This window comes from Sinorhizobium sp. BG8 (genome assembly GCF_016864555.1).
In the GTDB taxonomy this organism is placed as follows: Bacteria; Pseudomonadota; Alphaproteobacteria; order Rhizobiales; family Rhizobiaceae; genus BG8.
On record NZ_CP044011.1, the window covers coordinates 725,001 to 838,833 of the forward strand.

Genomic DNA, 113,833 nt, shown 5'->3' on the forward strand with positions numbered 1-113,833 from the left:
TTTTTGGTGTTTGACGAACCTCTGACGGCATGTTGATGGATGTTGCCTGACCGCGCATCCCCGGACAGATCTCGAGAAGCTGGTCTTAATGATATGACTTCGCGGTGCACCGGCGTGCCCGCAATGAAGGACATATCGAACACGTCGATGGCATCTGATTGGTGTGGTTGTAAAAGGTAACCGCACTGTTGGGCCTGGCCGTATGGCCAGATTTGGAACCCCTTCGAGCGCAAGCGAGGAGGTAAGGAATTCCAAATCCAACTAAGGATGAGCATTGGCAATGAGAACGATCAAGTGTCGTAAGGGCAATTGGTGGATGCCTTGGCATGCACAGGCGATGAAGGACGTGATACGCTGCGATAAGCCGTGGGGAGCTGCGAATGAGCTTTGATCCATGGATCTCCGAATGGGGCAACCCACCTTAAATGCTTGGAAAATCCAGACTGTTCGCAAGGACGGCCTGGGTTTCCAAGCATTGTGATAAGGTATCTTACCTTCGAATACATAGGGGTAAGAAGCGAACGCAGGGAACTGAAACATCTAAGTACCTGCAGGAAAGGACATCAACCGAGACTCCGTAAGTAGTGGCGAGCGAACGCGGACCAGGCCAGTGGCATCAGGCGATGAAGTGGAACGGAATGGAAAGTCCGGCCTTAGCGGGTGATAGCCCCGTACACGTAGAATACCTGATGTCCTTGAGTAGGGCGGGACACGTGAAATCCTGTCTGAACATGGGGAGACCACTCTCCAAGCCTAAGTACTCGTGCATGACCGATAGCGAACAAGTACCGTGAGGGAAAGGTGAAAAGCACCCCGACAAGGGGAGTGAAAGAGAACCTGAAACCGGTTGCCTACAAACAGTCGGAGGGCGCAAGCCTGACGGCGTACCTTTTGTATAATGGGTCAACGACTTAGTGTGACGAGCAAGCTTAAGCCGATAGGTGGAGGCGCAGCGAAAGCGAGTCTGAACAGGGCGTTCAGTTCGTCGCATTAGACCCGAAACCGAGTGATCTAGCCATGAGCAGGTTGAAGGTTGGGTAACACCAACTGGAGGACCGAACCCGCATCTGTTGCAATAGATTGGGATGACTTGTGGCTAGGGGTGAAAGGCCAATCAAACTCGGAAATAGCTGGTTCTCCGCGAAAACTATTTAGGTAGTGCGTCGACCGAATACCCTCGGGGGTAGAGCACTGGATGGGCTATGGGGACTCACCGTCTTACTGATCCTAACCAAACTCCGAATACCGAGGAGTACTAGTCGGCAGACACACGGCGGGTGCTAACGTCCGTCGTGAAGAGGGCAACAACCCTGACCTCCAGCTAAGGTCCCCAAGTCATGGCTAAGTGGGAAAGGATGTGAGGATCCCAAAACAACCAGGATGTTGGCTTAGAAGCAGCCATCATTTAAAGAAAGCGTAACAGCTCACTGGTCTAAATAAGGGTCTTTGCGCCGAAAATGTAACGGGGCTAAAGCCATGCACCGAAGCTGAGGATGTGGTAGCAATACCACGTGGTAGCGGAGCGTTCCGTAAGCCTGTGAAGGGATACCCGTGAGGGGTCCTGGAGGTATCGGAAGTGCGAATGTTGACATGAGTAACGATAAAGAGGGTGAGAGACCCTCTCGCCGAAAGACCAAGGGTTCCTGCTTAAAGTTAATCTGAGCAGGGTTAGCCGGCCCCTAAGACGAGGCGGACACGCGTAGTCGATGGGAACCACGTTAATATTCGTGGGCCTGGTGGTAGTGACGGATCGCACAAGTTGTTCAACCTTATTGGATTGGTTGGGCGGCGGAGCGGTTCCAGGAAATAGCTCCACCATTATAGACCGTACCCGAAACCGACACAGGTGGTCAGGTAGAGTATACCAAGGCGCTTGAGAGAACTGCGTTGAAGGAACTCGGCAAATTGCACGCGTAACTTCGGAAGAAGCGTGACCCCAATCTACGCAAGTATGTTGGGGTGGCACAGACCAGGGGGTAGCGACTGTTTATCAAAAACACAGGGCTCTGCGAAGTCGCAAGACGACGTATAGGGTCTGACGCCTGCCCGGTGCTGGAAGGTTAAGAGGAGAGGTGCAAGCTTTGAATCGAAGCCCCAGTAAACGGCGGCCGTAACTATAACGGTCCTAAGGTAGCGAAATTCCTTGTCGGGTAAGTTCCGACCTGCACGAATGGCGTAACGACTTCCCCGCTGTCTCCAACGCAGACTCAGTGAAATTGAATTCCCCGTGAAGATGCGGGGTTCCTGCGGTCAGACGGAAAGACCCCGTGCACCTTTACTATAGCTTTACACTGGCATTCGTGTCGGCATGTGTAGGATAGGTGGTAGGCTTTGAAGCAGGGACGCCAGTTTCTGTGGAGCCATCCTTGAAATACCACCCTTATCGTCATGGATGTCTAACCGCGGCCCGTCATCCGGGTCCGGGACAGTGTATGGTGGGTAGTTTGACTGGGGCGGTCGCCTCCGAAAGAGTAACGGAGGCGCGCGATGGTGGGCTCAGACCGGTCGGAAATCGGTCGTCGAGTGCAATGGCATAAGCCCGCCTGACTGCGAGACTGACAAGTCGAGCAGAGACGAAAGTCGGTCATAGTGATCCGGTGGTCCCGCGTGGAAGGGCCATCGCTCAACGGATAAAAGGTACGCCGGGGATAACAGGCTGATGACCCCCAAGAGTCCATATCGACGGGGTTGTTTGGCACCTCGATGTCGGCTCATCGCATCCTGGGGCTGGAGCAGGTCCCAAGGGTTTGGCTGTTCGCCAATTAAAGCGGTACGTGAGCTGGGTTCAGAACGTCGTGAGACAGTTCGGTCCCTATCTGCCGTGGGTGTAGGAATATTGACAGGATCTGTCCCTAGTACGAGAGGACCGGGATGGACATATCTCTGGTGGACCTGTTGTCCTGCCAAGGGCATAGCAGGGTAGCTATATATGGAAGGGATAACCGCTGAAGGCATCTAAGCGGGAAACCCACCTGAAAACGAGTATTCCCTTGAGAGCCGTGGAAGACGACCACGTTGATAGGCCGGGTGTGGAAGCGCAGCAATGTGTGAAGCTTACCGGTACTAATCGCTCGATTGGCTTGATCGTTCTCATTGAAAATGCTCATCTCAAGGCCAACGCGTCAGCGTTGGTCCTGATAGAGCCAAGGCGAAAGCCTTTGCGACGGGCCCGGCAAATGCAAGGCATTTGTCCGGTTTGTTGCTCCAAAGACGTGTTCACAAAAGACAAAACATGATCGCAAGATCATTACCAGCTTCTCATCAACTTGCCCTTAGCCGACCTGGTGGTTCTGGCGGGGTGGCTGCACCCGTTCCCATTCCGAACACGGCCGTGAAACGCCCCAGCGCCGATGGTACTTCGTCTTAAGACGCGGGAGAGTAGGTCGCTGCCAGGTCTGCTAAAGGCAAGTTGAAAACATAGATCCCCTTCTCATCACACACTCGGCCCAAGCCGATCAAAAAAAGGGCCGCGCAAAGCGGCCTTTATGCGTTATAATCCTCGACAGCTTCGAGGTCTTCGAACTCAACGGTATTTTGCCCAATGGCAAAAACCGGTCGGTATTTTGCCAAGGCAAAAGCCAGGTAACGCGGGGTGGAGCAGCCCGGTAGCTCGTCAGGCTCATAACCTGAAGGCCGCAGGTTCAAATCCTGCCCCCGCAACCAAACATCACAAAGCCCCGCTCGGAGAAATCCGGCGGGGCTTTCTGCGTTAAAGCGCACACCAAAGCACCGACCCAAGCGGGAAAGCGGCATTCGGATCCGCAATCGAACATACTTCCGGCCATTTTTCGTCACATCTAGGTCGGATTGTACCGTGTCCGACGCATGCGAAGTCTTCTCGAGGAGAATAGACAATGGCGACGTGGCGGCCTGATCCCTCATTCTATCCATCTCCGCGCATGGCGGCAAAAGCCCCGCGCGAGACACTTGCCTATGTGGCGAGTTTCGATCCCGACCGGAAAAAGCCGGATGCGATCGCCGTGGTCGACGTCGATCCGTCGTCCGCGAGCTACTCACAGATTGTTGGCCAGGTCGTAATGCCGAATGTCGCCGACGAGCTCCATCATTTCGGCTGGAACGCCTGTTCGTCCTGCCTATGCCCGAATGCGCCGCATCCGCACGTCGAGCGACGCTATCTTGTCGTGCCGGGATTGCGTTCATCGAGGCTCCACATCATCGACACGAAGCCTGATCCGAGAAACCCGACAATCGTTCGCGTGATAGAGCCCGCGGAAATCGCCGAGAAGGCGAATTATTCCCGACTTCACACCGTCCATTGCGGTCCCGAGGGCATCTATGTCAATGCGCTGTCTGACGCCGCCGGCAATGCTCCGGGCGGCATTTTCCTGCTCGACCACCAGAGCTTTGACGTGCTCGGTCAATGGGAGATGGACCGCGGACCGCAGAAGCTCGCCTATGATTTCTGGTGGCACCTTGGTCACGATACGATGATAACAAGTGAGTGGGGCACGCCGGATACCTTCGAAAATGGTCTCGTGCCCGAGGTGCTGTTCGGCTCGCGGTACGGCCGGAGGCTTCATTTCTGGGACCTTCACAAGCGCAAGCACCTCCAGGAGATCGATTTCGGGGAGGAGCATCAGCTGGTCTTCGAATTGCGGCCCGCACACGACCCGACGAAGGCCTATGGTTTCGTCGGTTGCGTGATCAGCCTCAAGGACCTGTCGGCTTCGATCTGGACCTGGTACCGCGAGGGCGATCGGTGGTCGGTCAAGAAGGTCATCGAGATTCCCGCAGAGCCGGCCGATCCGCAGGACCTTCCGCCGGTTCTCAAGGATTTCAAGGCGGTACCGCCGCTCGTGACGGATATCGATCTGTCGATGGACGACCGCTTTCTCTATGTCTCCTGCTGGGGCACCGGCAACATGATCCAGTATGACGTGTCGGATCCGCTCTCGCCCAAGGAAACCGGGCGGGTCCGGATCGGCGGCATCGTATCGCGGGCGACGCACCCCAAGGCCGCAAACGGAGCGCTCAACGGCGGACCGCAAATGGTCGAGATCAGCCGGGACGGCAAGAGGGTCTATTTCACCAACTCGCTCTACGGTGCGATCGACCCTCAGTTCTATCCGGAGGGCATCGACGGCTGGATGGTGAAGCTCGACGTGGCGGACAATGGCGGCATCAGCTTCGACAAGAACTTCTTCGTCGACTGGCCGAAGGGACATCGTCCGCATCAGGTGCGCCTCGAAGGGGGAGACTGCTCGTCCGATTCCTATTGCTATCCGTGAGGCTGTCCATGGCCAGCCTTTCCAGGTGTCAATGAGCGGCTTGTGGCCTTGGGTGGTGCTTGCGGGCTTGGGTGCGTTCCATGGCGCAAATCCTGCGATGGGATGGCTGTTCTCGGTAGCTTTGGGACTTCACAGGCAAAGTCGGCGCATCGTGTGGCTATCGCTGATCCCGATTGCGCTTGGGCATGCTGCCTCGATTGCCATCGTGCTCGCGTTTGTCGTGGCTTTCGGGGAGGTTTTGGAGCCGCGGACCGCAAGAATTGCGGCCGGGGTGCTCATCCTGGCAATGGCGGCTTATCATGTCCTTTTCGGCTATCGGCACAGGACAAGGGTCGGCATGCGCACGGGCATGGCCGGGCTCGCGTTTTGGTCGTTCCTGATGGCGACCAGCCACGGGGCGGGCTTGATGCTGGTTCCGTCCGTGATGGCCCTGTGTGCGGGCGCCGAGATGCCGTTCGGGCTTTCGGCGAGCGGATCCATCCCGATTTCTTCTGCGGCCGTCGCGGTGCATACCGCCGCGCTGCTCGTCGTGACGGCAGCGATCGCAACGGCCGTATTCGAATGGCTGGGTCTTGCCGCACTCCGGCGCGCCTGGATCAACTTCGATATCCTTTGGATCTTTGCTCTGGCCGTCACCGGCCTGTTTCTTGTTTTCGGGTCTGCGGCGAATCGCTGAAGTTCCCTGCCCGATGAATGCTTGGCCGGCATAGCTGCACGATGCGGTGACGCCGATTGCGGTCACTGTCCCACTTGTCCTCGGTTGCCGGTCAGTGACCGGAATTGTGCAATTGGCCTGCCGTCACCCGCCAATTCCATCCAAAACCGCACAGATTCGGATAAAATTGACAAAATTAATGCGATTTTCATGTAGTTGAGCTAAAAGAAATGTGGACTCCTTCCCATGTGTGGTCGACGATAATGTCTTGCGCATGGACGGGGCCGTTGTCCCGTTTGCCCTGTGGCAACGAGATGTGCTGCCACCCAGTCTTTGATTTGAAAGTCGTGCGGATATGCTGACGAAAAAGGGAAAATACGGCCTGAAGGCACTGGTCGATCTGGCGAGGCTTGCCCCGGGGGAAACTGCCTTTGTCAGCGAGATCGCGCTTCGCAACAATATTCCGAAGAAGTTTCTCGACACGATCCTGCTTGAGCTTCGCAATGCGGGCATCCTGCGCTCCAAGAAAGGGCCGGGCGGCGGCTACTCGCTTTCCCAGCCGGCCTCCGCAATTCGGATAGGGCATGCGATCCGCGTCCTCGACGGACCATTGGCGCCCATACGCTGTGCCAGCCGGACCGCCTACGAAGCCTGTGAAGACTGTTCCGATCCGGAGACCTGTCAGGTCCGTCGGTCTATGACCGAGGTGCGTGATGCGATCGCCGCCATTCTCGACACCATGACGCTCGAGCAGTTCGTTTCCACTCCGGGCATGGAAGCAGTCGCGGAGGATGGCGAACTGGAGAAGCAGGCCAGCTGATCGAGCTTTGCCGGCATCCGGCGGCGAAGCCAGCCTCAGGCGAATGCTGCAGACGATTAGACTACTAAACCTATAGACTATTGACATGCGCCATGTTTTCGCCATCATTGGCGGTGGCCCCGAGAGGGCACGCCGTGATGAGAGGTGCGACATGTTCTATATGGGTGGAATGACGCTCGGCTATCTGACACCGAATCAGCCTGCGCCTTGCAAGGTGCAAGGTGTCATGGAGCGGGAGACCGGTTCCGAGGAACGGGAAGAAGCCTCCAAGGTACGGCTGACACTGAATTCTGCCGGCGCAAAGAAGCGCCCGGTTCACTGGCCATTGCATATTTTCTACTGATCTGCGGGCGAGCGGTGCGGCAAATGTGCCGCACGCTTTTCAAAGTGCGGATTTCATTGGTAAAAATCAGCATTGCTCTTCTTAAATCTAGAAAAATAATTTAATACATAGAAATAATAGAAAATGATGTTAGCATGAGGGACCGTTCGTGAGAAAGGGATACCCGCATGATTGTTCGAAGCGATGTGGCAGTGATCGGCTCCGGCTTCTCGGCCGCCGCCGTCACCGTCAATCTCCTTGATCGGCTTCCGCCGAATTTGAAGATCAGTCTCGTAGGAAATCAGGAAAATCCCTGTCGCGGGACTGCCTACGCAACTCCCTCCAACAGCCATCTTCTCAATGTGCCGGCTGCGCGGATGGGCCTTTACCCGGACCGTCCTGATCATTTCCAGTCGTGGCTTGAAGAGCGCGGCATGGCATTCGGATCCGAAGACTTCGTGCCGCGCAATCTTTACGGCGCCTATCTCCAGGACGTCTTCGAAGAGGCGCTCCACCGCACCGGCAACCGCGCCGCGGTTTCGCGGATCGATGCCCGGGTCGTCGGAGGCGAGGCGGGCAAAGATGGGCAACAGGTCTACAGGCTGTCGGATGGCCGGACGCTGATCGCGAAGGCATCCGCCCTCTGCACGGGAGCAACGGCAGCTGGCATTCCGCTTCCCAAAGGAGCGATCGCCGCCGAGGCGCTCCCGCATATCGTCGAGGACCCATGGTCCGAGCCCTGGCAACAGCGTGTTCCCCTGGATGGAACGGTGCTGATCCTCGGTACCGGCCTCACCATGGTCGATCAATGCCTCTCCCTGCGCAAGAGAGGGTTTGTCGGCAAGATTCACGCGATTTCCCGACGGGGCTTGCTGCCCCAGACCCATGTGGTGCCCCGCCCTGCACCGGTCGAAGCGTTCCTGTCGCCCGGCGAACTCGAACTCAGTGCCATGCTGGCCTGGCTCCGCCAGAGAGCCGAGAACGCCGCAGACTGGCGTGGCGTTATCGATGGCCTTCGCCCGGTGACGCAGGATTTGTGGAAAGGGCTGACTGCCGAGCAGCGCAGCCGCTTTCTTCGCCACGCGGCGCCCTTCTGGAATTCGCATCGCCATCGGATGGCACCCGCCGTCAGCGCCGAGCTCGGGCGAATGCGGGAAAGCGGCGATTTGATGATAGATCGCGGCCGGCTGATTGGTGTGGAACCACGCGAGGGAAGCCTGCGAGCCATCTTCTCGGTCGCGGCAACGGGCGAGCGGCGGTCGATTGATGCCCATATCCTGGTAAACTGTACGGGCATCGAGCGCTGTTCGGTGAAGCAGTCCGACCTTCTCACGGATATGGCCTCAAAGGGTCTGGTGCGGTGCGATCCGCTGGGACTGGGGCTGGACGTGGACGATCGTTCAGCCGTCGTGTCCGGTGACGGTAGCGTTTCCGGGCGGCTCTATGCGATGGGTGCAATGACGCTGGGCCGTTTCTGGGAGATCACTGCGGTGCCGGACATTCGCGTGCAGGCAGGCGCGGTCGCAAAAAGCATCAGCGAGGTGCTGGCAGCGTAGTCACGGCCGGGCAGAAATGGCCTCGTTGCTTCGCTCGCGCTACCTTCTTCCCATTAGTCCCGCGTGGCAGTCTTCAAACCTGCCGCGCGACCTCGTCGTTGCCGGGCTTGCCATCCTCGGGTTGCGCTAGCACACTGCGGTCGCGTCGCAGTGTGCAGGCGGGCGCGGAAAGTGGATGGATATGCAGGCGGCGGGATCGGCATTCGAGCAGATTGCGATCATCGCACTGCTGGTGACGGTCCTCTTCATCTTCTCGCTCGACAGATTCCGGATCGAACTCGTCGCTTGCGTAGGGCTAGCCACCGGGTTCGCACTGGGGCTCGTTCCGGCAAATGCGGTGTTTTCCGGATTCTCCAACCCGGCAGTCGTGACGGTCGTCGAGATCCTTCTGATCGTGCACGTGCTCGGCCGCGCCGACGCCTTGCACCCGTTTGCGCGCCGCTTCTTCGCCGTCGTCCGCTCCGAAGCGGCGCTCATCGCCTCGCTTTGCCTGCTGGCGGCCTTCGTCTCGGTGTTCATGAACAATATCGGCGCGCTTGCGCTCGTGATGCCGGTAGTCCTCGAAGCCGGCCGAAGCACCGGCCTGGGGGAGCGGAAACTGCTGCTTCCTGTGTCATATGCGACCCTGCTCGGGGGCACGTGCTCGTTGATCGGCACGCCCGCCAACCTTCTTGTTTCGGATGCGCTCCGCGACGTCACGGGAAGCGGCTTCTACTTCTTCGACTTTGCCTATGCCGGTGTTCCTGTCGCGCTTTCGGGGCTGGCCGTGATTATTGCCTGGGTGCCGCGGATGTTCGAAGCCAAGGAGGTTCGCCTGGCTCTGTCTGCGGGTGGGCGGCGTCGCATGATGACAGAACTCGACATACCCGGGGCTCGCAATTGGCCGGGCAGCGGCTCGTCGGACTCGAGAACACGTATGGCATGCGGGTCCATGCTGTGGTGCGTGGCGGGAAGTACGTTTTCGGGCGGCGGGAGGACATCGTCGTTCAAGGTGGCGATACTCTCGTTGCCGACGGCGACGTCGGGATCATTTTCGAAACCGTTGAGGCACGCACCGTCCGGTTCACCGGGGGATTTGATGCCCGCTCATCCGCACACAGCGAGGCGGTCATCACGCCTGACAGCACCATTGTCGGTTCGAACCTCCACACGATCGATGTCTTTCGCACCCATGAAGTCGGCGTCTTCGGCATGTCAACTCGCGGCGCCCGACCTGAGGGCAGACTGGCCGACCAGCGATTGGGGGTCGGCGACATCCTTTATCTTTCGGGCGATCCCGTGATGGTCTCAGCTGCGCTGGAGGAGACGGAGTGCCTGCAGCTGTGGCCCGCACCGAAGACCAAGCCGACAACGCAGCCTCCCCTCCTTCTCTGTGTTTTTGCGCTGGGTGTTCTGTTGGCAGCGTTCGACATTGTGTCCCCGCAGATCGCCTTTGGGGTGGCAATTCTTCTGCTCATGCTGCTCGGACAGCTCAATCTCCGCGAGGCCCTGGCCAGCCTGAACTGGCCGATCGTCGTTATGCTTGCGTGCATGATTCCGCTTGCCGGTGCCATGCAGACCACGGGAGCGGCCGAGATGATCGCGTCCTCTCTCGCCGCTGTGCTGCCGATGGGTTACCCCTCCCTGGCGGTTGCGCTGATGCTGTTGCTTGCAGTCGCCCTCACGCCATTCATCAACAATGCATCCGTGGTGATTGCGCTGACGCCGATTTCGCTGGAGATCGCCCAGTCCTTCAATTGTCCGCCGGCAGCGCTGTTGATTGCCATTGCCGTCGGTGCTTCGCTGGATTTCCTCACGCCCTTCGGTCATCACAACAATACGCTCGTCATGGGCATTGGCGGCTACAGGTTTGCAGATTTCCCGCGCGCGGGATGGCCGGTCACCGTCGTCACGGTTGTCGCCGCGTTCCTGTCGATCGTCGTCTTCTGGCTATAGAACTGTCGTCAGACGGAATTTCGCCCTGCCTCCGCCCAACCGGCCTCGATGTGCCGGTAGCCTTCGCGGTAGACCGCCTCGGGGGTTTCTGAAAAGTCGCGCCAGACTTTGGTGGCCGCTGCCAGATCCTTCAACGCCCGTCCGAAGGCTTCGATCGTCAGCCATCCGTCATAGCCGCTTGCCCGTATCGCTCGAAACGTGTCGTCCCAAGGAATGTGACCGCGCCCTGGGACGCCTCGATCGTTTTCAGAGACGTGGACATGTACGAAGTTGCGGGAATTCCTGGTGAATGCGCCGATGGGATCCGCTTCCTCTATGTTGCTGTGAAACGTGTCGTACATCGCCCGGATGTTCGGGTGGTCGATCTCGTTGATATGTGCGGACAGGTCGTCCATGGTGTTGAGGAGATAGCACTCGAAACGGTTCAGCGCCTCGAGACCGATCGTGACGCCACGCCGTGAGGCGTGATCGCCAATTTCGCGTTGTGACGACACCGAGTGCCTTCGTTCGGTGGCAGTGGGGCCGGAACCGGAGAATTGTCCGAGGATCGAATGAAGCGGTCCGCACAAAACGCGGGAGCCGAGTGCCTGCGTACAATCGAGCGCCCATTTCACGTATGCGATGCCCTTCTTTCGCGTCTCCGCGTCCGGCGAGATCAGGTTCATGCCGGGATCTCCCATCGCGGAGACTGCCGTACGATCGAGGCCGATGCGATCCAGCATCTCTCCGAGCCGCTTGTAGGTATCCTCTGAGCCTTCGAAGACCGGTATTTCGACGCCGTCGAACCCCGTAGCCTTGATATCCCTGAGAAGCGCCTCGTGCTCGCCGGTCACGTGCGTCGTCCAGAGAAACATGCACATCCCGATCTTCACGATCTCCTCCTGACATGCCCTCATCAAGTCGTCGCCAGCACGCTCCGAGAAGTCAAGAACGGGCACGGCATCTCAATCTGGTCGTACCAAAACAGAAAAACAGGTCAAGCCGTATGACGGTCGTCACCGTATCCATCAGTCTGAATATTTCCCTCTTAATACCAATTTATATTAGAAAACGAGCGGTTTCGTCCGTGATGGCGCGCCAACTTGCGAAACGCGGGAAAGTGCGTTAGACCACCACGAAGAGATAACTGGCCTAACCAGTTGTGAGGTGTGTGGTGCAGGCCGAAAGCAGCAGGTTCTCGCCGTGGCGTGACGGCGGTTAAAGCAATCTCAGTTCTGGAGGAACGCTCATGCATCTGTCGACGCACAATTGGATGCGCGCCGAGCCGCTGGCCATGACGCTGAAGCGGATCAAGAAGTACGGATACGAAAGTATCGAGATCTCCGGCGAGCCGACGCAATACGATGTCAAGGAAACCCGGGCGCTGCTGAAGGAGCACGGGATCCGCTGCTGGGGCGCGGTGACCCTGACGCTTGGCGAGCGCAACCTCGCGGCCAAGGACGAGGGGCAGCGGGCGAAGTCGGTCGACTACGTAAAGAGCGTCATCACCATGGTGAGTGAACTCGACGGCGAGATCGTCACGCTGGTGCCCGCGACCGTTGGAAAGGTCGTTCCGGACGCGACGGAGGAAGAGGAGTGGAAGTGGGTGGTGGATGCCACCAGGGAGTGCTTCGCCCACGCCAAGAAGAGCGGCGTCCGCATCGCCATCGAACCTTTGAACCGGTTCGAGACCTATTTTTTCAACCGCGCCGCGCAGGCGCTCGCACTGGCCGATGCGGTCAGCCCCGAATGTGGGGTCTGCCTCGATGCCTTCCACCTCAATATCGAGGAGGAAGACATGTATGACGCGATCCGGCTCGCCGGAAAGCGCCTTTTCGATTTCCACGTCGCCGACAACAACCGCTTCGCGGCGGGCCTGGGACAGCTCGATTGGCCGAAGATCGTGGCGACGCTCAAGGAGGTCGGCTATGACGGTGCGCTGACCAACGAGTTCGTTGCGCCGGTGGATCGGACGCCGGCCGCCAAATACCCTGACATGGTCGAGCGCAACCCTGTCGACATTCCGCCCGAGCAGTTGAAGTTCATACAGGATCACGGTTCGAGCCTTCTGACGGAATCCTTTTATTCGGATCAGATGCGCATCACTGCCGAAACGCTTCTGCCATTGATCAAGTAGCCGACTAGCTTAAAGCACCCCCTCCCGGTCGTCCCGTGATCGAGAGGGTCGAGGGTCCGAGATGCGTATCAAGAAGGTCGAGGCCTGGTGGGTCCGAATTCCGATCGAAGCGAACCGGCAGCACCGGAGCGACTTCGGGCGCCTGACGACTTTCGATGCCGCGATCTTGCGCATCGAGACGGACGACGGGATCGTCGGTTGGGGAGAGGGCAAGAACGCCGCCGGAAGCGCCGGCCACTACGGCACGCTCGTCCACATGCTCAATCACGAGGTCGGGCCAAAGCTGGTGGGAAAGGATCCCGCCGACATCACGACGCTCTGGGAAATGCTCTACAACGGCGTTCGCCACGAAACCGCTTCCCAGTCCGGCCATGCGATGCCTGAATTGTCGCGCCGCGGCCTTTCTGTCGCGGCGATCAGTGCGGTCGATATCGCCCTTTGGGATATTCTCGGCAAGTCGCTCGGTGTGCCGGTCTGGCAGCTTCTGGGCGGGCGCAAGGCGGAGAGGCTGCCCGCCTACGCCTCGGGCGGATGGGAGAGCGCGGATAAGATCGGCGAACAACTGAAATCCTATGTTGCCTCCGGTGACTTTCGCGCAGTGAAGATGCGCGTGGGGGCCATGGATGGCGCGCCGCACCTCTCGGCGGCGCGTGTGCGTGCTGCGCGTGCCGCCCTCGGTCCCGGCGTCGAACTCATGGTCGATGCCCACGGAACATACACGGTGGCTGATGCCCGCCGTTTCGTTCAACTCGTCTCCGATTGTGATCTCGCTTGGTTCGAGGAGCCGGTGAGCGGCGATGACAAGTCGGGAATGGCCGAAGTCCGGTCCGCGGGCAATGTGCCAATCGCTGCGGGCGAGTCCGAGGCCACCCGCTTCGCGTTCCGTGACCTTGCGGTGTTGAAGTCGGTTGATATATTCCAGCCGGATCCGGCCTTCTGCGGCGGCATCACGGAGGCGATGCGTATCGGCGCCATTGCCAGTGCCTTCAATCTCCGTTTCGCTCCGCACTTGTGGGCCGGTGCACCTTGCTTCTTCTCCGGCCTGCATATCTGCGCCGCCTCGCCCGCAAGTTTCGTCATCGAATATTCGCTGGGTGCCAATCCGATGATCCACGATCTCGTCGAGGAGACAGTGGAGGTCAGGGACGGTATGATTGCGGTTCCGGACAAGCCGGGTCTGGGATTCACGATCAATGAGCGCGTCCTGGAGGCTCATGCACAAAGTAAGTGAACATGAAAGAAAATAACCTGCTTCCGGATCTTGCGGCCCATCTGTTCACCTATTCGAAGGTTGATAACGGCCGCACACCCTCCGAGCGCGAACTGGCGGAGCACTTCTCGGTCAGCCGCGGCCAGATTCGCGAGGCCTTGGCAATCCTCGAGGCGATGCGGATCGTCGAAAGACGCGCGAAGTCGGGCATCTATCTCACGACCACCGAGGCGAGTGTGGAGGCCATGGCGCTTTTCGCCAAGGCGGGAGTGCCGCTCGATCCGGTCCTGATCTACGAGACGGTCGAGCTTCGAAAGATCCACGAGATCAAGGCGGCCGAACTCGCCTGCTCGCGCGCCACGGAGGAAAACTTCGCTCGGCTGCGCGAGATCCTCCAGCGATCCGAAGAGCGGCTCGCCGCCGGTCAGGGGCTTGCGCGGGAGGATCGCGACTTTCACCTGGAGATCGTTCGGGCGACGCAGAACAGCGTCTTCCACAAGGTCTGCAGCGTGTACTACACCATGGGCGAACATCGCCTGCCCATCTATTTCGGTGACCTCGAGAGGAGCCGACGGTCGCACGAGGAACATATCCGGATCTACGAGGCTCTGGAGCGCCGCGACGGCAACCTGGCCCAGGCGCTCATGAACGCGCATCTCCAGGGTGCTGAGAGCTACTGGAAGGGTCTTATCGGAGGAAGCCCGACGATTGCCGGCGAGGGCGACGCCGATGCTGTGCTGACGGGAACCGACCGGTGAGCGTCATCTTCTCCACGCACCCGCTCCATCCGCGCGCAACGCGGCTGCTCGCGGAAGCGGGGGAGTTGAAGATTGCGACCGCTCCGGATCCGGACACCATCCTTCGAGAAGGAGGGGACGCCGATGTCCTGATTGTACGCGCGCCGATCCCGCCCTCCCTCTTTGCGGGCGCCGCAGGTTTGAGGGCCGCGATCCGGCATGGATCGGGCATCGACATGATCCCCTACGAGGCCGCGACCCGCGAGGGCGTCTTGATCGCCAACGTTCCCGGAGCCAATGCGACGACCGTTGCCGAGCACATAATCATGGTGACGCTCGCCCTGCTCCGCCAGTTTCGGACATTGGATCGCGACCTGCGAGCGAACGGCTGGCTGGCGGGCCGGGAGCATGCCAACGACGCGCTCGATCTCGCCGGTCGCGTGCTCGGTATCATTGGCATGGGCAATGTCGGTCGCGCACTCTTTCGCATTGCGCACCACGGCTTCGGCCTGGAGGTGCTTGCAAACAGCCGAAATGTCGCAAGCCTGCCCGAGGGCACACGCTTCGCATCCGTCGATGAACTCGTGGAGGCAAGCGACATCGTGGTTCTCTGTTGCCCGCTCACGCCGGAGACAACGGGTCTCCTGAACCGAGACCGGATCGCCCGCTTGAAACCGGGTGCAATCCTCGTCAACGTTTCACGTGGGCCCGTTGTCGATGACGTCGCCTTGATCGACGCGCTCGCAAACGGAAGGTTTGGCGGAGCTGCGCTCGATGTGTTTTCTACCCAGCCGCTGCCGCCCGATCACCCCTATTTCACCTTCGACAATGTGATCGTGACGCCGCACATGGCCGGCATCACGGAAGAAAGCATGATGCGGATGGGGACCGGGGCGGCGGCCGAGGCAATCCGGGTTCTGAGCGGCGAACTGCCGCTCAACTTGCGGAACCCGGAGGCATTGCCCCGATATCGCGAGCGTTTCCCGGTCTGAGTCTATGAAGGAGCGGCCCGTAGCGCGCTCTAGAATGTCAGCTGCACCTTCATGGCCCTGCTGCGGTCCGCCGCAAGCTCGAATGCCCGGATGGCCTCGTCCATCGGGTAGATCTCGGTGAGAAGCGGCCTGATGTCGATGCGGCGCTGGTTGATGAAGTCGACGGCGAGGTCGAATTCTTCGTGAAACCGGAAGGTGCCTCTCACTTCGATCTCCTTTGCCACGATGATGTTCAGCGGGAGCGCAACGTCGTCGCCAAGGCCCAGTTGCACGAGGACACCGCGTGGCTTCAATACCTCCAGGCCCGAGCGAAACGCACGCTCGTTGCCGGACGCCTCGAAATGCACATCGAAGTATCCCTTGTTGGACGCATAAACGGAGAGCGCTTGGGCATCCGATGCGACGTTGATCGTACGGTCGGCACCAATGAGCCGGGCTGTGCCTAGGACAGCGTCCATCACATCGGTGGCGACGATCTCCCGCGCGCCATGGGCTCGTGCGGCGATGATGGCAAGTGCACCGATCGGCCCGCAACCGGTCACCAGAACGCGCTTGCCGATCAGCGGCCCGGCGCGGGTTACCGCGTGCAACGTCACGGCGAGGGGTTCGGCGAAGGCGGCTTCGTTGATGGAGATGCCGTCTGCGATTTTATGGCACTGCCACGCCTCGGCGACCAGCCGCTGGCGAAATGCGCCTTGGATGTGCGGCATCGGCATCGCACTTCCGTAGAAGCGCATGCGCAGGCACTGGTTCTGCTGTCCGTTGAGGCAATAGCTGCAGGCATTGCAGGGCCGGCTCGGCGATACAGCGACCCTATCACCCACCGAAAGCGTCGTGACGCCGTCTCCGATTGCCCTGATCGTTCCGGCCACCTCATGCCCGAGGATCATCGGTTCGCGAAGGCGCACGGCTCCAAAACCGCCATGGTTGAAGTAGTGCAGGTCGGAGCCGCAGATGCCGCCTGCTTCTATTGCAACATCGACCTGCCCCGGTCCCGCCGCCTCGATGTCCCTCTCCTCGATGCGGAGATCTCTTGCGGCATGAATGACGACAGCTTTCATGGTCGGACCTCGAGGATGAAAGGCGGGAACGGGCGGCCTAAAACTACCAGAGTGCCGTGTGCCGGTTTACATCCTTGTAGAGCAGATACCGGAACCTGCCGGGACCGCCGGCATAACACGCCTGGGGGCAGAACGCGCGGAGCCACATGTAGTCACCTGCCTCTACTTCGACCCAGTCACCGTTGAGGCGATAGACGGCCTTCCCTTCCAGGACATAGAGGCCGTGCTCCATGACGTGGGTCTCCATGAACGGTATGGTCCCGCCCGGCTCGAAGGTCACGATGTTGACATGCATGTCATAGCGCACGTCGGCCGGATCGATGAACCGCGTCGTTCCCCACCGTCCGTCCGTGTCGGGCATCGGCGAAATGGAATGCTCGGATTCGTGCGTGAAGATCGCCTCGGGCTTGTCCAGGCCTTCGACCACCTGGAAGACCTTTCGGAACCAGTGAAACTTTGCCGGCACGCTTCCCGGATTGTGGAGGCGCCATGCCTGCGCGGGCGGAATATAGGCGAAGGAACCGGCTCTCAGCGCGTGCGTCGCTCCGTCCAGCTCGACGGTCAACTCTCCATCGACGACGAACAGCACGGCCTGGGCTCTCTTGTCGGGCTCCGGCCGATCGCTTCCACCGTTGGGAGCGACTTCCATCAGGTACTGGGAGAAGGTCTCGGAGAACCCGGTGAGCGGCCGGGACAGTATCCACGCGCGCGTTCCGGTCCAATGCGGCAGTACGCTGGTCACGATGTCGGTCATCACGGTGCGCGGAATGACGGCGTATGCCGTGGTGAAGATCGCCTTGCTGGAAAGCAACTCAGCCTGACCTGGCAGACCGCCGGGTGCCGAAAAGTATGTCGTACTGCTCATGTGTGCAAAGGTTCCTGTTGCTGTCGTCTGTCATGCGTCCGGTTCAGCGCTGGTGCGCATGTCTTCGGTCGCCGGAAGGCATGCCTTGCCTGTCCCAAGAATGCTTGCTGCGAGTCGCCGTGAGCTCCTCCCGACGCTCCCGGATTTCCAGCCGGATTGCTCCGCCCACAAAGTGTTGGCGGACCGTGCAGACCGGTGGCACGATTACTGACCTATCGGTCAGTTCCACCATAGCGTCAAGTTCGTCGTGAATCGATCTTGCCGACGTTGCAGGACTGTTCGGCGTTCACCGTGCGGTCCCCGGAAATTCGCCCTTCGCCGGATCCTGTGGCACGATAGAGATCTCGCCAGTGTGTGAAGTCAGTTGAATTATGTTGCAATCACCACATAAATATTGTTGCATCTTCAACGTTAAGAACCACGGTGTTGGACCCGCATGTTGTATGACAAAGAATTTCTTTCCCGGCTGACGGCGGGACTGCGAGCCGTGACCCCGGTCTGGGGCATCCCGGACAGCGCGGACCTGTCGCTTCTGACGATTTCGGAGAACGCGACCTACAAGGTCAACGATCACGAGACCCGTCGCAGACTGATCATTCGCGTTCACCGCCCCGACTATCACAGCGAGCAACAGATTCTTTCCGAACTCGCCTGGATCTCGGCGTTGAGGGAGAGCGGCGTGGTTGAGACGCCGCAGCCTCTAGCCACCGCCGACGGCCGGCTTCTCGTCTCGTTCTCTGATGGCGAGACCAGCCGCCATGCCGTTGCCTTCGAATTCATGCCGGGCAAGGAGCCGGACGCAGCGTCCGACCTGGTGAGGTGGTATGGTCATCTGGGCGAAATCAGTGCGCGCCTTCATGAACATAGTCGGCAATGGATCCGCCCCGATGGCTTCGAGCGCAAGACCTGGAACTTCGACACGATCATCGGGCGCAATGCCTACTGGGGAGAGTGGCGCAACGCGCTTGGGCTGAACGAGGTTGGACTCGAGATCCTCGAACGCACACATGCGCTTCTGGAGGCGCAGACGTTCGCCTATGGAATGGGCCCGGACCGCTTCGGCCTCGTCCACTGCGACATGCGCGCCGCCAATCTTCTCGTCGAAGGCGACCGCCTCGGCGTGATCGATTTCGACGACTGCGGAATAAGCTGGTTCGCCTATGACTTCGCCGCTGCGATCAGCTTCATGGAGCATGAGCCTGTCGTCGGCGATCTCATGGCCGCCTGGCTTGCCGGCTACCGGCGCGTGGCGCCCCTCGACCGGGAGCACGAGGAGGCGCTTCCGATGTTCATCATGCTGCGGCGCATGCAGCTGACCGCATGGATAGCGTCGCATGCGGAGACGCCGACGGCGCAATCCATGGGCCCGGCCTACACCTCGGGCACCGTCGCCCTGGCCGAACGCTATCTGGCCGAGCACGGCTGAGCCGGACCTTCAAGGAGTAGTCAATGACGGCGACCAAGCAGATCCTGTCCCTCAATCGTTTCGATGCCAGCAAGGCAACAGGCTTCGACGCAACGCTTACCGACCGGATCGCACGGCGGCAGGCGACATTCGGCGCGTCTTCGGTGCTTTTCTATGAGCAACCCATCGAAATGGTGCGCGCCGAGGGTGCCTTCATGTTCGATGCGTCCGGCCGGCGCTATCTCGACGTCTACAACAACGTTCCGTCGATCGGCCATTGCCACCCGCGCGTGGTTGAGGCGATCAGCCGCCAGGCGGCCGTACTGAACATTCATACGCGCTATCTCAATCAGACCGTGGAAGCCTATGCCGAGAAGCTTCTCGCAAGCTTCCCATCGCCACTTTCAAATGTCGTCCTCACCTGTACCGGAAGCGAGAGCAACGACCTGGCGATGCGCATCGCCTCGACCGCGACAAATGCCAAGGGCTTCGTCGTCACCAAGGCGGCCTATCACGGCAATACCGCAATGGTGACGGAGATATCGCCCTCTTCCATGCGGACACGGACACCGGCGCCGTTCGTTCGCACCGTGCCCGCCCCAGCCTCTGATGCCGGGCCTGACGTGGCATCGTCCTTCGCTGCAGCCATCAGGACCGCCATTGCCGAACTTCAGGAGGCGGGGCACGGCTTTGCCGGACTGATTGTCGACACGATTTTTTCGAGCGACGGCATCTATGCCGATCCGGCTGGCTTTCTGCGGGATGCTGCCGACGTCGTGCGGGAGGCGGGCGGCCTCTTCATCGCGGACGAGGTTCAGCCCGGCTTCGGCCGCACCGGCGGGGGCTGTGGGGCTTCTCGCGTCACGACATCGTTCCCGACATCGTGACCATGGGCAAGCCGATGGGGAACGGCTTCCCCATGGGTGGTGTCGTCACTCGACCCGACCTGCTTGCGGCATTCTGCGCCGAAACCGGCTATTTCAACACGTTTGGCGGCAATCCCGTCGCCGCGGCCGCGGGCCTCGCTGTCCTCGAGGTGATCGAGGAAGAGGGCCTCGTTGATAGCGCGCGCACCGTCGGGGCCAGCTTCCGGGACCAGTTGCGCGGCCTCATGCAGAGCTATCCGGCGATCGGCGACGTGCGCGGTGCGGGCCTCTTTCTCGGCCTCGATTTCATCGAGGAGAAGACGGGCGAGCCAGACACGGCGCTCGCGACCCATGTCATCAATGAAATGAAAAAGCGCGGCATTCTGATCGGGGCAGCTGGCCTTTTCGGCAATACCCTCAAGATCCGGCCGCCGCTCTGCTTCACCGAGGAGAACGCCGAGTTCTTCACGTCGATGCTTCGGGCGATCCTTTCGGAGAGGTGACTTCCGGTCGGGATGCCCCCGGTAAGGGCATCCCGTTGCAAGGCCGTCAGGCCATTGCCTCCAGTGCGCCCAGGGATTCCGGCAACACCTGTCCCCCGTCGACGACGATCGTCTGTCCCGTCACATAGTTCGCCTCCTCGGAGGCGAAGAACAGGGCGGCATTGGCGATGTCGGCCACTGTTCCCAGTCGCTTCATTGGGATGGAGGCTTCCATCTTGGCGATGTAGTCGCCGCCGATGCCGTCCAGCCCTTCCGTGAAGATGTTTCCGGGCATGACCGCGTTGACGGTAATGCCCCGCGGCGCAAGCTCAATGGCTGCGGTGCGCATGAAGCCGAGCTGGCCGGCCTTGCTGGCGCCATAGTGGGACCAGCCCGGATAGCCGGTGATCGGCCCCGTGATCGAGGAGGTGAGAATGATGCGGCCGCTGCCGGCTCTAGTCATTGCCGGAAGGACCGCCGAAACGCTGAGGAAACTGCTTCTGAGGTTGGTGGAGATGACGGTGTCGAACTCCTGCGGGGTCATGTCCCACAGCTTGGCGGCCGGAAAGATCCCAGCATTGGCGCAAAGCACATCGATGCCGCCGTAGCGCTCCTCGGCCGCCGCCGCCATGGCCTTGCAGCCGGCCTCGTCGCTGACGTCAGCGGCGAAGCCGGAGGCGTTGCCGCCGATCTCCTCTGCGACTTTCTCGGCGTCAACAAGCGATCGCGACACGACCAGCACGTTGAGCCCCGCTTCCCCGAAGCGCTTGGCTATACCCCTGCCGATCCCCCTGCTGCCACCGGTGACGATGATTGTTTTTCCTTGTAGTGACTTCAACATTTAATGACACCTCGCCTTTTGCAATTATGATGATTTTATCAGCACAGAAGTGATCCGTGTTCCGGATTTGGATGAGAAAATTCGCCTTGTTGGTGACCGCTTGCACAAAATAAAAGCAAGTTAAATCGGTATCTTAACTTCAATCTCGTCAATATCTCCCGTCATGGGCCACCGCGCCGGTGCATCGCAACATGGCGCAGAAGAAAAATGTTGTAAACAACACATTTTTGCGACACACTTCCAACAACCACAACATTTGAGACGCCATAATCCGTAAAGGAAGGGGAACGCAATGATGAGCATTTCCAGACGTAACGTGCTTCAGATGATGGGCGCGGCGGCATTCGCCGGCCCGCTTGCAAGCGCCGGCAAGGCATTCGCGGCCCGCGAGAAGGAGCTGAACATCCTGTGCTGGGAGGGCTACAACTCCGCCCAGGTGCTGGATCCGTTCCGCACGACCGAGACGGCGACCGTCAAGGCGGAGAGCCTGACCAATGATCCGACCATGATCAACCGCCTGCGCGCCGGCGAGACCAGCATCTGGGACCTGATCAACGTCAACAATCCCTGGGCTCGCAAAGTCATGGCGCCGGCGGGACTTATCAAGCCCTTGCCGAAGGAAGAGTTCGAGCCCTTCTTCGAAACGATGCTCCCCGCGTTCAAGGCGCCCTACAAATGGGCCATGAGCGACGACGGCAAGGATCTGCTCGGCATGGCCCAGCGTTTCGGCCCCTACAGCTTTGTCGTCAACACCGACAAGGTGAGCCGGGCAACGGCGGAGGAGCAGGGCTGGGATCTGTTCAATGATGCCTCGCTCGAGGGCAAGTACGGTATCCTGGAATCAGACGACTGGAACGTCTTCAACATCTTCCTCGTCGCCGGCATTCATCCCTTCAAGGAGCACAGCGAGGAGGAGATGAAGAAGTTCGAGGAGACAGCCGTGCGCGTCTTCAAGGGCGCGAAGATGGTCGGCGACATCGCGACGATGAACCAGGCCCTCGTCTCCGGGGAAATCGACCTGCACATGACCGGTGGAACCTATTCCGTATCGCCCGCGCGTGCTGACGGTTATCCGAATCTTCGCGCAGTGACCCCGCTGAAAGGCCCGATTGATGGCAAGGGCGGCGTATCGTGGATCGAGATCACCTCGACGGTGAACAATCCGCAGCTTTCGCCGATGGCAACTGAGTTCCTCAAATATGTCCAGGATCCCGAGGTGGCGCACACGGTTGCTTTTGCGGAAGGAACCTTCAATCCGGTCAGCCAGATGGGCAACCCGAAGTGCTTCGAGCTGTTCACCAAGGAGGAACTCGATGCGATCCAGTGGGACAGCCTCGAGGAGGAAATGGCGCGCTCCGCCGAATACGACATCGTGCCCGATTACGACAAGGCGCTCGAACTGATGACGGCCGCGAAACGTCTTCGCGGCTGATGCTGTCGACCGAAACGGCTGCCGTTTCGGGAACGAGACATCCGTGAAGACAAAGGCCCGAAACGCGGAAGCGGTGTCTTCGGATCGCGAAACGCTTCAGGCCCCAACGCCGTGCCTAGTCCATCAAGAGAAAGTCTGCCAGATGAGCCTTGCCATGTCCGTCGAACCGTCTCCACCGGAACCGGATGCCAAGACCAGCCGTCCTGTTCTCCAGCTTGTCGGTGTCCGCAAGGTGTTCGGCGATTTCGCCGCCGTCGACGGCATTGACGTCGACATTCAGGAAGGCGAGTTCGTAACGATTGTCGGGCCCTCCGGGTCCGGCAAGACGACCCTTCTTCGCATGCTTGCGGGCATGGAGGCACCCTCGCACGGCTATATCACGCTTCGCGGCGAACTCATCAATGATGTTCCCGCCAACAGGCGCCCCACCTGTCTTGTGTTCCAGTCGCTGGCCCTGTTCCCGCACAAGACCGTCGGAGAGAACATCGAGTTCCCCTTGAAGGTCCGCAAGGTGCCGCCGGCCGAGCGCAAGAGGCGGGCTCTGGAGCTCCTGCGCATGGTGCGGCTCCCCGAAAACTACCACGCCAAGAACGTCATGCGCTGCTCGGGCGGCGAACGGCAGCGCGTCGCACTCGCGCGTGCCTTCGCGTACGATCCTGACGTGCTATTCTTTGACGAGCCGCTTTCGGCGCTGGACTACAAGCTCAAGAAGGTTCTCGAAAAGGAACTGAAGGATCTGCATCGGGAGAGTGGCAAGACCTTCGTCTACATCACCCACTCGCTCGAGGAGGCCATGGTGATGTCCGACCGCATCGGCGTGATGCGTGCAGGAAAGCTCATTCAGATCGGCACGCCGGAGGAAATCTATGCCCGCCCGTCGGATCGGTTCGTGGCGGAGTTCTTCGGCGAGGTCAATACGATCGCCATACGCCGGTCCGACTCCGGAGGCTGGATCACCGAGGAGGGCGGAAAGCCCGTTGTGATCGGTACGGGCGCGGCCCCGGCAGGACCCGCAGCCGCAATCGTCGTTCGCCCCGAGTACATGCGCTTCGTCGACAACCTTGCCGGTGCCGACAACGTCATTTCCGGGCGCATCTACAACGAGTACTCACTGGGGTCCCGCATCCAGTACCAGATCCACGCCGAGGGACGCACCTTTCTGGTGGAAGTACCTCGCAACGCGGCCTGGAAGAAGACGTCGGCAGGCGATGTGATGATCGGCTGGGACGCTCGCGACGCGATATTGGTCGGAGGTTGAGATGGCGGTGGTCGCATTTCCTCTGGCGTCCGAAGAGAAGGAGCGGCGCCCGGTCCTGTCGGCCGGCCTGCGCAGCGCAAGCCCTGTGCTGGTGCTCTTGCTTCTCGGCTTTCTCGCTCCCCTGCTCACCGTTGCCGCCTACGCGTTCGCGACGCCGAAGAGCTTCGATGTCTTCCGGTCCTTCACGCTCACGAACTTCGCGGCGATCGTCGATCCGTCCAATACGGTCTGGACCTCGTTTGTCTGGTCGCTCGCATTCGCCTTTGCCAATGTGGTTCTGCTCGCAGTCATCGCCTATCCGATCGCTTACGGGCTGAACCGGGTCTTCGGCAGGGCGGCGAGCCTTGTCAGCATCCTCTTCGTCTTCCCGCTCTTCGTCTCGGAGAACGTCCGCCTCTACGGCTGGACCCTGTTCTTCATCAAGAACGGCGTTCTCGACGGCACGCTCAAATGGCTCGGCTTTTCCGGAGGCCCGGAAGTTCTCTACACGCCCGGCATTATCCTGTTCGGCATGATCTACGTGTACCTGCCTTTCATGCTGTTTCCGATGTCACTCGGCCTTGCCATGGTGCCGCGCGACCTGATCGATGCGGCACGCGACCTCGGTGCTGGCAGGATGATGATCTGGCGGGAGATCGAATTGCCCCTGGCTATGCCGGGAATTCTGATCGGCATGCTTCTTACCTTCGTCCTCGGGGCAGGCGCGATTTCGGAAGCCAAGATACTCGGCGGCCAGTCCGTGATTGTCATTGCGCAGGAAATCGAGGTTGCCTTCACCTACGCGCAGAACTGGCCGCTTGGCTCTGCCCTGGCGCTCATTCTCGTCGCCATCGTCAGCGGACTGGCGCTCTATGTCATGTCCAGGCTCGACCTCGACCGCATTCTCGGAAAGCGTTGATCCATGGAAACCATCGGTCAGGCCCGTTCACGTCTCTTCATCAGGCTATGGACCGCACTCGTGGTCCTCGCGATCTATCTGCCGATCCTCTGCGGCGCCCTGGCGGGGCTGGCCAAGGGACGCTACTTCGGCTTCCCCGTGCGGGCCTTTTCCGGCGAATGGTGGGGCAAGACGATTGATTCGCTGGAGATTCACGCGCTCGTCCAGAACTCGGTCCTGATCGCCTTCCTGGTCACGATAATCTCGGTCTTTCTCGCCTTCTTTGGCGCGCTTGCCTTCGCACGCTACGAATGGAAAGGTCGGCGGCTCTACCAGAAGATCCTCCTCCTGCCGATCTTCTTTCCGCAGCCGGTGCTGGGGCTGGCGCTGCTCTTGTGGTTCAATGCCCTGGGGATCAGCCCGAGCTGGCAGACGGCGGTGGTTGCGCATCTAGTGTGGATCGTGCCCGTCGTCACGCTTGTCATCGCCATTCAGGTCTACGGCTTCGACCCGGTCCTGGAAGAGGCCGCGAGCGACCTTGGCGCAAGCCGCCTGTTCATCCTTCGGGAGATTACCTTGCCGATCCTGTGGCCAGGGATCTGGTCTGGCGCGCTCTTCGCCTTCCTGCTGTCGTGGGGCAACTTCCCGCTGTCGCTCTATACGGCCGGCGCGGACTCCACGATCCCGAAGTGGCTTTACTCCAAGATGGTCGCCGGCTACACGCCAATGGTTCCGGCTCTCGGCACGATGAGCACCCTTTCGGCGGCAGCGCTGCTCATCCTCGGTGGAATCGTCGTGACACAGCTGCGCCGCCGCCAGGCCCGTGCCGCGGAGGACGCCATATGAACTGGAAGACGGCCTATCGTTCCTTCTACTACCAGGGTGCGCCGGAACCGCTGGATCCCGTGCTCGTCAAAGGCAAGGTGGCCCTCCTCGTCATCGACGTCCAGAACGTCTATCTCGAGCGGCCGGATCCTGCGACCTTGAGCGGCGAGGATCTCGCCCGTTACCATGGCTGGACGCCGTTTCACGAACGTATGCATGGCACGGTCATACCGAACGTCCGCCGCCTGCTCGACCGGTTTCGTGGAGCGGGGCTCGACGCCCTCTTTGCGCGAATAGCCTGCCTGAAAGACGATGGGCGCGACAGGTCGCTCAGCCAGAAGAAGCCGGGATGGAATGACCTTCTGCTGCCCAGGAACGATTGGGAATCGCAGATCGTGGAGCAGATTGCGCCCATTGGTGACGAGATCGTCGTCACCAAGACAACCGACAGCGCTTTGACGGGCACCAATTTGCGGCTGGTCCTCGCCAATCTCGGCATCACGCATGTCGTATGCGTCGGCATCTTCACCGATCAATGCGTTTCGTCGACCGTCCGTAGCCTCGCCGACGAGAGTTTCGACGTGATCGTGGTCGAGGATGCCTGCGCGGCGGGTTCAAGCGAACTCCATGACAGGGAGATCGAGATCATGAACATGATCTATTCGAGCGTCATGAGTACAGATGAACTGATCGGATACCTGCCTGAATGAGAGCGGCCGGCACTCAACTGGGAACTGAGGGCAATTCGCCCCCTTGCCTGTGCGGATTGATCCTGCGAAAAGCCGAAGCATGAAAGCCTTTGCCGTGACTTGCGTCAGCCCGCTTCTCGCCGCTGAATTCGGGGCGCCGCAGAGAATGTTGAGCTGGTCGATTACCCGACCGGGATTCGTCACGGCGCGCGCGGTCGCCTGGCTGCAGGTCAGCAATGCGGACCTTCCCGTGGGCGTCGATCCGTCGGAACTTCTTGCCAGACGGCTTTCGGATGCCGGTCATGGTGACGCCGTGCAATTGATGACATCCCGTGATGTTCGTAAGTATTGTCTTACGCAAGCAAGAAGCGGGGGTGTCACGGCGGCGTGTCTTACGACGGTTGGATTGGCCAACTGCGGCAGGGTCGGCGAACCGCCTCGCGCCGGTGCGCGCGCGGGCACCATAAACCTGCTTGCCCATGTCGATCGTGCCCTTGCCGAAGCTGCAATGATAGAGGTGTTGTCGATTGCCGCTGAGGCGCGGACGGCTGCAGTCATCGATCTCGGCTGGCGGGAAGACGGAAAGCTTGTCACCGGCACTGGAACGGACTGCATTGTCGTTGCCAGTCCGGAAGGGGACAATGGCGAATGCTATGCCGGTCTTCATACCGATGTCGGCGCAGCGATCGGTCGCGCGGTCTATGAGGCAGTGACCAGGGGAGGCAGGCAGTGGATCGACGAACGGAGGGGCATGGCGTGAGGAGAACCGAATCCAGCTTTTCATGGCGGACTCATGGCGCCCGTCGTTGCCCTGACAGAGGGATCGGACGCAAGCCATGAAGCGCTCGAAAGCTGCAAGACAGTCCCAGATCCTGACCGAACTCAATGGAATGCCGAGCCTGCGCGTGGCGGAACTCGCACGCCGGCTTACGGTTTCGACGGAGACGATCCGGCGGGATCTCGACGAGATGACGGAGCAGGGGCTGCTCAATCGCACCTACGGTGGGGCAATCAGGTCGCTCAGCACCGAGCCGTCGGTATCTGAGCGTCACACGCTGTTCATTGCCGAGCGTGAGCGCATCGCCAAGGCCACCGTCCAGCTCATTCGAGACGGTCACACCCTGATGATCGGTTCGGGCTCGACCACAGTGCACGTCGCGCGCCGCATCGCGGTCGAGATGAAGAACATAACGGTCATTACGCATTCCTTCGGCGTGGCAACCGTTCTTGCCATCAACCCGACCATCAAGGTCCTGATGCTGCCAGGGGATTACCATTCCACCGAGGGGGCGACCGTCGGCGTGCACACGGTGTCCTTTCTCAATGGCTTTTACGCCGACTACACGATCCTCGGCGCGAGCGGCCTCGCCCCGGATGGTCCTTCCGATGCCCTGATCGAGTGTGCGGCGGTTTATTCAGCGATGATCATGCGCGCGGCCAAGACCGTGGTCGCCGCCGATCATTCAAAACTCGATCGCATTTTCCCGGCCCGCTACGCGCCCTGGCTCCAGATCGGCCATGTGGTTACCGACGCAGCGCCCCAGGGCGCCCTCAGGACGAATCTCGAACAGAGCGGCGTAAAGACGGTCATCGCCTGAACCCCGTCATCACATCTGGTGTGGGATGTCTGGCGCGCTCTAGTCCCTGTCGGGTGCGCCGAGCGGGAAGTACGCCCGATAGGGTCTGGCTTCGTCGACAGCCCTGGCGAAGGACGGACGCTCGAGCAACCGGCGGCGATAGGCGTGGACGTTGGCGAAGCGCGGGTCGATCGGTTTCGTCCAGTCGGCGTAGAAAAGGGCGGGAGCCGCCGAACAGTCCGCCAGGCTGAATGTTTCGCCCGCAACCCAGGACCTTCCTTCCATGTGGCTGTCGAGCCAGGCATAGCACCTGTCGAGCATGGACCGCGCCTCTTCCACGCCGTACGCGTCACGGTCTTTCTCGTTGCGAAGGCTGTCGAAGACGATCTTCTGCTGCGATCCCTGGATGTAGTTGTCGAAGAAGCGATCAAGCATCCGGGTCTGGAGCGCCAGGTCGGGGTCGGTCGGTATGAGGCGAACGGGACCCGGATAGTGAAGCCCGAGATATTCGATGATGATCGAGGCCTCCAGAACCGTACGGTCACCGTCGACGAGGATGGGAAACCGCTTCAGCGGCCACAGTGCCTCGAACTCACTCAGAATGGATGGATTTTCCGCACTCAGCATTCGAAACTCGAAATCGACGTTGTTCTCGTAGAGCGCGATCAGGGCTTTCTGGCAGTAGGACGAGAACGGGTGCGCATAGAGTGCCGGTTTCATCGTCGCCTCCGAAGCTGGTTTCCGGGCAAGCCTGCGAAGTTTACAGGACTGATTGCATAATGCAATCAGATTCGATCCTCCTGTGTCTCACCTGTTGTGAGGCTGGGAGGAGGAACAGGCAACGTCCGTCGGTCCAATCGGAGTGGGATACCCTATCCCGTGTGCCCCAGGTTCATTCCGGTCTCGCCATCGAAAAGGACGACCTTGGCGGGGTCCCAGGCGAAGCGCACTGCCTCTTCGATTTCCACCCCGGTTCTGGCCGGAACCGTTGCGCGCAGCATGCTGCTGCCGACCCGAAGCGTCAGGATCTTCTCCACGCCATGGTTCTCGATGTCGTGCACGCGCGCTTCGGCGGGGGCGCCCCGATCAAGGAACAGGTCCTCCGGTCGAATGCCGAAGGTGAGCGGCCGGTCATCTGCGACGACCTGCCCCTCATAGGGAAGTTCGAAACTGTTCGGCGTCATGACCGCGCGCCCATTGAGAAGCTTGCCGTCGAGAAGGTTCATGGGCGGCGAGCCGACCGACCGGGCGACGAAGGTGTTCCTGGGATTGTTGTAGATTTCCTGAGGCGTTCCGGTCTGGACAAGGTGACCATTGTCCAGCACGCCGATCTTGTCGCCCATCGACATCGCCTCGATCTGGTCGTGGGTAACGAAGAGGAATGTCGCTCCGAGATTCATCTGGAGGTTCTTGAGCTCCGTGCGAAGCGCTTCGCGCAGCTTCGCGTCCAGCGCCGAAAGCGGTTCGTCCATCAGGAAAACACGCGGCTTGCGGACGATCGCCCGGCCGATCGAAACACGCTGCATCTCCCCGCCCGAGAGCCGGTCGGTCTTGCGGTCGAGCAGATGTTCGATCCGGAGCGTGCGTGCGACCCGCTCCACCCGTTCCTTGATCTCGTTCGCGTCGATCCGCCGGATCTTCGCCTTTAGCGGAAATTCCAGGTTCTCGCGCACGGTGTAGCGCGGATAGAGGGAATACTGCTGCAACACCAGAGCGACATCGCGCTCTGCCGCGCCCCAGTCAGCGACGTCGCGGCCATCGATCAGGATCCTGCCCTCGGTCGGCTTTTCCAGTCCGGCGATCAGCCGCAGCGTCGTCGTCTTGCCGGCGCCCGTCTGGCCGAGAAGCACGAAAAATTCGCCGTCGGCAATTTCAAGATCGAGGTTCCCCAGGGCGGGATGACTGCCGAAGGTTTTGGATATTCCCTTGAGTTCTATATGGGCCATCAGAGTTCGATTCCGAGAGAAATGCCGGTTGCCCTGTCGAAGAAATGGGCCTGCGAAGGATCGATTCTGGCCCAGACCCGCTCACCGGGATTGGGCACGAAACCGCTCTTGGTTCGCGCCCGCAACGTCTGCGAGCCAACCTTGAGATCGACGATGTCGTGAGAACCGAGCGGCTCGATGAGTTGCACCTCGACGGCTTGATATCCGTCACGCTGTTCACGGGCGATCTGGAGCCCTTCCGGTCGCACGCCGAGCACGATGCTCCCGCTCCTGGTGCCCTTGGCGTCGAGCTTGCCGATCAGTTCCGGAGGGAAAGCAAGACCTTCTGCGGCGCCATCGACCACGACGGTGGCCATGCCGTCTTGCTGGCTGACCATTGCATCGGCGATGTTCATCACCGGGCTGCCAACGAACTGGGCCACGAAGATGTTAGCCGGGCGGGAGTAGACATCCGAAGGGCTGCCGACCTGCTGGAGCACGCCCTCATGCATCACGACGATGCGGTCTGCGAGCGACATGGCCTCGACCTGGTCGTGGGTGACGTAGATCGTCGTCGACCCCTGCTTGAGGTGAAGCCGCTTGATTTCCGTGCGCATCTCCTCGCGCAGCTTCGCGTCGAGTGCGCCGATCGGCTCGTCCATCAGCATCGCCTTCGGGCGACGGACGAGTGCCCGCCCTATCGCCACGCGTTGCATGTCCCCGCCCGAGAGCGCCGACGGCTTCTTCGAAAGCAGGTGCGTGATCTGCAATGTCTTCGCGACGGCCTGCACCTCGCTATCGACCTCGCTCCTGCTCTTTCGTGTAGCGCGCAGGGGAAACGCGACATTCTCGTAGACGTTCATGTGTGGGTAGAGGGAGAAGGACTGGAACACGAAGGCGATATCCCGGTCCGAGGCCTTCATGTCCTGCACAGGCTTTCCGTCGATCAGGATATCGCCCTCGTCGATCGTCTCCAGTCCCGCGATGGCGCGCAACGTCGTCGTCTTGCCGCAGCCGGACTGGCCGAGGAGGACAATGAACTCGTTGTCGTTGATGGCGATGTTGAGGTCCTTGATCACCTTCAGAGCGCCGAAATACTTGCCGATCCCGCGAAGCTCGATCTGTGTCATGTCCTGGACCTCTCGTCCTTCTCCGGTTCCGGACCGATCTTGGAGGTGATCATGAAGGCAATGAGTCCGATCAGCGTCATCGTCAGTCCGTAGCGGTGCAGGAAGAGGTTCCAGGGTTGGCAGAGCGCAACGATCCCGGCGATCATCAGGATCTGCGCCGCGGGTTCGAGATATTTCCGGTTGATTGCTCTGAAGCTCATTTGCGGATCGCTCCGAATGACATGCCGCGCAGCAAGTGGTTCCGCAGCAGGAAAGTGAAAATGGCGACCGGCAAGAGGAACAGGACCGTGCCCGCGGCAATCACCGTCCAGTCAGGCAGCCCGGAACCGACCTGGCTCGGAATGAATGGCGGGGCCGTCTGCGCGCGACGGTTCGTCATGATCAGCGCGAAGGCGTATTCGTTCCAGGCCGTGATGAAGCAGAAGACGGCGGTCGCGGCGATGCCCGTCGCGGCCTCCGGCAACACGATCTTGAAGAAGGCCTCCATCCGCGTGTAGCCGTCGACGAGCGCCGCTTCCTCGTACTCCTTGGGGATTTCGTCGATGAAACCCTTCATGAGCCAGACAGAAAAGGACAGGTTGAACGCCGTGTAGAGGATGATCAGGCCCCAGTGGGTATCGTTGAGACCGACAGCGCGGTACATCAGGAACATCGGGATGGCGACCACCACGGGCGGCAGCATGCGAGTCGAGAGGATGAAGAACAGAAGGTCTGCCTCTCCCTTCACCCTGAAGCGCGAGAAGCCGTAGGCCGTGAACGTTCCCATGCTGACGGCAAGAACCGTCGAGCTGATCGCGACGATCAGTGAATTCATGAACCGGCTGGGATAGCCCGATAACTGCACTTCGCCCTTGCCCGAACGGACGACCTTCTCGCCGCCGTCGAAGACCAGCCGCTCCCACCACGGGGCTGCCGCATACTCTTCGGGCGTCGGCGGGTTTCTGAGCTGCGAGCGCTTGGTGAAGAGCTTCACGAAGGGTGAAATTTCGGGTTGGAAGACGACGGTCGGGGGTATCGTCGTCGCGAGGTTTCGCGGTTTGAAGGCCGTTGAGGTGATCCAGTAGATCGGAGCCAGAAAGATCAGCGTGATGACAAGGACCGCGGCAATCGCAAGGCGGTTCATCGCGCGTTCGGAAGATGTGCGAACGGCAGCCATCTCAGCGCTCCTTCACCTTGTTGAGGTACTTCACGTAGATGTTGGTGATTGCCAGCACCATGATCAGCACGATGTAGGCCAATGCGCAGGAGCGTCCCGTCTGCCATTCCTGGAACGCCATCTTGTAGAGCCGGATGGAGATCACTTCCGTCGTCGGCTGGCTGGTTAAGATGTAGGCGAGATCGAAGGTCTTGAAGGCCTCCATGGTACGGAAGATGATCGCGATCATAAGGATGGGGGCGACCAGCGGCAGCGTGATGCGGAAGAAGGTGTAGAATGGCCCGGCCCGGTCGATCGCCGCAGCCTCGTAGAGATGCTTGGGGACCGCCGAGAGCCCGGCCAGCGAAAGCAGCATGACGAAGGGCGACCACATCCAGATGTCGGTGATGGCGACCGCATAGAGCGCCATGCTCGGGTTCGCGAGCCATTCGAACGAGCCGAGGCCGAGCGCGTAGTTGATGATGCCGAAGGAGGGGTCGTAGAGCAGCTTCCAGAAGAGCCCCACGACCGCCATCGAGAGCATCATAGGCAGGAGAAGCAGCGTGGTCAGCAGTCCCTTGAACGGGATGTCCCGGTTCAGCAGCATCGCCACCCCGAAACCGACGAGAACCTGGCCAGTCACCGATACGATCACGTACTTCGCCGTGATCGCAAAATTGGTCCAGATGAAGGGGTCGTTCAGAAGCTCGCGGTAGTTCTGGAGCCCGATGAAGTTGGCCGGCGCGTTGGTCGAGGCGCGAAAGTCCGTGAAGGAATAGCCGAGCGAGTAAACGAGCGGAAAAATGTTGAAGATGATCAGGAAAAGGATCGTCGGGATGATGAACAGATTGCGGATCTTGATGTCGCTCATGCCTCGCGAGGCGGCGCGCGAATGCGAATCCAGCGTCGTCATGATAGCGGTTGCCAATACTCTCCTCCTCCGAGAGTTCGGCGCATGATTCCGGACGGAGCCGGGACGGGCATCACCATGCGCAGTTGCCATATGCCGGTCGGACCAAACGAGGCTGAGGGCCGCCTTCCGGTCGATGAAGGAGGGGACGCATCGGCCCCCTCCGCCTTGGCTTCAGCCGATCAGTTGATGCGGCCGTATTTCTTGAACGTTGCCGTCCAGTCCGCCGCCAGTGCGTCGAGGGTTTCCTTGGACGTTCCCTCGCCGCCGACGATCGCCGGATAGATGCGCTGGTTCAACTGCTGGAGCAGCTCCGCATATTCCGGCACCGCCCAGAAGTCCTTCACCTTGAACATCGTCTCGTAGAAGGCCTTGTTGTACGGCGTGGCATTCTGGAACTCCGCCGACTCGAGCACCGCCTTGTTGCAGGTGTAGCCACCGAGTTCGGCCCATTTCTTCTGGGTGTCGTCCTTGATGAACCACTCGAGGAACTTCACTGCCTCCTCCTTGTTCTGCGAATAGGAGACGATCGAGATTCCCTGCCCGCCAAGAGCTGCGAACTGGTCGCCACCCGGGCCTGCCGGGTTCGCGAAGAAGCCGGTGTTCTTGGCGTGGGGATTCGTCGATTCGTTGAGCAGGGCCGGGAAGAAGGCGAAGTAGTTCATGCTGATTGCAGCCAGACCCTCGGTGATGGCCTGGTTGTTTTCGACGAAGAAGGTCTTGGCCCAGCCCGGAGGCGTGAACTTGTAGAGCTCCTTGTAGGCGTCGAGCGCTGCTACGGCCTTGTCGGAATTGATGATGCCTTCCACCTGGTAACTCACGGGGTCACCGAGTTCGCCGCCGAAGGAAAACAGCGCGTTCTCGAACCCCATGGCCATCCCGTCATAGGAGTTGTCGGTGTAGATCGCGATGCCGTAGCGCTTCTGATCCGGGCGGTGGAAGAACTCAGCAATATCGCGAAGCTGCTTCCAGTCCTTCGGCACGTCGAGGTCATAGCCGTACTTGGCCTTGAAGGCTTCCTTCTCCTTGGGGTCCTCGAACCAGTCCTTGCGATAGGACCAGCCGACGGCGTCTCCCTCGGTCGGGATCGACCAGTATTTGCCGCTGTTGCCGGGATACTCGGAATAGAACTTCACGGTCGCCGGGGCCATCGATTCCAGGACCTTGTGCTCCTTGACGAAATCGGTGAGGTCGACGTAGTGGCCCGCTTCCGAGGCCGCACCCAGCCATTGGCTGTCGCCGACGATGAGGTCATAGGCGCTGCCCTTGGCATTGAATTCGGTAAATGCCTTCGTCTGGAAATCCGCCCACGGCGTCGTTTCGACCGTGACCTTTACGCCGGTCTCGGCTTCATATTCGTTGACGAGTTCCTGAAGATAGTTGGCCGGATCCCACTCCGCCCAAAAGATCGTAAGCTCTTGCGCCTTTGCGGAGGTACCGCAGGCGAACATCATGCCGAGACCGGCCAGAAGGCCGGCTATTTTGTTGCGCATAATGATTTCCTCCCATTTACGCACCTAGCCCGCGTCGTGAGCGGGCGTAGCAAGCCGGCTTTGTTGGCCCTCCGGGTTTCTGCCTATTCGGCACGGGCCCTCCTCGACCCTTTTCCACCTTTTCGGACTATCAAGCCTGATCCGTCGCTTCGTTCAATCTGGTAGTACCAAATATAAATTGGGTCAAGGCATTCTGGGACATTGAAAAAACTGACAAAAGCGCCAGACTAGTAATCTATACATCAAAGTCCCGTGCTTTTTAATCGGATTTTCAATCAACCAGTCTGATTTATCGGTTTGCCACTGGACTCCTTACAAGCCGAAAGGCTACTAATCTGGTCAAACCAGAATGCTGCACATCAGCATTTAGGACGTTCACGGAGGAGGTGAACCGGGGAGGGTGCATGAGCCGGATATACGTGGTCAGCACTGCAGATACGAAAGGGGAGGAACTGGCGTTTCTCTCGGAGAGGATCGAGGCGGCCGGCGGCAGTGTGCTGAAGGTGGACGTCGGCACCCGCGGCCCAGCGGTCGCGGTGGATACAACCGGTGCCGAGGTTGCGGCGCATCACCCTGATGGCGCGAACGCCGTTCTTTCAACGACCGATCGCGGCGTGGCGGTTGCGGCGATGGGCGTTGCCTTCACCCGTTTCATCCGCACCCGCAACGATATCGGCGCAATCGTCGGCATCGGGGGAGGCGGAGGCACCTCGATCATAACTTCGGGCATGCGGGAGTTGTCGCTGGGACTTCCCAAGCTCATGGTATCTACGCTCGCCTCGGGCGATGTCGCGCCCTATGTCGGTATCTCCGATATTGTAATGGTGCCGTCCGTCACGGACATGGCAGGCTTGAATGCCCTTAGCAGCGTGATCCTGCAGAATGCCGCCTCTGCCATTGCGGGCATGGCGGCTGCACCCGCACAGGAGGTTGCACATCTTCCCTCCGTGGGCCTCACCATGTTCGGCGTCACGACACCCTGCGTGACCGCGATCGCGGAAAGGCTTCGGAGTGATCACGACTGCATGGTCTTCCATGCGACGGGCACCGGCGGCAGGACGATGGAGAAACTCGCCGACAGCGGCATGCTGAAGGGAATCATCGACATCACCACGACCGAAGTCTGCGACCTGCTCTGCGGCGGCGTGCTGGCGGCGACGGAGGATCGGTTTGGTGCGGTGGCCCGAACACGGCTTCCCTATGTGGGGTCGGTCGGCGCTCTGGACATGGTGAACTTCTGGGCACCTGAAACGGTGCCGGAGAGATATCGCCACAGGCACTTCTACCGGCACAATCCGAACGTGACGCTCATGCGCACGACCGCCGGGGAATGCCGCGCCATCGGGGGCTGGATTGCCGCCAGGTTGAACGCTTGCGACGGTCCGGTCCGCTTCCTCATTGCGGAGAAGGGCGTGTCTGCGCTCGATATCGAAGGTGGTGCTTTTTACGACCCGGATGCCGACCATGCGCTGTTCGAGGCAGTTGAGGAAAAGATGCGCCAGACCGCCGACCGGCAGATCGTGCACCTGCCCTTCCATATCAACGATCCGCGATTTGCCGAGGCGGCGGTTGCCGCCTTTCGCGAGATCTCAGCCGAGTGAGAGACGCCCCCATGCCCTTTGTTCCCCGCAAAGCCATCCTTGAGAAGTTCGAGCACATGATCGCGCGCGGCCAGCCTATCATCGGCGGCGGTGCCGGCACCGGACTTTCCGCAAAGGCCGAGGAAGCCGGTGGCATCGATCTCATCATCATCTACAATTCGGGCCGATACCGCATGGCGGGGCGCGGCTCGGCAGCCGGGCTCCTCGCCTATGGCAACGCGAACGAGATCGTGAAGGAAATGGCGGTCGAAGTGCTGCCCGTGGTCAGGCATACGCCAGTCCTCGCGGGCGTGAACGGCACCGATCCCTTCGTGTTGATGCGGCCGTTTCTCCTGGAGCTGAAGGCGATGGGTTTTTCAGGCGTCCAGAATTTTCCGACGATCGGCCTCTTCGACGGGGCCATGCGGCAGAGCTTCGAGGAGACGGGAATGGGCTTCGGCCTTGAGGTCGACATGATCGCACAGGCGCATGAACTCGACCTCCTCACCACGCCGTATGTTTTCAATTCCGAGGAAGCGGCCGCCATGGCGAGGGCCGGCGCCGACATCATCGTGGCGCATATGGGCGTAACGACGGGGGCTCGATCGGTGCGACGTCGGCCAAGTCGCTGGACAGCTGCGTCGAAGAGATCTCGGCGATTGCATCGTCCGCCCGTTCCGTTCGCAAGGAGGTCATCGTACTCTGCCATGGTGGGCCTATCTCAATGCCTGACGATGCGTCCTACGTGCTTCAGCGCTGCCCGGGCTGCAATGGTTTCTATGGCGCAAGCTCGATGGAACGCCTTCCCGCGGAAGCGGCGATCCGCGAGCAGACCCAGAGTTTCAAGAATCTGAGAGTCGGTATCGTCGTCTGATCGACGGAATTCAGGGAGATCTCATGATGTCGAAGGCAAGGAATCTGTTTGTGTACCCCAAGGATGTCACCGTATTCGGCTTCGATTGGGGGCAGCTTGCAGTGACGATATCTCCGGAAGTGAACGGGGCTGAGCGTTTTTCCGGCGGGGTCGTCGACCTTCCGAGCGGAAAGGGACACGCACGCCACAATCACCCGGGAGCGGAGGAGATAATCTTCGTGATCGCCGGCCGTGGTGAGCAGATGGTCGAGGACGAGGAGGGCCATCCGATCGTTCGCGAGGTCGGGCCGGGATGCACGGTCTTCATTCCGGAGAGCAGGTTCCATTCGACGCAGAATACCGGCTCCGAACCGATGCAGCTCTTCGTGGTGTACTCACCTGCGGGGCCCGAAGTCGCGCTGCGCGACCTGCCGGACTTTCGTCTCATTCCGCCCGCGCGAGGCTGACGAGGACGATAGCCGTGGCGTCCGGGCGCATCCAGACAATGCTCGCCACCATCTTGGGAGGAAACCGTGAACGAGACAGCAAGAGAAGCGTCGGCCCTGCCGACGCCGTTCGATCATCATCGCCTCGATCGGCTGATGGAGGAGGCGGGGATCGATGTCCTGCTCGCGACGTCGAAGCACAACACCCAATATCTGCTCGGCGGCTATAGGTTCATCTTCTTCTCCGCCATGGATGCGATCGGACACAGCCGCTACCTGCCCATCGTGATCTACGAGAAAGGCGTGCCGGAGCACGCCGGCTACGTTGGAAACCGCATGGAGGGGGGAGAACATCAGAACCATCCGTTCTGGACACCATCGGTGCGGACCGCCTGCTGGGGTACGTTCGATGCCGTCGAGCAGGCCGTCGCACATCTGAAGATGATTGGCAGGACGGGCGCGCGGATCGGCATCGAGCCATCCTTCCTTCCGTCGGACGCGCTTGCGCTGCTGTCGGCGGCACTCGAGGGCTCCACCTTCGTCGATGCGACGGGGGTTCTGGAGCGCTTGCGGGCGATCAAGAGCCCGAGCGAGCTGGAGAAGCTGAAGCGTGCGTCCGAGCTCATTACCGACTCTATGATGGCCACCATCGGCTGGGCACGCGAGGGTACGACGAAGGCCGAAATCATCGAGCGCCTGCGCCGCGAGGAGACCGAAAGGGGCCTCAATTTCGAGTACTGCCTGCTGACCCTCGGCCCGAGCCATAACCGGGCCTCCTCGTCGCAGGCCTGGGCGAAGAGCGACATCCTGTCGATTGATTCCGGCGGAAACTATCACGGCTACATCGGGGATCTGTGCCGTATGGGCGTTCTCGGGGAGCCGGATGGCGAACTGATCGACCTGCTTGCCGAAGTGGAATCCGTTCAGCAGGCGGCCTTCTCAAAAATCTGCGCCGGTGTGGTTGCCGGCGACGTGATCGCGCATGCGGAAACGTCGCTGAAATCGATCCCGAGCGCCGGTTTCACCGATTTCTTCACCCACGGTATGGGGCTGGTCAGTCATGAGGCGCCTTTCCTGATGACGAACCATCCCGTGACATATGAGGGCGTGGATGCCGGCCGCCCCCTGGAGGCGGGAATGGTGGTGTCCGTCGAAACGACGATGCTTCATCCGAAGCGTGGTTTCATCAAGCTGGAGGATACGCTGGCGATCACCCACACAGGTTTCGAAATGTATGGAGATCGTGGTCGCGGCTGGAACCGTGGCGACCAATAGAGGCTAAAAATCAAGGAGAAAGCTCGAATTGGGGAGCTCGACTTCATGACGCCTTAACGGGTTTAGCGGGAAGATGGGTAAGACGGCATCAGGTTGCCGCCTTCAGGGAGCTTCCATGTCGAACCGTTCGGATACCCGCATTTCCATGGTGGTGGCCACATTGGGTCGCTCCGGCGAACTGGAGCCGCTTCTCGCGTCGCTCGCCGCGCAGAGACGTCGCGATTTCGAGTTGATCGTCGTCGATCAGAACCGGGATGACCGGCTTGTTTCCGTGCTTGCGGGCTGGCGCGACGATTTCGAGATCGTACACATCCGCACGCCGCTGCCGGGTGTCTGTCGCGCCCGCAACCTCGGAGCCACGAAGGCAAGGGGAGAGTGGCTGCTGTTCCCGGACGACGACTGCTGGTATCCGGATGATTTCATGGCCCGGCTGGACTCGTTGCGCAAGGAGCATTCCGCCGACTTTTATTGCGGTCGCGCGGTCAATCTCTCCGGCGAGACGATTATGGGAAACTTCTCGAGGATCCCGGCCGCGATCGTTCGCGCCAATGTCTGGACGACCCTGATAGAATGGATGCTGCTGGTTCGCAGCTCCGCCTTTCTCGCAGCAGGCGGTTTTGACGAGCAGATCGGTCCGGGTTCGGGCACCCCATGGGGCGCCTATGAGGTTCAGGACCTGGCTCTCTCCTTGCTCTCGACGGGCGCGAAGGGCTTCTACGATCCCGCTCTCACCGGCTTCCACCCCGACGACATTTCCGACCGCACCTCTCCCGAGAGCATCGCCAAGATGCGAACCTACAGCTCGGGGCTCGGCTATGTCATGCGCAAACATGGTTTCGGGGTGGCCAGCTACCTTCCCCGGCTGCTGCGGCCCCTCGCTGGCGTGGCCGTCTACGGACTTACCGGCAGGACCGGCATGGCGCAACGATCGCTGGAGATCTTTCGCGGACGATGGTCCGGCTGGACTGACGCGCCGCGATCCGTGCACGAGGTTAGAACCGGCGTAAGGGCAATATTTTAAGACTCGCCGGCTACGGTGCCCGCAGGCGCATGACGCGCGTCTGCACGACAATCGCGTGCCGCAGAAGGACTGCCGATGAGTACGAGCATCATGTCGAATTCGCTCCTGAATGCGGCGGCTGGAATGCTGCAGCTTCTGACGGGATTCGGCTGTTCCGTACTGGTCGCGCGTCTCCTCGGGCCTGATGCCAACGGCGTCGTCGCCTTTGCTCTCTGGGTCGCCGTCACGGGTGCGCTGATCGCGGAACTCGGAACGGGCATGCTGCTCATGCGCTTCATTCCCGAATTGAGGGCGAGGGGCGCAAGCGAGCGCGAACGGCGTGGCTTTGCGGCCTATCTCGCTCTGCCCGTGTTTCTGTCCACCACGGTTATCACGCTTGCCTATTGCCTTGTTTCCTGGAGGGCCGAGGCCGCGCATTGGCTGGAGGCGAGCGAGAGCGTCGTCGTTCTCACAGGCATTCTTCTTTTCATCCAGTCCATTGGTTCCATCACGAAGAACTATCTCATCGGCGAACAGCGGGTGCTCACGCTCTTGAGGATCACAGCGCTCTCCTCGGCGCTGCAGATCTCCTTCGTGCTCGCGGGTGCGATTGCTGGCGGCACGGTTGGCGCGCTCGCCGGCTATATCGCCGGCCAGGCGGTTCAATTCTTCTACACGGTTCGCATCTTCGCGACGCCACGCAATGCCGCGGGATATGAAACCAAGTTCCTCGCCACCACCTCGGCGATCCTGTTTGTGGAGTATGTGATCGGGGCGATATTCTTCAGCCGGCCGGAGTTGTTCTTCCTCCAGCATTTCCGTTCTGTCGGCGAGGTTGGTCTTTATGCGGTCGCGCTTTCGCTCGCCAATCTCGCCCTGCAATTGCCTGTCCAGCTCACCGGCAGCCTCATACCCTTCTATGCGGAGCGCCGGGAACTGGACGGCGGCATGCTTTCGGCGGATGTCTTTCACGGCGTGATGCGCAGCTTCGCCTACATAACGCTTCCCCTCTGCTTGGGGCTCGCATCCATTTCGATCCCGCTCGTCGTTGCGGTCTATGGCAATGAGTTTGCACAGAGCGGTCTCATCGTCGCCATCCTGGCGGCGGGGTCGCCGGCCTATGTCTTCGTCCAGCTTGCCGCGCAGTATCTCTATTCCATGGGCAAGGTAACGGCCCGTCTTGCCATCAGCGGATTGGGCGCGGCCATCATGGTGGTGGGCTGCGTAGTCGTGGTGCCGATCTGGGGTGGCCCCGGCGCCGCCGTTGTGAGGGGTATTGTCTTCGCGGCAATGGGCCTGTTGCTCATCCGGCGCGTCCAGCTGAAAGCGCAGGCATCGGGACAGGGAACCGTGCTTGCCAAGGTCACGATTGCCGCGATCCTGTGCGGCGGTGCCGCGTGGACTGTCACCGAATTGGTCCCCGGACTGGTCGGTGTCGCGATCTCAATTTGCGCCGGTGCGGTCGTTTACTTCCTGATGCTGCGGTTCTTGCGCGCTATCCCGGTGGAAGATGCGGTGGTAATGGATCGCCTCGTCTCGCGCATGCCGTCAGGTCTGGGGCGGGCATCACGCCGCCTCGTCTCGCTTCTCGTTCCAGCCCAGCCTTCGCAGGTCGCCGCCGAATAGCCCGGCGCGACCGGGCCGGCATTCCTGTCAGAAGTTAACTGGAGACGCGAGGGCAGGCGCGCGGATCTCCCCGGACGGCGCGGGTGCGTTCTCTGCGCCGCTAAGCGAAAGCTTACGGATCTCGCCGGGCGCAAGGTGAAACCAGTTATCGGAAACCACGTAGCCCTCGGCGACGACATTCACGGATTGCACGAAGCGATCGGTCGAAACGAGAAGCGACCATCCTTCGCTTTGTTCGAGCCCGGCGGTTATTGTCGCAGCTGCGAATACGGCCGACCGCCCCTGCGGGAAGTGAAACGCCTCGTGGATCACCTCGCGAGTGTCGCAGTCGCGCAGCCGCGCCACCGTCACTTCGTGCGCCGGCGGACCGAACCGGAAGGCATATGTGGTGTCGAAAAAGGCACCGAAGAGATCCGTTGCGGCGATCGTCCGCGACTCTCGCGCCGAAAGCGCCAGCTCGCGGTTTCCCGCGACGACAGGCACTCTGCCGTCCCTCAGGCAACTGACTTCTAACGACACATGTCGATCGAACGGAGTTTCGTTGATGACGTGGATGTCGAGCCCGTTTGTTCCCTCATCCGAAAGCGCGATGTGGACTGGCCGGAAGGCGCGCCGCAACGCATGCCAGATCGGTTTTGGCTTGCCTGTGGCGTCGATCAGTCCCCAGCCCGCACCGGGCAGGAGATCCATGAATGTCCAGACCAGGGCGCCGTTGCAGGTCGACCCAGGCCGCCGCCACTCGGCAAAGACCGCTTCAGCGACTTCCCCCGAAACCGCCCGCGAAAGATCGAGGTAGCGTGCGGGATCCTCGCGCCGGAGCCTTGATGGATCGACGGCATAGAGATCGGAGAGATAGTGATCGCGGATATCCTCGAAGTCCCAGGACGCTCCCCTGTCCCGCGGCACACGCGCCTTCCATCGCGGATCGAGAACGGCCGGGACCGGCAGATGCGTGTCGAGGGTCTCCTGTTCCGGCACGTTCGCAAAGGCGAGGCTCTCGGCGGCAAAGCGCACATTGGCCCTCCGCGCGTCCTCCAGTGGCCGGCAGTAAGCCCCGACCCCGTAGTAGTGGGTGACGCCGGCATTGGGCGAAAATGGCATCGCCCCGCCGCTTGGGCTGTTTTCGACGAAGGGGAGGTCCGGGCGTTCCGCCGCGGCGATGGATGGCAGGATTTCCTGCGTCAGGCGACCGTTCCACGCGGTTTCCGGAAGCCCTAGCATCGCTGCCTGCTGGAACATTTCGCTGCCGCCGCAAAGGATGGCCAGCGAAGGCGAGGCCCGGCGGGCGCGCAGCAACTGCGTGATTTCCTGCTGCACCAGCGAGACGAAACCGGGATCACTCACAGGATAGTCGAAATTCGCGAACATGAAATCCTGCCAGACCAGGATGCCGAGTTCGTCGCAGAGGCGAAAGAACGCTTCCGTCTCGTAGGTCATCGTTCCGCCGATGCGCAGCATGTTCATGCCTGCCTCGGCCGCAAGCCGAAGCAGCGGCTCGTAGGCGGCTCTCTCGCCCGGCAGATCTACGATGTCGGCATTGGTCCACACCGCACCGCGGCAGAAGATTGGTTCGCCGTTAATGTGAACCGCAAAGTCCCGGCCGTCGGCGCCGCGGTCGATAGAGACCCTGCGAAAGCCGGTCCTGCCGAGGAGCCGACGTTCGCCGCCGATCACGATTTCGATGTCGTGCAGAACGGGGCGGCCGTGCGTATGCGGCCACCATGGCTCCACGCCGGGCAACGTGATGCTTCCACGGTAGGCGCCGTCGACGAGTTCGAGCGGCCCAGTTTGCCCCGCGCAGGTGAGCGCAATCGGCCCCGTTGCGCCGAAGAGGCTGAATGACACGTCCAGGTGGCCGGTGCCGTCCTCATCGAGTGTCGCCGAAAGGCGCAGGTCGCTAGGGTCGTGCTCCGCATTACGCACAAGCCGTATCGGGCGGAACGGTCCGACGGGGTGGATTTCCGGACACCAGCCTGGCATGTAGCCCAGCAGACTGGTGCGAACGAGACGCAGTCCCTGCGGGGTTATCATCTGTGGCCGCCATCGCGCTCTTGGTCCGCGCTTCTCGAGGTGCGGGGCGAGGGCACGGAAACAGATCGCGAGGCGATCTGCGCCGTTGCAGGTAACGGTGACATCATGCGCGAGGAACATCGACTCGGCCGTCAGTACCTGCTCGTCATTCCAATAGACTTCCGCCACCGTGGCGAGCCCTTCAAGGCGCAGCAGTGCTGGCCCGTTCGGCTCGTCGTTCACGTCGAGGAAGTACCAGGCATCCAGATGGTTCAGCGGACGGGGAGCGGCCCGATCGAATTTTCGAGCCCGTTCCAGAGCGCCGGCGACGGTTCCGGGCACGACGGCATCGATCAGTTCGACGTCGGCGGTTCGGCCTGAGGGGTTGGTCCAGGCGCCCGACGGCGTGAGCGCCATCGTCCAGCCGTCCGTGAGGTTCCGGCTGACGGAGGCTTCAATGCGCGGGCGCGTATCCATTATCACTCTCAACCCAGCCGGCGGCGGAGGACGGCCATCAACTGTTCCCATGCTTCCGCTGCGGGATCGAGGGCGGCGGCGAGCGGTTCGAACTTTTTTCTCGCCACCGCGCGCGCGACCTGGAACTGGACCGATTTGGCCACTTCCGAGATTCGCCTCGCCGCCTCGGCCGCTTCGACGAACGGGCCATCGGGGGCAATCCATTCGAGATGGCTGGCGGCAAGTTCGAAGTTGGCTCCGAGCTGGCGCAACGTGTTGAAAGCGTACTTGTGGAAGAAGCCCGAAGGCCGTTCCGCGACCGCTTCCACCTGCGCCGGAAACACCTTTGAAAAAGCGGCAATCGGGTTGTCTTTGGGGCGGCGGGAAAAATGGAAGTGCAGCAAGCGCTCCCCTTCCGCGATGAGATGCGCGGGCTGAGGTTTCTCCGCAGGAAGCTTGGCGAATTCCGTGTAGGGCAGGAACGGCAGTTCGTCGGGTCCGTCTTGCAGCCGGAACAGTCCGTCGAAATCGTCGCCCTCGACACGGAAGAATCCCGCATTGTGGAAGTAGTCCATGCTCCGCGCGGCGACGTCGAGCCGGTTCACGGCGACGGTCGTCTTGCCGTGTTCCATCCGATAGGCGACCCCGCGCGTATCGGGCATGTAGAAGCTGTCCATCTCGATGAGGCACAGCCGCGCACGCGACACCTGTTCGGCGACATGGGCCTCGATCCGGTCGTATATGGCAAGCTCGGTGCAGCGCACGCCGTAAAGCCGCTCAAGGTCCTCCAACGGCACCTTGAAGAAGGTGAACTGGTCGCCCTCGAAATCCTGGGTCAGCGTAAAGCCGAGCATTGCCTCGGGGGACATCGCGAGCGTGGAGAGCACCTCGATCCAGAGATCGACATAGCAATTGGTCTCCGGCCACATCCGATCAAGGCTATGAAGCGGATGTGGCCGGTAACTGTCGGGTTCGAGACCCGGGAAGACTGACATGACTGCCAAGCTCAGAATCCGAGCGTCTTGCGGACGGTTTCCGGCCAGGTGGCGACATCCATCCCGTGCCGGGCGAACAGCGCAAGGGCGATCCGCTCCAGTCCGAAGCCCACGCAAGCCGTGTGCGCCACGCTGCCGTCTTCAAGCTGGAGATCCCATTTCGTCCCGAAGGCATCCTGGTGATAGTTGAAGCTCATGCAGGCCGTCGGCTTGGCGGCCGAGGTCACCGGTATGAGGAGCTCGAACTTCAGGTTCTGGTCCCGCTGGTTGTTGACCATCATGCGTCCGGCGCGGCCGAAGAAGGGATCGTTGGCGACATCGATCGTTACGTTGAGGCCAAGCGATTCCATCATCTTGACGCCGCGATCCATCCAGGTCTGACGGAATTCGGTGACGTGCGCCTCGGTCCCCATGCAGACATATTCGCGCATGCGGAAGAGCTGCTGGCGCGCGGGATCGGTCGAGGGTTCGTGCCGGAAGCAGTAGGATTGCAAGTCGTAGAGGCTGCCCTTCGCCGGCAGGCGGCCGCGCTTTGCAACGGTCGGATAGAGCGGATAGCAGGCTGCCGGCGTCAGAACGATCTCGGTCGCCTTCTGGTCCTTCGTCCAGTCGCCGTCCACCTCCATGCACTGGAGCAGGCTCATATGGTCGAGATCATTGCCGCAGAAGCTGTGCACCGTGCCGGCCAGCTGCGGAAAGCTCTTCATGTACCCGCTCTTCTCGAAATAGGCGCGGTTCATGCCGGGCGGGAAGCGCATTGCCTCAGCGCCGTCCTTGCCGCCGTAGCTGTCGATGAGCGTCTCGAAACGGGCGATTACCTCTTCGAACAGGCCGCTGCGACCGTAGAGCCCTTCGACGCCGGTATCGATCAGGAGCCCGGACTCGAAGAGTCTGTCGAGCAGTGAGGATTGCATGTCCATGATTCACTCCATCAAGCTGGTGTCCTGCTTGTGGATGAGCAGGAGGTTCGATGTGTTGCCGAGAATACGGTCGTTGGAAATCATAAGCTGGGCCGAATGGGCGTCGCGCAGGTGTCGCCCGAGGCTGAAGGGCGTGCCGTTCTTGTATCCGAGGATCCCGCAGATCAGCATCGCATGGTTGATGATCGTCAGGATCATCTCGGAAGAGCCCACCTTCAGGTTGTTCATCGAAACGGCAAAACCCATCGAAGACAGACGGTCCGGTTCGGCCTTCGCGGCCTCGAATTCCTTCAGTCCTGCGACGACGTTGGATTTCAGCATCTGCAGGAGGTTGGAGGCCTCGGCGAGGCGCAACGCACCCGGAGGCGGAGCACCGGGTGACTTTCGGGCGGCCGCCCGGACGAAGTTCTGAGCGCGGCTGACCGCATTGACGGCGATGCCGTACCAGACACTGCTCCACAGGAGATGCGACGTTGCAAGCATCGACTGCGCCGCGATTTCGGCAAACGGCTTCGGCAGAACCTGCTCCGCCGGTGCATTGCCCTTGAAGAGATAGCCGTCCGAGCAGGTCCCGCGCATGCCGAGCGTATCCCAGACATGGGTGCGTTCCAGCGAATACTGATCCTTGGTGAAGACGGTCATCACCTGGTCGGTCGAAGCGGCATCGGCGTGTGCGCGTGACGTGATGAGAATAGCGTCCGCGAAGGCCCCGTAGGAAATGACCGTCGCGTCCTTCTCGAGGCTGCACCGGTCGCCGGAAATCTCGATCGCGCAGATGCTGTTGCGCAAATTCCCGCCAATGCCGCCTTCGGTCGTGGCGGATGCGAGAAGAAGCTGCCGCTCGCAGATTCGGCGCATGAAGGCACGATGCCAGGTGCTGTCCATACCGTGCGAGACAAGGCTGGAGAGCTTGATGTGGTGCATGGCGAAGATCATGGCCGCCGCTGCACAGGACTGGCCGATCAGCGAGCAGACTTCAGCGATCTCGGAAAGGCTCGCATTCTCGCCGCCAAGCCCGGCGGGGATCTGGATCGACAGCAGCCGCTCGGTGATCATCGCATCGACAGCCTCCCGCGGGAAGCGACCCTCGACGTCCACCTGATCGGCGTGGGCGGCAGCAACCGCACCGACGCGCTGCGCGCGCTCCGAAAGGCTCGCGCCGGTGGAGATGTTCATTCGGCCGCCTCCGAGACGCCGAGAATGACCTCAACCGTCCTGACGATGGCGGCGATGCTCTGGAACGACTTGCGGTTCAGGAGATTGTCGGGAAACTCGATGTCGAACGTCTCTTCGATTGCCAGCATGATCTGGACGGACGCGAAGGAAGACATGCCCGCCGCATAGAGGTCGGCGTCGTCGGCGATCAGGTCCGCGGCGACCGGCAGGCCACCATGCTTCGCCAGCAGTTCTCGGATTTTGGATTCCATTTTCCCGTTGCTCCTCGATCTGTTTCAAAGCGTCCGCACGTCATGTGGTCGCTTCGCTCTCGTCCTGTGATACAGGCCGGGCGATAAGATCGACTAAAAGGACTTGGATAAGAATCGGTGAACCCGGTCGTTAAAGTACGCAAAGGTTGCATCGAATCGACTCACCGGCGGCTGAGGGCGGATTCTCGCTGGAATAGCCGGCATTCCAGGGCTGGCGCGCTCTCGGAGTCTGGTTGGCGAGCTGCGGCTTCAGGCTTTGTTAACCATCTTCTGCGACCGTCGAGGCCGACAAAAAGCGCAAGCCTCGCGGTCCGGGACGGATCCCGGAGGCACAGGCGTGGCAGATTTTTTTAAATGGGGTGAAGCGCTTCGGCCGCACGCACTTCGGGCATTCGATGGACATAGACATTTTTCAGCTGCCCGGAATCTTGAGACGGAGAATCCGTTATGTGGTTCTGACGGCGCTTGCCTGTGTCTTGCTGGGGTTGGCATTTCTGCTTCTCCAGAAACCCTATTATCGATCCACCGCAGAGCTTCTCGTTGACGTCGGCACCGGCCCGGTCGTCGGCTCGGAAACCGGAATGGGCGCGGAGGGCGCATCCGGCGGACAGCAGACGCTTGGAAGCCAGCTATACATCCTTCAATCGCGCCAGCTGCTTCATGAAGTCGTCAAGGAATTGTCCCTGACGAGCGATCCCTATTTTGCCGGTACGGGCGGATGGCGTCAGAAACTGTTCGGCGGCGTGACGAAGGCAAGTGAAGAGGGTCGGGCGGACGGCGTGGTCAGTGCCTTGCAGCAGGATCTCATTGTCGAACGTCAGGGGGAGACCCTCGTCTTCACGGTGTCGGCGAAGCATCGAGACAGCGAAATGGCGGCCAGGATCGCCAATGCCGTGGCCAATGCCTATCTTCGCCAAACGGACGCTTCGCGTTCCGATGCCAACCTGCGTACCAGCATGGCGCTCCAGGTTCAGGCGGAGGAGCTTCGCAAGCGCCTTCTTGACGCGCAGGCGGCAGTGGAAAAATTCAGGGCCGAGAACGGCCTGATTTCCACCGGTGCGCAAGGCCTTGTTTCGGATCAGCAATTGTCGGGTCTGAACCAGCAGCTACTGGCGGCAAGCCAGCTGGTTGAGCAGCAGAGGACGATCGCGGAGCAGGCCAAGCAGCTGAACGTCCTGGATGTCGAATCCGGTGCAATTCCCGAGGCGCTGCAGTCGGCATCGCTGAGCACCTTGCGCAGCCGCTACGCGCAGATGCTCGACCGGCAGGCGGAGCTTTCAGCCAATCTCGGCGACGGCCATCCCCAGATGCGGGCGGCGCGCTCGCAGACGGCAAGCATGAAGATCGTCGTTGAGAAGGAACTCGGCCGCATCCGGCAATCGACGGAAAACAACTACGAGCGAGCCAAGAGCAACCTCGCAGCCCTTCAGAAGCGGTTCGACGGCCTGACCGAGACGAACAGTGACAGCGGCAAGGCGCGCATCCGCCTTACCCAGCTGCAGAGCGAGGCCACGGCAATCGACGCGGTCTACAAGTCCTTCCTGACGCGCGCAGAGGAATTGAGCCGGCAACAGGATATCGGCAAGGGCAACTCGCGCATCATTTCCCAGGCGGTGCCGGCAGCAAGTCCGGTCCAGGCACCCAAGCTGCTGGTTCTAATTGCGGCCCTACTTTTCGGCACGGCCGCCGGCAGCGCGCTCGCAGTCCTGCGTGAAGTTCTCGCCGGGACGCTCAGGTCCGAGCGCAACCTGCTCGCGGCAACCGGAGTGCCCGTCCTTGCCATTCTCGAAGCGGAGCATTCCGTCCCTTCAGGATGGTCCGCAAGGGTCAGCGAGGCGTTGAGTCGCCTCAAGGTTCTGTCGGCCTCCGGCGCAGCGATACCGGGAAGGGCGCCGGCATTCGGCCTCGCGCGCGCCGCCCACATGCTGCGGATTGAGCTGGCCAAGACGGTCCCCGCGACGATCATCGTCCTTTCCGCCGGAACGAAGGGTGGTTCACACGCTGTCGCAGCCGGCATTGCCCGTGAGCTCAGCCTGCTTGGAGAAGAGGTCCTGTTCTTCAATGGCGAACTTCGCGCGGAAAAGGTGCGTTCGCTGGGCGCAGTTCGCTCCGTCAAGGTCAGCACCGGCCTCGGACGCCCGGCCACGGATATGGATAGCCCGGCCCACGCATTGCAGGATCTGCTGGAATTCGAATGGATGGGAGACCGGGGACGCCGCGTCGTGGCGCTTTCCTCCGTCCGCGTCGGGACACGCCCGCTCGCCCGGAAGTCCTCCTTCAATGTAGTCGATGCCTGCCAGACGCCTGCGGGCGAGATGCTTCCGATCCTGCTAGATCACGTCGATGGAATTCTCATTGTCTCGGAAATAGGAGCGACTTCCACCGCCGCCCTTTCGGCCCTGGTTGAAGAAATTGGGCCCTGGCGCGAGAAGCTTCTTGGAAATGTCGTCGTTTCCCAGCAGGCCGTCTGGCGATGAAGGTCTTTCCGTCCCCGCGCGAACGCTTCCCCGGATCGTTTTCGACCCCGCTGGAATTTTCGGGATCATCTGGGCAAGAGTCTGCCCATGTCTCGCCACTCCTCCGCACGCTTGCATTTGCCTGCGTGCTCGGCGGATTGCTGTTCAACCTCGTGCTGTGCCTTGTGAACACCAGGCTCATGGGCATTGCCGAAAGCCATGTCATGCTTTCGGAGATGCTGATCGTCGGATTGTGCTTCCTGGTCGCCGTGAACCGCCGGCTTGGCTTCTACCTGCTCATCACCGTCTTCGTCAGCTACATGGTGTTGCTCTTCGCCCTTCGCGGCGGGCAATACAATCTCAAGGCGATCCGAGACATTCTCATCCCGATCGCGTTCTATTTTGCCGGCATGCGGATCAAGGACCCCAGGTTGGGTGATCGCCTTGTCGTTGTGTCTTCGGCAATCGTGCTGGTGATCGGCTTGTTCGAGTATTTTCTCAGCGATCTCTTCATCTCGTACTTCAACGTCATCGGCTATTATGTGGCCCGGGGATCCGTGACGGTAGACCAGCTCTACGGCCAGACCCAGGGCCTGTTCATCTCGGGACGCGCCCGGAGGCCCGCACGATCCTGCCGTTCCTTGGCCAGCATCGTGTCTCCTCGGTGTTCCTGGAACCGGTCTCGATGGGCAACTTCGCGGTGATCGTCTATTCCTGGGCGCTGTACCGGGGCCGCGAATTTGCTGCGCGCTGGTGGGCCGGGGCGATGGCGTTCGCGCTCATCGCCTTTGCCGATGCGCGCTTCGGTCTTTACACCTGCGTGCTCATCACGCTGCTCTATCCCTTCTACAATCTGCTGCCGCGCACCGTGTGGAGCGTCCTGCCGTTCCTGCTGCTCGCCGTTCTCGCGGTCTATGGCATTACATCGGTCACGGGCGAAGGTCCCAACGACATCGCTGGCCGGTTCACGGCGACCGCCCATATCCTGACGCAACTGTCGACAGGCGTCGTGATGGGTACCGAGATTACCGATCAGTTCACCGCTGATTCGGGGCTCGCCTATTCGCTCACGGCATTCGGGGCCATTGGGTTTGTCGGGCTGTGGCTGACCTTCGTGCACGCGCCGCTTGCCGATCCACGCGCCTGGCGGTTCCACTCCATGGTGATCGTCTACATATTGCTGCTGATGCTGATCAGCGACTCGTTCTATTCGATCAAGACGGCGGCGCTGCTATGGTTCCTGCTCGGAACATCGAACGCCTACAGAAAAGAACGGCGCTCTTCTGTCACTCCGTCTGGCCACCAGGCCATCGGCAATCTGCCCATCGCTGCAAGAAGCGCCCGGCCGCTGCACGGCTGAAGAGTGACTGCAATCACTTGAGTGCGGGGCAAGCCGCGGTCGGTGCCGGCAGTGCATTGCCATGCTCCAGCGCCTTCAGTTGCAGCCTGTCGCCATCCTTGGTGGGTTGGATGTTCAGCGGCTCGCTGGCCGGCCACCAGTCGCCCGCAGCCCAGTAGGTCCAGCCGGTCCATACGTCGGAGTTCTCGTTGACCACCGCGGTCATGCGGGCGAGCCCTGTCAGGCAATCAGTGTTTGCGGCTCCGCCGAACTCGCCAAGAAATCCGCGTTTGCCGTTCTTGCGCAGCCAGGCCGTGAAGTTCTCGAGTGCCGCCACGGCGTCGTCTGCCCGCTCGCACGTGTCGTGCATGCCCGAAAAATCGCTATCGAGATACTGATGCACCTCGAATGCGAAGTTGTTCGCCGGGTCCTGGACCCCAAGCATGACGGTTCCGTTGGCGCCGCCGAGACGGTCCGTCTCCCAGCTGTGCGCGCCGCTCCAGATCGTCCCCGGCACCATCACGAAGTTTGTCGCGCCGGTCCCACGGATGGCCGCAATCGCTGCGTTCGCCGAACCCAGCCACTGCTCGGCAGTCACGTCAAAGGGTTCGTTCATCAAGCCGAACTGCACCGCAGGATCGTTCTTGAAGTGCCGTGCTAGACGCTTCCAGAAATCGGCGAACGCGGCATCAGGCACATCCGTGGAGCCGATCTGGCTCCCGCGGTAGTAGGCATAGTTGTGAGGATCGAGAATCACGGTCATGCCGGCTTCCTTGATCCTGTTCGTGGCATCGTCGAGGCGTGCAAGCTCCGCCCGGTCGAACGATTTCATCAGGGTCGGTTGAAGCCGCTCCCACAGGAATTGCAGCCGGACTGCGTTGAAGCCCTTTCCGGCGAAGTAGGTGATCGTCGCGTCGCTCGGGTAGATGTAGTCCTTGCCATAGACACCGGGGGGCTTGCCGTATTCGGCGCCGGAGAGGTTTATACCGCGTAGGCAACCCTGGGCGGCGATCGACGGCGATGCAAGGAGAAGCATGCCGGCAATCAGGCTACCTTTCCTTGCCGCGCGCATCACGGTCGACGTTCGCATTCCCTTGAATATCATAGCCGTGCTTTCGGTTGGGAGCTTTCAGGCCCGGTGCTTTTCCAGGTGGGTTGCGGTGTTTCGCCTGCTACTGTTGCGCTCCAGAACATCGCGATAGATCTCGGCATAGCGCTCGGCGACCTTGTCCCAGGAGTAGAACGAGGCAGCCTGCATCGCGCTCTCCCGCATCGAAGGGCCGCTTCTCTGGAGCAGGTCGAATTCCTTGGGTATCATGTTCGCCGCGCTGTCGGCATCGCCAAAATCACAAAGCCGTATGTCAGAATGTCGCGCGGCGAGGTCGCGGTAGGCGGTATTGGGCTGGAGCAGCGGTACCAGCCCGGCACTCATCGCTTCCACGGCGACCAGTCCGAATCCCTCATACTCGGAGGCCGAGGCAAAGAACGAGCTGCGGCCGAGCACTTCCCGGATTTCCTGATTGGGAAGGCCGAGATGCACCTCGACGTTTCCTTCCAGCCTGCGAGCGGCGATCATGGTGGCAATGTCGGCCGCACTGTGGTTGCCCGGGACCCCGATAATGTCGAGATGCCAGTCCGGATCGGACGCCACGAGGGCTTTCATCGTGTCGAGAAGGTTGTCCAGCCGCTTGTTGATCGAAAACCGGCCGATCGTCGCCATGCGCTTCACGGGTGCGTGGGATGCGGCGTCGTGAAACTTCGAAGTATCCGCGCCGTTGCCTATCTCGATGACCCTTTCGCCGGCGATCGGCCGGAAGAGCCGCGCATCCTGCGGGCTGCATCCGATCAGGCGATCGTAGGCACGGGAAGAGATCCGGGTGAGCGTATTGAACCACACCGCCTTGAACGCCGCATATCGGCTAGTGTGAAAGAACCCGCCATGCGTGGTCGCGACCATGGGCTTCCCATGCAGAAACCGTCCCCAGGCCAGCGCATCGAAGAAGAAGTCGATGGCGTGCACGTGAACAATGTCGGCATCGCGAACGTGCCGGAATACGCCGGGCGCAATCGGATAGCGTGTGCTGCCGGAAAACGGGACGCGAACGACCTCGATGCCGTCAATCGTCTCTGCGTGGGGCAGCTTGCTTTCAAGCTCGGTGAAGACGCGTTCGAGGGTCACGACCCGGACCCGATAGCCGCGTATCAGGAGCTGGTGCGACAAGTTCTTCACGACGTCCTCGAGCCCGCCGCGGCTGGGCGCATATTGCCGTACAACCTGTACGGCAAGCGGTGCGTCCATTGTCGGCCGCCTCAAGGCTTCGGGTCGAGTTAGCATGTTGACCGTCCCGTTGGAGTTGCGCGAGGGATCGCGCGTGAGGCCGCGCGGATTCCGCGGCCGCAATATTCCGTGCGTCCCGTGCCTATCAAGGAGAGGAAGAGTTTAAATTGGCCTTAACCGCATTGCGCTCAGCGTTGGCGGCAGCGGGAATGTCGAAACAGGATTAAGAGATTGCAAGCCTCGACCTAGGGCTGTAGAGCCGAGCGGTTTTCGCAGCGTAAGTATCTGGAGGCGATTCCGCCTCCCAACGCAGGTTTGACAACCATGTCCGCGCAAGAAAGAACGCCGTCCGCTTCCGGTTCCATCGAACGACGCCATCCCCTGCTGGTCCTGTTCTCGCTGGTGCGGGAGGAGCGAGGGCGTGTCGTTCGCGCGACGCTCTGTTCGATCACGAACAAGATCTTTGACGTCATGCCCGAGATCCTGATCGGTACGGCGCTGGACGTCGTGGTGCGGGGCAAGGATTCCTTCGTCGCTCAGCTCGGCGTGACCGACCCCGTGCACCAGCTGACATTGCTCGGGATCGCCACCTTTCTGATCTGGTTCGGCGAATCGCTGTTCGAATATCTCTATCAGATCCTGTGGCGGGGCCTTGCCCAGGACATGCAGCACAGGCTGCGCGTGCGCTGCTATGACCATGCCCAGCACCTGCCGCCAGGTTTTTACGAGGAGAACCGCTCCGGGGATCTCGTGACCATTCTCAATGACGACATCAACCAGCTCGAGCGCTTTCTCGATCGCGGTGCCAACGAGCTCATCCAGACCTTTTCGGCGGTTTTCCTGGTCGGTGCCGTATTTTTCATCCTGAGCCCGCTGATCGCCGTCATCGCGTTCACGCCGGTGCCGGTGATCATTGCGGGTGCCTTCTGGTTCCAGCGCCGCGCCCAGGCTCGTTATGATGCCGTCCGCGCCCGGGCCGGCAATCTCGGGGCGCGGCTTACGACAAACCTGCAGGGACTGCAGACGATCAGGGCATTCGGAGCGGAAAAGCGCGAGACCCTGGCCCTTGAAGCGGAAAGCCGGGCCTATGTCGACGCGAACCGGGCGGCGATCCGCATATCCTCTGCCTTCATTCCGATCATCCGCATGGCGATCCTATCGGGTTTCCTCGCGACCTTCATGATCGGTGGCTGGCTCGCCCTGTCGGGCCAGATGCAGGTGGGTGTCTACGGACTCCTCGTCTTCCTGACCCAGCGTCTGCTCTGGCCGATGACCGGCCTTGCCGAGATCGCCGATCTCTACGAGCGTGCCATGGCTTCGACCCGACGGATCCTTCGCTTGCTCGACGAACCACAGGTGGAGGAACATGGGGCCCATGACACGATGGTCTCGGGCAACATCCGACTGGAGAATGTGTCGTTCCGCTACTCGACCGGTCCGGGCGGAGTGAGCGATGTCGATCTCGACATCGCCGCCGGGGAGACTGTCGCCCTGGTCGGGCCGACCGGAAGCGGCAAGTCCACCTTGATCAAGATCATGGGCTATTTCCTCAAGGTCCGGGGCGGTCGTGTCCTGCTCGATGGGGTTCCGCTCGGGGACTGGTCGCGCGCGCGGCTGCGGCGGAGCATGGCGTGGGTGCCGCAGGAGGTGACGCTCTTCCACGGTACGATCGCGGAGAACATCGCCTATGGACGGCCGGAGGCGACGCGCACCGAAATCGAGGCGGCGGCCCGCCTTGCCGAAGCGGATGGCTTTATCCGGGCGTTGCCGCATGGCTACGACAGTCCGATCGGCGAGTTCGGGCAGAAGCTTTCCGGCGGGCAGCGTCAGCGCATTGCTCTTGCGCGCGCCCTCCTGATCGACCCGGCGATCCTGATCCTCGATGAAGCGACGAGCGCCGTCGATAACGAAACGGAAGCAGCTATTCAGCGTTCGCTCGCCAGGATGAAGGGCAAGCGCACCGTCATCCTCGTTGCCCATCGCCTGAGCACCGTCGTGCACGCCGATGCGATCCACGTCATGGACGGCGGCCGGATCATCCAGTCAGGCTCGCATGACGAGCTGGTTGCCCGCGGAGGGCTTTATCGCACGCTCTGGGACATCCAGACCGGCCAGGTTGCGGCGGAGACCTGAGCGAGCTCCTGACCGGACCTGCATGCGCGGCATCACTACCGACGCTCGCAGGTCCGTGGCCTCTCGATCAGGGAGATTTGTCTCAGTGAGCCTCGTCCCAGTTGTGCGCTGCGCGGGCGTCGACTTTCAGCGGGACGCGCATGGACAGTGCCGGCATGGAGGCGTTCTCCATGACATGGACGATCACCGGGATCGCCGCCTCCACCTCCTGGTCCTCCACTTCGAAAATCAGTTCGTCATGGACCTGGAGCAGCATGCGGGCGGAGAGACCTGACGAGTCGAGCGCCGGCTCCATCTTGATCATGGCTCGGCGGATGATGTCGGCGGCCGAGCCCTGGATCGGCGCGTTGATCGAAGCGCGCTCGTTGAAGGCGCGCACGGACGGGTTGGACGACCGGATCTCCGGATAGTGGGCGCGTCGGCCGAAGATGGTTTCGACATAGCCGTTCTCGCGTGCGAACGCCTTGGTGCTGTCCATGTAGTCGCGAATGCCGGGGAAGCGCTCGAAGTACTTCTTGATGTACTCGCCGGCCTCCGAGCGTTCGATCGAGAGCTGGTTGGCCAGGCCGAAGGCCGATATGCCGTAGATAATGCCGAAGTTGATCGCCTTGGCGCGGCGGCGCACGTCTGAGGGCATGCCCTCCATTGGAACACCGAACATCTCCGACGCGGTCATGGCGTGGATGTCGACGCCGTCGGCGAAGGCCTGCTTCAGCTGCGGGATGTCGGCGACGTGTGCAAGCACACGCAGCTCGATCTGGCTGTAGTCGGCCGAGACCAGCTTGTGGCCGGGTGTCGCCACGAAGGCCGTGCGGATCTTGCGGCCCTCCGCGTTGCGCACCGGAATGTTCTGCAGGTTCGGCTCGGAAGAAGAGAGGCGACCCGTCGTGGTGGCCGCCAGCGCATAGGATGTGTGCACCCGCTTGGTGTCGGGATGGACGAAACCGGGAAGGGCGTCGGTATAGGTGGATTTGAGCTTCGTGAGCTGGCGCCAGTCCACGATCTTGCGCGGCAGCGGCAGGCCCTCGGCCGCGAGGTCCTCAAGAACCTGCGCGGAGGTGGACCATTGGCCGGTCTTGGTCTTCGAGCCTCCCGGCAGCCCCATCTTTCCGAACAGGATGTCGCCCAGTTGCTTGGGCGAACCGATGGTGAAGCGTTCGCCCGCAAGCTCGTAGATTTCGTCCTCGAGTGCTGCTGCGCCCTGCGCAAGCTCTCCCGACAACCGCGAAAGGATCTGCCGGTCGACCGTGATGCCACGTTCCTCCATGCGTGCAAGCACGGGAACAAGCGGTCTCTCCAGCCGCTCATAGACCGAGGTGAGGCGGGCGGCGACCAATCGGGGCTTCAGCACGTGCCATAGCCGCAACGTCACGTCCGCATCCTCGGCGGCATAGGCGGTTGCCCTGGCGATGTCGACCATGTCGAAGCCCTGCGCGCCCTTGCCGCTGCCGGCAACATCCTTGTAGGCAATCGGCTTGTGGCCCAGCCAGCGCTCGGAAAGGGCATCCATGCCATGCGTGCCGGCGCCGGCGTCCAGCGCGTAGGACATCAGCATGGTGTCATCGAAGCTCCGGATGACGACGCCATGTCGCTTCATCACCAGGTAATCGTATTTCAGGTTCTGTGCGACTTTCAGGACAGACGTGTCTTCCAGGAGGTCCTTCAGCCGCTCCAGCGCCTTGCCGATGGGGATCTGCCCTTCTGCCAGCCCCCCGCCGAGGAGGTCGCCGACGCCGGTCTTGTGCGCCAGCGGCACATAGGCCGCGCGGATCTTTGCCCCGGAGGGATCCTTGGCATTGTCTGCGAGCGCCAGCGAGAAGCCGACCAGTTCGGCCTGCATCGCGTCGAGCGACGTCGTCTCCGTGTCGAAGCCCACGAGGCCGGTTTCACGCGCATCGGCGATCCAGCGGTCGAGAGTCTCGATGTCCCTGATCGTGACGTATCCGGCATGATCGACGGGAAGGGATCCGAAGATCTCGCGGCGGGCAGCGGCGAGGGCGCCGGGCGTGGCATCGCCAGATGCGGGCTTTCCGGGAAGGAGCGTTGCGGCAGCCTCGGCGGCGCTCTCGGTCCCCGTCGCTTCCGAAGGCGCAGGCCCCGGGCTTTCACCCTTGTCGAGGTCCGGTCCATGGGCGCTTGCACCCCACTCCACGGGCACGGCGGCAGGCTCGATGGCGCTCGCGTCGCAGTCGCACGCTTCCGCCACGCGCCGTGTCAGCGTCGTGAACTCCATCGCCTTCAGGAAGGCAATCAGCCTTGGGCCGTCCTGCGGCTGCAGGTCCAGATCCTCGAGCGGGACGTCGAGCGGCGTGTCGGTCTTCAGCCGCACCAGTTGCCGCGAAAGCAACGCCAGATCGCGATTGGCGATGATGTTCTCGCGCCGTTTGACCTGCTTTATCTCGTCCGCCCGTGCGAGCAGCGTGTCCAGGTCCCCGTACTCTTCGAGAAGCTGCGCTGCGGTCTTCGGGCCGATGCCGGGGATGCCCGGAACATTGTCGGTCGAATCACCGGTCATGGCCTGGAGGTCGATCATTTTCTCCGGCGGGACGCCCCACTTCTCGATGACCTCGGCGATGGCGATCTGCTTGTCCTTCATGCTGTCATACATCGACACCTTTGGCGTCACGAGCTGCATGAGGTCCTTGTCGGAGGAGATGATCGTCACATCTGCGCCCGCGGCTTCCGCAAGACGCGCATAGGTGGCGATCAGGTCGTCGGCTTCGTAGCCTTCCTTTTCGATGCAGGGAAGGTTGAAGGCGCGGGTGGCATGGCGGATCAGGCCGAACTGTGGGATCAGGTCTTCGGGCGGGGCAGTCCGGTTGGCCTTGTAGAGATTGTAGAGGTCGTTCCGGAAGGTCTTCGAGGAATAGTCGAAGATCACGGCGAAATGGGAGGGCGTCACGCCGACATCGGTGTTCCGCGCGTCCTTGAGCAGCTTCCACAACATGTTGCAGAAACCGGATACGGCGTTGACCGGCAGTCCGTCCGACTTCCGGTTGAGCGGCGGAATCGCGTGAAACGCCCGGAAAATGAAGCCCGAGCCGTCGACAAGAAAGAGATGATCACCATGTTTCATGGGGAGCATGGATAGCGCGGCGCACACGGCTCGTCCATCGTTCATTCGCCTCCAGAGTGCATCTCCTGAAAGGGCTCGCGGGTCTCACACAAACGTTACCAATTTGTAATTCTGGCGAGGCGGCGAGTCCCTTGAAAAGCCACATTCCCCGACACAAATGACACTCATCGGCATCTAATCAAGCCGTTGTCTGGCACCCGGCCTGTCCCCCGCCGCGCCAGACGTAGGACAAAGGCCTTTCCCCCTCTCCGGGCCTTTGTCCATAATTCGCAAGGACCGCCACGGGCGCGCCTCCAGCCCGTGGCGGTTTTTCTTTGGGGTCCGCCCAGGCTTCATGCCCTTCCCGCACCCATTGTATCGACTCGATTTTCCGCTTAGCCTCTGGCCATGAGCTTTGACCGGATGGAGTCGGCCGCCTACCTTGCCAACCTGTTGGCGAAGGGTGCCGCCCGCGCCCTTCATGGGCGGGCGAGCGAATATGGCTTTGCCCCGGACAGCTTCCCGTGCTTCTCGAACTCTGGAACGGCGACGGACTGACCCAGAAGGAGCTTCTGGATCGCCTCGATATCGAGCAGGCCACCATGGCAAACACCCTCTCTCGCATGGAGCGGGACGGCCTGATCGTGCGTCGCACCCATCCGGCGGACCGCCGCGCGCAGCAGATTTTCCTCTGCGACCGCGGGCGCGAACTGCGCGACGAGGCGTTGGCGGCCGCCATCGCAATAGAGGAGGAACTCTTTAGGGGGTTCAGGCGCTTTGAGAAGGAACTGGTTCTCGAATACATCCGTATGATGCTCGCCAACATCGGACGGTGTCCCAGGCCCTGAGGCCTCGTCCGCCGGTTTGAATTGCCACTTGTCATCAGGCGAACTAATGTCCCGGCAAATTGCAAGGGATTCCGTCATGACAAACATTCTGCCCGTCCTCGATCACGCCGCCGCCGACCTTCCGGCGAGCCTCGAACGCCTGTTCGAGCTCGTCCGCATCAAGTCGATATCGACCGACCCGGCCTACGGTGCAGAGTGCAGGAAGGCAGCGGAGTGGCTTGTCGCTGAACTGCGTTCGCTCGGTTTCGACGCAGCGGTTCGCGAGACGCCCGGACACCCCATGGTCGTTGCACATCATGACGGTCCCCGAGAGGACGCGCCGCACGTGCTCTTCTACGGCCACTACGATGTCCAACCCGTCGATCCGCTGAACCTCTGGGACAACGATCCCTTCGAACCTGCTGTTCGTGACATCGAAGGTGGAAGGCGGATCATCACGGGCCGCGGAACCTCGGACGACAAGGGTCAGCTCATGACCTTTGTCGAGGCATGCCGCGCCTACAAGGAAACGCAAGGAGCCCTGCCGTGCCGGGTCTCCATTCTCTTCGAAGGTGAGGAGGAATCCGGCTCACCTTCTTTGAAGCCATTCCTCGAGGCCAATGCTGCGGAACTCACTGCCGACTGCGCGCTCGTATGCGACACAAGCATGTGGGACTTCGAAACACCCGCCATCTCTGCGGGATTGCGCGGCCTCGTCGGAGAGGAAATCGTCGTGCGGGCCGCCAATCGCGATCTGCACTCCGGATACTATGGTGGAGCTGCGGCCAACCCCATTCATGTCCTTGCCGAAATTCTCGCGGGCCTGCACGACGAGAGCGGCCGTGTGACGCTTGAGGGGTTCTACGACGGCGTCGAGGAAACGCCGAGCCAGATCAAGGCGGCGTGGGATACGCTCGGCACGACTGCGGAGAGTTTCCTCGGCGAAATCGGCCTGTCCGTGCCGTCCGGGGAAAAGGGACGATCGGTCCTCGAGCTCACCTGGGCCCGGCCGACCGCGGAGGTCAACGGTATCGTCGGCGGTTATACGGGGGATGGCTTCAAGACGGTGATCGCTGCCGAAGCCTCCGCCAAGGTCTCGTTCCGCCTTGTGGGCAAACAGGATCCCGGAAGCATTCGTGATGCGTTCCGCGCCTATGTCCAGTCGAAGATCCCGTCCGATTGCTCCGTGTCTTTCCATGCCCACGGGGGATCGCCTGCCATCCAGCTGCCCTATGATTCGCCCCTCCTGACCAAGGCAAAGGATGCGCTTTCGGATGAGTGGTCGAAGCCCGCGGTGGTGATCGGCATGGGCGGTTCGATCCCGATCGTGGGGGACTTCCAGAAGATGCTCGGGATGGAGTCGCTTTTGGTCGGCTTCGGTCTCTCCGACGATCGCATTCACTCCCCAAACGAGAAATACGAGCTGCGTTCCTTTGAGAAGGGCATCCGCTCCTGGATCCGCATCCTCGCGGCCATCGCTTCCAAATAGTCGCGATGGTGATGCCGACGCTGTCTGGTACGGGCCCGACCGCCTTCCGAAACCCGTTGGCCCGCATCGTCGCGGCCATCGGGGCCAGCCTCCGTAAGTCTTTCGTCGCGTTTGCGGGCACCTACGTCGTACGGCGGTGGTGCGGCGTCCCGCAACATGCAATGGTTCGCCTGTTATGAAACTAAAAAAGCTCTTCTGGCCTCTCGTGGGCGGCGCTGCCATCGTCTTCTCGCTGTGGGTTCTCTATCACGATGTGAAGGGGCTCTCCCTTCGCGAGCTGACTGACAGCCTGTACGCGATCCCCCTGTCCGGCTGGCTGCTTGCCTGCTGTGCGACACTGGTTGCCTACGGAGCTCTTGCGGCCTACGACCATCTTGCGATCGAGCATCTCGGACACCGGTTGTCGCTCTGGTTCATCACGGTCGCCTCGTTCACCGCCTACGCCCTCTCGCACACGATCGGTGCGTCTGTATTCTCCGGAGCTGTCGTCAGATACCGGGCCTATACGTCGAAGGGGCTGACGGCGTCCGAGGTCGGCGTGCTCGTCGCGTTCTGCTCCTTCACGTTCGCTCTCGGCACGGCGATGCTTTTCGGCTTCGTGCTGCTGATCGAGCCGGATATCGTCGCGCGGGTCGCCGACTTCCTGCCGATTGAGGCCGCCATTTCCACGGGCCTTCTGATTCTCGGACTTATCTCGATCTATGTGATCGGCAGTCTCGTGGGTTTCCGCCCCATCCACACGCGCTGGCTGAAGCTGGAGTACCCTAAGCCCACACTGGTGGTGCGCCAGCTGTTCATCGCGCCGATCGAGATTGTCGCGGCGACGGCGATCATCTACTCCGTCCTGCCGGCCGAAGGAAATCCAGGTTTCCTGGTGGTGCTTGGGATCTTTCTCGCGTCGTTCTCGGTTGCTCTCATATCCCACGCTCCCGGTGGAATCGGCGTACTGGAACTGATCTTCATCGCCGGCCTGCCCGAAATGGACCCCGCCGCCGTACTCGCTGCGCTTCTGGTCTTCCGCCTGCTCTACCTGATCATACCGTTCTTCATCGCCCTCGTCGTCGTTCTGGTTTTCGAGCGATCCCGCTTTCTCACGCGGGAACGAAATGGCAGTCCATCAAGTTAAATTGATCGGAAGACGGTTCATCCTCAGTTCAGCTGACAATAGTAAACATGACGCCGTCTCTGTTGAGAACGTCATTGCAGATAGATTTTAGGAGTTTTCACATGATCCAGATCGTCAAGAGATGCGCGGCAGCGGTGCTTTCCGCCGCCGTATTCGCGACGACCTTCGTTCCGGTGCAGGCGACGGCAATGCCGCGGACCGACATGACGGTCAGCTCGGATATCGAGACCGTGCAGTACCGTCACCATCACCGCCCGCGTCCCGGATATTACAATGGGCACCAGGGATATCGGTATCACCGTGACGGATATCGCCGCTATTCGGACGGCTATTGGTACCCGCTGGCTGCCTTCGGCGCCGGTGCGATCATCGGTGGAGCGATCGCCAGCCAGCCGCGCTATGTAGAGGAAGGTGGCGTAAATCCCCGTCACTACGAATGGTGCGCCGCACGCTATCGTTCTTACCGCGCCTATGACAATACCTTCAACCCCGGCGGTTACGGTGGACGCAGGCAGTGCCTGTCCCCCTACTACTGATCTCGATCGGAAGATCGGTTTAAGACGGGCGGCTCTCGGGCCGCCCTTTTCATTCGAGATCGAGGCGGTTCCCCAGAACCGGAAGGGCTGGATCTTTCGGGGCATGCGGCTTTACCCCGCGCATTCGGAGATTGCGTAAGCGTGGCGGCCTGTTTCCCGGCCGCCACGGGCCTTACAGCAGGGCCATGATCACATGGAACACGGCGAGGAAGAACGCGGAAGAGACCTCAAGTTTGAAGCCCTTCCCGCGCACATAGCTTATGCGCATGTCAATCCCTTCGGAGACATGCCTGAACGTCCAGGCGAGCGACGCCTGCGCAGATCTGCACGTGATTTAAAGAAACGGCTACCGCGGATTCGGTGCCTGGCGCCATCTCGTCGACGCCGACGGTTCAGTCTGCAGGTGAGGTCGGCTGGCCATAGAGGCTCCGCAATCACTCCCTTGCGACTACATTAGAAAGATCGCATGTTTCGTCGATTTGGTCAATTGGGCTACCGAGCATGGTCCTGCTGGACAGGAAGCCGGCGAACGGTTCGCAAAAGCCCGGATGGGGTGCCCGAAACGGAACGGCAAGTGCGGGCGAGCTGTCGGGAAACCAGTTGAGAATTCTAAAGAATTCGTTTCCGAGTTCTTAACCACCCCTTAAATCGCCGCATTTAAAGTTCAACCGACGGCGAAGCATCAAGAGGGCCACCCAACCAGGCATGGCAGGCAACCGCAAATCCGAGCGAATTGAGCCGTCCTTCGAAGGAGGACGTGGGCGCGGTGGCGATGGCGACCTGCGTCTCGATGCGGACGATCGCGTGGCCGGGAGCTCGCGGAAGGGATCGTCGTCGAAGCGCAAGACGCCGAAGGCCTCTCGGGAGAAATCCCGCCGGCAGCGCAGCGGTCGCGGCTTCTTCGGCCTGCTGCGTTCCATGTTCTACTGGTGCATCGTTCTGGGTATTTGGGGCGCCATGGGCGTCGGTGCGCTCGTTCTCTATTACGGCGCCCGCATGCCGAGTGCGACCAGCTGGGCGATACCGGAGCGCCCCCCCAACGTCAAAATCCTTGCGGTCAGCGGGGAGGCCATCGCCAATCGCGGCATGACCGGCGGCGAGGCCCTGTCGCTGGAGAACATGTCTCCCTACATTCCCCAGGCCGTGATCGCGATCGAGGACCGTCGTTTTTACTCGCACTTCGGCATCGATCCCCTGGGCCTTGCGAGAGCCATGGTCACCAACGTCGTGACGGGACGCATGGTGCAGGGCGGTTCCACGCTCACCCAACAGCTCGCCAAGAACCTCTTCCTTTCTCCGGAGCGCACGCTTGAGCGAAAGGTGCAGGAGGTGTTGCTCGCCATCTGGCTGGAGCACAAGTACACCAAGGACCAGATCCTTGCGATGTATCTCAACCGGGTCTTCTTTGGCTCGAATTCCTATGGCGTGGAGGCCGCTTCCCGGCGCTACTTCAACAAGTCGGCCCGTGACGTCAATCTCGGGGAGGCAGCCCTTCTCGCGGGCCTCCTCAAGGCGCCTTCGCGCCTTTCGCCGGCCCGCGATCCGCAAGCCGCGGAAGCGCGAGCCCAGGTGGTTCTGTCCGCCATGCGGGAAGAGGGCTACGTCACCGATTCCGAGATCAAGACCGCGATGTCGCAGACGCCTGCGCGCGCAAAGGGCAGCTGGTCCGGCGCCCAGCACTATGTCGCGGATCTCGTGATGGACCAACTCCCCGCCCTGATCGGTGACATCAAGGAAGATCTGGTCATCGACACGACGATCGATCTCGGCCTCGAGCAGAAGGCCGACGAGACGATCTCCGCGATCCTTGACGAGAACGGAACAAAGCTCAATGCCTCGCAGGCGGCCCTGGTCTCGATCGACGGAACCGGTGCCATCCGCGCGCTCGTCGGCGGCCGCGACTATGCCGCAAGCCAGTTCGACCGCGCCTCGAAGGCGAAGCGTCAGCCGGGCTCGGCCTTCAAGCCGTTCGTCTATGCCGCCGCCCTGGAAAGTGGTCGCTCGCCGCTTTCGGTGCGCAACGATGCGCCTGTGCGGATAGGCAAGTGGACGCCGGAGAACTACGACCAGAAGTATCGGGGCGAAGTGACCCTGGCTTCTGCCCTCGCAAACTCGCTCAACACGATCGCGGCGCAGCTCGTCATGGAAGTCGGGCCTGACAACGTCGTGAAACTCGCCCACCGTCTCGGCATCGAATCCGAACTTCAGTCAAATGCCTCCATCGCGCTCGGCACTTCGGAAGTGACACTCGTCGAACTCACCTCCGCATACGCGCCGTTCATGAACGGAGGCTACAAGGCGACGCCTCACGTGATCCGGCGTATTTCGACGGCCGACGGAAAGGTTCTCTACGAAAATACCTACGACAATCCCCGCGCGTGCTGGAGCCTGAAATCGTGTCCATGATGAATGGCATGATGAAGCGCGTCATCACAGAGGGAACCGGCAAGAGCGCCAAGCTTCCGGGTTGGGAGGTCGCGGGCAAGTCTGGAACGACGCAGTCCTTCCGCGATGCGCTGTTCGTCGGCTTTTCGAGCAATCTGACGACGGGCGTGTGGTTCGGAAACGATGATGGCAAGTCGATGAAGAAGGTCACGGGCGGCGGTCTACCCGCCAAGGCGTGGAGCCAGTACATGATCGCGGCACACGAGGGGCTGTCGCCTTCGCCGCTGTTCGGTACGTCGGAGATATCGGCGCCAATGGCCCGGCTGGATGGAGTGGAACACAATCAGGAACCGCAGACGATCGGCGAGATGGTCTCCCGCGCCCTCGGCCTCGAGCGGGCGGCAGGCCCCCGCGGAGATGTTCCGGTCGACCGGACCGGATCGACGGGGCAGCGAAACGACGTGGGCCTCGATGATCCGATCCCTCCGGCCGAGATCGGCTCGCGTCCGTCCGAGACCCGGCGCACCACCCTCCTCGACATTCTGACCGGCGGTTGAGAAGGTTCCGGCCGGCCGAAGTCCGCACCCGTCCGGAAAATCCCTCATCCGACTTGCCTTCGCCAACCATCGCCTTGACGGATCATCGAACTGCTATCACATAGGTGCGGGAGCCGGCCTGGCGCCTGCAGAGGGGGCGCTCGCAACGCTGAATTTGCAAGCATTGCAGCCGCCGAACTCCTTGCAGTCGTTTGGACTGGTCCTTATATACGCCGCAGAACCGCAGCAGAGGCTGCGTTTTATACCACTGGGGGCTGCCAAAAGAATGCCTGATGGGGTTCCGGCAGCTCGCTTGAAGGAGAGATATGACATGGCAAAAGTAATCGGTATCGACCTCGGAACGACAAACTCCTGCGTCGCCGTCATGGATGGCAAGGACGCGAAAGTTATTGAAAATGCCGAAGGTGCGCGCACGACCCCGTCGATGGTCGCGTTCACCGAAGATGGCGAGCGCCTGACCGGACAACCGGCAAAGCGCCAGGCCGTCACCAATCCTGAAAACACCCTTTTCGCCGTGAAGCGCCTGATCGGCCGCCGTTACGACGACAAGATGGTCGAAAAGGACAAGGCCCTGGTTCCCTACAAGATCGTGAAGGGCGACAATGGCGATGCATGGGTTGAGGCCCACGGCAAGTCCTACTCCCCGTCGCAGATCTCCGCGATGATCCTTCAGAAGATGAAGGAAACGGCCGAATCCTATCTCGGTGAAAAGGTCACGCAGGCCGTCATCACCGTTCCAGCCTATTTTAACGATGCCCAGCGCCAAGCCACCAAGGATGCCGGCAGGATCGCCGGTCTGGACGTGCTTCGCATCATCAACGAGCCGACGGCCGCAGCATTGGCCTACGGCCTCGACAAGAAGGACGGCAAGACGATCGCGGTCTACGACCTCGGTGGCGGTACCTTCGATATTTCGGTGCTTGAAATCGGTGACGGCGTCTTCGAAGTGAAGTCGACGAACGGTGATACGTTCCTCGGCGGTGAAGACTTCGACATGCGCCTCGTCGAGTACCTTGCCGCTGAGTTCAAGAAGGACCAGGGCATCGATCTCAAGAACGACAAGCTGGCTCTGCAGCGCCTGAAGGAAGCCGCGGAAAAGGCGAAGATCGAACTCTCGTCCTCGCAGCAGACCGAAATCAACCTGCCGTTTATCACGGCGGATGCCTCCGGTCCGAAGCACCTGACGATGAAGCTGTCGCGTGCCAAGTTCGAAAGCCTCGTCGACGACCTCATCCAGCGTACCGTTGCTCCGTGCAAGGCAGCCCTCAAGGATGCCGGCGTTACGGCGGGCGAGATCGACGAAGTCGTTCTTGTCGGCGGCATGAGCCGCATGCCGAAGGTGCAGGAAGTCGTCAAGCAGCTGTTCGGCAAGGAGCCGCACAAGGGCGTGAACCCGGATGAAGTGGTCGCCATGGGCGCTGCCATCCAGGCCGGCGTTCTCCAGGGCGACGTCAAGGACGTTCTGCTCCTCGACGTGACCCCGCTGTCGCTCGGCATCGAAACGCTGGGTGGCGTCTTCACCCGTCTGATCGAGCGCAACACGACGATCCCGACGAAGAAGTCGCAGACCTTCTCGACTGCCGAAGACAACCAGTCGGCCGTGACGATCCGCGTCTCGCAGGGCGAGCGCGAAATGGCTGCGGACAACAAGCTGCTCGGCCAGTTCGACCTCGTCGGCATTCCGCCGGCGCCGCGCGGCATGCCGCAGATCGAAGTCACCTTCGACATCGATGCCAACGGCATCGTGCAGGTGTCGGCGAAGGACAAGGGCACGGGCAAGGAGCACCAGATCCGCATCCAGGCTTCCGGTGGTCTCTCCGACGCGGACATCGAGAAGATGGTCAAGGACGCCGAGGCCAATGCCGAGAACGACAAGAAGCGCCGTGAGGCCGTCGAGGCGAAGAACCAGGCCGAAAGCCTGATCCACTCGTCCGAGAAGTCGCTCAAGGAATACGGCGACAAGGTTTCCGAAGCGGACCGCAAGTCCATCGAGGAAGCAATCGCTGCGTTGAAGACTGCTGTCGAGGCTTCCGAGCCCGACGCAGAGGACATCAAGGCGAAGACCAACACGCTCATGGAGGTATCCATGAAGCTCGGTCAGGCGATCTACGAGGCGCAGCAGGCGGCTGAAGGCGGCTCCGCCGAAGAGCAGGGCGACAACGTCGTTGACGCCGACTACGAGGAAGTCAAGGACGACGACGACCGCAAGCGGTCTGCTTGATCCGGAATGCCGGCCGCGTCAGCGGCCGGATTTTCTTGTGGAGAAGTGGCGGAAGGGCCTCACGACGGGGAAGGAAAGGCACATGATCGGGACCGTTCGAAACGGTGCGGATATCATGGCTTTCAATCCCGTCCGGACTTCCGCCTTTTTGCGTAGTGGTCATGCGGCTGCGCGCAGGACAAACCTTACCGTGATTTCCAATCCTTGTGGTGACGATATCCAGTCCATGAAACGGACCTGAACTCGAATGGCAAAAGCAGACTTTTACGAAACGCTGGGAGTGTCCAAGAGCGCCGATGAGAAGGAACTGAAAAGCGCCTTCCGCAAGATGGCGATGAGATATCATCCCGACAAGAATCCGGGCGATTCAGCCGCTGAGCACAAGTTCAAGGAAGTCAACGAAGCCTACGAGACGTTGAAGGATCCTCAGAAGCGGGCTGCATACGATCGCTACGGACATGCGGCATTCGAGCATGGTGGCATGGGTGGCGGCGGCTTCGGAGGCGGCTTCCAGGGCGGTGGATTCTCCGACATCTTCGAGGACATCTTCGGCGAGATGATGGGGGCGGACGCCAGCGGCGTTCCTCCGGCGGCCGGGAGCGCGGGGCGGACCTGCGCTACAACATGGAGATTACCCTCGAGGAGGCTTACTCCGGCAAGACGGCCCAGATCCGTGTCCCGACCTCGATCACCTGCGAGGTCTGCTCGGGATCAGGCGCCAAGCCCGGCACCAAGCCCCAGACCTGCGGTACCTGCCAGGGCTCCGGCCGCGTCCGTGCGGCACAGGGCTTCTTCTCGATCGAGCGCACCTGTCCTACCTGCCAGGGTCGCGGCACCATCATTCCCGATCCATGCGGCAAGTGCCACGGCCAGGGCCGCGTGACGGAGGAGCGTTCGCTCTCGGTCAACATTCCCTCGGGCATCGAGGACGGCACACGTATCCGCCTTTCGGGCGAAGGAGAAGCCGGCCTGCGCGGTGGGCCTGCCGGAGATCTCTACATCTTCCTGTCGGTCAAGCCGCACGAGTTCTTCCAGCGCGACGGTGCCGATCTCTATTGCAGCGTGCCGATCCAGATGACGACCGCAGCACTTGGCGGAACCTTCGACGTGGTGACCCTGGACGGATCCAAGTCGCGCGTCTCGGTGCCGGAAGGTACTCAGGCCGGCAAGCAGTTCCGCCTGAAGGGCAAGGGTATGCCGGTGCTTCGCTCCAACCAGACCGGCGACCTCTACATCCAGATCCAGATCGAGACGCCGCAGAAGCTTTCCAAGCGCCAGCGCGAACTGTTGAAGGAGTTCGAGGAACTCTCGTCGAAGGAGAACAATCCGGAATCGACCGGGTTCTTTGCCCGCATGAAGGAATTCTTCGAGGGGTAAGGCAAGGAGACCACCTGTCGGTCACCTCATTTTGGAAGCCGAAGGTGGAAACACCTTCGGCTTCTTGCGTTTGCGGTGCCTGAAATGTGCCTTGCGGTCAGAAGCCGACCTTAATCATCGAGATGCGCCCGTCCGACTCCAGATGCGGGCGGACATCGTCATAGCCGTCGATGGAGGGATGGCGGGTCTCCAGCGGGTGGGTATGGGTGGCGGTGATGACCATCACGTGCGCACCCGCCCGTTCGCCCGCGATCACGCCGGCGGCGACATCCTCGAAGACGAGGCAATCAGCGGGATCGACGCCGAGCCGCTGTGCGCCCAGAATGTAGCCGTCCGGCGCAGGCTTGCCGATCGTCACGTCTTCCGCCGTCACAATCACCTTCGGAACGGGCATCCCGGCCGCAGCCAGCCGGCGTTTCGCAAGCGCAATCGGCGAGGAGGTGACGATCGCCCAGCGTTCCGGCGGCAGCGCGCTCAGGAACGCAATTGCGCCTGGAAGCGGCATGACTCCCGCCACGTCCTCGATCTCCAGCTGTTCGATCTCCTTCGCCTCCGCTTCGGCATCGACGCCAGGTAGGTTGAGCTGGCGAATGGTGTCAATTCCGCGCTTGCCATGCATCGTCGGCAGGAAGGCTTCAACGTCCAGCCCGTGGCGTCGCGCCCAGTTGCTCCAGACGCGCTCGGCGGCGGCAATGGAATTGATGATCGTGCCGTCCATGTCGAACAGGAAGGCGGAGAAGCTCTTTTCGAAAATTCGCGAGGTAGACAGCAAGAGGGGAACCTTGAGATCTCGGGGGAATGGAAACGGCAAAGGCAGAAGCGCAATGACCACGGTTCCTCACGAAGTAACTTGCACGGGCGGAGGACGCAACGGTTTTTGACGCATGACAACTTGTGGAGGGTGCGGCCGATCGCAGCGGAGCCCAAAAATCCGGCCGGGCCTGATCGTGATTGGACATCAAGTCCGGTTGGAGTCACGCTTGTTACGGACCCGAAACCTTGAAGCCGTCAGTGACGGCACAGGAGGCCAAAATGAAGCACCATGCAGTTGAGCATCTTCAGATTGTCGCCAAGGTCGAACATGAATACCCGGCCCGGCCGATGTCGCGCCTCGAGCGCCTCGAGCGCTGGGCGGAACTCCTTGAGCGCAATCCGCATCGGCTCCTGTCGACGCTGCACCAGACAGAATACCAGCCGGCCGCCCTTCGCGCCGCCATGCGCGATGACGACACGCCGATCTCCGTTGCCTTCGAGGATCCGGTCCTGCGTGCGGCGGGCCTGGAAGATGACAGCTACGGCTCTGCCAAGCAGTTCTTCGAACTGAGCGACAAGCAGTTGCACAAGGTCATCTGCTATTGCCACTTCGGCGCCACGGTCAGCGCAGCAACGGCGGCACGCTACATACGCACCGAGTTTGCCGCGCCGCGGCACGGGATTTTCGCTCGGTTGCGCGCGTTCTTCGCCAGCTAACGATCGGCAGTTGGGAGCGACCCGTTCGCGCAGTCCGCCAAGGTTGAGCGGATGCGCGGCGCTCCGCCGTGCTGCACACCGGCTCGAGCGCGGCGTGGCCGTCCCGTACACCGGAAAACCGGATGCGTGGCGTCCGTGCGGCGCGGTCTTGCTGAGCCGGCCTTCTCGTGGTCATCCTGGAGGGACTTGCTGATCTGGGCCGGCAGAGCACAGGTCGAGACCCGAATCCTTATCCTCGCCCTTGCCATCGCGGTCGTGTCGGCATAGCTCTCTTTGCCCACGAACCGGAAACTCCATGCCCAACAAGGTTTCACTTCGGCGCCTGAAGCTCGCCGACTTCCGCAACTATCAGACGCTGTCGCTCGACCTCGACGGTCGGCATGTGGTGCTGACCGGAGCGAACGGCGCGGGCAAGACGAACCTGATGGAGGCCGTCTCCTTTCTCTCTCCGGGCCGCGGGCTCCGGCGCGCCTCCTATGCCGATGTCACGCGGGAGGGAGCGCCGGGCGGTTTCACCGTCTTCGCAGAGATCGAAGGCATGGAAGGCTCGGTCGAAATCGGCACGGGTACGGACGGAGGAGACGAAGGGCAGGTTCGTCGACTGAGGCTGAACGGAACACCGGCTAGGTCGGTGGACGAGCTCACGGATCATTTGCGCGTTGTCTGGCTCACGCCCTCCATGGACGGTCTCTTCACCGGCCCTTCCGCGGAGCGTCGGCGCTTCCTGGACCGCCTGGTCCTCTCGCTCGATCCGGAACATGGCCGCCGTGCCGCCGACTTCGAGAAGGCGATGCGCGGCAGGAACAGGCTTCTCTCCGAGCCTCGTCCCGATCAGAACTGGCTCACCGCCCTCGAGCGGCAGATGGCAGAGCTCGCCATAGCCACGTCGCTGGCGCGTGCGGAACTGGTCGGCCTCATGGCTGGCCTCGTCGAGGCCACGCGCGACGACCAGGCGTTTCCTTCCGCGGCAATGTCGCTTTCCGGGTTTCTGGATGGCGAGTGGCACCGCCCGGCCTATGACATCGAGGAGCACTACATCGCGATGCTGCGCGATGGTCGCTACAGGGATGCCGCTGCGGGCCGCACGCTCGAAGGGCCGCATCGCAGTGACCTGCTCATCCGCCATCGCGAGAAGGATATGGAGGCCGCGCGCTGCTCCACCGGCGAGCAGAAGGCCCTGCTGGTGGGCCTGATCATGGCTCATGCCGGGCTCGTCGCCAACATGACGGGGCACGCGCCGGTGCTCCTGCTCGACGAGATCGCCGCGCATCTCGATGAGGCGCGCCGCGCCGCCCTCTTCGACAGGGTCCATGCGCTCGGTGGCCAGGCCTTCATGACCGGCACCGACCGTGCCATGTTCGAAGCCCTCGGCGACCGCGCGGAGTTTCTGACGGTTTCGAACGGGACCGTTTCGGGCGCGGTCACATCTTGATTCCATTCGGGCATCCGCCGCTCTAAGATCGTCCCCATGGAACCCTTGAGCCCCGAAGAAATCGCCCGCTATCAGCGCCACATCCTTCTGCCGGAGATCGGGGGAGCCGGCCAGCAGAAGCTGAAGAATGCCCGTGTGCTGGTTATCGGTGCCGGAGGGCTTGGTGCGCCCGTGTTGCAGTACCTGGCAGCGGCCGGCGTGGGTACCCTCGGGATCGCGGACGACGATCGCGTGTCGCTGTCCAATCTGCAGCGGCAGGTCATTCATGACAGCGGCACGCTCGGAGAGCTGAAGACGGCGAGTGCGGCGGCGTCCATCGCGCGCCTGAACCCCCATGTCCGTCTGATCCGCTTCGACGAGCGTTTCGATGCCGCGACGGCGGTGCGGCAGCTTGCGGGTTTCGATCTCCTCGTCGACGGGTCGGACAACTTCGATACGCGCTATGCTGCCGCCGATGCGGCCGAACAGGCGCGCATTCCCTTGGTTACGGGAGCTGTAGGCCGGTTCGACGGTTCGCTGACGGTGCTGAAGCCCTACGAGGCCGGCACGGACGGCAGCCTCAATCCCGGCTACTGGGATCTTTTCCCCGCCCCGCCGCCGGCGGGCGTCGTGCCCGCCTGTGCAGAGACCGGCATCGTCGGCGCGCTCACCGGCGTCATAGGCACCCTGATGGCGATGGAGGCGATCAAACTCGTGACCGAGGCCGGCGAACCGCTGGTCGGACGATTGCTGCTCTATGACGGGCTGGCGGCGGAGTTCAGCACGATCCGCTACAGGCGCAGACGCAGGGCGGCAGAGTAGCACGGCATGGATATTTCAAGGATCGATGGTTCGTTCTCCCGGTGGGACGACCTGCTCGAAATGATCTTGGCCTCATTCGCTTACATGGAAGGCCGCATCGATCCACCTTCATCCGCATTGCGGTTGACGCCCGCCAACCTCGCGGAGAAGGCGGCTCGCGAAATCGCCTACGTCGCCCTGGAGGGCCATCAGATCTTGGCCTGCGTCTTTCTGCGTCCCGAAGCCGATTGCCTCTACATCGGCAAGCTCGCCGTAGCCCCCGATGTTCAGGGCAGGGGCATCGGCCGCCAGCTTGTTGCGGTCGCCGAAGAGGTAGCGCGTGCGACGCGCCTGCCTGCCTTGAGACTGGAGACCCGAATCGAACTCGTTGAGAACCATGCGGCGTTTGCGGCCCTTGGTTTCGTGCGCACCGCCGAAAACGCCCATCCGGGTTTCAGCCGGGCGACGTCCGTCGAGATGCGAAAGGCTATCGTCTGAGGCTCAGCGGCCTGGCAGAACGCGATCCGGCGGCCTGTGGCCGTCGAAGAAGGTGCGGATGTTGATCACCACCTTCTCGCCCATGTCGATACGGCCTTCGATCGTCGCCGACCCCATGTGCGGCAGCAGGACGACCTTGCCCTCGGTTGCGAGCTTCACCAGCTTCGGATTGACCGCCGGCTCATGCTCGAACACGTCTAGCCCGGCGCCGGCGATCCTGCCCTCGCGCAGGCACTTGATCAGTGCCGTCTCGTCAACAATGCTTCCGCGCGCCGTGTTGACCAGGTAGCTCGACGGCTGCATCAGCTCCAGCCTGCGGGCGGAAAGCAGATGGTAGGTGGCAGGCGTCGAGGGACAATTCACCGAGACGATGTCGACGCGAGCCAGCATCTGGTCGAGGCTGTCCCAATAGGTCGCCTCCAGTTGCTCCTCGGTGTTCGGGTGCACGCGTGTCCGGTTGTGGTAGTGGATGGAAAGGCCGAAGGCCCTGGCGCGGCGTGCCACCGCGGTTCCGATTCGCCCCATGCCGATAATGCCGATGCGCTTGCCCCAGATGCGTCTCCCCAGCATCCAGGTCGGCGACCAGCCCGCCCATTCTCCTCTGCGGTCCGTAAGGAGGTGCGCACCTTCGGTAAGCCTGCGCGGCACGGCAAGGATCAGCGCCATGGTCATGTCCGCCGTATCCTCGGTCAGGACATTCGGCGTGTTCGTCACGGTGATGCCGCGCCGCGCCGCGGCTTCGATGTCGATGTGATCGACGCCATTGGAAAAGCTTGCGATCAGCTTGAGTTGCGGGCCCGCCTGCTCGATCAGCGCCGCGTCGATTCGGTCGGTGACGGTCGGAACGATGACGTCCGCGATCTTGACCGCGGCGACCAGTTCGGGCTGCGTGCGCGGATGATCATCGATGTTCAGTTCGGCGTCGAACAGCTCGCGCATGCGCGTTTCGACCACGTCCGGCAGGCGGCGGGTGATGTAGACCTTCGGTCTTTTCTTGTTCGTCATGAGTTATTTCGACGTCCTGTTGACGGGTCCTTAACCAAGCTGGGCAAGAATTGGTTCATCAACGGCATTTTCTACCAGACCCCGTCGCGAACACAATCCGCCCTTGCAGCGGTTCAGCAATTTGAATGCGCGGTCGGCCCGGTTGCCGAATGCCCCGGCATCGTATCGAACGGAATTCGTCATGCGCAGGTTACTCGTCCGCGTCTGCACCGCTACCCTCCTCGGCTTCCTGATGTTGCCGGCCGGCGGCTTGCTGCCGGCGCAAGCGCAGGCTGCCAAGGGGCCGAGCGGCCTCCCGCTCCCGCGTTATGTCAGCCTTAAATCGAAGAGCGTCAACCTCAGGATCGGGCCAAGCCTCGATTACGCGGTCGCCTGGCGCTACATGAAGCCCGGTGTTCCCGTCGAAATCATCCAGGAATACGATAACTGGCGGCGCATCCGCGACGCGGACGGCACCGAGGGCTGGGTCAATCAGGCCCTGCTGTCTGGAGACCGCACAGCCGTCACGGCGCCATGGATGCGCGGCAAGGGCGATTCGGTCTACGTCAATATGAGGCGTGAGCCGCAGCCGTCGAGCGCCGTCGTCGCCAAGCTCCAGCCTGGCGTCGTCATTCATATCGGCGAGTGCAATGGCGACTGGTGCCGTGCCGAGGTCGATGGAACGGAAGGTTGGGTCGCGCAGGCGGAAATCTGGGGCGCCTATCCCGGCGAGGCCTTCAAGTAAGGCCTCCTCCGGGTCAGATAAGGCCGGCTTCCTTGGCCGCTGACTTCAGCGACAGCATGGGGCGTGGTCCGATCTGCTGGATGACGATCCCGGCAGCGAGGCTGCCGAGCTTGCCACAATCGGCAAGCGAGCGTCCCTGTGTGTATCCGAACAGGAACCCGGCCGCATAGAGATCGCCGGCACCCGTTGTATCCACCAGTTCCTCGATCTCGATCGCGTCGACCGGCGTGCGCTCGCCGCCCTTCAAGATGATCGATCCCTCTCCGCTCATGGTGACGGCCGCGAGCTTGCAGTCCTTGGCGATCTGGCTGATCGCGTCCTCGAAGTCTTCCGTCTCGTAGAGCGCCAGCGCTTCGGCCTTGTTCGAAAACACGATGTCGACGGTTCCGGAGCGCATAAGGTCCAGGAACTCGTCGCGGTAGCGATGGACGCAGAAGCTGTCCGAAAGCGTCATCGCGACTTCGCGGCCGTTTTCATGCGCGATGCGGGCGCACTCGCGTATGGCGTCCTTGGCTCTCGGCGGATCCCAGAGGTAGCCCTCGAAATAGGTGACCTTGGAATCGGCGACGACATCCGCGGCCACGTCTTCGGGACCAAGTTCCACGCAGGCGCCGAGATAGGTGTTCATCGAGCGCTCGCCGTCCTCCGTGACGAAGATCATCGAGCGGGCGGTGGGCGGGAACGTCTGAAGGGGCGTTGTCGGGAAGTGAACGCCTTGCGCGCGGATGTCGTGCGCGAAAATCTGTCCGAGCTGGTCGTTTGCGACCTTGCCGAAATAGGCGGCCCTTCCGCCGAAGTTCGCCACCCCGGCGGCCGTATTGCCGGCACTTCCGCCGGATGCCTCGAGCGCCGGTCCCATGTGGGAATAGAGAAGCTCGGCGCGTTCCGCGTCGATCAGGTTCATCGCGCCCTTGATGATGCCGTTCTCCGCAATGAATGCATCGTCACAGCGCGCGATAATGTCGACGATGGCATTGCCGACCGTCAGCACGTCGAATTTTGTCATACGTGTCAGATCCGTCTCGAGAAATCAGCCGGTAACCGGTCATAACGGAATTTCAGCAACTTGGAAGAGAAAAGCCGCCCGGGCGCAAGGGCCGGACGGCTTGAGACGCTCAATCCTTGGCGCGCTCGACGTAGGAGCCGTCCTCGGTCGCGATCACGACGCGCGTTCCTGTCTGGATATGCGGCGGCACGAGCGTGCGCACGCCGTTGGACAGCATTGCCGGCTTGTAGGAGGACGAGGCCGTCTGGCCCTTGACCACCGGTTCGGTCTCGGTGATCTCGAGAACGACGTGGCGGGGGAGGTCGAGTGCGATGGCGACGCCTTCATGCACCGACAGGATGACGGCCATACCTTCCTGCAGATAGGCCTTGAGGTCGCCCACGTCGTCGGCGGTCATGGTCAGCTGGTCGTAGCTCTCAGGGTTCATGAAATGGAACCCGTCGCCGTCCTCGTAGAGGAACGTGTGCTCGCGGTCTTCCACGTAGGCGCGCTCGACCTGCTCCGTCGTGCGGTAGCGTTCCGAGACCTTCACGCCGTCGGAGATGCGGCGCATGTCCACCTGGGTGACAGGCGTTCCCTTGCCCGGGTGGAAGTTCTGCGCGGTGAGCACGACATAGAGCTTGCCGTCGACATCGAGCACGTTGCCCTTGCGGACCGAAGAGGCGATGACCTTGACCATAAGTCTTCCTTGTAACTGGGACGAACGCGTCGTAGAGGACGATCAGGAGCCCTCGGACGCGCAGAAGCGTTTTCGGGCCGCAACTACCCTAAATTCCGGCAAATGACCAGTGCGTCGGCTGGAATGGCTGAAGAAACCTTGCGATGACCGAAATCAACCCCGCACCCTCGCCCTGGTGGACGCCGGATGTCCATGCCGACCGCCGGCCGTTCCTGATGGCGCGCAATCGCATCCAGGCGGCCCTGCGCGGTTTCTTCGCGACGAACGAATTCATCGAAGTGGATACCGCGACGCTCCAGGTCTCGCCGGGCAACGAGGCTCATCTTCACGCCTTTCGGACAGAAGCGATCGGCCACTCCGGGGCAACGACGCCGCTCTATCTGCATACCTCGCCGGAGTTCGCCTGCAAGAAGCTGCTCACTGCGGGAGAACGGCGGATCGCCTGCTTTGCGCACGTCTACCGCAATCGCGAGCGCGGGCCGCTCCATCATCCCGAATTCACGATGGTGGAATGGTACCGGGCGGGAGAGACATATGAGGTGCTGATGCGCGACTGCGCCGATATTCTGGCGCTGGCCGCGCTGACGGTCGGGACGACGAAGCTCGCCTATCGCGGGCAAGGCTGCGACCCCTTCGTGGAACCGGAACGGTTGACCGTCGCCGAGGCATTCAAGCGACATGCGGAGATAGACCTTCTCGCGTCGATTGGTGATGGTGGCGAGACAGATCGCGACCGGCTGGCAGAAGATATGCGCCGGAACGGTTTTCGCGTCGCCGCGGACGACACCTGGGCAGATCTCTTCAGCCGCGTTCTCGTCGAGCGTGTGGAGCCCTGCCTGGGCTTCGGACGCGCGACCATCCTTTGCGAATACCCCGTTTCGGAAGCGGCCCTGGCGCGACCGGCGCCGCACGATCGCCGCGTCGCCGAGCGTTTCGAACTCTATGCCTGCGGCGTCGAGCTTGCGAATGCCTTCGGCGAACTGACCGATGCCGCCGAGCAGCGCAGGCGCTTCGAGCTCGAGATGGCGGAGAAGCAACGGGTCTACGGCGAAGCCTATCCCATCGACGAGGATTTTCTGTCCGCCCTTCACGCGATGCCGGAGGCAAGCGGCATTGCGCTCGGCTTCGACAGGCTTGTCATGCTTGCGACAGGTGCATCGCGAATCGACCAGGTGATCTGGGCGCCCGTCGCCGAGACCGCGCCATGAGGAACGAAAGAGCGCTCCGAAGCATCAGCGATCTCGAACAGGCCGGCTTCCTCCCTTCAGGACAGCCAGCGGAGGCCCTTGCCCGTGTCGAGAAGCGCTACGCGGTCGCTGTCACCCCGTCGGTTGCCGCACTCATTGATCGATCCGACCCGGCCGACCCCATCGCCAGACAGTTCCTTCCGGATGCTGCCGAGCTCGTCAGCACGCCGGACGAGCGCGCCGACCCGATCGGCGACCTGGCGCACAGTCCGGTCGAAGGCATCGTCCATCGCTACCCGGACCGGGTCCTTCTGAAGGCGGTGCATGTGTGTCCCGTCTATTGCCGCTTCTGTTTTCGCCGCGAGATGGTCGGTCCGGCGGGGCTCGGCACTCTTTCTCCGCGGGAGCTCGATGCGGCGATCGACTACATTGCTACCCATTGCGAAATCTGGGAGGTGATCCTCACCGGCGGTGATCCCCTGGTTCTCTCGCCGCGGCGCCTCGCCGAGATCATGCAACGGATCTCCGAGATCGATCACGTGAAGGTGGTTCGGTTTCACACCCGCGTGCCAGTGGTCGAGCCTGACCGGATCGATGACGCGCTGGTCAGAGCCATCAAGGCCTCGGGCAAGACGACCTACCTGGCGCTCCATGCCAATCATCCGCGGGAAATGACCCCGGATGCCCGGGCGGCTTGCGCGCGCATCGTCGATGCCGGGATCGTGATGATCAGCCAGACCGTGCTTCTCAAAGGCGTGAACGACGATGCGGCGGTCCTTGCCGATCTCATGCGCAGTTTCGTGGAGAACCGCATCAAGCCCTACTATCTTCACCATCCGGATCTGGCGCCGGGAACCGGGCACTTCCGTCTGAGCCTGGTGGAGGGACGGGCAATCGTCGATCAGCTGCGCGGAAGGGTGTCCGGTCTCTGCCAGCCGACCTACATCCTCGACATACCCGGCGGTCACGGCAAGGCGGTCGTCGCAAGCGGCGGCGTCGAGGAGGCGGATGACGGCTGCTTCCGCGTTCGCGACTTCAGGGGCGGTGAACATCGTTACCCGCCCGACCCGAGGGCGGGCAGGGCCGATAGGGCGCTCTGTTGCGGTCGTCAGAATTCGTCCCAGTCTGCGTCGGATGCCTTGCCGGGTTTCGTGCCGAAAGCATTTGCGAGCTTCTGGCCAAGGGCAAGCGCGGGAGAGGATACCGGGCGCGACGTCTCGCCGGCAGGCTTCACGTTCCACTGGCCGGACGATTTGCGCAGGGAGGACACGGCAGCCGGTGGCGCGGACTGCGGCGTGGAAGGGGCGGTGACCACGTGCAGCTGGCTGGGGCGCGCGACGTGTCCAGTCGCCGTACCGTGGCCGACGTTGAACCGGCTGATGAGCGAGTTCAGGGCCTGAACCTCGGTGGCGAGGCCATGGCTTGCCGCCGTCGTCTCCTCCACCATGGCGGCATTCCTCTGAGTGCCTTGGTCCATAGTGTTGACCGCGGTGTTGATTTCCTGAAGTCCCGTCGACTGCTCCCGCGCCGCTTCCACGATCGCCTGCACGTGGCCGTTGATCTCCTGCACTTCCGATACGATCGCCTGCAGCGCACGACCGGTCTCGCCCACGAGCGAGACGCCGGCGCGCACTTGCGTACCCGAGGTGGTGATGAGGTCCTTGATCTCCTTGGCGGCCTTGGCGGAGCGTTGCGCGAGTTCCCGCACCTCCTGTGCGACGACGGCAAAACCCTTGCCGGCCTCGCCGGCGCGGGCTGCCTCGACGCCGGCATTCAACGCCAGCAGGTTGGTCTGGAACGCGATATCGTCGATGACGCCGATGATGTTGGTGATTTCGCCGGAGGATTTCGCGATCTCCTGCATCGCTCCGATCGCCCGACGGACGACCTCGCCGGACTTTTCGGCCTCTCCACGGGTGCGGGCAACGAGCGAACCTGCTTCCTCCGCACGCTTGGTCGAGTCTTTCACCGCGGTGGTGATTTGCTCGAGTGCCGCCGCTGTTTCCTCGACCGATGCCGCCTGCTGTTCCGTCCGCCGCGAAAGATCGTCCGCCGCGGCACGGATCTGGCTGGCGCCGGCGCCGATGGCGCGCGCATTGTCGCCGACTTCGCGAAGCGCGTCGTTCAGCCGGCCGACCGAGTCGTTGAAGTCGGTGCGCAGCCGCTCGAGATCTCCGTCGAAGGGGTTGTCGATGCGGCAGGTGACGTCGCCGCCCGCCAGGCGTCCAAGCGCTTCGCCGAGCGCAAACACCGCTTCCTGGACCTTGCCGCTGTCGCGGGTACGTTCGGCTTCACGCGCCTGGCGTTCGCGATCTCCCGCTGTGCGATCCGCCTCGGACTGCCGTTCGAGACGCACGCGCTCGGCAGCATTGTCGCGGAATACGGCGACGGCCGCGGCCATCTCGCCGATTTCGTCCCGGCGATCGGCATGGGGGATTTCAGCGGCGGTATCGCCGCTCGCAAGCAGTTTCATGGCGTGCGAGATGCCGTTCAAGGGTCGGACGACGCGTCGATTGACCAGAAAAATGGCGGCTGTCGCAAGGCCGACCGACAGGGCAAGCGAAGCGAGCGTCATCGCGAAGGCCGAATCGTGCTCGCCCCTTGCAGCCTCCATGGTGGCCTGGGTGGTCCGCTCGTTGCCGGCCACGAGGTTCTTCAGGATGTCATCAATTGCATCGGCGCCCGACTTCATCGGGCCATGGTAGACTTCGAGAGCCTGTCCCTTTGCGCCGATAGCCGAGAACTGGATGAGCTTGTCGGATTCCTGCCGGTAGGCTGCAAGGCCATCCTTGATGCTGGCGAGTGCGCTCGCGGTTGCGGGATCCGAAGCGTTGGCTGCCGCATAGGCGTCCAGCCGGGCTGCCAGATCGTCCGCGCGCTGCTTGATCTTCGCTTCGATCGCCGTGATCTCGTCGGGATCCATGGATAGAAGATGCTCGGAATAGGTCGAGTTCAGATCGGTGAAGTCATGGCTCAGCTGCAGGATGGCGCTCATCTGCTGCATGCGGTCCTCGCCGATGCGTTCGATGTGGCCGGTCATTGCCGAGAGCGAACGGAATGCAACCGTGCCTTGCACGAGGCCCACCACGACCATGACGATGAATAGGGCGGGCAGAAGTCTGCTGATCCTGAAGCTGCGCATGATTGATCCCTTAAATTCCGCCATGTCGCTGCGACGCGGAACACCAGCGCGTAACTCTAGGACCGCGTATTTAATGATGACTTAATGCAAATGGTTCGCGGCATGCTTGCAGATGACTTTATCCCCACCTAAATCGATGGTCGCAACATGGAGGCCGACGAATGATCCTTGACGCCGCGCGTATGGCGCTTGCCAATCTCCTTGCGCCCGAGACGCGCAATGTCTTCTGGAAGGTGCTTGGACTGACGATCCTCGTGCTGATCGTGCTGTGGTTCGCACTTCGCGAAAGCTTCATCGTCTTCGCCCTGCCGTGGGTCGAGAGCTTCATGCCTGGGACGCCGGGCTGGGCAGGCTGGATGGCCCTCGTCTTCGGGATCATCGCAAGTCTCGGCCTCGCGCTGGCGCTTGCCCTTTTGCTGGCGCCGGTGACTGCGGTCGTTGCGGGTTTCTTTCTCGACGACGTGGCCGAAGTCGTCGAGAGGCGCGACTACCCGGCCGATGCGCCTGGATCGCCATTGCCGCTCGGCGCCGCCTTGCTCGGATCGATCAAGTTTCTCGGCGTCGTCCTTGCGGGCAATCTGCTCGCGCTCCTGCTCCTGTTCGTCCCGGGCGTCAATCTCGTCGCGTTCTTCCTCGTCAACGGCTACCTGCTGGGGCGGGAATTCTTCGAATTTGCGGCGATGCGTTTTCGCCCGCCGGCAGAGGCCAGGCTTTTCCGGTCCAAGCATCGACAGACGGTCTTCCTGGCGGGACTGCTGATCGCAGCATTCCTTGCCGTGCCCATCGTGAACTTGCTGACGCCACTGTTTGCTGCGGGCATGATGGTCCACCTGCACAAGTTGATAACGCAGAAGGATCCCCAGTTCCGCGGCTGACCTTAGGTCGGAAGGGCGGAAGGGGTGTAGAGCGCAGCGTACTCGGCGCTCGGCGCTATCGGCTTGATGATGTCGATCAGCACGCCGTTCGGATCCTGGGTAATGAAATGGCGCTGGCCGAAGGCTTCGTCGCATATCGGCTTGAGGATCGGCAATCCGGCGCCACAGCAGGCCGCATAGATGGCGTCGGGATCCTCGACCTCGAAATTGAGAAGCAGCCCCGAGACTTGGCCGCGGCCCGGTTCGGGGATCGTTTCGTGCTGGCCGTCGAGGATCGCGAGGGTAACCTTGGGATCCTCCCGGGATTGCAGATGCACATACCAGTCGCTCGTGAACAGCGGTTCGAAGCAGAAGTGCTCGCAATAGAAGGAAGCGGTTCCCGGAACGTCGGATGTCATGATGACCGGATAGTAGCTAGTCGACTTCATCTGCCTGCCTCCAAAAAAACATACGCAGTGAATGTTTTTACCTATTAACATGCATTCAGTCTGTATGTAAATACCTTCTCATGAGCCGCACCAACAAGGAACGAACCGAGGCGACACGCGCGGCGCTCATCGCTGCCGCGCGCACCCTCTTCACCGACAAGGGCTATGCCGACACCGCCACCCCGGACATCGTTTCGGCCGCCGGCGTGACGCGCGGTGCTCTCTATCATCATTTCGAGGACAAGAAGGCCCTCTTCAGGGCCGTGGTGGAACATGAGGCGGCACAGGTCGCCGAGACCATCGAAGCCCGCTCCGCGTTGGCGAAATCTCCTCGCGAGGCGCTGCTCTCAGGCGCATCCGCCTATTTCGACGCGATGGAGGTCCCGGGGAGGACGCGGCTCATACTGCTCGACGCACCCGCAGTTCTGGGGGCGGAATGCCTGGGCGCTATCGACAGGGAAAACGCAGACAAATCCCTCCACGAGGGCGTGCGGGCGCAGTTGTCTTCCAGCGCGGACCGGCACCAGATCCAGGCGATTTCGAACTTGCTGTCGGCGGCATTCGATCGTGCGGCAATCGCAATCGAGGCCGGCGGTGATCGAAAAATCTACGAAGCCGCGATCGTCATGCTGATCGATGGAGCCCGTCTGCAGCCGCCGACGACGGACGGTTAGCGAGCGTATCCGGGTCGTCCCCGCCGGCCTGGAGGCGCGCGTAGATGCGAGGCGTCAGGCTGCGAACAAATGGCCGTCATGGCGTCGATGCGAAGAGCTGCGGCGGCAGTTCGACGAGCGGCGCAGGAATGTCGCAGGACTTCTCCGGAGACTTGCAGATGTCGGCAATGACGCAGCGCTCGCACTCCGGCCGGCGTGCCTTGCAACAGTAGCGACCGTGCAGGATCAGCCAGTGATGGGCGTGGTACAGATACTTCGCGGGCACGATCCGCATCAGGTGGTCCTCGACTTCGTCCGGGGTTTTTCCGGGCGCAAGCAGGATGCGGTTGGCGATGCGGAAGATGTGCGTGTCGACGGCCATCGTCGATTGGCCGAAGGCCATGGAGAGAACGACATTCGCGGTCTTTCTCCCAACGCCGGGCAGGGTCACGAGTTCCTCGCGGGTGCGCGGCACCTCGCCGCCGAAATCGTCGATGAGCTTCTGTGAAAGCGCAATGACGTTCTTCGCCTTGTTGCGGTAGAGGCCGATCGTCTTGATATAGTCCCGGACCTTCTCCTCGCCGAGCTCCAGCATTTTTTCCGGCGTGTCGGCGATTGCAAAGAGCGCTCGAGTCGCCTTGTTCACACCGGCATCGGTCGCTTGAGCCGAAAGCGCCACGGCCACGACGAGGGTAAACGGGTTCACGTGCTCCAGCTCGCCCTTCGGCTCCGGTCGCTGCACGGAAAAGCGACGGAACATCTCGTCGAGCTCGGCCGCCGTGTAGGCGGTCTTCACTTTCACTGCCCGTCGTTTTGCCGCGGTTGCGGGCCGGGGTATCGCAGCCATCGATTTCATCTTCACGTTTTTCATGATGCCTCTATAGTCAGGGGTCATGGATGAAGGCAACGACGAGATCAACCTCAACGAGCGGCCGGTCTTTTCCGCCGAGCTCAGACCCTATCGTTCGCTTGGCCCTGCGGGCCACCGGATTTTCTTCCTCATTGCCGGCGCCCTCTGTGTCGCACACATGGCGGTTTTCCTGATTTCGGGCGCATGGCCGGTCATGATGTTCTTCGGCGTCGATTTTCTGATCCTCTTCGGCGCCTTCTGGCTGAACAACAGGGAGGCGCGCGCCTGCGAGATGATCGACCTGTCGCGCACGAGCATCTCCATCCGCAAGATTGCCGCTTCCGGGCGGGAAACCGCTTACAATTTCAATCCCTTCTGGTCGCGCTTCCTCGTTTCTCGCAAGGAAGAGGTCGGTATCACGGCGATGACGGTGAGGGGTGGCGGCCGCCAGACCGATGTCGGCACCTTCCTTCATCTCGACGATCGCGAGCGCTTTGCCAGAGCTTTTGCGGGGGCGCTTGCCCGCGTGAAGCGCGGATACTGACGTCCGGCAAGAAACGGGTGGTCCGGCGCGCCACCGTGTGATTTTGTCGTCTCATAGGAGATACGACCATGAACATCGCCGCCACGCTAAAATCCGATATCACGCCCGAGGGCCAGGACTACGATACCGTCAGTCGGATCATCGAGCTCATTACGGACGATTATCGCGACCAGCCCTCGCTCGACGACATCGCCGCGCGGCTGAAGCAGTCGCCGACGCAGCTGCAGAAGACGTTCACCCGCTGGGCCGGGCTCTCTCCCAAGGCCTTTCTTCAGGCGGTCACGCTCGACCACGCCAAGCGGCTGCTGCGCGAGGAATCGATGCCGTTGCTGGAGACAAGCCTGGAAGTGGGGCTGTCAGGTCCCTCGAGACTGCACGACCTGTTCGTGACCCATGAGGCGATGTCGCCGGGCGAATGGAAATCGCGCGGCGAAGGGCTGACGATCCGTTACGGCTTTCATCCGTCGCCTTTTGGAAGCGCACTGGTGATGATCACGGATCGTGGTCTGGCGGGTCTCGCCTTTAGCGACGACGCGGATGGCAAGGCCTGCTTCGACGACATGGCCTGCCGCTGGCCGAACGCCGCCTATGTCGAGGATGTCGACGCTACGGCCGCCTATGCCAAGCGCATATTCGACCCGCAGCGCTGGAACCCTCGGGAGCCGCTGAGGATCGTGCTTATCGGCTCGGACTTCCAGGTGCGCGTATGGGAAGCCCTATTGCGCATTCCGATCGGCCGGGCGGTTACCTATTCCGATATCGCTGGTTCCCTCGGTCAGCCCAAGGCCTCCCGGGCCGTCGGCGCGGCGGTCGGCCGCAACCCGATCTCCTTCGTGGTGCCCTGTCACCGTGCGCTCGGCAAGAGCGGCGCCCTGACCGGATATCACTGGGGTCTCACCCGCAAGCGGGCAATGCTCGGCTGGGAAGCGGGCAAGGTTTAACGAAAAAGGCCGGCGAATCGCCGGCCTTGTCTTACGAGAGATTGTCGGCGGTCAGTGCGCGCCGGACATGTCTCCAAGCACTTCCTTCGATGCGACGGTCGAGTCAGCGTTCAGCTTGTAGACGATGGGCACGCCGGTCGCGAGGTTGAGTGCGAGAATCTGCTCCTTCGTCAGGCGATCGAGCACCATGACGAGCGAGCGCAGCGAATTGCCGTGTGCCGCAACGAGGACCTTTTCGCCCCGCAGCACCCGCGGCAGGATTTCGGTCAGGTAGTAGGGCCAAACGCGCGCCCCGGTATCGCGCAGGCTTTCGCCACCCGGCGGCGGTACGTCGTAGGAGCGGCGCCAGATATGAACCTGCTCTTCGCCCCATTTCGCCCGTGCGTCATCCTTGTTCAGGCCGGAGAGATCGCCGTAGTCGCGTTCGTTCAGCGCCTGGTCGCGGATGGTCTCGAGGTTGGGCTGTCCGACCTTGTCGAGAATGATCTTGCAGGTGTTCTGGGCGCGCGACAGGACCGAGGTGAATGCGATGTCGAACTTGACGCCATAATCGGCCAGGGCCTCGCCGCCCGCCTTGGCTTCCTCGATGCCGAGTTCGGTCAGGTCGGGGTCACGCCAGCCGGTGAAAAGGTTCTTCAGGTTCCATTCGCTCTGGCCGTGGCGAACGAGGACAAGTGTTCCGGTCATGTCGTTTTAGCTCCTCGGAGTGTTGATCAGTTGAGCCCGAGCACGTCGAGCATTGAGTAGAAACCGGGCTTCCTGTCGCGGGCCCAGAGTGCTGCGTGGACGGCTCCACGCGCGAAGATCGAGCGATCGGTGGCGCTGTGGGAGAGCGTCACGGTCTCGCCTTCGCCGGCGATCAGCACTGAATGCTCACCGATGACCGATCCGCCGCGAAGCGTTGCAAAGCCGATCGTGCCGGAGGGACGCGGGCCCGTGTGCCCGTCGCGCACGCGTACCGAGTTCGTCGCAAGCTCGATGCCGCGCCCGCGGGCGGCCGCCTCGCCGAGAAGGAGCGCAGTTCCGGATGGGGCGTCGACCTTGCGCTTGTGGTGCATCTCCAGCACCTCGATGTCCCAGTCCTGCGGGCCAAGCGCCCTTGCCGCCTGCTCTGTCAGCACGCTGAGCAGGTTGACCCCGAGGCTCATGTTGCCGGACTTCACGACCCGCGCATGGCGCGCTGCCGCCTTGATCTTCTCGTCGTCCTCCTGCGAGCATCCCGTCGTTCCGACGACATGGACGATGCGCGCCTGCGCTGCCAGCCCGGCGAATTCGACCGTTGTCGCTGGCGTGGTAAAATCCAGAACCCCTTCCGCGTGGGCGAAGGCCTCCAGCGGCTCGCTGGTGATGGAAACGCCGATCGGACCCAAACCGGCGACCTCGCCGGCATCCTTGCCGACGAAAGGCGAGCCAGTGCGAGCGACGGCGGCAAAAACCTGCACCCCGGCCATGGCGTGAACCGCGCGGATCAGGGCCTGGCCCATGCGTCCGCCGGCACCCACGATCACAAGTCTCATGTCCGAATCGCTCATGGGTTCACGGCCTTTCATTCATTCGCGGCACTGCTGCCGGGTACCTGGAGGTTGTGGAGGCGAGCGTAGAGACCGTCGATGCGGCTCGCAAGCGCATCGTGCGAGCCCTCTTCCGCAACCTTCCCCTCCTGCATCACGATGATCTTGTCGGCGCCGACGATCGTCGAGAGCCGATGAGCGATGACGACGACGGTCCGTCCGCTCATCGCCCGATCGAGAGCCTTCTGCACGGCCTGCTCGGACTCCGTGTCGAGAGCGGACGTGGCCTCGTCGAGGAGCAGAATCGGCGCGTTGCGCACGAGCGCGCGGGCGATGGAAAGCCTCTGGCGCTGGCCACCCGAAAGGGTCACGCCGTTTTCCCCCACTGGCGTGTCATAGCCGCCCGGTTGCGCCAGGATGAAGTCATGCGCATAGGCGAGCTTTGCCGCCGTCTCGATCTCTTCGTCGGTGGCGTCCTCGCGGCCATAGCGGATGTTGTCGCGGATCGTGCCCTCGAAGAGATAGGGCTGCTGGGATACGTAGGCGATCTCGTTTCGAAGCGATTGCTTGGTGACATGCGCTATGTCCTGTCCGTCGATGAGGATCTCACCGGCGACGGGATCATAGAAACGGGGTATGAGACTGATCACGGTCGATTTGCCGGCACCGGAAGGCCCGACGAGCGCTGTCGTCTTTCCGCCGTCGGCTACAAAGCTGACGCCCTTCAGGATCTCCTCGCCCTCGCTGTAGCCGAATCGTACGTTGCGGAACTCGATGGTCGCATTGCGAACGTCCAGGGCGCGCGCATCGGGCAGATCGCGCTGGCGGGGCTCCATGTCGAGGATCTCGTAGATCATGCGAGCATTGACCACCGCGCGCTCCAGCGACACCTGCATGCGCGCCAGGCGCCGGGCCGGGTCGTAGGCCATGAGTAGCGCCGCGACGAAGGAGAAGAAGGCACCCGGCAGCACGCCACCGTAGATCGAGCGGTAGGCCGCATAGGCAAGCACGCCGGCGATGGCGACACCTGCGAAGGTTTCGGTCATGGGCGCGGTGCGTTCCGAGAGCCGCGCAATGCGGTTGGAGCGCTTTTCGGCCTGGTCGATGATTGCCTCGACCTTCGCCCTGAGCTGGCTCTCCATCGTGAACGCCTTCACGATGGTGATGCCCTGGACCGTTTCCTGCATCGCGCCGAGGACGTGGCTGTTCAGCAGGACGGCCTCGCGGGTGGCGCTGCGCAGGCGCCTGGAAACATAGCGAAGACCGATGAGAAGCGGCGGAGCGACCACGAACACGATCAAGGTCAGCAGCGGATCCTTGGAGATCATGACGCCGATCAGCGCGATGAGCGTCAGGAAATCGCGTGCGACCGAAGTGACCGTGAGGTTGAGGACGTCGCGGATACCGCTGACGTTCTGGCTCACCTGGGCTGCGAGGTGCGCGGAACGCGACTGTGCGAAGAAGCCGACGCTGAGCGCCATGAGGTGAGAGAAGAGCCGCCGCTGATAGCGCGCAACGATGTTGTTGCCGATCTTGGAAAGCGTCACAGCCTGGCCGTAGGTCGCAAGCCCCCGCAGGATGAACGCGACCAGAATGGCGCCGCAGATGAGGGCGACCAGATCGGCACGCTTGTTCGCGAAGGCCTCGTTGACCACGGATTCCATGATCCACGCCGTGAACGCCGTCGAGAGCGCCACGACGGCAAGGCAGAAGATCGCGAACAGGTAGCCACGCACGTGGTCCCGTCCGTTTTCAGCGATGATGCGTTTCAGGACACCGGTAATAGTATCGGAGCTGACGTGGCGATCGGCGCGTTTCTGGTCTTTCAAACGTCTTTCCTGCGGCTTTCTGCGCTTGCGTGGCGCGGGAAAACGGATATCGCGGGCGCTCTATAGTGCCTCGCGGGACGTTTGGCGAGTCCGGCCGCTCCCTGTGGGTCGGCGGGCGTCAGCTTTTCCAGCGGCGTCCCTCTGTTGCAACACCGAAACGGTCCGGCATGCGGGCATAGGCAGCAAGGCCTGCAAGTGCGGCCATCGGGTGCGTGACCACGAATGTCGGGATCTGGCGCATCAGCGCGCTGTGCGGCGCCTTGTCTTCGAAGGCGGCGCGAAACGCGGACTTTCGCAGGGCAGGCAGGATCTTCAGCGGGATGCCGCCTGCGAGATAGACGCCACCCTTGGCCATGAAGATCATCGCCATGTCTCCGGCAACCCGCCCGAGATAGGTGCAGAAGAGGGAAACGGTCTCGACGGCGGACGGATCCGTTCCGTCTAGAGCATGCGAGGTCACGGCGGAGGGCGTGTCGAGCAGGGCCTCCTTGCCGTCTGCGGCCGACACGGCCTGGTAGATGTTCATGATGCCCCGCCCGCACAGGAGCTGCTCGGCGGAAATCCGGCCTTCGATCGGTTCGAGGAAGGGCCAGATCTGGAAGTCACGCTCGCTGCGCGGTCCCATGTCGACGTGGCCGCCTTCTCCGGGGACGGGAAACCATGTGTGCTGGGCATGGACGAGCCCGGCGACACCAAGGCCGGTGCCCGGACCGAGCACGGCCCGCGAGGCCCCCGCGGCCTCTACACCAGGCCCGATCTGCTCGCGGTCGCTATCGGAAAGGGAAGCCACGGCAAGCGCCTGTGCTTCGAAATCGTTGACGAGCAGCACATCCTCGAAGCCGAGATTGGCAATCATTTCCTTTGGACGCACGACCCACGGGCAGTTGGTCAGCGGAACCTCGTCGCCCTGGATCGGTCCCGCAAGCGCGAGGATGGCGGAACGCGGCTGGGTCGACGTGGTGTCCAGGATGCATTTCTGGATCGCATCGTCGATGTTGGAAAAGTTTGCGGTCTGCACGATCGGAAACTGCCGGGGCTCCGCAAAGGCATCGACCAGCAAGGCGAAGCGGGCATTGGTGCCGCCGATGTCGCCGATCAGGATCGGAAAGGGGAGGTGCGTGTCGAGATCGCTGGACCGTGCCATGGGTGCTTCCATTGTGCTCTGCTGTTCTTCCGCGTAACCGGGCTGCGCGCGCCCGTCAATTCCCCGTGGAATCGAGAAGATGTTCCGCCGTCGCCCGATTGAGCGCCATCGGAATATCATACACGATCGCGAGCCTCATCAGAGCCTTCACGTCGACATCATGGGGCATTGCCGTGAGCGGATCGACAAAGAATATGAGTATGTCGACTTCGCCGGTCGCGATGAGCGCGCCGATCTGCTGGTCGCCGCCAAGCGGACCGCTCTTCAGACGGGTAACATCCAGCCCGGGGCAGGCTTCCAGCACCTTGCCGCCAGTGGTTCCGGTCGCCACGATGCGATACCCCGAAAGAACCGCCTCCTTGCGACGGGCAAACTCCGCCATGTCGGCCTTCTTCTCGTCATGGGCGATAAGGGCGATGCATCTGGTGCGGGTCATACGCGACTTCCGTGGCTGGAGCGTGAATCTAAATCGATTTGACCGCTCTATACAGGAGGCTCTGCGGATTGAACAGACTGGCCGTGGCCGGCCTCAGGTCGCCCTTCACTGGGAGGCGGGGCGCGCCACGGGAACGGGAATGGCCTTGCCGGAGATGCCCTGGCCGGCGGCCTCGATCGCGGCTTCCACGCTGCCGGGATTATCCGAGCTTTCGCTCGAGAAAGCCGCGGCCGTCGGCGCTGCGCCGAACGTTGCGTCCGCTTCCGAATCCGCCGACTGACCGCGCAGCACGACCGAGCAGGCCTTGGGGAGATCCGCGAGCGTCAGGTATCGCGGCTTCACGGGCTTGGCGTTCGGCTTGGGTTTCGCCCACGGCTCCTTGGTAAACCACCAGGCGAGCGACTTGTCGCATCCGTCGCCGGCAGGTACCGCCGCCTGAGACTTGCAGTTGGTCGATCCCTCGGGGCACTTTATCCGGATATGGAAATGGTAGTCATGGCCATAGATCGGCCGCACCTTGCCCAGGAGCGCCCTGTTGCCGCCCCAGGTATCGCAGAGCTTCTTCTTGATGGCCGGATTGACGAAGACGCGCTCGACCTGCGGATAGCTCGCGGCGAGCATGATCAGCCTGGCATGTTCCGGCGTCCAGATGCTCGGATCGACCGTCAGGAACTTGTTCTTCTGCAGCATCGACGTTGCCTGAATGTCCTCGCGCTCCTGGTAGCTGAAGGTGCGCTTCGGCATCTGTGTCAGCCAGATATCCGCATCAAGTCCGATCTGGTGCGAGGCGTGGCCGTTCAGCATGGGGCCGCCGCGAGGCTGAGAAATATCGCCGAGCAGCAGCCCGTTCCAGCCGATCTTCTCGCGGGCATCGCGGGAAAACTGCTCGATAAGCGCGACCATCTGCGGATGTCCCCAGCGGCGGTTGCGGGAAAGCCGCATGGCCTGCCAGGTTGGCCCGTCGGTGGGGATCGCGACACCGCCCGCCAGGCATCCCTTGGCGTAGAAGCCGAGGGGAGCCGGTGCCATCTTCGCCGGCAGCCTCATGCCGCCGAACAATTCCTTGGCGGGCGTGTCGCCGGCTGCCGCCAGCGGCTCGGCAACAGCCAGAAGTGCCATCGCGGCAACGATCAGGCGGGAAAGGATCTTGTTCTGCATGGTTTCACGAGGTTCCGGCGTTTCGAATCAATTCACAATACGAAACTAGATCACCGCGCTTTCGTGGGCACGGATTTTGTCAAAACGCAGGTGGTCGTGCAAAAAATCGGCACCCCTGCGAACCGCTTCTGTCAATTGGCCGCATTTTCCCTATTCTTTGCGGCAGTGCCGGCAACGGGCTGGCGAAGCAGAGGGAAAAGGCATGCGGACAGGACGCGGGATTGGCGGGATAGGACTGGCGATAGGTGCGACACTCATCTCCCTTCTCACAACGTCCCTTGCTTGCGCCGAGCAACCCGATCTCAAGTGGCGCGTGGGGATCGCGACGGTTGGCGAAGCGAAATATCAGCAAGGCTTTCCGCATTTCGACTATGTGAACCCGCAGGCGCCGAAGGGTGGCGACCTGAACCTCTCGCAGACGGGGACCTTCGATACCTTCAATCCTGTCCTTGAGAAGGGCGAGGCGGCGACCGGCCTCGCGCTCGTCTTCGACACGCTGATGAAATCGGCCGACGACGAAATCACCGCTTCCTACGGCCTGCTCGCCGAGGGCGTGGCCTATCCGGATGACATATCCCAGGCGACGTACCGCCTGCGCGCGGAGGCCAAGTGGGCGGACGGCAAGCCGGTGACGCCCGAGGACGTGATATTCAGCTTCGAGAAGGCGAAGGAGCTCAACCCGCTCTATATGAGCTACTACCAGCATGTCGCGTCGGTCGAAAAGACCGGCGAGCGGGACGTCACCTTCCATTTCACCGAAAAGAACAATCGCGAACTGCCACAGATCCTCGGACAGTTCTCCATCGTCCCGAAGCACTGGTGGGAGGGCACGGGGCCGGATGGAAAGCCGCGAGACATCACCCGCACGACCCTCGAGCCCGTCATGGGATCCGGTCCATACCGGATCGCCTCCTTCTCCCCCGGCAACCGGATCCGCTACGAGCTGCGCGACGACTACTGGGGCAAGGACGTCAACGTGAACGTCGGCCAAAACAACTTCGGCTCGATCACCTACACGTTCTATGGCGACCGCAACGTCGAGTTCGAGGCCTTCCGCGCCGGCAACACCGACTACTGGTTCGAGAACCAGGCCAAGCGCTGGGCGACCGGCTATGACTTCCCGGCCGTGAAGGACGGGCGCGTGAAGCGCGAGGAAATCCCCAATCCCTACCGGGCAACGGGGATCATGCAGGCCCTGGTTCCGAACATGCGCAAGGAGATCTTCCAGGACGAGCGCGTTCGCAGGGCTCTCAACTATGCCCTCGACTTCGAGGAGCTGAACCGCACGGTGTTCTTCGGCCAGTACAAGCGGGTCGACAGCTTCTTCTTCGGAACGGAACTCGCCTCCGAAAAACTGCCCGAGGGCCGGGAGCTGGAAATCCTCACCGAGCTCAAGGACAAGGTGCCTCCCTCCGTCTTCACGGAGCCCTTTGCCAATCCGACGGGCGGCGAGCAGAAAAAGTCGCGGGACAACCTGCGCAAGGCGGTCGAGCTCTTCAAGGAGGCGGGTTTTGTGCTGAAGGGCAACAGTATGGTCAATGCCGAGACCGGCAAGCCCTTCTCCTTCGAGATCCTGCTCAGCAGCCCCGCGCTCGAAGTCGTGGCCGTTCCCTATGCCAATGCGTTGAAGCGTATCGGAATAGACGCCAGCGTGCGCACCGTGGACGCGTCCCAGTATACCAACCGCACACGCAAGTTCGACTACGACATGACATGGGTGGTCTGGGCCCAGACCCTCAACCCTGGCAATGAGCAGTGGGATTATTGGGGCTCCAAGTCGGTTTCCCGCGAGGGATCGAAGAACTACGCCGGAATATCGGACCCGGCAATCGACACGCTGATCGACAAGATCATCTTCGCCAAGACCCGTGAAGACCTTGTTGCATCGGCACGGGCGCTGGACCGCGTGCTGCTAGCCCACAATTACGTCATACCGCTTTACTACCGGATGAATGCGCCGATTGCCTACTGGAACCGGATCGACCGACCCGCCGAACTGCCCAAATACGGCATCGGCTTCCCCGATTCTTGGTGGTCCAAGGAAGCCAAGACCGAATGAGCCCTTGCTTGCGGGGGCGCATGCGCTCCACATTGCCGAAATGCGAATCACCGGGACAGGCGCAAAGGAACCAGTCGGATTGACAGAGGCTGAGAAGGTAGCAAGCGGACGTTCAGGACGGGCGACAGAGCGGAGACCGGGCTGATGGGTGCCTATATTCTGCGCCGTCTCCTCCTGATGATCCCGACGATCCTCGGCATCATGGCAATCTCCTTCGTGGTCGTGCAGTTCGCGCCCGGCGGCCCCGTCGAGCAGGTCATCTCCGACCTGACGAACCAGGGTGCAGGCGACCGCCTATCCGGCGGCGGCGACATGCTGCAGGACAATCTTTCGCAGGAGAACAGCACCTATCGCGGTGCCCGCGGCCTCGATCCTGAATTCATCGCCAAGCTCGAGAAGCAGTTCGGCTTCGACAAGCCGCCGCTCGAACGCTTCGTGGGCATGATGTGGAACTACATCCGCTTCGATTTCGGAGAGAGCTTCTTTCGCAACACGAGCGTGGTCGACCTGATCGTCGAAAAGATGCCGGTGTCCATCTCTCTCGGCGTATGGATCCTGCTCCTGTCCTACGCGATCTCGATACCGCTCGGCATCAGGAAGGCGATCTCCGACGGATCGACTTTCGACGTCTGGACGTCGGGGATCATCGTCGTCGGCTATGCCGTGCCGAGCTTCCTCTTCGGTATCCTGCTGATCGTGGTCTTCGCCGGCGGTTCGTTCTTCGACTGGTTCCCCTTGCGAGGCATTGTCTCCGACAATTTCTCGTCTCTGCCGCTATGGCAGAAGCCGCTCGACTATCTCTGGCACATGACCCTGCCGCTGATCACGCTGCTGCTCTCGGCCTTCGCCACGACGACGCTGCTGACCAAGAACTCGTTCATCGACGAGATCAAGAAGCAGTATGTGACGACGGCGCGTGCAAAGGGACTAACGGATCGCCAGGTTCTGTACGGTCACGTCTTCCGCAATGCGATGCTCATCATCATCGCCGGGTTCCCCGGGGCCTTCATTTCCGCGTTCTTCACCGGTTCCCTGCTGATTGAGTACATCTTCTCTCTCGATGGCCTCGGACGACTGGGGTATGACGCGGTCGTGCGCCGCGATTATCCGATCGTCTTTGCGACCCTCTACATCTTCTCGCTAATGGGATTGGTTGTCAGCCTCGTCTCCGACCTGATCTACACATGGGTCGATCCGAGGATCGACTTCGAGCGGAGGGACGTCTGATGACGGTTCTGTCCGATGCCAAGGCGAGCAGCACGGACGTGGTGCGCAGTGGCTTCCTCTCTCCCACCAATCGCCGGCGCTGGGAGAATTTCAAGGCCAATCGCAGGGGCTACTGGTCGCTGTGGATCTTCCTGGTGCTGTTCGGCCTCAGCCTCGGCGCAGAATTCATCGCCAACGATCGTCCGATCATCGCGTCCTACAAGGGCGAACTGCTGTTCCCGGTATTCGTCAATTACCCCGAGGAGAAGTTCGGCGGCTTCCTCGCGGAAACGGACTACAAGTCGGACTTCATTCACGACGAGATCAGTGCCAACGGCTGGATGATCTGGCCGCCGGTCCGCTATTCCTACCACACCGCCAATTCGAACGTACCGCATTCCGCGCCTACCGCTCCGTTCTGGCTGATGTCGAAGGAGGAACGCTGCTCAGGCTATCCGGGCGGAGTGGACGACCCCAATTGCCGGCTCGGCAATCTCAATTGGCTCGGCACGGACGATCAGGCGCGAGACGTGCTGGCGCGCGTCATATACGGATTTCGGATCTCCGTTCTCTTCGGGCTTGCGCTCACGATCGCTTCCGCACTCGTCGGGGTTACCGCCGGTGCCGTACAGGGCTATTTCGGGGGCTGGACCGATCTCCTGATGCAGCGCTTCATCGAGATATGGTCGTCGATGCCGGTTCTCTACATCCTGTTGATCATAGCCGCGATCCTGCCGCCGGGTTTCTGGATCCTGCTCGGGATCATGCTGCTGTTTTCCTGGGTTGGTTTCGTCGGGGTGGTGCGCGCGGAATTCCTGAGAGCGCGCAATTTCGAGTATGTCAACGCGGCGCGCGCGCTCGGTGTCGGCAATCTGACCATCATGTATCGGCACCTCCTGCCCAATGCCATGGTCGCCACGCTGACGTTCCTGCCCTTCATCCTGTCTGGATCGATCACGACCCTGACCTCGCTGGACTTTTTGGGTTTCGGGATGCCCCCCGGCTCTCCGTCGCTCGGCGAGCTCATCGCGCAGGGCAAGGAGAACCTCCAGGCTCCGTGGCTCGGCCTCTCCGCCTTCGTCATAATGTCGCTGATGCTGTCGCTGCTGATCTTCGTCGGCGAGGCGACGCGCGATGCGTTCGATCCCAGAAAGACATTTAGATGACGGATGCATCGCGAATCGATCCGATCCTTTCTGTGCGAGACCTGTCCGTGGCTTTCCACCAGGGCGGCGCGACCTCGCTCGCCGTGGATCGGGTCTCCTTCGACATCCGGCGCGGCGAAGTGGTGGCGCTGGTCGGCGAATCCGGCTCCGGAAAGTCGGTGACCGCCAATTCCGTTCTCAAGCTGCTGCCCTATCCGGCGGCCAGCCACCCGAGCGGCGAGATCGTCTTCAACGGCCGCGACCTGATGAAGGCCAGCGATGCGGAGCTGCGACAGGTGCGTGGCAACGACATCACCATGATCTTCCAGGAGCCGATGACGTCGCTCAATCCGCTGCACTCGATCGAGAAGCAGATCGGCGAAATACTCGGCCTTCACCAGGGCCTGAAAGGGGCAGCTGCCCGCACCCGCATACTCGAACTTCTCAACCAGGTCGGGATTCGCGACCCCGAGAAGCGGCTTTCGGCCTACCCGCACCAGCTTTCCGGCGGCCAGCGCCAGCGCGTCATGATCGCCATGGCGCTCGCAAACCGACCGGAGCTCCTGATCGCCGACGAACCGACCACGGCGCTCGACGTCACGGTCCAGGCGCAGATCCTTGAACTCCTGAAGAAGCTCAAGGAGGAGCATGGCATGTCCATGCTCTTCATCACGCATGATCTCGGCATCGTGCGGAAGTTCGCCGATCGGGTCTGCGTGATGACCAAGGGCAGCATTGTCGAGAGTGGTCCGGTCGAGGCGATCTTCTCGAACCCGCGGCATCCCTATACTCGCCATCTGCTTGCCTCCGAGCCGCGCGGCAATCCGCTGCCTGCCGACAGCGGGAAGCCGATCGTCGTGGAGGCCGACCAGGTGAAGGTGTGGTTTCCGATCAAGGCAGGTTTCCTGCGCCGGACCATCGACTACGTCAAGGCGGTGGATGGCATCGACGTCAGGCTACGTGCGGGCCATACGCTCGGCGTCGTGGGGGAATCCGGCTCCGGCAAGACGACCCTCGGTCTGGCATTGACCCGCCTCATCTCGTCCGAGGGGCGGATCGCCTTCGTCGGCAAGGAGATCACCGAATATTCGTTCACCGAGATGCGGCCGCTGAGAAACCGGATGCAGGTGGTCTTCCAGGATCCCTACGGCTCTCTGTCGCCGCGCATGTCGGTTGCCGACATCGTCGCCGAGGGTCTCAAGGTTCACGAACCGGCGCTGTCGGAGGTCGAGCGGGACCGTCGCGTGGCGTCGGCCCTCGAGGAAACGGGGCTCGATCCCTCGACCCGCTGGCGCTATCCGCACGAGTTTTCAGGAGGACAGCGGCAACGCATCGCCATTGCACGCGCCATGGTGCTGAAGCCGCAGTTCGTCATGCTCGACGAGCCGACCTCGGCGCTCGACATGAGCGTCCAGGCCCAGGTCGTCGACTTGCTGCGCGATTTGCAGGCCAGGCACAATCTCGCCTATCTCTTCATCAGTCACGACCTCAAGGTCGTCCGTGCGCTCGCCAACGACATCATCGTCATGCGCGGCGGCAAGGTCGTGGAGCAGGGACCGGCGGCAAGGGTGATCGAAACCCCGAGCGAGCCATATACCAGGGCGCTCATGGCGGCCGCGTTCGATCTCAGGGCCGTCAAGACAGACGCAATCCGACAGTAACAGGTTCAGACGCATGCAGAAGAAGAGCCCCGTCATCATCGATCTCCGGTTCGATCAGGAACAGGTCGCCAATGCGCTGAAGGGAGCATTTGCCGGTCGGGAGATCATCAATCGCGCCCACCCCGGCAGCAGGGCCCGCGATCTTGCTGGCATTGACTACGCCGTCGTCTGGAAACCCGGCTCCGATCTCTTTTCACGGGCACCGGATCTGAAAGTGGTGTTCTCCGGTGGGGCCGGTGTGGATCACGTATTGAACATCCCCGATCTGCCGGATGTGCCTCTGGTGCGCTTCGTCGACCCCACGCTCACCAACTGGATGAGCGAATGGGTTGTCATGCAATGCCTGCTGCATCTGCGCCAGTTCAGGGCTTATGAAAGCCAGAACCGCCAGCGCATCTGGCGCGAGCTCGTGCAGCCGCGGGCCAGCGACATGACGGTCGGGATCATGGGGATCGGTGTTCTCGGGCTCGACGCGGCCCGCAAGCTGCAGATGCTCGGCTTCAACGTCATCGGCTGGTCGCGCTCGAAGAAGGAGATCGAGGGAATGGAGACCTTCGATGCGGCCTCGCTCGACGCTTTCCTGGGAAGGACGGACATCCTTGTGGGCCTGCTGCCGCACACCCCCGAGACGACCGGGATCTTCGATGCGCAGCTGTTTTCTAAGCTGAGCCGCAAGGGACCCTTCGGCGCTCCGGTCTTCATCAATGCCGGACGCGGTGCAAGCCAGGTGGAGGCGGATATCGTATCCGCGCTGCAGAGCGGCGTACTCCACGGGGCTTCTCTCGACGTTTTCGAGAAGGAGCCGCTGCCGCTCGAGAGCCCGCTCTGGACGATGGACAAGGTGTTCCTGACACCGCACGCCGCTGCCGCCTCGGACGTCAAGGCGCTGTTTGTCCAGGTCGAGCAACAGATCGAGCGCTTTGAAAGCGGCCAGCCGCTTACGCATGTCGTGGATCGAAAAGCCGGCTACTGACCGTTCAGGGCCTGCGGTAGCCGGTCGGTTGCTGGTACAGCCAGCCGATCCTCTCGATCGCCTCCTCGAGCCCCTCCCGCGCAACGCTCATCGTATGCCCGTTCGCATGGATGATGGTCTTTTCGTCTTCCATGATGGCGACATGCCCCTTCCAGAAGACGAGATCACCGCGCTTCAGTTCGGAGCGTTCGATCGACGAGCCCAATCCCGAAGCCTGCATGTCCGAATCGCGCGGGACGGTGCGCCCGGTCATCATCATGGCGAGCTGGACGAGGCCGGAGCAGTCGATGCCGAAAGCGCTCCTCCCGCCCCACAGATAGGGTGTCTCGAGAAGACGTCCCGCAACGGAAACGTAATCGTCGGCAATCCGCGCGCCGGCGGGCACGCAATGCGCGGCCACGATCGAGTGGCCGCTCTGGAGCTGGAAGTATCGGGTTCCGCGCGTCTCGCTCTCGCCGACGATCGTGAGACCGCTTCCAAGCGAGAGCGGGAACGCCGAGGGCGTCTTGAGGTCCGGCCCCGTATAGGCGAAGGAACGCGGCACCGCCAAGACATGCGTGATCGTGACGGGAGAATCCGTGACCGCCTCGTCGGGTACGTATCCCACGTAGCCGTCGAATTCCGATTTCACCCAGCACCAGCCGCCAGCGCGATCGAGCACGCGGACGGCCTCTCCGTAGAGCAGTTCGGTGTCGATGCCGGTCGTAATGTCAGGACGCGGACGAAGCGGCGCGACAGGCAGGCTCACATGGGCAGGCGCTCCTGCCGTGAAACGCTCGGCGGTGACCACGCCGCGAAGAGCCTCCTCGGCCAGATCCGGCCGATAGGCATTTAGACGTCGATCTGGCAGCGCATTCATTACAGACCTCTTCAGGGCGTCAGCAATTTTCCCCGGCCGATAATAAGATCGCCGAGCCTTTCAAGATAGAGGGCGCCTTCCACCGTCCGCTTGACGACGACGTTTCTCCGGTCCTGTTCGTCGCGATTGCGTGTGACGAGGCCCAGCGTTCCCATCGAATCGAGCGCGCGGGTGACCACCGGCTTCGTGACGCCGAGCTTGGACGCGAGCCCCCGCACGGTGTGCGGGGGAGGAACCAGATAGATCTCGAGCAGGATGGCGAGCTGCCGCAGCGTCAGATCACGCCCGTCGAGCTGCACCTGTCCAAGCGACACGCCATGCCAGAGGCCAAGCGCCTGGGTTGCGGTAAGCTCTAGCGACACGAAAACCTCCCGGCGAATGCAGGGGCAACGCCTTCGCGTTGCCGATACGGAGCCGTAGCCGGCGCAATGCCGGCGCCGCTCTCCTAGCCGGTCACCTTGCGCAGGTAATGGTAAAGGGCACGTATAGCCTGCGCTTCGCCTCCGACCTGCGAGTGTGGTCGTTCGGACTGCGCCCAGCCGAAAATGTCGAAGTGCACCCAGCTCTTCGTCTGTGTGACGAAGCGCTTGAGGAACAGCGCGGCTGTGATCGAGCCCGCCATACCGCCGGATGGTGCGTTGGTAAGATCCGCGATGCGCGCGGAAACGTCCTTGTCGTATCCCATGTAGAGGGGCATCCGCCACATCGGGTCATCGACGGCAAGACTTGCCTCGCCGAGCTCATAGGCAAGGTCGCCATCGTCCGTGTAGAAGGGGGGTAGATCCGGCCCGAGAGCGACGCGGGCGGCGCCGGTGAGCGTCGCCATGTCGATCATCAGGTCAGGCTCTTCCTCGTCAGCATAGGCCAGCGCATCGGCAAGGATGAGACGGCCTTCCGCGTCGGTGTTGTCGATCTGGACAGTGAGCCCCTTCCGGCTGCGATAGATGTCGCCCGGCCGGAACGCGTTCGACGAAATGGAGTTCTCGACCACGGGAACGAGAACGCGAAGGTCAACCTTAAGCTTGGCGTCCATGATCATGAGCGCGAGGCCCATGACGTTCGCAGCCCCGCCCATGTCCTTCTTCATCAGCAGCATCGAGGAGGCCGGCTTGATGTCGAGGCCGCCGGTGTCGAAGCACACGCCCTTGCCGACGAGCGTTACCTTCCGGTGGCCCTTCTTGCCCCATCGCAGTTCGAGCAGGCGCGGGGCCTCGGCGGACGCGCGACCGACGGTGTGGATCAGCGGGAAGTTCTCCTTGAGGAGATCGTCGCCCGCGACGACGCTGACCTTCGCCTTGTAGTGATCCGCAAGCGCGCGAAACGCTTCCTCGAGCGCATCCGGGCCCATGTCGTTGGTCGGCACGTTGATGAGGTCGCGTGCCAGAAATACCGCAGCGAGCTGGCGCTTGATATCCGCCGCATCCGCGTCCGCCGGCAGCAGCAACGTCGGCGCTTCCGATTTCGACGGCTTGTAGCGATCGAAGCGGTAGCTTCCGAGGCCGTAGCCAAGCGCGAGGCGGTTCGCCGTCAATGGGGCGGTCTCGATGTGCCAGTCGCCCGCCGGCAGCGTGCGGGCGAGCTTGCCCGTCAGAAAGGGTGCTTCCGAGGGCGTGCGGCCCAGGCCGAACAGGGCGCCGCCGAGATGCCCGTCTTCGGTGGGGATCAGCAGAAGCGCGCCGGATTCGGCCTTGAATCCCGCCTTTTTTGCCCAGTCGAGTGCAATCGGGTCGATCGTTCCCGTTTCGATATGCGCCGGTGTGATCGCGAAGATCGGCAGTGTCTTGCCGCCGCGCGAATTGAACGGGGAGGGACGTTCGATGAACTGGTAGGGAGCCATTTTCAAGCCTTTGCGGATGTCCGAGATCAGGGCATTAACATTCTATTAGGGTTAACAGACTATTGCTGGAGCGAGGATTGTGGCGCGATTGCGTCGGGGCACCGTTCGCACGGAAATAACGGTTCGGGGAAAACACATGGCTGGCATATCGTCGTTCAGGAAGCGTCTTGTGCGCGGAACCTGCCTGGGCGTACTCGTCCTGTCGCTCGCCGGCTGCGCAACGACACGCAGCAACGAGACGACCGGCTCGATCGCCCGAACGTCCTCTTCATCGAGACCCGTCGCCGAAATGAACGCCACGGAGCTGCGCAGCGCCGCCGAGAGTGTCGGAAAGACCTACGCGGCGAACCCAAAGGACAGGCAGGCGGGTCTGGACTATGCCAACCTCCTGCGCATGACCGGCCGCAACGATCAGGCACTGGCGGTAATGCAACAGGTGGCGATCTTCCATCCCGCCGACCGGGAAGTGCTCGCGGCCTACGGCAAGTCGCAGGCTGCGGCAGGCCAGCTCGAGCAGGCTCTCTCCACTATCGGACGCGCCCAGACGCCGGATCTTCCGGACTGGAAGCTGAAGTCCGCCGAAGGAGCAATTCTCGACCAACTCGGCCGTTCCACAGAAGCGCGCCAGCGCTATCGCGAGGCGCTCGACCTCAAGCCGAACGAGCCGTCGGTGCTTTCCAACCTCGGCATGTCCTACCTGCTGACGCGCGATCTGCGCACCGCTGAGACCTACCTTCGGTCCGCTGCATCCCAGCCCGGCGCGGACAGCAGCGTAAGACAGAACCTTGCGCTGGCGATCGGCCTTCAGGGTCGTTTCCAGGAAGCCGAGACCATCGCCCGGCAGGAATTGACGGCCGAACAGGCCGAGGCGAACGTCGCCTACTTGCGCGGTATGCTCTCCCAGCAGAACTCCTGGCAGAAGCTTGCCAGCAACGACAGCGGCAACACGAACTGAAACGGGGCCTGAAGGCCCCGTCTGTTCCTTGCAATGTTCCCGGCAGGCTGCCGGTCTCCCCTCGCCTTTGATATCCGGAACGCCGACGCCAGGCGTTCGCCTCCGCATGCCGGAGCAACGGCTCGTCGCTTTCCTCAGAACTTGTCCGAAACCTGGATGCCTGCGGGGCCGAGAATGACGGCGATCAGCACGGGCAGGAAGAAGAGAATCATCGGCACGGTCAGCTTCGGCGGCAGGGCTGCAGCCTTTTTCTCCGCTTCGTTCATGCGCGTGTCGCGGCTTTCCTGTGCGAGAACCCGAAGCGCCTGCGCGATCGGCGTACCGTAGCGCTCCGCCTGAATCAGCGCCTGTGTCACCGACTTGACGGCGTCGAGGCCTGTGCGGATGCCGAGGTTTTCGTAGGCGATGCGCCGGTCCTGGAGGAATGACAGTTCGGCAGTTGTCAGGATGAGTTCCTCTGCCAGCTCCGTCGAGGCGATCGCAATCTCGTCGGCGACGCGCTTGAAAGCGACCTCCATCGAGATGCCCGCCTCCACGCATATGAGCAGGAGATCCAGTGCGTCCGGCCAGGCGCGCTTGATGGACAGCTGGCGCTTCGAAACCTTGTTGGAGATGAAGATGTTCGGAGCGTAGAAACCCAGATAGGCGATGCCCACGGAGGCGAGGATCCGCATGGGCATCGGCTTGTCGCCGAGATAACCGAGATAGAATATGTAGAACGCGCCGACGGCGAAGAAGACGAAGGGCAGAACGAACCGCGCGAAGAGGAACACGTTGAGCGCGTTCTGGGAACGATAGCCCGCTGAGCGCAGCCTGTTCACCGTACCGGTGTCCGCCAGCGCCTCGCGCAGGTTCAGGCGCTCGACGATTTGCTTGACGGATGTGTTGCTCTGCCCGCGCAGGCTTGCCTTGCTCTGCGAAGTTTCGGCGTTCAGCCGCGCCCGTTCGCGGGCCCTGATCTGATCGCGCTCCAGCGCCACGGCCTTCATGCGCTTTTCCATGTCGCCACGCTCGAAGTAGGGAACCGCGAGCGTGTAGAAGGTGGCGAGCACCGCGAGGGCCACGAAGGCCGGCAACAGGACGTTGGGATCTGTGAGCGTGGTGACCAGGCCGGACATCGCGCGGGCTTCCTTTTCAGATGTCGAAGTTGATCATGTTGCGCATCATCAGGATGCCAATGCTCATCCAGATGCCGGAGCAACCGAGAATCAGGTGCCCACGCGGGTCGGTGAAGAGAACCATGATGTAGTTGGGCGAGGTCAGATAAACGAGGAAGGCGACGATGAAGGGGAGCGCACCGATGATCGCTGCCGACGCCTTCGCTTCCATCGAAAGGGCGCTTACCTTTGCACGCATCTTGCGCCGTTCGCGCAGCACGCGCGACAGGTTGCCGAGCGCTTCGGAAAGATTGCCGCCCGCCTGGCTCTGGATCGCGATCACGATCGAGAAGAAGTTTACTTCCTGGAGCGGGATGAAGTTGAACATGCGGGTGCAGGCTTCCGGAACGGAGAGGCCCATCTGCTGCGATTCGACCACACGGCGGAACTCGGAGCGAACCGGTTCCTGACCCTCGGCGGAGATCAGCCGCAAGGCGTCGGTCAGTGGAAGTCCCGACTTGATCGAGCGAACCATGATGTCGAGCGCATTCGGGAATTCCTCGAGGAACTTGTCCAGCCGCCGCTTGACGAGGAAGTTGACCGCCCAGCGCGGCAAGCCGGCGGCGGCGATGATGAAGAGCCCGCCACAGACGAGAAGGGGAGCGCCGGCGATCAGGCTGGCGACCGAAAGAAACAGGCCGAAGAGGCCGCTGATGATGTAAAACTGCGTGATGCTGATGCGCAGGCCTGCCTGTGACAGCTTGGCCTTGAGAGTCGGAGCCGACTTTCGGCTCTGTTCCTTCTGCTTCTTTTCCAGGTCCTTCAAGGAGTCTTGAACCGACTTGCGTCGCTTCGACATCTCCTGGACGCGATCCCGCGCCGCCTTGACCTTCGCCTGGTCGGTTTCAGCGGATTTCACGCGCCGGACGCGGCTTTCGGTCTTCTTGTCCGTCTCGATCCGGGAGAACAGAAGGGCATAGCAGAGGCCGGCCGCTGCCACGGCCGCCAATACGACGATCGCTATGATGGAGATGTCGATTCCGAACATGCCGATTGGCCCCGTGCGTTCCCTATTGCGGCTTTTCCATTGTGTCGAGCGTGGCAGCCAGGCGCTTGTCTTCGTTGAAGTAGCGGGCTCGATCCCAGAAGTGGGGCTTGCCGATGCCCGTGCCTCTGTGCCTGCCGATGATGCGACCGTTCGCGTCTTCCCCGTCCATCTCGAAGCGCATCAGATCCTGCGTCACGATGACATCGCCTTCCATGCCCACCACCTCGGTGATGTGGGTGATCCGTCGCGAACCGTCGCGAAGGCGGGACGCCTGGATGATGACGTCGATGGAACCGGCGATGATCTCGCGTACCGTCTTGGCCGGGAGCGTATAGCCGCCCATCGCGATCATCGATTCCATGCGGCTCAGGCACTCACGCGGCGTATTGGCGTGAATGGTGCCCATCGATCCGTCGTGGCCGGTGTTCATGGCCTGGAGGAGGTCGAACACCTCCGGTCCGCGCACTTCGCCGACGATGATGCGTTCGGGACGCATACGCAGGCAGTTCTTGATGAGGTCACGCATGGTGATCTCGCCTTCGCCTTCGATGTTCGGCGGGCGCGTTTCAAGACGTACGACATGCGGCTGCTGCAGCTGCAGTTCGGCTGAGTCTTCGCAGGTGATGACGCGCTCGTCCTCGTCGATGTAACGGGTCAGGCAATTCAGCAGCGTCGTCTTGCCGGAGCCGGTACCGCCGGAGATGACGAGATTGCACCGCACCCTGCCGATGATCTGGAGGAGCGTCGCACCTTCCGGCGTGATGGAGCCGAATTTCACAAGCTGGTCGAGCGTCAGCTTGTCCTTCTTGAACTTGCGGATCGTCAGCGCGGTGCCGTCGATCGCCAGTGGCGGAGCGATCACGTTGACGCGCGAGCCGTCGGGCAGGCGCGCGTCGCAGATCGGGCTCGATTCGTCCACGCGCCTTCCCACCTGGCTGACGATGCGCTGGCAGATCGAAAGCAGCTGGGCGTTGTCGCGAAAGCGGATTTCGGACTCCTGCACCTTGCCGGCCACTTCGATGTAGGTCTTGCCCGCGCCGTTGACCATGATGTCGGCGATGTCGTCCCGGGCGAGCAGCGGCTCCAGCGGCCCGTAGCCGAGCACGTCGTTGCAGATGTCGTCGAGCAACTCTTCCTGCTCGGAGATCGACATCGCGAAATTCTTGATCGTGATGATATCGTTGACGATATCCCGGATTTCCTCGCGCGCGCTTTCCGTGTCGAGCTTGGCGAGCTGCGAGAGATCGATCGTGTCGATGAGCGCCGAGAAGACCTGGCTCTTGGTATCGTAGTAGTCCTCGGTCCGCGCCGGGCGCTTCCTGGGAGCGGGCGAGGGTGCTGGCGGCTGATGTGCCTGAGGGGCGGGCGCTGCCGCGGCCTCCCGCGGCGGCGCGGTCAAGGTCGCCGCCATCGCGCGCTCGGCAACCGCGGGTGCGGGAACGGGCGGCATGGCTTGTTGCGCCGGAGGAACAATTCCGCCGCTTTTTGGGAAGCCTTCATTTCCGCGTTTGCCAAACATCTTCTGTCATCCAGTCTTTTTCGTCATCGCCCTCGCGGGGCGTCACTTGCGGCCGAGCATTCCAAGGACTTTGCCCAACCCGGCCTTCTTCGGTTTCTTGACCGCCGCGCGGCCGGTCACCACGTGCGCGATCTGCGAGAAGGTTTCGGCAGCAGGGGCCTTGCGGTCCATTTCCGCGATCATGCGTCCGCTGTTGGCGGCCGTCCCGAAAAGCGGAGCGTCGAAGGGAATGATTGCGATCGGCTGGAGCTCCAGCGGACCTGCGAAGTCATCAGGGCTGATCTCCGGCCGCTTGGCGACACCGACCTGATTGAGGATCAGATGCGGTGCCTTGTCGTTCGGGCGCAGCTTCTTCAGTGCGTCCACCATGTTCTTGGCGTTGCGCAGGTTGGCGAGATCGGGCACCGCGGTGATGACGATCTCGTCCACTTCCGAAAGAAGGACGCGCGTCCATTCCGACCATGCATGCGGCACGTCGAGAACGCTGACCGGCGCGCTACGTTGCAGGATCTCGAGAATGGGTTGGAAGGAAGAACGATCGAAGTCGTAGCTCCTGTCGAGCATCGAGGGGGCGGCCAGCAACGAAAGATGCTCCGAGCACTTGGTGAGCAGGCGGTCCAGGAATACTTCGTCCAGGCGCTCCGGCGCATAGACTGCCTCGGCGATGCCCTGCGGCGGATCCTGGTCGAAGTTGATGTTTGCCGTTCCATACGCAAGGTCGAGGTCGGCGAGGATTACTTCGGTGGAGAAGAGGTTGGATATCCCCCAAGCGCAGTTGTGCGCGATAGTGGAGGATCCCGTTCCGCCCTTGGCGCCGATGAAGGCGATCGTCTTGCCGAGCGGCTCCGAGTCCGGATCGATGAATATGGTCGCGATCGCGCCCAAGACTTCGGCCATCCCGACGGGACCGACCATGTATTCCGAGATCCCGTTGCGGATCAGCTCGCGATAGAGCGAGATGTCGTTGTGGTGCCCGACGATCACGACCTTGGTCGTGGGATCGCAGACTTCCGCCAGCGGAATCAGCTCCGCCATCAGCGCGCCCGGCTCCGTAGAGGTCTCGAGAATGATGAGATTGGGGGTGGGGGCGGAAGCGAACATGTTCGCGGCGGCCGCGATGCCGCCGTTGTTGATACGCAGATTGACCTTCGCCATGCGGCGATCGCTGCCGGATCGCTCCATGACCCGAAGCATGGCTTCGCTTTCGCAGAAGGCATGCACCGATATCCGCGGGAGAGGGCGCACGCTCTCGAGATCGATCGAACGCGCGCCGTCGTCCGGAAGGTCCTCCGCGCCGATCCTGCTTTCGATGCCGTAGTCGATCGTGTTCATGGTCGTTCCCGCTTGATCCCGCGTTTGAGGGTCAGTTCGTCGTTATGCTGATCGTGGTCGAATCGGAGCTGGTGCCGCGATAGTCGTTGATGACCTGTACGCGGTTTGCCGCGTCGATCGGGGTCATGCCGCGCGGTGCTACCAGATCCATTGGATTGGCGATCTGTGCTGCCATGTTGGACTGCGATGCGCAGCCGAAATTGTAGTAGTTGCGATTCTGGAACGTGTTGTCGACCAGGTCTTCCGGCCACTGGCCGCAAGTGTTGGTCTGGGCCGTGATGGCGACGAAGGAGAGGCGGATCGGTGCCGCGTCACCCTGAGCCGAAGCCGCGTAGCTCGTCTCGATGATCTGTGTCTTCGGAACGCCCGCAGCGATCAGGGTCGACCGGATCTGTTTGCGGATCTGCGCGGCGGCACCGGCATTGTATGAGCCGCTCGGCGCCATGACCTGGATCACGCCGCGCGATTTTGACCGGTAGTCCTGTGCGAAACCGCGGATGTTGTCGCGCATCGCCATCGTCAGCTGACGATCGCCGGAAGCGACCGGAACGTCGAGCGTGTGCTGGTCCTCGCTGAGAACGATCGGATGGCGAGTGCGGTAGTCGTCGGGGATCGACCCCGTCGCGGTTCCGTCCGGATTGGTACCGCATCCGCTGAGGGCCGCCACCGAAAGCAGAACTGCGGTTGCGAGCGCCAGGCGAAGTCTGTTCGCGCCATTGTGCGGCATGGTCTGAACCCTTGTGGCTGTGCGGGCCGTGAGAATGGTCTGGTGCATGTCCGTTACCCGATCACTTGTAGATGAAGCCGACTGAACCGTGATAATTGCCGGCGGGAAGCTGCGCTTCCTTGCGGCCGTAAATCCGGTTCACCCTGCCGAGGAAGTAGCCGGCGGCGTCGTTGGCGGCGTTGAAATTGTCATCGGGGCGGCTGAGTTCGTTGCGGGCGACAGGACGAACGAGATACGGCGTGGCGATGATGACCAGCTCGGTTTCGTTGCGGATAAAGTCTTTCGAACGGAACAGCGTGCCGAAGATCGGGATCTTCGAAATGCCGGGAAGTCCGGACACGGCTTGGCGGATGTTGTCCTGTACCAGGCCGGCGATCACGATCGATCCGCCGGACGGCAGTTCGACGCTGGTCGACGCCTCTCTTCTGCGGATGGAAAGGTAAGTCGAGCCGGGGACCTGGCGGTTGCTGTTGCCGGTCACGACAGAGCCCTCGAACGTCGGTTCCGAAACGTCGGTCTCGATCTGGAGGCTGATGCGACCCGGCGAAAGCACGACTGGCTTGAAGTTGAGCCCGATTCCGTATTCGACGGTCTCGGTCGAGCGGGTGACCTCGATGTTGCCGCTATCCTGCGCCACTTCCTGTTCGGCAGCGAGCCTGTATTCGCCGCCAACGTAGAACTTGGCTTGCTGGCCGGAAATCGCCGTGAGGCTCGGTTCTGCCAGTGTTTTCATGACACCGGCCTGCTCCATCGCGTTGAGGTAGCTGGAGATGCCGAACTCGCCGATCGTTCCGGTGGCGCTGCCGGTCATGCCGACGCCGATGGCATTGCCAAGGTTTGTCGGGTTGCGGAACAGGATGCCGCCGTTGTTGCCGGTGACCGAACCGTTGAAGCCGAGCTGCTTGAGGACCTGCCGGCTCACCTCGGCGACGGTCACCTTCAGCGTGACCTGATCCTCGCCTTCGATGGTCAGCATGTTGACGATCTGCGATTCCTGACGATCTTCGCCGAAAATCGCGGCGTCGCCGTTGTCGCCCTGCGCCGTGACCGTGCGCGTCGTCGCTTCACCGCCCTTGACGAAGACCCTGGCAAGTTCTTCCGCGCGCATGGCGTCCTGAGGCGTGCGGACATTGCCGCTGAGCACGATGTTGTCCGAGATGATCTCCACATCGATGCTCGAATCCGGAATGAAGCGGCGCAGCTGCGCCTCGAGGCCGGCCACGTCGCGTTCGATGTCGAGATCGATGCTGACGATCTCCTGGCCACCTGCGCCGAAGACGAAGATGTTGGTCTGGCCGATCGACTTGCCGAAAACGTAGATGCGCCGCGATGTGCGGGTCACGGCGTCGGCTTTGGCGGGGTCCGCGACCAGGATGTCATGGGCGTCTTCCGGAAGGTCTACGACAATCGCCTTGTTCAGGCCGAGCTTGATTGTCTTCCTTGCGCCGGGACCACTCTCTGAGATCCTGACGACCGAGGCAGCTGCCTCCGCCGTGGCGATGCCATAGCCGCCAGGGACGATCGCCGCGGGAAAGCCCGAGACAGCCAGGCAGAGGATGGTTCCACCGGCTACAGAAGCACGAAATCTTTTTCCGAATCCAAGCACGTTCAGCTCCTGCTTATTTCTCGGCGGCCGCGGGGGTGGCATTGACGATCGCGCCGGTCTTGATCACCTGGATAGCCGGTTGGCCGGAGCTGCCGCTCAGCAGGTAATCGGCTGTTTCGGTATCGGTTTCCTGGGCGTCGGCGACGCTTCTGAGCGCCAGCGTGAGGCGGTCGGCCACCTGCTGCGCCACGGTTATGACTTTTGCCTGGTCGGGCGTGAGCTCAAGGGTCGCAGTGGTGCCGAGCACCGTCTTCGAGCCGTCCTCGGCTTCCTTGATCTGCTGGTCGATGGCGAGCACGCGGACGTTGTTCAACACGTTCTCGGTGAGAAACGTGCCGTTCGTGTCACGGCGGACCATGATCACGTCGACCCGGTCATTCGGCAGGATGAAGCCGCCCGCACCCGTGGCGACCGATATTTCGGTTGCAACCGCGCGCTTGCCTGATGGAAGCAGCGACGACATGATCTTGCTGTTGGCGTCCGCGATCTTCTCCTGGCGAATCGGCTCGCCATTGAAGATCGGCATGCGCACGATGGCACCGTTGAGCTTTTCGATGGCGTCCGGCCTGTCGTCGGCGGTGATGACACCTTCAACGACGGCGCTCTTGGGCCAGGGGCTCCATTGCAGGGTATCGTCATTGAGACGGGAGCCGATGGGAAGGCTCTCCTTCGCCGTGAGCACCTTGATGCTGGGATCGCGCTCTACGACCGTCTCGGTTTGCGTCACCCTGATCTTGTTGCCGCGCGCCAGCTGCAGGGCGAGCAGCCCGGCGACGCCGGCGGATACGACGGCCACTGCCAGTATGATGATTCGCACGGGTTTCATGTTCGTTCCCTGAGGCCCCAGTATTCTGTTTGGCCACATTGAACGGCAAAGGTGTAATTATGGTTAATGACTCGCTTACCGTCATGGTTAACGGTTGGTTTCGGTCACGCCCCCTCGTACTGGTCCGTGCGACAGTTTTTTTGGAAACGTAAATGGCCCGCGCGAATGAGTCGGGCGACAACCAAACGCGCGCGGAACGTTGGCAGGGGAGATGACCAGAGCCTTTTAGCGCAGGCCGCCGAGCGCTGCGATCATCAGGGGGGAAGACGGATAGGCCAGGAAGCCCGCGATGCCGATCGCGATCCCGTACGGCACCTTCTTCGCAACCAGCAGGTGGTCCGGGACGGGGAGCCCCGAGGCAAGGATCGAATTCGACTTCGACCGCATCATGACCAGGACGAGGGTGAGGATACCGCCGAGATAGGCAACCTGAATAAGGAATGAGACGAGGGAGAAGTTCATGCCGAACCAGACGGCGCTCGCCGTCAGGAGCTTGGCATCACCCCCGCCCATGACATTCATGGCGAAGAGCGCGAAACATACCGCGAAGACCAGGAAGCCGGCGGCAAGATGTAGCCCGATTTCAGTAAGCCCCAGGCCCGCCATCGGTGCGACGAGGACGAAACTGGCGAGAAGGATCGCCGAAACGCGGTTCGGGATCGTCATCGTGAACATGTCGGAAAGGGCCGCGATGGCGAGGCAGAGCGGAAATACGACGAATATTACTGCCTCGGTCATGTCGATGCTCTCTTTGTTTCGGGCGACACCAACCTACGATCGCGACCTTAAGAAATGGCAAAGCGAGAGGTTGGGGTGGCCCCAAAAGCGGTGGGGCATATCTTTCGGATGTTGGGCCGGTCTAAGGAAAAGCCGGGCTTCAATCCGATGAGATGGCGTGCGGGGCGAAACCATCACCTCACGACAGGGTCCGTGGACCTGCCACAAAAGCAAAAGGCCGCCCCGGTTGGAGCGGCCTTTCGGACAGGACGCGAAGCGCGTCCTCGTCGGAATTAGTGCTTTTCGAGCTCGTCGGACAGATCCGAGAACGTTTCGTTCAGCGAGCCGCCGAGAGCGGTTGCACCGGTGATCAGGGCGACGGAAATCAGAGCGGCGATCAGGCCATACTCGATAGCGGTTGCACCAGACTCGTCCTTGATAAAGCGTGCGAAAATCTTGGTCATGTGAAGTCTCCTAGCTTCAGGTGTTGGTTCAGCAGTTCCGCCAACTGTTTCCGTTGTTCGGATGACTGCAACCTACAGACAGCGAATTGCCACCGGCTTAAAGAAGTAGGTTATTCAAGGGTTAACGGGCAGGACCGGGTTTTAGAGTCAAGAATTGGTGAACGGACGCGACGAATTTTGCATGCAATGCGTGTAGTGGAGTACAGTCACTGTGCAGCTGATCGGGAACGCCCATCCGTCCGCGCGCGCATGGCCTTTCTGCTACTTCCGCGGAAAATCCACTGGTTGTGAAACCATTAAGCCTTCATTCACCAAAAAGAGGGATGCTTCCGCGCAGTCACGATATCGGGAACCTTGATATGCGCCTCAGGACATCAGCGAGCGTCCGCACCATGCGTCAACTTTTGGGAGTGCTCGTCGCCCAGTCGTTCCTGCTGTCCACCGCCGCACATGCTGACGACGCCCTGTTGCGCGTATACATGGATCATGCCCGGGTGCTGAAGCTCGACAGGCCGGTCAGCAAGGTCATCATCGGCAACGCCGATGTGGCCGACGCGACGGTTGCAGACGCCAAGACGATCGTGCTGACCGGGCGCAGCTTCGGGACGACGAACCTCGTCCTTCTCGACGTGGACGGAAACACCATCGCGGACGAGCGCATCCTCGTATCGATCGACGAGGGCAACACGGTGCGCATGTACCGTCAGACGATTCGTTCCGTTCTGTCCTGCACGCCCAACTGCGAGCAGCACTCCTCCGGCCAGAAAACGGCCTCCAACTGATCCTGCTCATGACAACCGTGCCGCGTGCAAAAGCGGGAAGCCGTTCAATTGCAATCGAGTGCGGACACGAAAAATAAACGGTCTGCGCATAAGGTTTTCCTCGCGCACAGGGAAGACGGATCGCTATGACGGTTGATCGGCAGGTTGCAGGCAGGCGGAATTGGGGCGGGCATCTCTTTCGGCGGTTTCTCCGTCGCAGGGATGGTGCGGCTGCGATCGAGTTCGCGTTTCTTTCCATTCCCTTCGTAATGATCGTGTTCGCCTCGGCCGAAACCTTCGTTGCCTACATGGGGGAGCAGTTGCTTGCGAATGCCAACCAGACGATGGCGCGCAAGATCCGTACCGGGGAAATCACTTTCGGTCTGGGCAAGTCCACGGACCTCAAGGCGGCCGACTACAGGAAGGCGTTCTGCGAGGAAATCTCCATTCTCATGCCGTGCTCCGAAGCGGAACTGAAGACACCCTCGAAGCTCTTCCTTGATGTCAGAACTTTCTCGAGCTTTGCAGACGTGAAGAAGTCCACGGTTGTCCCGCTCACCAACGGGGACCTAGACACGAGCGCGTTCAGCTTTGCGCCGGGCGGCAAGCAGACGATCAATGTCGTGCGGGCCTATTACAAGTGGGATATCATGACGGACCTGATCCGTCCCTACATCACCAACCTCAAGCCGACCGACGGTTCGACCCGGAGATATCTGATGGTCGACGCGACTGTGGTTCAGAACGAGAACTATCCATGAAGGGCGGCGGTCGGGTGAAATCGATGCATTGGTTCCGGCCGAAGGAAGGGCGCGCCTCCGGGGTACTCATGCGCATGCGTGCGCTGGTCGCCGATCGTCGGGGTGTCGGCGCGGTTGAATTCGCAATCGTTGCTCCGCTCTTCATCATGCTCTACGTCGGTGCTTTCGAAATCTCCGTCGCCATGACCGTCTATCGCAAGGTCAGCCGTGCCTCCAGTACGATATCCGACCTCATCACCCAGCAGCAGTCGGTGACGACCACCACGCTCGATACCATGCCGACCCTCGCCGAAAGCGTTGTTGCGCCTTTTTCGGCGGGGCTCTACACCCTCAAGATTACGGGGATCGCGGTATCCTCGACCGGCGTCGCCACAGTGTCGTGGTCGCGTGGATGGACTGTCACAACGGTAGGAACCACGCCCACCGGGACGGTGCCCTACACCAAGAACTCCAGCGTGACGCTTCCGTCGGACCTCGAAGCAAAGGACACGTTCCTGGTGCGCACCGAGTTTTCAGTGCCGCACGAGGTCCTGCTGATGATGCCGGGACTTAAGGGATCGACATTGACGGAGATCCCTCTTTCCAAGACGAGCTACTTCCATCAGCGCGTGGGTACCGCCGTGACCTGCGACTGCAGCTGATCGACGGGAGCCCGTTTTCGCTTGAATCCATCACCCCGCCCGTGTCATCTCTGGCGTCTTGCGTAGCGTTCGCGAGCGAACTGCCGCCGCACAGGTGATGCTGCAGACCGTAGGGTTTGCATGGTCGGCGGGTGTGCCGAACCAGCGTGGTTCCTTTCGAACGCCCATTGCTCTAACCGCGGGTGAAACATGGCGCGAGCCTTCCTCTTCGTACTGGACTCCTTCGGCATCGGGGGAGGACCCGATGCTGCCGAGTTCGGCGATCTCGGTGCCGATACGCTGGGCCATATTTCCGAGTTCTGTGCAGCCGGTGCGGCCGATCGCGCGGGATTGCGCCAAGGACCGCTGTCGCTCCCCAATATGTCCGCGCTCGGACTCCTGCATGCGGCACGCGCAGCGACGGGGGCCTTTCCGCGCGGAATGACCGTGCCAAGCCGCGTCTTCGGAGTTCATGGTGCCGCCTCGGAGATTTCCCGGGGTAAGGACACGCCCTCGGGACATTGGGAGATTGCCGGCACGCCGGTGAACTTCGACTGGGGATACTTTCCCTCGGAGGGCGACGCCTTCGATCAGGAGCTCGTGGAATCGATCTGCGCGGCGGCTGGCGTGCCCGGGAT

98 protein-coding genes, 1 tRNA gene, 2 rRNA genes and 5 pseudogenes (1 of these 106 running past the window's edge) are annotated in these 113,833 nt (G+C 61.8%); 62 read left to right on the forward strand and 44 right to left on the reverse strand.

The window, feature by feature from the left end:
• Positions 1 to 288: 288 nt before the first annotated feature.
• From F3Y30_RS03320 to F3Y30_RS03365, 10 genes are all read left to right on the forward strand, one after another.
• A 23S ribosomal RNA gene (locus F3Y30_RS03320) occupies positions 289 to 3,088 on the forward strand.
• Positions 3,089 to 3,280: 192 nt separating this feature from the next.
• Positions 3,281 to 3,395: ribosomal RNA gene (gene rrf / locus F3Y30_RS03325) — 5S ribosomal RNA — on the forward strand.
• Positions 3,396 to 3,586: 191 nt separating this feature from the next.
• Positions 3,587 to 3,663 (forward strand) — tRNA-Met (locus F3Y30_RS03330).
• A gap of 191 nt (positions 3,664 to 3,854) precedes the next feature.
• Positions 3,855 to 5,249, forward strand: a complete 1,395-nt coding sequence (locus tag F3Y30_RS03335) for a selenium-binding family protein (protein WP_203425138.1) — start codon at positions 3,855 to 3,857, stop codon at positions 5,247 to 5,249.
• Between the two features lie 31 nt (positions 5,250 to 5,280).
• Positions 5,281 to 5,925, forward strand: coding sequence for a hypothetical protein (locus F3Y30_RS03340; RefSeq protein ID WP_203425139.1), 645 nt, complete (start codon positions 5,281 to 5,283; stop codon positions 5,923 to 5,925).
• A gap of 334 nt (positions 5,926 to 6,259) precedes the next feature.
• On the forward strand, positions 6,260 to 6,724 hold the full coding sequence (locus F3Y30_RS03345) for an Rrf2 family transcriptional regulator (RefSeq protein ID WP_203425140.1): 465 nt from the start codon (positions 6,260 to 6,262) through the stop codon (positions 6,722 to 6,724).
• 85 nt (positions 6,725 to 6,809) lie between these two features.
• The gene (locus tag F3Y30_RS03350; RefSeq protein WP_203425141.1) at positions 6,810 to 7,067 is read left to right on the forward strand and encodes a hypothetical protein; all 258 of its coding nucleotides are present in this window, start codon (positions 6,810 to 6,812) and stop codon (positions 7,065 to 7,067) included.
• 167 nt (positions 7,068 to 7,234) lie between these two features.
• Complete coding sequence (locus F3Y30_RS03355) at positions 7,235 to 8,602, forward strand: FAD/NAD(P)-binding protein (RefSeq protein ID WP_203425142.1); 1,368 nt, start codon at positions 7,235 to 7,237, stop codon at positions 8,600 to 8,602.
• 175 nt (positions 8,603 to 8,777) lie between these two features.
• Positions 8,778 to 9,884 (forward strand): SLC13 family permease, encoded by a 1,107-nt coding sequence (locus F3Y30_RS03360; RefSeq protein WP_203425143.1) that lies wholly within the window; start codon positions 8,778 to 8,780, stop codon positions 9,882 to 9,884.
• Positions 9,884 to 10,537 carry an SLC13 family permease gene (locus tag F3Y30_RS03365; RefSeq protein WP_246752941.1) on the forward strand — a complete coding sequence of 218 codons (654 nt, stop codon included), beginning with the start codon at positions 9,884 to 9,886 and terminating at the stop codon, positions 10,535 to 10,537. Before F3Y30_RS03360 ends, F3Y30_RS03365 begins: the two co-directional genes overlap by 1 nt.
• An 8-nt stretch (positions 10,538 to 10,545) precedes the next feature.
• Here the strand turns inward: F3Y30_RS03365 and F3Y30_RS03370 are convergent, their stop codons facing one another.
• A complete protein-coding gene (locus F3Y30_RS03370) occupies positions 10,546 to 11,409 on the reverse strand; it encodes a sugar phosphate isomerase/epimerase family protein (protein WP_203425145.1) in 864 nt (287 codons plus the stop codon).
• 356 nt (positions 11,410 to 11,765) lie between these two features.
• On the opposite strand from F3Y30_RS03370, the gene F3Y30_RS03375 reads away from it, so the two are divergent.
• The 4 genes from F3Y30_RS03375 (at position 11,766) to F3Y30_RS03390 (ending at position 15,592) form a co-directional block, all read left to right on the forward strand.
• Positions 11,766 to 12,653, forward strand: a complete 888-nt coding sequence (locus F3Y30_RS03375; protein ID WP_203425146.1) for a sugar phosphate isomerase/epimerase — start codon at positions 11,766 to 11,768, stop codon at positions 12,651 to 12,653.
• 61 nt (positions 12,654 to 12,714) lie between these two features.
• Positions 12,715 to 13,884 (forward strand): mandelate racemase/muconate lactonizing enzyme family protein, encoded by a 1,170-nt coding sequence (locus F3Y30_RS03380; protein WP_203425147.1) that lies wholly within the window; start codon positions 12,715 to 12,717, stop codon positions 13,882 to 13,884.
• A gap of 2 nt (positions 13,885 to 13,886) precedes the next feature.
• The gene (locus F3Y30_RS03385; RefSeq protein ID WP_203425148.1) at positions 13,887 to 14,621 is read left to right on the forward strand and encodes a FadR/GntR family transcriptional regulator; all 735 of its coding nucleotides are present in this window, start codon (positions 13,887 to 13,889) and stop codon (positions 14,619 to 14,621) included.
• Positions 14,618 to 15,592 (forward strand): NAD(P)-dependent oxidoreductase, encoded by a 975-nt coding sequence (locus F3Y30_RS03390; RefSeq protein WP_203425149.1) that lies wholly within the window; start codon positions 14,618 to 14,620, stop codon positions 15,590 to 15,592. The genes F3Y30_RS03385 and F3Y30_RS03390 overlap by 4 nt, the downstream gene beginning before the upstream one ends.
• Before the next feature lie 29 nt (positions 15,593 to 15,621).
• On the opposite strand, the gene F3Y30_RS03395 is transcribed toward F3Y30_RS03390, so the two are convergent.
• Positions 15,622 to 16,653: an L-idonate 5-dehydrogenase gene (locus F3Y30_RS03395; RefSeq protein ID WP_203425150.1), complete on the reverse strand. Its 1,032-nt coding sequence runs from the start codon at positions 16,651 to 16,653 to the stop codon at positions 15,622 to 15,624.
• 43 nt (positions 16,654 to 16,696) lie between these two features.
• Complete coding sequence (locus F3Y30_RS03400) at positions 16,697 to 17,518, reverse strand: bifunctional allantoicase/(S)-ureidoglycine aminohydrolase (protein WP_203425151.1); 822 nt, start codon at positions 17,516 to 17,518, stop codon at positions 16,697 to 16,699.
• 436 nt (positions 17,519 to 17,954) lie between these two features.
• Between F3Y30_RS03400 and F3Y30_RS03405 the strand changes: the two genes are divergently transcribed.
• Genes F3Y30_RS03405 through F3Y30_RS26685 form a run of 3 tightly spaced genes read left to right on the forward strand, consistent with a single transcriptional unit; the run spans position 17,955 to position 20,292 of the window.
• Positions 17,955 to 18,944: a phosphotransferase gene (locus F3Y30_RS03405; RefSeq protein ID WP_203425152.1), complete on the forward strand. Its 990-nt coding sequence runs from the start codon at positions 17,955 to 17,957 to the stop codon at positions 18,942 to 18,944.
• Positions 18,945 to 18,967: 23 nt separating this feature from the next.
• Entirely contained in the window at positions 18,968 to 19,810 is an 843-nt protein-coding gene (locus F3Y30_RS26680) for an aminotransferase class III-fold pyridoxal phosphate-dependent enzyme (protein ID WP_348649861.1), read from the forward strand.
• Between the two features lie 2 nt (positions 19,811 to 19,812).
• The gene (locus tag F3Y30_RS26685; RefSeq protein WP_348649862.1) at positions 19,813 to 20,292 is read left to right on the forward strand and encodes an aminotransferase class III-fold pyridoxal phosphate-dependent enzyme; all 480 of its coding nucleotides are present in this window, start codon (positions 19,813 to 19,815) and stop codon (positions 20,290 to 20,292) included.
• 46 nt (positions 20,293 to 20,338) lie between these two features.
• Here the strand turns inward: F3Y30_RS26685 and fabG are convergent, their stop codons facing one another.
• Positions 20,339 to 21,112, reverse strand: coding sequence for a 3-oxoacyl-ACP reductase FabG (gene fabG / locus F3Y30_RS03415; RefSeq protein WP_203425153.1), 774 nt, complete (start codon positions 21,110 to 21,112; stop codon positions 20,339 to 20,341).
• Positions 21,113 to 21,404: 292 nt separating this feature from the next.
• On the opposite strand from fabG, the gene F3Y30_RS03420 reads away from it, so the two are divergent.
• The 7 genes from F3Y30_RS03420 (at position 21,405) to F3Y30_RS03450 (ending at position 27,791) form a co-directional block, all read left to right on the forward strand.
• On the forward strand, positions 21,405 to 22,544 hold the full coding sequence (locus tag F3Y30_RS03420; protein WP_203425154.1) for a PotD/PotF family extracellular solute-binding protein: 1,140 nt from the start codon (positions 21,405 to 21,407) through the stop codon (positions 22,542 to 22,544).
• 142 nt (positions 22,545 to 22,686) lie between these two features.
• Entirely contained in the window at positions 22,687 to 23,802 is a 1,116-nt protein-coding gene (locus F3Y30_RS03425) for an ABC transporter ATP-binding protein (protein WP_246752855.1), read from the forward strand.
• 1 nt (position 23,803) lies between these two features.
• Positions 23,804 to 24,700: an ABC transporter permease gene (locus F3Y30_RS03430; RefSeq protein ID WP_203425155.1), complete on the forward strand. Its 897-nt coding sequence runs from the start codon at positions 23,804 to 23,806 to the stop codon at positions 24,698 to 24,700.
• 3 nt (positions 24,701 to 24,703) lie between these two features.
• Positions 24,704 to 25,525, forward strand: coding sequence for an ABC transporter permease (locus tag F3Y30_RS03435; RefSeq protein WP_203425156.1), 822 nt, complete (start codon positions 24,704 to 24,706; stop codon positions 25,523 to 25,525).
• Positions 25,522 to 26,214 carry an isochorismatase family cysteine hydrolase gene (locus F3Y30_RS03440; RefSeq protein WP_203425157.1) on the forward strand — a complete coding sequence of 231 codons (693 nt, stop codon included), beginning with the start codon at positions 25,522 to 25,524 and terminating at the stop codon, positions 26,212 to 26,214. Before F3Y30_RS03435 ends, F3Y30_RS03440 begins: the two co-directional genes overlap by 4 nt.
• A gap of 79 nt (positions 26,215 to 26,293) precedes the next feature.
• A complete protein-coding gene (locus F3Y30_RS03445; RefSeq protein WP_203425158.1) occupies positions 26,294 to 26,953 on the forward strand; it encodes an adenosylcobinamide amidohydrolase in 660 nt (219 codons plus the stop codon).
• A gap of 76 nt (positions 26,954 to 27,029) precedes the next feature.
• On the forward strand, positions 27,030 to 27,791 hold the full coding sequence (locus tag F3Y30_RS03450; RefSeq protein ID WP_203425159.1) for a DeoR/GlpR family DNA-binding transcription regulator: 762 nt from the start codon (positions 27,030 to 27,032) through the stop codon (positions 27,789 to 27,791).
• Positions 27,792 to 27,830: 39 nt separating this feature from the next.
• Here the strand turns inward: F3Y30_RS03450 and F3Y30_RS03455 are convergent, their stop codons facing one another.
• The 7 genes from F3Y30_RS03455 to F3Y30_RS03485 form a co-directional block, all read right to left on the reverse strand.
• The gene (locus F3Y30_RS03455) at positions 27,831 to 28,490 is read right to left on the reverse strand and encodes a glutathione S-transferase family protein (RefSeq protein WP_203425160.1); all 660 of its coding nucleotides are present in this window, start codon (positions 28,488 to 28,490) and stop codon (positions 27,831 to 27,833) included.
• A 152-nt stretch (positions 28,491 to 28,642) separates the two neighbouring features.
• The gene (locus tag F3Y30_RS03460) at positions 28,643 to 29,716 is read right to left on the reverse strand and encodes an ABC transporter ATP-binding protein (protein WP_203425161.1); all 1,074 of its coding nucleotides are present in this window, start codon (positions 29,714 to 29,716) and stop codon (positions 28,643 to 28,645) included.
• The gene (locus F3Y30_RS03465) at positions 29,716 to 30,825 is read right to left on the reverse strand and encodes an ABC transporter ATP-binding protein (RefSeq protein ID WP_203425162.1); all 1,110 of its coding nucleotides are present in this window, start codon (positions 30,823 to 30,825) and stop codon (positions 29,716 to 29,718) included. Before F3Y30_RS03465 ends, F3Y30_RS03460 begins: the two co-directional genes overlap by 1 nt.
• Complete coding sequence (locus F3Y30_RS03470; protein WP_203425163.1) at positions 30,822 to 31,025, reverse strand: hypothetical protein; 204 nt, start codon at positions 31,023 to 31,025, stop codon at positions 30,822 to 30,824. Before F3Y30_RS03470 ends, F3Y30_RS03465 begins: the two co-directional genes overlap by 4 nt.
• Positions 31,022 to 31,981, reverse strand: a complete 960-nt coding sequence (locus F3Y30_RS03475; RefSeq protein ID WP_203425164.1) for a carbohydrate ABC transporter permease — start codon at positions 31,979 to 31,981, stop codon at positions 31,022 to 31,024. The genes F3Y30_RS03470 and F3Y30_RS03475 overlap by 4 nt, the downstream gene beginning before the upstream one ends.
• 1 nt (position 31,982) lies before the next feature.
• On the reverse strand, positions 31,983 to 32,888 hold the full coding sequence (locus F3Y30_RS03480; protein ID WP_203425165.1) for a sugar ABC transporter permease: 906 nt from the start codon (positions 32,886 to 32,888) through the stop codon (positions 31,983 to 31,985).
• A 164-nt stretch (positions 32,889 to 33,052) separates the two neighbouring features.
• On the reverse strand, positions 33,053 to 34,363 hold the full coding sequence (locus F3Y30_RS03485) for an extracellular solute-binding protein (protein ID WP_203425166.1): 1,311 nt from the start codon (positions 34,361 to 34,363) through the stop codon (positions 33,053 to 33,055).
• A gap of 404 nt (positions 34,364 to 34,767) precedes the next feature.
• Between F3Y30_RS03485 and F3Y30_RS03490 the strand changes: the two genes are divergently transcribed.
• From F3Y30_RS03490 to F3Y30_RS03515, 6 genes and pseudogenes are all read left to right on the forward strand, one after another.
• Complete coding sequence (locus tag F3Y30_RS03490) at positions 34,768 to 35,964, forward strand: Tm-1-like ATP-binding domain-containing protein (RefSeq protein ID WP_203425167.1); 1,197 nt, start codon at positions 34,768 to 34,770, stop codon at positions 35,962 to 35,964.
• An 11-nt stretch (positions 35,965 to 35,975) separates the two neighbouring features.
• A pseudogene (locus tag F3Y30_RS03495) lies at positions 35,976 to 36,817 on the forward strand (phosphoenolpyruvate hydrolase family protein).
• Between the two features lie 26 nt (positions 36,818 to 36,843).
• Positions 36,844 to 37,263 carry a cupin domain-containing protein gene (locus F3Y30_RS03500; RefSeq protein ID WP_203425168.1) on the forward strand — a complete coding sequence of 140 codons (420 nt, stop codon included), beginning with the start codon at positions 36,844 to 36,846 and terminating at the stop codon, positions 37,261 to 37,263.
• A 66-nt stretch (positions 37,264 to 37,329) separates the two neighbouring features.
• Entirely contained in the window at positions 37,330 to 38,517 is a 1,188-nt protein-coding gene (locus tag F3Y30_RS03505) for a Xaa-Pro peptidase family protein (protein WP_246752856.1), read from the forward strand.
• A 115-nt stretch (positions 38,518 to 38,632) separates the two neighbouring features.
• Positions 38,633 to 39,538: a glycosyltransferase family A protein gene (locus F3Y30_RS03510; protein WP_203425169.1), complete on the forward strand. Its 906-nt coding sequence runs from the start codon at positions 38,633 to 38,635 to the stop codon at positions 39,536 to 39,538.
• A 75-nt stretch (positions 39,539 to 39,613) separates the two neighbouring features.
• Positions 39,614 to 41,143 (forward strand): polysaccharide biosynthesis C-terminal domain-containing protein, encoded by a 1,530-nt coding sequence (locus F3Y30_RS03515; RefSeq protein WP_203425170.1) that lies wholly within the window; start codon positions 39,614 to 39,616, stop codon positions 41,141 to 41,143.
• A 27-nt stretch (positions 41,144 to 41,170) separates the two neighbouring features.
• Here the strand turns inward: F3Y30_RS03515 and F3Y30_RS03520 are convergent, their stop codons facing one another.
• From F3Y30_RS03520 to F3Y30_RS03540, 5 genes are read right to left on the reverse strand one after another with little or no spacing between them, the layout of a single operon-like run.
• A complete protein-coding gene (locus tag F3Y30_RS03520) occupies positions 41,171 to 43,630 on the reverse strand; it encodes a glycoside hydrolase family 2 protein (RefSeq protein WP_203425171.1) in 2,460 nt (819 codons plus the stop codon).
• A gap of 8 nt (positions 43,631 to 43,638) precedes the next feature.
• On the reverse strand, positions 43,639 to 44,604 hold the full coding sequence (locus tag F3Y30_RS03525) for a DUF1839 family protein (RefSeq protein ID WP_203426469.1): 966 nt from the start codon (positions 44,602 to 44,604) through the stop codon (positions 43,639 to 43,641).
• Between the two features lie 11 nt (positions 44,605 to 44,615).
• Positions 44,616 to 45,524, reverse strand: a complete 909-nt coding sequence (locus F3Y30_RS03530) for an amino acid--[acyl-carrier-protein] ligase (protein ID WP_203425172.1) — start codon at positions 45,522 to 45,524, stop codon at positions 44,616 to 44,618.
• A 3-nt stretch (positions 45,525 to 45,527) separates the two neighbouring features.
• On the reverse strand, positions 45,528 to 46,700 hold the full coding sequence (locus F3Y30_RS03535) for an acyl-CoA dehydrogenase family protein (RefSeq protein ID WP_203425173.1): 1,173 nt from the start codon (positions 46,698 to 46,700) through the stop codon (positions 45,528 to 45,530).
• Positions 46,697 to 46,951, reverse strand: coding sequence for an acyl carrier protein (locus F3Y30_RS03540; protein WP_203425174.1), 255 nt, complete (start codon positions 46,949 to 46,951; stop codon positions 46,697 to 46,699). The genes F3Y30_RS03535 and F3Y30_RS03540 overlap by 4 nt, the downstream gene beginning before the upstream one ends.
• Before the next feature lie 395 nt (positions 46,952 to 47,346).
• Here F3Y30_RS03540 and F3Y30_RS03545 point away from each other — a divergent pair, with 395 nt between their 5' ends.
• From F3Y30_RS03545 to F3Y30_RS03555, 3 genes are read left to right on the forward strand one after another with little or no spacing between them, the layout of a single operon-like run.
• Positions 47,347 to 49,428, forward strand: a complete 2,082-nt coding sequence (locus F3Y30_RS03545; RefSeq protein ID WP_281435420.1) for a GumC family protein — start codon at positions 47,347 to 47,349, stop codon at positions 49,426 to 49,428.
• Positions 49,425 to 50,111 (forward strand): hypothetical protein, encoded by a 687-nt coding sequence (locus F3Y30_RS03550; RefSeq protein WP_203425176.1) that lies wholly within the window; start codon positions 49,425 to 49,427, stop codon positions 50,109 to 50,111. Before F3Y30_RS03545 ends, F3Y30_RS03550 begins: the two co-directional genes overlap by 4 nt.
• The gene (locus tag F3Y30_RS03555; protein WP_203425177.1) at positions 50,093 to 50,767 is read left to right on the forward strand and encodes a hypothetical protein; all 675 of its coding nucleotides are present in this window, start codon (positions 50,093 to 50,095) and stop codon (positions 50,765 to 50,767) included. The genes F3Y30_RS03550 and F3Y30_RS03555 overlap by 19 nt, the downstream gene beginning before the upstream one ends.
• Before the next feature lie 13 nt (positions 50,768 to 50,780).
• Here the strand turns inward: F3Y30_RS03555 and F3Y30_RS03560 are convergent, their stop codons facing one another.
• Positions 50,781 to 51,818 carry a glycoside hydrolase family 5 protein gene (locus F3Y30_RS03560; protein ID WP_203426470.1) on the reverse strand — a complete coding sequence of 346 codons (1,038 nt, stop codon included), beginning with the start codon at positions 51,816 to 51,818 and terminating at the stop codon, positions 50,781 to 50,783.
• 57 nt (positions 51,819 to 51,875) lie between these two features.
• Positions 51,876 to 53,045: a glycosyltransferase family 4 protein gene (locus F3Y30_RS03565; protein ID WP_246752858.1), complete on the reverse strand. Its 1,170-nt coding sequence runs from the start codon at positions 53,043 to 53,045 to the stop codon at positions 51,876 to 51,878.
• 303 nt (positions 53,046 to 53,348) lie between these two features.
• Here F3Y30_RS03565 and F3Y30_RS03570 point away from each other — a divergent pair, with 303 nt between their 5' ends.
• Positions 53,349 to 55,157, forward strand: a complete 1,809-nt coding sequence (locus F3Y30_RS03570) for an ABC transporter ATP-binding protein (protein ID WP_203425179.1) — start codon at positions 53,349 to 53,351, stop codon at positions 55,155 to 55,157.
• 82 nt (positions 55,158 to 55,239) lie between these two features.
• On the opposite strand, the gene polA is transcribed toward F3Y30_RS03570, so the two are convergent.
• Positions 55,240 to 58,233, reverse strand: a complete 2,994-nt coding sequence (gene polA, locus F3Y30_RS03575; RefSeq protein WP_203426471.1) for a DNA polymerase I — start codon at positions 58,231 to 58,233, stop codon at positions 55,240 to 55,242.
• Positions 58,234 to 58,620: 387 nt separating this feature from the next.
• On the opposite strand from polA, the pseudogene F3Y30_RS03580 reads away from it, so the two are divergent.
• From F3Y30_RS03580 to dnaJ, 7 genes and pseudogenes are all read left to right on the forward strand, one after another.
• Positions 58,621 to 59,060: pseudogene (locus F3Y30_RS03580) on the forward strand (MarR family transcriptional regulator).
• Positions 59,061 to 59,136: 76 nt separating this feature from the next.
• Entirely contained in the window at positions 59,137 to 60,528 is a 1,392-nt protein-coding gene (locus F3Y30_RS03585; protein WP_203425180.1) for a dipeptidase, read from the forward strand.
• A gap of 175 nt (positions 60,529 to 60,703) precedes the next feature.
• On the forward strand, positions 60,704 to 61,654 hold the full coding sequence (locus F3Y30_RS03590; RefSeq protein ID WP_203425181.1) for a lysylphosphatidylglycerol synthase domain-containing protein: 951 nt from the start codon (positions 60,704 to 60,706) through the stop codon (positions 61,652 to 61,654).
• A gap of 101 nt (positions 61,655 to 61,755) precedes the next feature.
• Positions 61,756 to 62,190 carry a BA14K family protein gene (locus F3Y30_RS03595; RefSeq protein ID WP_203425182.1) on the forward strand — a complete coding sequence of 145 codons (435 nt, stop codon included), beginning with the start codon at positions 61,756 to 61,758 and terminating at the stop codon, positions 62,188 to 62,190.
• A 705-nt stretch (positions 62,191 to 62,895) separates the two neighbouring features.
• A pseudogene (locus F3Y30_RS03600) lies at positions 62,896 to 65,132 on the forward strand (transglycosylase domain-containing protein).
• Positions 65,133 to 65,442: 310 nt separating this feature from the next.
• On the forward strand, positions 65,443 to 67,353 hold the full coding sequence (gene dnaK / locus F3Y30_RS03605) for a molecular chaperone DnaK (RefSeq protein WP_203425183.1): 1,911 nt from the start codon (positions 65,443 to 65,445) through the stop codon (positions 67,351 to 67,353).
• 247 nt (positions 67,354 to 67,600) lie between these two features.
• A pseudogene (dnaJ, locus tag F3Y30_RS03610) lies at positions 67,601 to 68,730 on the forward strand (molecular chaperone DnaJ).
• 97 nt (positions 68,731 to 68,827) lie between these two features.
• On the opposite strand, the gene F3Y30_RS03615 reads toward dnaJ, so the two are convergent.
• Entirely contained in the window at positions 68,828 to 69,499 is a 672-nt protein-coding gene (locus F3Y30_RS03615; protein ID WP_281435455.1) for an HAD-IA family hydrolase, read from the reverse strand.
• Positions 69,500 to 69,762: 263 nt separating this feature from the next.
• Between F3Y30_RS03615 and F3Y30_RS03620 the strand changes: the two genes are divergently transcribed.
• The 4 genes from F3Y30_RS03620 (at position 69,763) to F3Y30_RS03635 (ending at position 72,910) form a co-directional block, all read left to right on the forward strand.
• Positions 69,763 to 70,200 (forward strand): hypothetical protein, encoded by a 438-nt coding sequence (locus F3Y30_RS03620; RefSeq protein ID WP_203425184.1) that lies wholly within the window; start codon positions 69,763 to 69,765, stop codon positions 70,198 to 70,200.
• A 295-nt stretch (positions 70,201 to 70,495) separates the two neighbouring features.
• Positions 70,496 to 71,632 carry a DNA replication/repair protein RecF gene (gene recF / locus F3Y30_RS03625; protein ID WP_203425185.1) on the forward strand — a complete coding sequence of 379 codons (1,137 nt, stop codon included), beginning with the start codon at positions 70,496 to 70,498 and terminating at the stop codon, positions 71,630 to 71,632.
• A 36-nt stretch (positions 71,633 to 71,668) separates the two neighbouring features.
• Entirely contained in the window at positions 71,669 to 72,433 is a 765-nt protein-coding gene (gene moeB, locus F3Y30_RS03630) for a molybdopterin-synthase adenylyltransferase MoeB (RefSeq protein ID WP_203425186.1), read from the forward strand.
• A gap of 6 nt (positions 72,434 to 72,439) precedes the next feature.
• A complete protein-coding gene (locus tag F3Y30_RS03635; protein ID WP_203425187.1) occupies positions 72,440 to 72,910 on the forward strand; it encodes a GNAT family N-acetyltransferase in 471 nt (156 codons plus the stop codon).
• A 3-nt stretch (positions 72,911 to 72,913) separates the two neighbouring features.
• Here F3Y30_RS03635 and F3Y30_RS03640 read toward each other — a convergent pair whose 3' ends face one another.
• On the reverse strand, positions 72,914 to 73,915 hold the full coding sequence (locus F3Y30_RS03640) for a D-glycerate dehydrogenase (RefSeq protein WP_203425188.1): 1,002 nt from the start codon (positions 73,913 to 73,915) through the stop codon (positions 72,914 to 72,916).
• Between the two features lie 181 nt (positions 73,916 to 74,096).
• Here F3Y30_RS03640 and F3Y30_RS03645 point away from each other — a divergent pair, with 181 nt between their 5' ends.
• The gene (locus F3Y30_RS03645) at positions 74,097 to 74,639 is read left to right on the forward strand and encodes an SH3 domain-containing protein (RefSeq protein WP_203425189.1); all 543 of its coding nucleotides are present in this window, start codon (positions 74,097 to 74,099) and stop codon (positions 74,637 to 74,639) included.
• 13 nt (positions 74,640 to 74,652) lie between these two features.
• On the opposite strand, the gene F3Y30_RS03650 is transcribed toward F3Y30_RS03645, so the two are convergent.
• Both F3Y30_RS03650 and efp read right to left on the reverse strand, forming a co-directional pair.
• A complete protein-coding gene (locus F3Y30_RS03650) occupies positions 74,653 to 75,645 on the reverse strand; it encodes an adenosine kinase (protein WP_203425190.1) in 993 nt (330 codons plus the stop codon).
• Positions 75,646 to 75,754: 109 nt separating this feature from the next.
• A complete protein-coding gene (efp, locus tag F3Y30_RS03655) occupies positions 75,755 to 76,324 on the reverse strand; it encodes an elongation factor P (protein ID WP_203425191.1) in 570 nt (189 codons plus the stop codon).
• Between the two features lie 143 nt (positions 76,325 to 76,467).
• Between efp and epmA the strand changes: the two genes are divergently transcribed.
• On the forward strand, positions 76,468 to 77,532 hold the full coding sequence (gene epmA, locus F3Y30_RS03660; RefSeq protein WP_203425192.1) for an EF-P lysine aminoacylase EpmA: 1,065 nt from the start codon (positions 76,468 to 76,470) through the stop codon (positions 77,530 to 77,532).
• Positions 77,529 to 78,575 (forward strand): annotated as a pseudogene (locus F3Y30_RS03665) (lysine-2,3-aminomutase-like protein); the annotation flags it as partial. The gene epmA and the pseudogene F3Y30_RS03665, both read left to right, overlap by 4 nt.
• Positions 78,576 to 78,619: 44 nt before the next feature.
• Here F3Y30_RS03665 and F3Y30_RS03670 read toward each other — a convergent pair.
• Positions 78,620 to 80,653: a methyl-accepting chemotaxis protein gene (locus F3Y30_RS03670; RefSeq protein WP_203425193.1), complete on the reverse strand. Its 2,034-nt coding sequence runs from the start codon at positions 80,651 to 80,653 to the stop codon at positions 78,620 to 78,622.
• 161 nt (positions 80,654 to 80,814) lie between these two features.
• Between F3Y30_RS03670 and F3Y30_RS03675 the strand changes: the two genes are divergently transcribed.
• A complete protein-coding gene (locus tag F3Y30_RS03675; protein ID WP_203425194.1) occupies positions 80,815 to 81,528 on the forward strand; it encodes a sulfate transporter family protein in 714 nt (237 codons plus the stop codon).
• Between the two features lie 2 nt (positions 81,529 to 81,530).
• Here the strand turns inward: F3Y30_RS03675 and F3Y30_RS03680 are convergent, their stop codons facing one another.
• The gene (locus tag F3Y30_RS03680; protein WP_203425195.1) at positions 81,531 to 81,956 is read right to left on the reverse strand and encodes a VOC family protein; all 426 of its coding nucleotides are present in this window, start codon (positions 81,954 to 81,956) and stop codon (positions 81,531 to 81,533) included.
• 80 nt (positions 81,957 to 82,036) lie between these two features.
• Between F3Y30_RS03680 and F3Y30_RS03685 the strand changes: the two genes are divergently transcribed.
• Positions 82,037 to 82,630: a TetR/AcrR family transcriptional regulator gene (locus tag F3Y30_RS03685; RefSeq protein WP_203425196.1), complete on the forward strand. Its 594-nt coding sequence runs from the start codon at positions 82,037 to 82,039 to the stop codon at positions 82,628 to 82,630.
• 76 nt (positions 82,631 to 82,706) lie between these two features.
• Here F3Y30_RS03685 and nth read toward each other — a convergent pair whose 3' ends face one another.
• On the reverse strand, positions 82,707 to 83,480 hold the full coding sequence (gene nth, locus F3Y30_RS03690; RefSeq protein ID WP_203425197.1) for an endonuclease III: 774 nt from the start codon (positions 83,478 to 83,480) through the stop codon (positions 82,707 to 82,709).
• Between the two features lie 22 nt (positions 83,481 to 83,502).
• Here nth and F3Y30_RS03695 point away from each other — a divergent pair, with 22 nt between their 5' ends.
• Positions 83,503 to 84,003, forward strand: coding sequence for a DUF2244 domain-containing protein (locus F3Y30_RS03695; RefSeq protein WP_203425198.1), 501 nt, complete (start codon positions 83,503 to 83,505; stop codon positions 84,001 to 84,003).
• A 68-nt stretch (positions 84,004 to 84,071) separates the two neighbouring features.
• Positions 84,072 to 84,944 carry a bifunctional helix-turn-helix domain-containing protein/methylated-DNA--[protein]-cysteine S-methyltransferase gene (locus F3Y30_RS03700; protein ID WP_203425199.1) on the forward strand — a complete coding sequence of 291 codons (873 nt, stop codon included), beginning with the start codon at positions 84,072 to 84,074 and terminating at the stop codon, positions 84,942 to 84,944.
• Between the two features lie 51 nt (positions 84,945 to 84,995).
• Here the strand turns inward: F3Y30_RS03700 and F3Y30_RS03705 are convergent, their stop codons facing one another.
• The 6 genes from F3Y30_RS03705 to mepA form a co-directional block, all read right to left on the reverse strand.
• Positions 84,996 to 85,631 carry a 2,3-bisphosphoglycerate-dependent phosphoglycerate mutase gene (locus F3Y30_RS03705; RefSeq protein ID WP_203425200.1) on the reverse strand — a complete coding sequence of 212 codons (636 nt, stop codon included), beginning with the start codon at positions 85,629 to 85,631 and terminating at the stop codon, positions 84,996 to 84,998.
• Between the two features lie 26 nt (positions 85,632 to 85,657).
• The gene (gene dapB, locus F3Y30_RS03710) at positions 85,658 to 86,476 is read right to left on the reverse strand and encodes a 4-hydroxy-tetrahydrodipicolinate reductase (RefSeq protein WP_203425201.1); all 819 of its coding nucleotides are present in this window, start codon (positions 86,474 to 86,476) and stop codon (positions 85,658 to 85,660) included.
• 14 nt (positions 86,477 to 86,490) lie between these two features.
• Positions 86,491 to 88,284 carry an ABC transporter ATP-binding protein gene (locus F3Y30_RS03715; RefSeq protein ID WP_203425202.1) on the reverse strand — a complete coding sequence of 598 codons (1,794 nt, stop codon included), beginning with the start codon at positions 88,282 to 88,284 and terminating at the stop codon, positions 86,491 to 86,493.
• A 118-nt stretch (positions 88,285 to 88,402) separates the two neighbouring features.
• On the reverse strand, positions 88,403 to 89,428 hold the full coding sequence (locus F3Y30_RS03720; protein WP_203425203.1) for a glucokinase: 1,026 nt from the start codon (positions 89,426 to 89,428) through the stop codon (positions 88,403 to 88,405).
• A 55-nt stretch (positions 89,429 to 89,483) separates the two neighbouring features.
• Entirely contained in the window at positions 89,484 to 89,864 is a 381-nt protein-coding gene (locus F3Y30_RS03725) for a methylglyoxal synthase (RefSeq protein WP_203425204.1), read from the reverse strand.
• A 105-nt stretch (positions 89,865 to 89,969) separates the two neighbouring features.
• Entirely contained in the window at positions 89,970 to 90,983 is a 1,014-nt protein-coding gene (gene mepA, locus F3Y30_RS03730) for a penicillin-insensitive murein endopeptidase (protein WP_246752942.1), read from the reverse strand.
• A gap of 241 nt (positions 90,984 to 91,224) precedes the next feature.
• On the opposite strand from mepA, the gene F3Y30_RS03735 reads away from it, so the two are divergent.
• From F3Y30_RS03735 to F3Y30_RS03755, 5 genes are all read left to right on the forward strand, one after another.
• A complete protein-coding gene (locus F3Y30_RS03735; protein ID WP_203425206.1) occupies positions 91,225 to 93,081 on the forward strand; it encodes an extracellular solute-binding protein in 1,857 nt (618 codons plus the stop codon).
• A gap of 144 nt (positions 93,082 to 93,225) precedes the next feature.
• Positions 93,226 to 94,308 carry a microcin C ABC transporter permease YejB gene (locus tag F3Y30_RS03740; RefSeq protein ID WP_203425207.1) on the forward strand — a complete coding sequence of 361 codons (1,083 nt, stop codon included), beginning with the start codon at positions 93,226 to 93,228 and terminating at the stop codon, positions 94,306 to 94,308.
• On the forward strand, positions 94,308 to 95,453 hold the full coding sequence (locus F3Y30_RS03745; RefSeq protein ID WP_203425208.1) for an ABC transporter permease: 1,146 nt from the start codon (positions 94,308 to 94,310) through the stop codon (positions 95,451 to 95,453). The genes F3Y30_RS03740 and F3Y30_RS03745 overlap by 1 nt, the downstream gene beginning before the upstream one ends.
• Entirely contained in the window at positions 95,450 to 97,093 is a 1,644-nt protein-coding gene (locus F3Y30_RS03750; protein WP_203425209.1) for an ABC transporter ATP-binding protein, read from the forward strand. The genes F3Y30_RS03745 and F3Y30_RS03750 overlap by 4 nt, the downstream gene beginning before the upstream one ends.
• A gap of 13 nt (positions 97,094 to 97,106) precedes the next feature.
• On the forward strand, positions 97,107 to 98,066 hold the full coding sequence (locus F3Y30_RS03755; RefSeq protein WP_203425210.1) for a glyoxylate/hydroxypyruvate reductase A: 960 nt from the start codon (positions 97,107 to 97,109) through the stop codon (positions 98,064 to 98,066).
• A 4-nt stretch (positions 98,067 to 98,070) separates the two neighbouring features.
• Here F3Y30_RS03755 and F3Y30_RS03760 read toward each other — a convergent pair whose 3' ends face one another.
• The 3 genes from F3Y30_RS03760 to F3Y30_RS03770 all read right to left on the reverse strand — a co-directional run bounded on the left by F3Y30_RS03760 (position 98,071) and on the right by F3Y30_RS03770 (position 100,762).
• Positions 98,071 to 98,925: an NlpC/P60 family protein gene (locus F3Y30_RS03760; RefSeq protein ID WP_203425211.1), complete on the reverse strand. Its 855-nt coding sequence runs from the start codon at positions 98,923 to 98,925 to the stop codon at positions 98,071 to 98,073.
• An 11-nt stretch (positions 98,926 to 98,936) separates the two neighbouring features.
• Positions 98,937 to 99,287 carry a MarR family transcriptional regulator gene (locus F3Y30_RS03765; RefSeq protein ID WP_203425212.1) on the reverse strand — a complete coding sequence of 117 codons (351 nt, stop codon included), beginning with the start codon at positions 99,285 to 99,287 and terminating at the stop codon, positions 98,937 to 98,939.
• An 83-nt stretch (positions 99,288 to 99,370) separates the two neighbouring features.
• Positions 99,371 to 100,762 carry a M17 family metallopeptidase gene (locus F3Y30_RS03770; RefSeq protein ID WP_203425213.1) on the reverse strand — a complete coding sequence of 464 codons (1,392 nt, stop codon included), beginning with the start codon at positions 100,760 to 100,762 and terminating at the stop codon, positions 99,371 to 99,373.
• A gap of 136 nt (positions 100,763 to 100,898) precedes the next feature.
• Here F3Y30_RS03770 and F3Y30_RS03775 point away from each other — a divergent pair, with 136 nt between their 5' ends.
• Entirely contained in the window at positions 100,899 to 101,717 is an 819-nt protein-coding gene (locus F3Y30_RS03775; RefSeq protein WP_203425214.1) for a tetratricopeptide repeat protein, read from the forward strand.
• Positions 101,718 to 101,851: 134 nt separating this feature from the next.
• Here F3Y30_RS03775 and F3Y30_RS03780 read toward each other — a convergent pair whose 3' ends face one another.
• The 9 genes from F3Y30_RS03780 to F3Y30_RS03820 all read right to left on the reverse strand — a co-directional run bounded on the left by F3Y30_RS03780 (position 101,852) and on the right by F3Y30_RS03820 (position 111,053).
• Positions 101,852 to 102,835, reverse strand: a complete 984-nt coding sequence (locus F3Y30_RS03780) for a type II secretion system F family protein (RefSeq protein ID WP_203425215.1) — start codon at positions 102,833 to 102,835, stop codon at positions 101,852 to 101,854.
• A gap of 16 nt (positions 102,836 to 102,851) precedes the next feature.
• Complete coding sequence (locus tag F3Y30_RS03785; RefSeq protein WP_203425216.1) at positions 102,852 to 103,862, reverse strand: type II secretion system F family protein; 1,011 nt, start codon at positions 103,860 to 103,862, stop codon at positions 102,852 to 102,854.
• A 22-nt stretch (positions 103,863 to 103,884) separates the two neighbouring features.
• Positions 103,885 to 105,381, reverse strand: a complete 1,497-nt coding sequence (locus F3Y30_RS03790) for a CpaF family protein (protein WP_203425217.1) — start codon at positions 105,379 to 105,381, stop codon at positions 103,885 to 103,887.
• Between the two features lie 42 nt (positions 105,382 to 105,423).
• Positions 105,424 to 106,713 carry a CpaE family protein gene (locus F3Y30_RS03795; RefSeq protein WP_203425218.1) on the reverse strand — a complete coding sequence of 430 codons (1,290 nt, stop codon included), beginning with the start codon at positions 106,711 to 106,713 and terminating at the stop codon, positions 105,424 to 105,426.
• 31 nt (positions 106,714 to 106,744) lie between these two features.
• Positions 106,745 to 107,488, reverse strand: coding sequence for a CpaD family pilus assembly protein (locus F3Y30_RS03800; RefSeq protein WP_246752859.1), 744 nt, complete (start codon positions 107,486 to 107,488; stop codon positions 106,745 to 106,747).
• A gap of 13 nt (positions 107,489 to 107,501) precedes the next feature.
• Positions 107,502 to 109,046 carry a type II and III secretion system protein family protein gene (locus F3Y30_RS03805; protein ID WP_246752860.1) on the reverse strand — a complete coding sequence of 515 codons (1,545 nt, stop codon included), beginning with the start codon at positions 109,044 to 109,046 and terminating at the stop codon, positions 107,502 to 107,504.
• A gap of 13 nt (positions 109,047 to 109,059) precedes the next feature.
• Positions 109,060 to 109,872 carry a Flp pilus assembly protein CpaB gene (gene cpaB / locus F3Y30_RS03810; protein WP_203425220.1) on the reverse strand — a complete coding sequence of 271 codons (813 nt, stop codon included), beginning with the start codon at positions 109,870 to 109,872 and terminating at the stop codon, positions 109,060 to 109,062.
• A gap of 225 nt (positions 109,873 to 110,097) precedes the next feature.
• Complete coding sequence (locus F3Y30_RS03815) at positions 110,098 to 110,610, reverse strand: prepilin peptidase (protein ID WP_203425221.1); 513 nt, start codon at positions 110,608 to 110,610, stop codon at positions 110,098 to 110,100.
• A 272-nt stretch (positions 110,611 to 110,882) separates the two neighbouring features.
• Positions 110,883 to 111,053 carry a Flp family type IVb pilin gene (locus F3Y30_RS03820; protein WP_203425222.1) on the reverse strand — a complete coding sequence of 57 codons (171 nt, stop codon included), beginning with the start codon at positions 111,051 to 111,053 and terminating at the stop codon, positions 110,883 to 110,885.
• Between the two features lie 392 nt (positions 111,054 to 111,445).
• Here F3Y30_RS03820 and F3Y30_RS03825 point away from each other — a divergent pair, with 392 nt between their 5' ends.
• The 4 genes from F3Y30_RS03825 to F3Y30_RS03840 all read left to right on the forward strand — a co-directional run.
• Entirely contained in the window at positions 111,446 to 111,835 is a 390-nt protein-coding gene (locus F3Y30_RS03825) for a pilus assembly protein N-terminal domain-containing protein (RefSeq protein WP_203425223.1), read from the forward strand.
• Positions 111,836 to 111,960: 125 nt separating this feature from the next.
• The gene (locus F3Y30_RS03830) at positions 111,961 to 112,575 is read left to right on the forward strand and encodes a TadE/TadG family type IV pilus assembly protein (RefSeq protein ID WP_203425224.1); all 615 of its coding nucleotides are present in this window, start codon (positions 111,961 to 111,963) and stop codon (positions 112,573 to 112,575) included.
• Positions 112,576 to 112,643: 68 nt separating this feature from the next.
• Positions 112,644 to 113,216, forward strand: a complete 573-nt coding sequence (locus F3Y30_RS03835; protein ID WP_203426474.1) for a TadE/TadG family type IV pilus assembly protein — start codon at positions 112,644 to 112,646, stop codon at positions 113,214 to 113,216.
• Positions 113,217 to 113,405: 189 nt separating this feature from the next.
• On the forward strand, positions 113,406 to 113,833 hold the start of the coding sequence (locus tag F3Y30_RS03840) for a phosphopentomutase (RefSeq protein ID WP_203425225.1). Its footprint extends 802 nt past the window's final position; the window shows 428 of its 1,230 coding nt (coding positions 1-428); it begins with the start codon at positions 113,406 to 113,408; its stop codon lies off the right edge, out of view.

Bases quoted from the DNA above. Each gene is read 5' to 3' on its own strand.
- F3Y30_RS03510 (WP_203425169.1), top strand. From the start codon at position 38,633: ATGTCGAACCGTTCGGATACCCGCATTTCCATGGTGGTGGCCACATTG.
- F3Y30_RS03340 (WP_203425139.1), top strand. From the start codon at position 5,281: ATGAGCGGCTTGTGGCCTTGGGTGGTGCTTGCGGGCTTGGGTGCGTTC.
- F3Y30_RS03515 (WP_203425170.1), top strand. From the start codon at position 39,614: ATGAGTACGAGCATCATGTCGAATTCGCTCCTGAATGCGGCGGCTGGA.
- F3Y30_RS03395 (WP_203425150.1), bottom strand. From the start codon at position 16,653: ATGAAAGCTGTCGTCATTCATGCCGCAAGAGATCTCCGCATCGAGGAG.
- F3Y30_RS03675 (WP_203425194.1), top strand. From the start codon at position 80,815: ATGATCCTTGACGCCGCGCGTATGGCGCTTGCCAATCTCCTTGCGCCC.
- F3Y30_RS26685 (WP_348649862.1), top strand. From the start codon at position 19,813: ATGGGCAAGCCGATGGGGAACGGCTTCCCCATGGGTGGTGTCGTCACT.
- F3Y30_RS03635 (WP_203425187.1), top strand. From the start codon at position 72,440: ATGGATATTTCAAGGATCGATGGTTCGTTCTCCCGGTGGGACGACCTG.
- polA (WP_203426471.1), bottom strand. From the start codon at position 58,233: ATGAAACATGGTGATCATCTCTTTCTTGTCGACGGCTCGGGCTTCATT.
- F3Y30_RS03545 (WP_281435420.1), top strand. From the start codon at position 47,347: ATGGACATAGACATTTTTCAGCTGCCCGGAATCTTGAGACGGAGAATC.
- F3Y30_RS03550 (WP_203425176.1), top strand. From the start codon at position 49,425: ATGAAGGTCTTTCCGTCCCCGCGCGAACGCTTCCCCGGATCGTTTTCG.
- F3Y30_RS03355 (WP_203425142.1), top strand. From the start codon at position 7,235: ATGATTGTTCGAAGCGATGTGGCAGTGATCGGCTCCGGCTTCTCGGCC.
- F3Y30_RS03705 (WP_203425200.1), bottom strand. From the start codon at position 85,631: ATGACCGGAACACTTGTCCTCGTTCGCCACGGCCAGAGCGAATGGAAC.
- F3Y30_RS03650 (WP_203425190.1), bottom strand. From the start codon at position 75,645: ATGACAAAATTCGACGTGCTGACGGTCGGCAATGCCATCGTCGACATT.
- F3Y30_RS03375 (WP_203425146.1), top strand. From the start codon at position 11,766: ATGCATCTGTCGACGCACAATTGGATGCGCGCCGAGCCGCTGGCCATG.
- F3Y30_RS03825 (WP_203425223.1), top strand. From the start codon at position 111,446: ATGCGTCAACTTTTGGGAGTGCTCGTCGCCCAGTCGTTCCTGCTGTCC.
- F3Y30_RS03590 (WP_203425181.1), top strand. From the start codon at position 60,704: ATGAAACTAAAAAAGCTCTTCTGGCCTCTCGTGGGCGGCGCTGCCATC.
- F3Y30_RS03520 (WP_203425171.1), bottom strand. From the start codon at position 43,630: ATGGATACGCGCCCGCGCATTGAAGCCTCCGTCAGCCGGAACCTCACG.
- F3Y30_RS03445 (WP_203425158.1), top strand. From the start codon at position 26,294: ATGAAAGCCTTTGCCGTGACTTGCGTCAGCCCGCTTCTCGCCGCTGAA.
- F3Y30_RS03795 (WP_203425218.1), bottom strand. From the start codon at position 106,713: ATGAACACGATCGACTACGGCATCGAAAGCAGGATCGGCGCGGAGGAC.
- F3Y30_RS03420 (WP_203425154.1), top strand. From the start codon at position 21,405: ATGATGAGCATTTCCAGACGTAACGTGCTTCAGATGATGGGCGCGGCG.
- F3Y30_RS03345 (WP_203425140.1), top strand. From the start codon at position 6,260: ATGCTGACGAAAAAGGGAAAATACGGCCTGAAGGCACTGGTCGATCTG.
- mepA (WP_246752942.1), bottom strand. From the start codon at position 90,983: ATGGCACTTCTGGCTGTTGCCGAGCCGCTGGCGGCAGCCGGCGACACG.
- F3Y30_RS03440 (WP_203425157.1), top strand. From the start codon at position 25,522: ATGAACTGGAAGACGGCCTATCGTTCCTTCTACTACCAGGGTGCGCCG.
- F3Y30_RS03360 (WP_203425143.1), top strand. From the start codon at position 8,778: ATGGATATGCAGGCGGCGGGATCGGCATTCGAGCAGATTGCGATCATC.
- F3Y30_RS03770 (WP_203425213.1), bottom strand. From the start codon at position 100,762: ATGGCTCCCTACCAGTTCATCGAACGTCCCTCCCCGTTCAATTCGCGC.
- F3Y30_RS03755 (WP_203425210.1), top strand. From the start codon at position 97,107: ATGCAGAAGAAGAGCCCCGTCATCATCGATCTCCGGTTCGATCAGGAA.
- F3Y30_RS03695 (WP_203425198.1), top strand. From the start codon at position 83,503: ATGGATGAAGGCAACGACGAGATCAACCTCAACGAGCGGCCGGTCTTT.
- F3Y30_RS03465 (WP_203425162.1), bottom strand. From the start codon at position 30,825: ATGACACAGATCGAGCTTCGCGGGATCGGCAAGTATTTCGGCGCTCTG.
- F3Y30_RS03385 (WP_203425148.1), top strand. From the start codon at position 13,887: ATGAAAGAAAATAACCTGCTTCCGGATCTTGCGGCCCATCTGTTCACC.
- F3Y30_RS03475 (WP_203425164.1), bottom strand. From the start codon at position 31,981: ATGGCTGCCGTTCGCACATCTTCCGAACGCGCGATGAACCGCCTTGCG.
- F3Y30_RS03595 (WP_203425182.1), top strand. From the start codon at position 61,756: ATGATCCAGATCGTCAAGAGATGCGCGGCAGCGGTGCTTTCCGCCGCC.
- F3Y30_RS03720 (WP_203425203.1), bottom strand. From the start codon at position 89,428: ATGGCACGGTCCAGCGATCTCGACACGCACCTCCCCTTTCCGATCCTG.
- F3Y30_RS03680 (WP_203425195.1), bottom strand. From the start codon at position 81,956: ATGAAGTCGACTAGCTACTATCCGGTCATCATGACATCCGACGTTCCG.
- F3Y30_RS03350 (WP_203425141.1), top strand. From the start codon at position 6,810: ATGCGCCATGTTTTCGCCATCATTGGCGGTGGCCCCGAGAGGGCACGC.
- F3Y30_RS03500 (WP_203425168.1), top strand. From the start codon at position 36,844: ATGTCGAAGGCAAGGAATCTGTTTGTGTACCCCAAGGATGTCACCGTA.
- F3Y30_RS03740 (WP_203425207.1), top strand. From the start codon at position 93,226: ATGGGTGCCTATATTCTGCGCCGTCTCCTCCTGATGATCCCGACGATC.
- F3Y30_RS03670 (WP_203425193.1), bottom strand. From the start codon at position 80,653: ATGCGCAGCTTCAGGATCAGCAGACTTCTGCCCGCCCTATTCATCGTC.
- F3Y30_RS03450 (WP_203425159.1), top strand. From the start codon at position 27,030: ATGAAGCGCTCGAAAGCTGCAAGACAGTCCCAGATCCTGACCGAACTC.
- F3Y30_RS03460 (WP_203425161.1), bottom strand. From the start codon at position 29,716: ATGGCCCATATAGAACTCAAGGGAATATCCAAAACCTTCGGCAGTCAT.
- F3Y30_RS03685 (WP_203425196.1), top strand. From the start codon at position 82,037: ATGAGCCGCACCAACAAGGAACGAACCGAGGCGACACGCGCGGCGCTC.
- F3Y30_RS03455 (WP_203425160.1), bottom strand. From the start codon at position 28,490: ATGAAACCGGCACTCTATGCGCACCCGTTCTCGTCCTACTGCCAGAAA.
- F3Y30_RS03555 (WP_203425177.1), top strand. From the start codon at position 50,093: ATGGGCAACTTCGCGGTGATCGTCTATTCCTGGGCGCTGTACCGGGGC.
- F3Y30_RS03430 (WP_203425155.1), top strand. From the start codon at position 23,804: ATGGCGGTGGTCGCATTTCCTCTGGCGTCCGAAGAGAAGGAGCGGCGC.
- F3Y30_RS03485 (WP_203425166.1), bottom strand. From the start codon at position 34,363: ATGCGCAACAAAATAGCCGGCCTTCTGGCCGGTCTCGGCATGATGTTC.
- F3Y30_RS03560 (WP_203426470.1), bottom strand. From the start codon at position 51,818: ATGCGCGCGGCAAGGAAAGGTAGCCTGATTGCCGGCATGCTTCTCCTT.
- F3Y30_RS03775 (WP_203425214.1), top strand. From the start codon at position 100,899: ATGGCTGGCATATCGTCGTTCAGGAAGCGTCTTGTGCGCGGAACCTGC.
- F3Y30_RS03700 (WP_203425199.1), top strand. From the start codon at position 84,072: ATGAACATCGCCGCCACGCTAAAATCCGATATCACGCCCGAGGGCCAG.
- F3Y30_RS03490 (WP_203425167.1), top strand. From the start codon at position 34,768: ATGAGCCGGATATACGTGGTCAGCACTGCAGATACGAAAGGGGAGGAA.
- F3Y30_RS03335 (WP_203425138.1), top strand. From the start codon at position 3,855: ATGGCGACGTGGCGGCCTGATCCCTCATTCTATCCATCTCCGCGCATG.
- F3Y30_RS03780 (WP_203425215.1), bottom strand. From the start codon at position 102,835: ATGTCCGGCCTGGTCACCACGCTCACAGATCCCAACGTCCTGTTGCCG.
- F3Y30_RS03800 (WP_246752859.1), bottom strand. From the start codon at position 107,488: ATGCACCAGACCATTCTCACGGCCCGCACAGCCACAAGGGTTCAGACC.
- recF (WP_203425185.1), top strand. From the start codon at position 70,496: ATGCCCAACAAGGTTTCACTTCGGCGCCTGAAGCTCGCCGACTTCCGC.
- F3Y30_RS03745 (WP_203425208.1), top strand. From the start codon at position 94,308: ATGACGGTTCTGTCCGATGCCAAGGCGAGCAGCACGGACGTGGTGCGC.
- F3Y30_RS03735 (WP_203425206.1), top strand. From the start codon at position 91,225: ATGCGGACAGGACGCGGGATTGGCGGGATAGGACTGGCGATAGGTGCG.
- cpaB (WP_203425220.1), bottom strand. From the start codon at position 109,872: ATGAAACCCGTGCGAATCATCATACTGGCAGTGGCCGTCGTATCCGCC.
- F3Y30_RS03470 (WP_203425163.1), bottom strand. From the start codon at position 31,025: ATGAGCTTCAGAGCAATCAACCGGAAATATCTCGAACCCGCGGCGCAG.
- F3Y30_RS03425 (WP_246752855.1), top strand. From the start codon at position 22,687: ATGAGCCTTGCCATGTCCGTCGAACCGTCTCCACCGGAACCGGATGCC.
- F3Y30_RS03525 (WP_203426469.1), bottom strand. From the start codon at position 44,604: ATGTCAGTCTTCCCGGGTCTCGAACCCGACAGTTACCGGCCACATCCG.
- F3Y30_RS03585 (WP_203425180.1), top strand. From the start codon at position 59,137: ATGACAAACATTCTGCCCGTCCTCGATCACGCCGCCGCCGACCTTCCG.
- F3Y30_RS26680 (WP_348649861.1), top strand. From the start codon at position 18,968: ATGACGGCGACCAAGCAGATCCTGTCCCTCAATCGTTTCGATGCCAGC.
- F3Y30_RS03435 (WP_203425156.1), top strand. From the start codon at position 24,704: ATGGAAACCATCGGTCAGGCCCGTTCACGTCTCTTCATCAGGCTATGG.
- F3Y30_RS03640 (WP_203425188.1), bottom strand. From the start codon at position 73,915: ATGACGAACAAGAAAAGACCGAAGGTCTACATCACCCGCCGCCTGCCG.
- F3Y30_RS03790 (WP_203425217.1), bottom strand. From the start codon at position 105,381: ATGTTTGGCAAACGCGGAAATGAAGGCTTCCCAAAAAGCGGCGGAATT.
- F3Y30_RS03645 (WP_203425189.1), top strand. From the start codon at position 74,097: ATGCGCAGGTTACTCGTCCGCGTCTGCACCGCTACCCTCCTCGGCTTC.
- F3Y30_RS03815 (WP_203425221.1), bottom strand. From the start codon at position 110,610: ATGACCGAGGCAGTAATATTCGTCGTATTTCCGCTCTGCCTCGCCATC.
- F3Y30_RS03835 (WP_203426474.1), top strand. From the start codon at position 112,644: ATGCGCATGCGTGCGCTGGTCGCCGATCGTCGGGGTGTCGGCGCGGTT.
- F3Y30_RS03820 (WP_203425222.1), bottom strand. From the start codon at position 111,053: ATGACCAAGATTTTCGCACGCTTTATCAAGGACGAGTCTGGTGCAACC.
- F3Y30_RS03760 (WP_203425211.1), bottom strand. From the start codon at position 98,925: ATGAATGCGCTGCCAGATCGACGTCTAAATGCCTATCGGCCGGATCTG.
- F3Y30_RS03725 (WP_203425204.1), bottom strand. From the start codon at position 89,864: ATGACCCGCACCAGATGCATCGCCCTTATCGCCCATGACGAGAAGAAG.
- F3Y30_RS03400 (WP_203425151.1), bottom strand. From the start codon at position 17,518: ATGAGCAGTACGACATACTTTTCGGCACCCGGCGGTCTGCCAGGTCAG.
- F3Y30_RS03540 (WP_203425174.1), bottom strand. From the start codon at position 46,951: ATGGAATCCAAAATCCGAGAACTGCTGGCGAAGCATGGTGGCCTGCCG.
- nth (WP_203425197.1), bottom strand. From the start codon at position 83,480: ATGAAAAACGTGAAGATGAAATCGATGGCTGCGATACCCCGGCCCGCA.
- fabG (WP_203425153.1), bottom strand. From the start codon at position 21,112: ATGTTGAAGTCACTACAAGGAAAAACAATCATCGTCACCGGTGGCAGC.
- F3Y30_RS03535 (WP_203425173.1), bottom strand. From the start codon at position 46,700: ATGAACATCTCCACCGGCGCGAGCCTTTCGGAGCGCGCGCAGCGCGTC.
- F3Y30_RS03405 (WP_203425152.1), top strand. From the start codon at position 17,955: ATGTTGTATGACAAAGAATTTCTTTCCCGGCTGACGGCGGGACTGCGA.
- epmA (WP_203425192.1), top strand. From the start codon at position 76,468: ATGACCGAAATCAACCCCGCACCCTCGCCCTGGTGGACGCCGGATGTC.
- F3Y30_RS03380 (WP_203425147.1), top strand. From the start codon at position 12,715: ATGCGTATCAAGAAGGTCGAGGCCTGGTGGGTCCGAATTCCGATCGAA.
- efp (WP_203425191.1), bottom strand. From the start codon at position 76,324: ATGGTCAAGGTCATCGCCTCTTCGGTCCGCAAGGGCAACGTGCTCGAT.
- F3Y30_RS03530 (WP_203425172.1), bottom strand. From the start codon at position 45,524: ATGGACATGCAATCCTCACTGCTCGACAGACTCTTCGAGTCCGGGCTC.
- F3Y30_RS03365 (WP_246752941.1), top strand. From the start codon at position 9,884: ATGGTCTCAGCTGCGCTGGAGGAGACGGAGTGCCTGCAGCTGTGGCCC.
- F3Y30_RS03785 (WP_203425216.1), bottom strand. From the start codon at position 103,862: ATGTTCGGAATCGACATCTCCATCATAGCGATCGTCGTATTGGCGGCC.
- F3Y30_RS03565 (WP_246752858.1), bottom strand. From the start codon at position 53,045: ATGGACGCACCGCTTGCCGTACAGGTTGTACGGCAATATGCGCCCAGC.
- dapB (WP_203425201.1), bottom strand. From the start codon at position 86,476: ATGAGCGATTCGGACATGAGACTTGTGATCGTGGGTGCCGGCGGACGC.
- moeB (WP_203425186.1), top strand. From the start codon at position 71,669: ATGGAACCCTTGAGCCCCGAAGAAATCGCCCGCTATCAGCGCCACATC.
- F3Y30_RS03620 (WP_203425184.1), top strand. From the start codon at position 69,763: ATGAAGCACCATGCAGTTGAGCATCTTCAGATTGTCGCCAAGGTCGAA.
- F3Y30_RS03750 (WP_203425209.1), top strand. From the start codon at position 95,450: ATGACGGATGCATCGCGAATCGATCCGATCCTTTCTGTGCGAGACCTG.
- F3Y30_RS03570 (WP_203425179.1), top strand. From the start codon at position 53,349: ATGTCCGCGCAAGAAAGAACGCCGTCCGCTTCCGGTTCCATCGAACGA.
- F3Y30_RS03830 (WP_203425224.1), top strand. From the start codon at position 111,961: ATGACGGTTGATCGGCAGGTTGCAGGCAGGCGGAATTGGGGCGGGCAT.
- dnaK (WP_203425183.1), top strand. From the start codon at position 65,443: ATGGCAAAAGTAATCGGTATCGACCTCGGAACGACAAACTCCTGCGTC.